The following is a 115,343-nucleotide window of genomic DNA, read 5'->3' as shown; positions in this document are numbered from 1 at the left end:
GTTTACATATACAGTAGATGGCAATAAAGTTACACTTACATCAACATCAACAGACCCAAGCACAGGTGAAGAAATTACATCAAGCAGTGTTATGATGTATGATGAAGAAGGTAATATTTTTACATTCACAGATGAAGCAACAGGCTTAACAAGTGTTTTCGAACAAGTACAAGCTTAATTAAAATATCATAATACCTAAAAATGCGGAGAGCGATAATCGCTCTCCGCATTTTTATTTAAATAAATCATAAATTAAAAAACTTTCATTTAACTATTGACAAAATTAATTTCATGGTGTATAACTGTACTAATATAACTAATACACTTAAATTACAAGGAGGGGGATAGATATGTATGAAAAATTGATTGTGATAGATAAAATGAGTCATAAACCTATTTATGAGCAAATCATAGAGCAAATACAAAATCTTATTGTTACAGAAGTTTTAAAGTCTGATGAAATGATTCCATCTGTCAGAAATCTTTCGCGAGAATGTGGAGCAAATCCCAATACAGTTCAAAAAGCGTATAATGAACTTGAAAGAGTAGGAATTACTTATTCTGTGCCGGGGGTAGGAAGATATGTTTCAGGAAATGCAAAGGAGATAGTGCAAAAACTTATGTCAACATCAAATTCAGAATTAAAAATAATCGTAGAGAAGCTCAAGTTATCAGGAATGACTGTAGAGGAAATTATTGATAAAGTAAAATTATTTTATGGAGGGGAACAGAATGATTAAGGCTGAAAATGTAACTAAAAAATTTGATGATTTTATTGCACTGAAAAATATGAATTGTGAAATTCCCGAAGGCTGTATCTATGGACTTGTTGGTAGTAATGGTGCCGGTAAGAGTACATTTTTAAGACTTATTACAGGAATATATAAACCCGATGAGGGAGCAATCACCATAGATGAAAAGCCGGTATGGGAAAATCAAGAGGCAAAAAACAATTTTGTATTTGTGCCTGATGAGCTTTATTTTACATCTCAGGCAACATTAAATAAAATGTCTAAGCTATATAATGCTTGTTACAAAAATTTTAGTTTTGAAAGATTTGAAATGCTTGTAGATAAATTCGGGCTTGACCCCAAAAAGAGAATTGCAAGCTTTAGTAAGGGTATGAAAAGACAAGCCGCAATAATCTGTGCCTTATCTTGTCAGACAAAGTATCTTTTCTTTGATGAAACCTTCGATGGCTTAGACCCTGTTATGAGAAATCTCGTAAAAAATCTTATTTTTGATGATATATGCGAGCGTCAGGCAACGGCAGTTATAACAAGCCATAGTCTACGAGAACTTGAAGACACTTGCGACCAACTTACACTTTTACATAAAGGCGGAATTGTATTCGAAAGCGATGTTCAAAATCTCAAAACCTCTCTTTTCAAAATTCAGGCAGCATTTAATATGAATTACGACAAAAAGCTGTTTACAGATAATGGAATAAATGTTCTCGATTTTAAGAAAACAGGCGTTGTGTCTAATTCCATTATTCGTGGAGATAAAGATAAGGTAATCGAAATTCTTTCAGGCTTTAATCCGATTATCCTTGATGTACTTCCGCTCTCACTTGAAGAAGTATTTATCTTTGAGATGGGTGAGATGGGTTATAAATTTGAAGATATATTTGAAAAGGAGGAAGAGAAAGATGAAAAGAAATAAGTTTTTCAGTCCGGCACTTATGCTTGAGGGTATTAAGCAGACAAAGGTTGTAGGAATATGTTTTGCAATAGTTTCTATTTTATTGTCATGTTATTTTCCGTTTTTAAAAATTATGGAATCATCTGCTAATTATTGGAAATCAGATGTCATAATGGATTTAGGAAGTTTTGTATTACCGATATTTGTATTACAATATCTTATGCCTATAGTTGTGGTATTTGTGCTTTTCAATTTTATGAATAGCAGAAAAGCATCAGATTTTTATCATTCTATTCCTCTTAGCAAAACTTGTATTTATGTTACATATACTATTGTTGCTCTTTTATGGAGTCTCGCAGTTATTCTTGTAAGTACATTTTTATCATATATTCTTTACTCGTTTGCTCCTGAAATCATAATAAATTCAGAATTTATATGGACAACAATAATATCCTCATTTATTTTAGCTATGTTAATAACTTCAATAACTCTTGTTGCAAAGGGACTTTCAGGAACCTTGTTTACTAATATTATCATAACTCTCATAATAATGTTCCTACCAAGAATTATAATTCTGTTATATACAAGCGCAGTAAATGCAGCAGTTAAGATTACAGATGTTTCTTTTATGTCTTTTGCAGATATTTATAATAATATTATTTTTGCTCCGTTCACTACAAATCAGTTTATGTATGGGTATATAAAACAAGAAACATTGCCTATTTCAAATGCCTCAACCTTATGGTATAGTGCAATCTTAGCAATAATTTATTTTGTAATTGGCTTTTTCATCAATAAATTCAGAAAATCAGAATCAGCGGGTAAAAGTGCAGCATATAAGGGCGTTCAACCAGTTGTTAGAATACTTCTCGGTTCAATTCCACTTTTGCTTATCAGCACTAACCTTGCCTGTGGCTTAAATGTTAGTGTAGAATTTTGGTTTATAGGAATAGTAATTTCTTTGCTTGCATATTTCTTATATGAGCTTATAACAACAAAGAATGCTAAAAAGCTTCTTACTGCTATACCATTCTATCTTATTGCAATATTGGTTAACGCAATATTTGTTGTTGCCTGTGTAGGAGAGAAAAATTTTATACTCAATGATATTCCAGAACCCTCTGAGATTTCATCAGTAAGTATTTCAAATTATATTGATTATTCAAATGCTATAAATATTGATGATAACTATTATAAATATAAGGCTGAAGATGTTAAATTTAATGATAAAGAACTTATAGACATATTACAATCATCATTGGTAGACACTGTTGAAAAAGTTAAAGAAAGTAATTTTGATGAGCTCACTAGAGATAATTATATGCCATATGATGTAATAATTCATTGTTCATCAGGTAGAGATATAAAGAGAACAATTTATGTCAATATCAATAAATATAATGGTAGTAGTAAGCCATCGTTAGATTCATATCTTTATAAAAATCAAGAATATATGGATATACTATTTAGCTTGCCAACAGATAAAGAACTAAAATCAATAAAAATAGATAGCTCAAATATGGACTTCTCGAAAGATGAATTAAACGAGCTTTGGAAAACCTATAAAGAAGAATTTAACTCGGCAAGTGATAAAAATAAAAGTATACTAAGTTATCGAGATAATAGTGGTAATTATGATAATATATATGGTATAAACAATATTACAAACATAAAAGTAACTGGTTATGTTGGTATGAATAACTTTTCTCAGCACTATCTTGTAAATGCCAATATTACCCCAAAGACATATAGTAAACTAATCAATAAAACTATGTCTAAGCTTATCAAGGATAATATAATAGATACAGTAAAGAAAAATGAAAGTGATGCTGCATATTTCAGATTAGATTTTTCTGATTTAAAAAATACCAATAATAATTTCATTCTTGAATATTACAATGATAATATTGGTGATGATGACCTTATGATGAGCCCATCAGTAGATGGAACACTTAAAAGATATAATGTTAATTATAGTGATTCCGGAATTGATAAAAAGTATATTCCAGAATTACGCAAAATATCAAATATAATTATCAATGCAATATCAGATAATGTAGATGTAGAGAAGGATAATCTTATTCAATGCTCATTATCTACAAATGTAAACTTTGAATATTCATATGATGATGATAGAATAAGCGGATATTCTTTAAATTCACAAAGCGAAACAGTATATGTAAATATTACAGATGAACAGTATGATGAGATAAACAATATATTAAGTAAATGTAGCAAACACACTAATTATGTTGATACTGAAAATTAATTTGCGTATTCCTACATTTTAACATTCCCATATAAAGCAGACGGCACAGTAAGAGAATCAATCTCAAGCTGTGCCGTCTTGCTTCAATATAAAATTACACTAATTGTGTTTAAATGCTTGACGTTTAATAAAAAATAATCTATAATTAAATATATATTACACAATCAGTGTATATTATGCAATACAATAACCCCTTTAATCATATTTGCAGTAAATTAGTTACTAAAAGTGTGTAAGGCATAAGTAAGCGTTGCCGGTTAAAGGAGTAATTTAAAATTAAATAGATAATTCAGTTAAAAAATTCCTCATTAAGACTTTCAGATACTATAACAGAGCGGTTGTATTTTTCAATTTGAGCTAGACGGAGTCGTAAATCTGCCGCAGAATGTATATAGTTATTATGCTCATAAAGCTGAGTTTGTACTTTAAATGGCAATGAAAGAAAGTATTTTCTTGTGCCTGAGCTTGACGATATTAGCTCATGTAAATTGTCATATCGCAAAGAAACCACCTCAGACATATTATTTGCATAGTAGCTTCAACTATACAATATGTTGAAATGATTCAATTTGTGAATTTATGTAAAAATTCGCTGTTCTGCTCTTTTAAGTTTGCTTCCGATAGGCTTATACATTACCATAAGAAATATAACATTAGATACCGCATAAATCGCAGTATGGGGCAGAGAAGAAAGAAGAAAGGTAAGGTATAAATTTATGTCAAAGCTGTTGCTGTACCAAAGGACATTCCAAAGCTCAAGTATTATAGAATAAAGTAATCCTGCAAAGATGCCATATAGCGAAAGGAAAAATCTGTTTTTCAGTTTATTGCGGAGTATTCCGGCAAGGAAGCCTATGATTCCCCAAGCAAGCATTTGAAAAGGTGTCCAAGGACCTTGACCAAAATAAAAATTTGAAATCAAGGCACTGAAAGAACCTGTCAAAAATCCTGCCGAACTGCCAAGATATATTGCAGTAAGTACAACAATAGCAGTAACAGGCTTGAAAGCCGGAATCGGTGCAAAAAGAAATCTTCCGATAACCGCAATAGCTGTCATAACAGAGACAATGATAAGTCGGCGGGTTTTACCTTTCTTTTCATATGTAAAATAGAAAAGTAGGCAAGAAAATATTGCAACTGCCATTGAAACAAAGGAATAAGATTTCTCACTAAAAATACACGCTCCAAGAATAACTGTTATCGGAACAAGCACAAGAGGGATTATATATTTTAAAGCATTTTTCATTTTTCCCTCCATACAAGTGACGATATAGCTTCATCTACGGTGATTATATTTTTATCAAAGCTACGCATAATTTTATTAGCGGCGGTTGTATAAAAACTGTTTTGCGAGAAAAATTTGTGAGGTTCGCCCTCAGAAATGATTTCTCCTCCGAAAAGCATAGCACATCTATCAGCACAGCTTGCAGCAAATTCTATATCGTGGCTTACAACTATTATAGAAATTCCGCTTGATTTTAATTTTAAGAAAATATTGGCTATTTTTTGCTTTAAAATTGAGTCAGCACCCTTTGTAGGTTCATCAAGCAAAAGAACTTTAGGTTTGCTTGCAAGAATCTTAATTAAGGCACAAAGCTGTTGCTCACCACCGCTTAAATCATAAGGATGCTTTTCTAGTAGATGTGTAATATCAAAGCCATAATCAGTAGGATTTGCACCGGTTTCAGCTAATTCCTCTCTGACAGTATCTTTTGCGAAAACAGCCTTTATGTCTTGTGGCAAAAGTGCAAGATTGTTTTTGTATAATGATTTATCCTTATAGGAACTGAGTTTTTTCCCGAAAAGCTTTATATTGCCTGCTCTGTATTTCAAAAGTCCTGCGACGGTATTCAGAAAGGTAGTTTTGCCTGCACCGTTTCCGCCGAGGACAAAAAGTATTTCATTCTCAAAAAGTTCAAGCGACAAATTGTGCAAAATATCAGAGCTATCTTTGCTATATCGGAATGAAACATCTTTAAGCTTTAAAACTGCGTTTTCAGAATGATTTTTTTGCGGAACAGAAAACGGCTTTACATTTAAATTTTCTGATATATATTGTATAGCACCTTTTGTTGTCAAAGGACAAGTCTCATTTTGCTTTAAAAATGGGGTAGAAATTCTTACTGTTGACGGCATAGCCTTAAAAAGATAGGAATTTGTTTTAGCAATTTTACAGATTTTTTCGGGCGAATCGTTATAGATTATCTTTCCGCTTTCGAGAACAAGAAGTCGGTCGCTTATCGGAAGAATATCTTCAAGAGTGTGTTCTGTGATTATAATGGTTATGGATAAGTCACGATTAAGCTTTTTTAGGGTATTGAAAAAGTTTTCTCTTGCAATAGGGTCAAGTTGTGCCGTTGGTTCGTCAAGAATCATAAGTTCGGGGTTCATTGCCGTTATAGAGGCAAGGTTTAAAAGCTGTTTTTGACCGCCGGAAAGCTCATGAATATTTTTATAGAATAAATCTTCAATTCCGAAGTAGCAGGCAGTTTCAGCTATTTTTCGTTTTATTGTGGAATTTTCAAGACCAAGACTTTCAAGTCCGAAAGCAAGTTCGTGATAGACCTTATCAGTTATTATTTGGCTGTCAGGATTTTGCATTACAAAACCGATTTTGCAGACAGAATCTTTCTCATCAAGATTTTCAAGCAAAGTATTATTATAAAGTATTTCACCGCTAAGTTTACCTTTGGGTTGAAGTTCTTTTTTCAAAAGCCTAAGAAGTGTAGTTTTGCCGCAGCCGGTTTTTCCACAAAGGGTAACAAATTCGCCCTTTGAGATGTTAAAAGATATATTGTCAAGAATTTTTTTGTCAGAATAGGAAAATGAGAGATTTTGAACAGTTAATAGATTCATAAACATCACCCTTAGAAACCGGATATATCTTATTATTATAACCTCTTAATAAACTTTTGACAAGTAACTATTCGTGTGATAATATAGTCTTAACCCTCAAAGGAGGTTGATATTTATGGATTATGTATCGTGGATTTTAAGGCTTATTATGCCACTTATTGCACTTGCAATAGTTATCCGTGCTTTTATTTCGCTAAGATATAATCGCAGAAATGAGGGGGCTTTAATAGTTCTTGAGGACGAAGATTCTCAGAAGGTTTATCCGGTAAAATACTGGGAAACATCTATCGGACGAAGTCGTGGAAGCGATGTTCGTCTGACAAATCCGGCGGTTTCTCGTGACCATGCTGTATTATTAAGGCGTGAAGCCGGTTGGTTTGTTACGGATACAGGTTCTAAGGCGGGTGTTACTGTCAATGATAAGCCTATAACGGGTAGAACGGCTGTTTATATCGGAGATAGAATAAATATTGGTGGAACGGTTCTTGTCGTGAGAAGAGCAGATGACTATGGTGATGATTCTCAGGAAGAACGCCTGACAAAGAAATCTAAGCCACCTAAAAGAACAATAGCACCTTCTTTTTTGTTGTTCTTAGTTACACTATTTACAATTATGTTTGCGGCAGAAATTTGCATAAATCTTGAAAATCTTGATGTTGCACCAATAGCTGCAGTTTATGTTGTATTTATGTGGGTGTTTTTTGCTGTAACAAGGATTTGCATAAAACGAGTGACATTTGAACTTGAATCCCTTGCATTATTCTTATCATCAATAGGAATATTGCTTGCGGCGTCACATAATACCAAGACAGGCTGGGTACAGCTTGCGAGTGTGATTATTGGTGTTATTGGATTTTGCTTGTTACTGAAATTTATTGAAATTCCTGACAGGGTTATGAAATGGCGATTGATTATAACAATAGCCGCTGTTGTGGTTCTTGGTTTAAATCTTGCACTTGGAAAGGTTACGCATGGTGCGGCGAACTGGATTATAATAGGTCCTATTTCAGTTCAGCCATCAGAGTTTGTAAAAATAGCATATATATTCGTTGGTGCTTCAACCCTTGATAGTTTGCTAACCAAAAAGAACCTTACCGAATTTATTATATTTACTGCAATATGTATAGGTGCTTTATTTATAATGAGTGACCTTGGAACGGCAGTTATATTCTTCGTAACATTCCTTGTAATAGCTTTTATGCGTTCGGGAGATATTAAGACGGTAATTCTTGCAATATCTGCAGCTGTTTTTGGCGCTATGCTTGTATTGACGGCTCGTCCGTATATCGCAAACAGATTTGCAATATGGGGAAATGTTTGGCTTGACCCTGACGATAAGGGATATCAACAGGTAAGAACGCTGATATATTCAGCGAGCGGCGGCCTTTTTGGAACCGGTGCCGGAACAGGCGGTCTGCAAAATATTTTTGCTTCGGAAAGTGACCTTGTTTTCGGGCTTGTATGCGAAGAAATGGGCTTTATAATAGCGTTGCTGATTGCTGTATCGCTCGCAGGACTTGTACTTTATGCGAGAGCGGTTACAACAAGAAGCCGTTCGTCATTTTATTCGATAGCTGCATGTTCAGCGGCGGCTCTGCTTGTATTTCAGGCATCATTGAACATATTCGGCTCAACAGATATACTTCCGCTTACAGGCGTTACACTGCCTTTTGTAAGTGCGGGCGGTTCAAGTATGATGAGCTGTTGGTGTTTATTGGCTTTTATTAAGGCGGCTGATGAGAGAACCTATGCTGTGAAGCGAAAAAGTCTGAAAAAAGCGACTATGCCGAATGGCGATGATGTCATAGAAATTTGATGGAAATTAACCGTCCTTTGAGGCGGTTAATTTTTTTGAAAATTTTTTAAAATTTTGGGACATTTTGGGTTATGAAAAGATATAACTTATGAAAGCAGCTTTCAAAGACTTGCCAAGGAAGTGAATGTATTGAACGATGACGAATTTACAAGAATAGCTCTGAAATACTCGGACAGCATTTTTAGAATAGCATTTAATTATAGTCGCAATAGGTCTGATTCAGATGATATAGTGCAAAATGTATTACTGAAATACTATAAATGCAATAAGGAATTTGAAAGTGAGGAGCATATTCGTAACTGGCTTTTGAGAGTAGCTGTGAATGAAAGTAAGAAATTATTGGTTTCTCCTTTTAAGAAAAAAATTATTCCACTTGACGAGATGGGAGAGGAACTGATATTTGAGCATAAGGAGGAGAGCGACTTATATTATGCGGTTATGGAGCTTCCTTCAAAATACAGAATAAGCGTATATATGTATTATTACGAGGATTATTCGGTAGATGAAATTGCGGATATTCTTAAGGTGAATCCATCGACAATACGAACACGACTTATGAGAGCAAGAGAAAAGTTAAGGTCTAAGCTTCAGGGGGTATGGACTGATGAGTAACAAAGAACTTTATAAAAACACATTTTCTAAAATTCATGCTTCAAACGAGAAAGTAACGGAGGTAATTAAAATGAGTGAAACAAAGAAGAGAAGAAAGCTTGTATCAAAGAAACTTGTTGCAATAGCTGCTTGTGTGGCTTGTGTTGCATCAGCAGGTATCGTTGCAAATGCTGCAACAGACGGTGAACTTGGAAAGACTGTTATAGGATGGTTTATCAGTCCTGACGGCAAGCAGACAGCTATTGAGGGCGATGTAAGCTATGATGAGAATGGTAATAAGACAACTACTGCAACGCTCGAAAATGGTAATAATCTTACAGTGAAAAAAGATTCTCAAACAGGCGATGAGTATTATGAATACAGTGTAGGTGATGAAGAATCTAAGAATAAGAAATTTATGATTTCTGTTGATGATAGTGGCAAGGCTACTGTTGAGTACGATGATAAGTATTCAGAAGAGGCTGTTTTCGGTGATAAGAATACAACAGGTGATGTTGATGAAACACCATCGAAAAATTCTTCTGATATTGTAAAGTAAATTATAATAACACTCTCTAAAATTTAAACTTTACTAAATTCTATTTAATCATACAAAAAAGGTATGCAATTATTTGATTATAAATTGCATACCTTTTTATTTTTAATGTGTACCTATTCTATAATAAACGGTATAAATTTCAAAACCGTTAGGAATTTGCATTTCTGTGAATTTATCTTTTGGTTTGGTGGTAAATTCGGTATCTAAGATTTTTTTAACCTTGTCGTTTATAGCAGGCATATTCAATTTATTTAGGATTACAATATTTACCTCATCAAGTTGTTTAATAAGATTTTGTGAGAACCAGTTATTTTCATCTTCAAAATTGTAGGAATCTTGAACAAATACCGGTCCTTTGGGAGAGTGTTTTGTTAATCCATAGAAAGTATATGATGTATTATTAAAGCCTAAGAACTGATAGGTATCTTCGTCATAATAATCAAGCATAGCATCTACATATTTTGCTTGAGATTCTGATGAATAATACATATCTTGGCTGAATTTTGATAAGTTTAAGCTTATTTCAAAACTATTGATGGTATTAGTAAAATAGATGAAATATATAAATACTGAAAATATTAACACTAATGTTGTTTTTAATTTTTTCCCGACAAATATTTCTGTAAGTGCTTTGCAACCTTCTATGATTAGCAATGTATAAATAGGTACTGCAAGAACAAAATGATGAGGAAAATAATGGCCTCCAAGACCGATTGAAAATGACGTTGCAAATAATAATTATTATTGAACATATTTTCCATATTCGAAGGGAAAGTTTAAAATTCCTATTTGTAAATATTCTTATTATAATAATCAATATGGATACAAGGATTATTAAAAAAAGTCCCAAATTAAAATCTATTATATTTGTAAGTATCTTATTGATATCAAGCATTCTTTGGAATGGAGAACCATAATATGAGATATGATTTCCAAACATATTTTTAATATATATACTAAAATATCCTGATAGTGTGCCGGTTGCAAAAAGAAGTGTTATGGAAAAAACTGCGCCTATGCACATAGGAATAACTATTTTTGATATGAAATCTCTTATAGATTCTGTTAAAAGAAATCCTCCGGCAACTGCTATTATTGCAAAAGGTTCTTTTGTCATAACACCTCCCATAGCAAATATTGCAGCGAGGAGCGTCCATATAATCAAACTTTTTTTATTGACTTTTTCACCTTTTTTCCAGTTGATGTGCATAATTGCCCAAAAATACAGACATATAAAGGAAGCACCTAATATTTCAGGCTCAAAATATTCAGCACTTTTCATAGCGTAATTCATAATAAGAAAACCTGAAATCAGAACCATCATAGAATATAATATAACCTGATGATTGCTAAAACCTTTGCTTTCTTTTTTCATATATTTTAATATACATATAAAAGGCATAAATCCTATAATTAAAAGAGAAAAGCACATAAAAATATTTACAATTATTACGTTGTCAGTAAGAAGAAAAGATAGTGCGTGCAGAAGAAAAACACATATCGGCTTATTTTCATATAAACCGCTATATGGAGTTATGCCGTTTAACATTCCTCGTGCAACAGCACAGTACATTGGAGAATCCAAAGTATAACCAAGGTTTATTTCAGATATAAATAGATTTATAATATATATAATAGATGTAAATACTGTTGCTAAAACATAAAATAACAAAAAATATTTTTTAAGATTATCTAAAGAAAAAGAATTATTTTTTTAAGATTCATTGTCTGTCTCCTGAAATATAAATATTTAATTATGAAATAAATAGTATTTTTAATGCGTACCTATTCTATAATAAACGGTATAAACTTCAAAACCGTCACAAGGTTGCATCTCTGTGAATTTATCCTTTGGTTCGGTGGTAAATTCGGTATCTAAGATTTTTTTAACCTTGTCGTTTATAGCAGGCATATCTAAATTTTTCATAAAAATTATATTTACTTCATCTAATTGTTTTAATAGATTTTGAGAAAACCAACTATTTTCATCTTCAAAATTGTAGGAATCTTGAACAAATACCGGTCCCTTAGGAGAATGTTTTGTGAATGCATAGAAAGAATTTCTACCATTAAAACCTAAGTATTGATATGTATTCTCATGGTAATAATCAAGTAGTGCGTCTACATATTCTGCATCAAATGTTGCTTGGTAATAGAATGATGTATGATATGTCGCCAATGATTTACTGGATTTTAGAAGAGGCTTTTTAAATAAACTTACTTCATTAAGAAAAACAATAGTTACCATAATAATTGTAAATATAGAAATCTGAGCTTCTTTTCCGCGACATAATTCAGATAGAATTTCGCAACCTTTTATTATTAGCAACATATATATAGGTGTAGCAAAAACATAATGATGAGGGAAGTATTGACCTCCTAGTCCTACACAAAAAGATGTTAAAAAAATACAAATTACTAATGAACATAACTGCCAGATGCAAGACTTAATATTTTTATCTTTTGATTTGTAGATTTTTAAAATTATGAGCAATGTAAATGAGAATATTATTAATAAAAGTATAGGATTGTGTATAGATAAATCAACAAACAAATTATGAATTTGCAAAGCTCTTTTAAATGGAGAACCAAGGCGAGATATATGTCCGTTAAACATATAATATATGTATATATTGATATAATCAGACATAATACCTGTAAAAAGTAGCATAAAAACTGCCATTACTGCACCTATACACAAGGGAATAACTATTCTGGAAATAAAATCTCTTACGGATTCAACTAAAAGAAGACCTCCTGCAACAGCTATTACTGCGAATGGTTCCTTCATCATAACACCACACATTGCAAATATTGCAGCAAGTATAGTCCATATGATTAGGCTTTTTTTATTGGCTTTTTCACCTTTTTTCCAGTTGATGTGCATAATTGCCCAAAAATACAGGCATATAAAAGAAGCACCTAATATTTCAGGCTGAAAAAATTCTCCTCGGTCCATTGAATATGACATAAGAAATAATCCACAAATCAATGATATTCCTGAATATATGACTATCTGTGAACGGCTAAATGGCTTGTTGCTTTTAATAAGATATTTAGTAGTACATACAAATGGGAGAAAGCCTATTATAAGTAGACACAAAAATGTAATGCAATTAAAAATTATTACATCGTCAGTTAAAAGAAAAGATAGAGCATATAGCAAAAATACACCGATAGGTTTATTCTCATATAAACCACTATAAGGACTTATGCCATTTAATATTCCTCGAGCAACTGCACAATACATAGGTGAATCCGGAGTATAATTGTGGTTTATTTCATTTATAGATAAATTGCAAATCATTATTCCGGTTATAAATAATACTATAGCAATATAGACAAATAAAAAACATTTTTTAATTTTATCCGATTTAAAAAGTGAAGATGAACTTTTTAGGTTCATTATAATTCCTCCCGATAAATTATTTTTTTGAAATAAGTACAACAGTTTCTATGTGACTCGGTTCTCCAACAAGTAACCTACTCAACACCCACTGTACAAGGGAATGGTGGAACACCTGTTTTCGCCTTAAAATGGGTATGTCGAACCGATACAAGTGTTGAGTTGCCTTAATGGTTGTATAGGCAAATAGAGTAAATGCCTATTGTGTAAATTTCAAGTTTCTTGGCTAATGCATCAGCCCTACAAACTGGAATTTCGTAACTCATTTAAATATCAAAAAATCCCATTCGTTTATCCTCCTAAAATTCAAAATCTTCACTTTATAACATGTATATCTTTTTCCTTCCACTTATCAAGTACACCCTGGTAATTCTCACCTTTACATTTAACAAAAGATTTAATTCCAATATTGAATATTATGCTATGAATAATGGATTGAATAGGATATTTTCGCCTGTTTTTAATATCCAAATAATATTTACTAGCCAAGGTGCTAACTCTATTATTCAATCTATCATCTGTAATCTCCTTGTTAAACGGTGTATTATATACAATCTTTCCAGTTAATAACGCCCCAGAATATTGCACTAGTTTATTCAATATCTTACTAGTATCATTACTTCCATAGTTTTCACCAGTGGCAACACTTATAGCGTATTTTCCATACAATAACTGTTCAATGACAAAATGGCCTCTATCAATAAATACCTTTAACATTCCCGACACATTACTTGCATAAGTCGGACTTCCAATTATCAAGCCATCCGCTGTCGAAATTTTGTCCGAAAGCATTTCAGCATCATCATTAATATGGCATTTTCCATTCTTATAACAAACACAACAGCCTATACACATTTTAATCTCTAAATCTACCAAATCATAATATTCTATTTTCACATCATCATATTCAAGAAGTTTACCTTCTAACATATGTAAAATCTTTGATGTTGCACCTTTTTTTCTTGGTGATCCATTTATTATTACAATATTCATATTACTCCTTTTCACTGCACTTCAACTCCGCAAATTCAAATTTGTCTAATTCTAAAAATTAGAATTTTTTCTCTCTACTGTGGGTTCAGATATGTAATCGGATTCTGTGCCGACTGATTCAACTTCAGTCCGGCTATCGACTTTACATATCTTATATCCACAATAATTATTTATGTACTTTAGTCAACAGAACCACGCTCTCCACATGACTTGTATGTGGAAACATATCAACCGGTTGAATCTTTTTAACCTTATAGGTGCTATTTTGAGTTAGATAATATAAATCTCTTGCCATAGTTTCTGGATTACAGGAAATATATACTACTGTTTTTGGTGACATTTTAATAAGTGAGGAGAGAAATTTTTTATCACTGCCAGCTCTTGGAGGGTCCATAAAAACTACATCAGGTTTTTCGTCATCTTCTGCAGCTGCTTCCATAAACTCTCCTGCATCGCCTTGATAAAATCTGATATTTTTAAGGTTATTTACTCGTGCATTTTGTATAGCGTCTTTGACGGCATCTTTATTAAGCTCTACTCCTATTACTGAGCCTGCGCCATTTTTAGCAGCGACAATGCCAATTGTACCAATGCCACAATAGGTATCAAGTACAGTTTCATTGCCTTTTAGTTTGGCAAATTCTATTGCCTTGCCATAAAGTACTTCAGTTTGTACGGGATTTATTTGATAAAAGCTTTTTGGTGAGATTCGAAATTTACAGCCACACAAAATATCTTCAATATATCCTTTGCCATAAAGAATTTTTTGCACATCGCCGAGCACGAGATTTGTTCTATATGGATTGATATTCTGAACAATAGTTTTTATTTCGGGAAATTCTTTAGTTATAGCTTTGACAAAATTGTTTTTTGAGGGGAAAACCGGTGTCCCTGTGACAAGAACAAGCATAACTTCATTTGTCGCAAAGCCTCGTTTGATAAGAATATGCCTTAAAAAGCCTTTTTGTACATCTTCATCATAGGTTGTGAGCTTAAAGGATTTAAGCATTTTACGAACAGTAACGATTATTTTATCGGCTATGGCATCCTCAATCATACATTCATCAATACCAACTATGCGATGAGTACCTGATTGATAAACACCTGAAATTATTCTGCCGTTTCGGTCAGTTCTGAATGCAGCTTGAACCTTATTGCGATAATGAAAAGGATTTTCCATTCCTATTATTGGTTGAATTTTGCAAAATTGCGAAAGGAGTTTTGAAATTTTTTTCTGTTTTAGGGCAAGTTGTTCCTGATATGTGAGATTTTGAAGTTGACAACCACCGCATTTTTTATAAACAGGGCAACTTCCTCTTTTTATATTTTCTTTTGTGTTACTCATAATAATTCCTCTTGTAACTTAATAAAATTTCTTATTGCTTTGGTTATATAAAATAAAAAGCCGAAATCCTTTGTTTCCGTAGGATTTTCGGCTTTTGGCGTTCCCGAGGTGATTCGAACACCCGACCTATCGCTTAGGAGGCGATTGCTCTATCCAGCTGAGCTACGGAAACAACTGTACCAATAATTTTATCACTATGCTATCATTTTGTCAATATTTTGCATAAAATAAAATTTTAAGATACAAAAATCACCGATTGAAGTTTAATAGTTCAATCGGTGATAGATATGTTTAATTATTTAATTTTGATTTCTCTTATCCAGCCTTCCGGAGCTTCAATTTTGCCCTGCTGGATACCTGTAAGTGTTTCATAGAGCTTCTTGGTAATAGGTCCCATTTCTTCCATACCGCTTGGTAAGCAAATTTCTTTGCCGTGGTCAACAATCTTACCGATAGGAGAAATGACTGCTGCTGTACCACAGAGTCCTGCTTCTGCGAAGTCTTTAACTTCTGCAAACTCAACCTCTCTATGTTCAACCTTGAGTCCGAGATAATGCTCAGCAACATACATAATTGAGCGTCTTGTGATTGAAGGAAGTATGCTGTCTGACTTTGGCGTAACAACTGTATTATCCTTTGTTATGAAGATAAAGTTAGCGCCGCCTGTTTCTTCAACCTTTGTATGAGTTGCTGGGTCGAGGTACATATTTTCGTCAAAGCCTTCTGCATGAGCTGTAACGATTGCATGGAGGCTCATTGCGTAGTTAAGACCAGCCTTGATATGACCTGTTCCGTGTGGAGCGGCTCTATCAAAATCACTGACCTTAATTGTAACCGGCTTTGCACCTTCCTTAAAGTATGGACCAACAGGTGTTGCGAAAACTCTGAACTGATATTCAGTTGCAGGCTTAACACCAATAACAGGATTTGTGCCGAACATATATGGTCTTAAATAAAGTGTTGCACCTGAACCATATGGTGGAACATATTCGTTATTTGCTGCTACGACTTCATCAATAGCTTCAAGGAATCTTTCATTAGGAAGAGCAGGCATTTCGAGTCTTTTTGCTGAAGCTATCATTCTCTCTGCGTTGAGGTCAGGACGGAATGTAACAATTCTGCCGTCTACTGTTGTATATGCCTTTAAGCCTTCAAAAGCTGTCTGTGCATATTGAAGAACACCGGCACATTCGCTGAGAACAATATTAGGGTCTTCTATAAGACCGCCTTTATCCCATTCGCCATTTTTAAAATTAGTAACATATCTTTTTTCTGTTTGGATATAACCGAAGCCGATATTAGCCCAATCAATATCTTTCTTTGCCATTTAATATCACCTTGTTTTAATCTTAATTTTAACAAATCTCTTTGTCTTTTGGAAATTTACCAGATATTATTATATCACTGATAGCTTAATAATACAACTTTTTCTTGAAAAATTTTATAAGAAAAGCTAAAAAATATTATTTTTGGGTGTAAATAGGAGTAAATATGAAGTTTTTTTATTGGAATTATTCATAAAAGAAAAAATAAAAGAATAATATTAAATAGAGCTTTAAATGTTAATGAATTGATATTCTTAAAAAATTTAATATATATAAAGATATGAAAATTATTTATATAACTTATATTCATAAAATTAAATATTTTTACTTTTTGTATACACAATAGTGCGTTTAATTGCAAATATTTGTAGAAAATGCGAATGGATTTTTCTACCCTGATATTGTATAATCTAACCATTACAATATTACACTTTCATTAGAAAGTTTTTAGGAGGATTTATTATGAATCAACAATCAGCAGGCAAAATGTTAAAGGTTACAGGTATTCTTTCAATTATCTTTGGAGCAATTTCAATCGTAGCTTCATTGATGCTTCTCTTTGGCTCTGTTTTATTGGCAACGGCTACAAGTGCTATTGCAGATAGTGCAACTACTTCGGCTGTTGGCGGAATTCTTGCTATTGCAGTTATTATAGCTATCATAGCAAGTGTTGCAGAGTTTGTTGCTGGTATTCTTGGTGTAGTTAATGCTAATAAGCCGGAAAAGGCAAATATATGCTTTATCTTTGGTATCATAAATGTTGTTATCGGCATTATAAGCATCATTCTTAACATCTCATCAGGCGAATTCAATATCTTATCTATTGTTTCTGCTCTTGCACTTCCTGTTCTTTATACTATTGGAGCATATTTCTTAAAGAACAGTGCAAATAACAATGTAATGTAATTTAAACATATACATAGTTAAAAACCTCCCACATTACTACGATGTGGGAGGTTTTTTTATTGATGTATTTTAGTTTTTTTGAGAAGGATTACCGCTATTAGATAAAGACTTGTTAAAAGTAATGTAAAATTGTATTTGGATTGAAGTAATAATAAAAATCCAAGTACTGTACAGGGGAATAATATTATAAGAGAGGATATGAGCATTATTCGTTCGGTGGCTTTTTCGGATAGCTTTGATGAAAGGATTAAGTACAGTGCCTGACCGCCATCGAGAGTATCTACAGGCAGAAGATTATATGCAAGCAGAAGTATATTTGCTCCCGCAAGAATTATCAAAAAATTATATTTAAAAATAATATAAAGTACAAAACATACTGAACCCCAAATTATATTCATCATAACTCCGCCAAGAGTGATTAAAAGTTCTTGATAGAGTGGACGATTAAATTTTTTGTGGTCAATTATGGCAACATCAAAAAGACTGATCTTGATTTCTTTTGGAAATGAATTAAAACGCCACATAAAAAATAAATGACCTAATTCATGCATAAGGGCAGAAAAACAACCAAGCATTACAGTTTGTGAGCTATCGAGAAGTATTATTGCTGTCATTACACAGCATAGTGGAATACTTACTATTATAGAAAGATTTCCAAGTTTAATTTTCATAACTACTTACTACTTTCGGATGAATTATTGCTTGTTCCGAAGATAGAGAGATTATTATTTTCACCACTCATATAGATAGAATCATAGTAATTTTTTTCATACCAGTTGATTATTCCATTGCAGAAATCACCGCCTATAAGCTTTATTACAAGCATAAATAGCAAAGCAGTGCCACAGATTATTAGTTGAATTATAATCAGTAGTTGTTTGCCAATTACGATTTTCTTTTCTTGAATAGGTTCTTCTTCTATGGGAAGTTCTTCGTATTCATCATATAATTCTTGCTTATCGGAATATTCTGTCATTTCATCACCTCGTCCATTTATATATAAATATGCTATTGAAGTGATAAAAATGAGAAAAATAAAAAAACTCACAGCATTTAGCGGTGAGTTTTTAGAGTGGTATGTAGTAGTTTTAATCATTGTCCGGAATGTCGTCAAACGCTTCTTGTGCGTCCTTTATGCCAAACATAACCTCAATAATTGCATCGCCAAATTTATTAAACATATATGCCGGAATCATTATGCTATCTTCAATGACTTCTCTCGATGGTATGCAATTTTTGCAGTTTGTGGCGGTTTTATAACGAACCTCGCCATCTGAATAATCAATTTCAAAATTTCCGAAAATTAAGCCGTAGTTAATCATTGCAAGAAGTTTTGCCATTTGGTTTTTATTAGGTTCGTCGCAGTTAAGGTTGATAAGTCCATATACCATATATTTATCTTCACGAATATCTATAATAATTTTACATTCTTGCAGACGATTGTTAAGATTGACGCCGCAACGAATTACATTATTTTCTTTATCGAGCGTATAATGCCATTCGTCATCTCTAAGATACATTTCAATAGCAGATTTAATTTCATTTAAAGAAGACATAGTTAAATTCACCTCTGTAATATAATATTAAAATTTCATAAAATGTTACCTTGTATTTTATCATTAAGTATTATAAAAGTCAAGAAACGGACAAAAGGGCAAGCTATTAGCTTACCCTTAATTATACGGTTTATTGAATTTAAATTTTGTCAATAATAGAGGTAATCATCGTTTTTATCAGGATTTTCTGTTTGACCACAATAAGGATTGTTTATGATATTGTAACCAAGACCGCCGAATGTTCCACCTGTGCTTTGGAAAGTTCCTGGTAAAATTAGCTGGTGATTTTTAGGGTAATCGTTATCGAGAGGGTCAAACGGTACTCCCGGTAGTTGTTCGATTTTCTTCTTCTTTTTTTCAATTTCGATTGATTTCTTTCTTTCGCTCATAATTTTCCTCCGATATTCCGAAAGGGATTAGCGGTTTTGCTCCGCATAATATATAATCCCCAGAAGATATGGGAGTTATTCATAGATAAAATTAAGAACAAAATGTAAAGTTTATCTGAAATTATGACAAGTATGCTTGACATATTGAGACTTCGGTGATAAAATACGCATATAGTAAGAAAATGCCGTCTGCATATATTGCAAACGGCGGAATTACTTATTCTTCGGTAACTTCATTATCCTTTTTGACAAAAACATCTTTTGGAGCACCACAAATAGGGCAAGTCCAATCATTTGGAAGTTCTTCAAAAGGAATTAGTGGGTCATCATACTCATACTTGCATATTTTGCAGGTGTAAATATCTCCGGCCGGTTCTTTATCAGGAACATAGGTTGGTGCGTACTTTGGAGATTTTCCTTTTATAACATCATGATAAAATTTATATGTCATAGGTGTTCCGGTGATTTTTTCACTGCCTGCGGTAAGTTCGCCGATGAAGATAGTATGTGTGGTTGTTTCAATAGAATCACGAACCTTGCATAAAAACCAACAGCATATATCTTCCTGAATGACAGGAACACCTTCACGCAAAATTTTATGACGGACATTCTGCAGTTTATCGCTTTCGCGACCAGAGGTGAAGCCTAAAGCACCGATTATTGCACCTGATGTATTTTCTGAGAGAACAGAAACAGTAAATTCGCCCTGTTTTTTGATACACTCATTGGTGTAATTTGCGTGGTTTATGCTTACGGCAACCATCATCGGAGATGATGTAATCTGAAAAACAGTATTTACAATACAAGCAGTCGGATATTTTTCTCCTTTAACTCCGACTGCATATAGTCCGTATGAAAGTGATTGGAGTATTCTATTATTCATAAAAATGCTCAACTCCTTAGTAATAAAGGTGATAAAATTTTATATATTACATATTTTACCACAAAATCTTCTTTATTACAAGAAGTTTTGTATATTATTACAGACAAAATTCATCATAATATTTGTATTTTCCAAAATCTATTGAAAGAGTTTGATTATACAAAGAATTATGCCATATATTACAGACGCAACTGTGCCATAAACTATTACAGGACCTGCAATTATAAACATTTTCGCACCTAAGCCAAGAACATAACCCTCGCTTTTAAATTCTATTGCCGGCGAAACGACAGCGTTAGAAAAGCCTGTAATAGGAACTATACTACCTGCGCCTGCAAATTTTGCAAGGTCGTCATATACTCCTATGGCAGTGAAAAATGCACCAAGGAAAATCAATGTTGAACTTGTTGCGGCTCTGGAATCAATTTCTTGCAAGCCAAAACTTCGATACATTAAAAATATACTGTGTCCTATGGTGCATATAGCACCGCCAACAAGAAAAGCACAGATGCAATCCTTGAGCAACGAGCTATTTTTGGAAGCTTTATCGGTCATACTTGAATATTCGGTTTTAGTAACCCTCATAGAAAGATACTCCTTTCAAAAAGAATGTTGGCATTATTCAACAAATAGCCTTTATAGCCTATATTTTCCCCGAAAAAGCTCTTTATATTCGCAAAAAAATGTAGTATAATAAAATGTGCGCTTTGAGAGGTGTATTTCAAATTATTAAAAAGCATGAGTTTGATAATAATTGTTAGTTCATAATAAATTTGAAAAAGTATCAAATTCAATATTTATTTTTCAAGCCCCCTGCGAGGGTTTTGAGAAGGATAAAGCATTTCGCTCTCTGCGGAGAGTGACCAAAGGCTCGGCCGTGGGCGGCTATCTTTGGAAATTGCGAGCCTTTGAAAAGGCTTGAGCGAGACTTTTAATTGAATATATTTGGTGGTATTTTAATTGAGTAAAATTGTTTATCTTGATAATAGTGCAACAACAGTTGTCTGTGAGGAGGCCGCTAAAAAAGCCTATTATATGATGACTGAAAAATACGGAAATCCTTCGTCGCTTCATACCCTTGGTTTTGAAGCTGCTAAGGAGCTTGAAGCGGCACGAGATATTATAGCAGATTCTCTCAGTGCTTCGCCGACAGAGATTTTCTTTACTTCTGGTGGAACAGAGAGTAATAATACAGCAGTTTTTGGGGCGGTTAATGCACTAAAACGCAGAGGAAATAAAATCGTTACAACGGCAATAGAACACTCTTCGGTTATAGAAGCTGCAGAAAAGCTTAAAAAGGACGGTTATGAGGTTATATTCCTCGAACCCGATGAATCTGGTGTTATTCCAAAAGAAAAGTTTGTTAATGCTATAGACTCTGATACAATTTTGGTTAGCGTTATGGCGGTAAATAACGAAACAGGTATTATTCAGCCTATAAAATTAATCAGCAATATAATAAGTAAGAGCGGTTCGCCTGCTTTACTTCACTGTGATGCTGTTCAGGCTTTTGGAAAAGTTAATTTGAAGCCTCAAAAGCTTGGCGTTGATTTGATGTCTATAAGCTCACATAAGATACATGGTCCGAAAGGTGTAGGCGCTTTATACATCAGAAAGGGTGCAAGAATTGTACCGCTACATTATGGTGGAGAACAAGAAAGGAAAATTCGTCCCGGTACGGAATCACTTCCTATGATTTGCGCTTTTGCGGAGGCCATAAAGGCTTTGCCAAACATTGACGACCAGCACGAAAAGATTTTAGATCTTTGGAATTATTGCAAAGAAAAGGTTTCGGAAATTCCGAATGTATATATAAATTCTCCGAACGGAGTTTTGCCGTATATATTAAATATATCAGTAGTTGGGGTTCGCTCAGAAACAATGCTACACTATCTCGCAGAGAGCGGAATATATGTTTCGAGCGGTTCAGCTTGTGCTAAGGGCAAAAAAAGTCATGTTCTGACGGCAATGGGATTATCCCCTGAAAGGATAGATTCCGCTATAAGAATTAGCTTTTCGAGATTTAATACAAAAGATGATATTGATATATTTGCGGAAAGACTTGCTGAAGGAATGAAAAATCTCGCAAAATCAAAATGAGTAAGGAGTATTTTATGAAAGAAACAATACTTATTAAAGTTGGAGAAATAGCTTTGAAGGGTCTTAACAGAAGAAGTTTTGAAGATGTTCTCATAAAAAATATTAAACGCAGAGTTAATTGCATAACTCCTTGCGAAGTTAAAATTGCACAATCTACAATAGCGGTAACACCATATAAAGATGATGTCGATTTTGATGAGATTGAGGAATGTATATCTAAAATCTTTGGTATAGCAACATATTCAAGAGCTTGTATCGCAGAGAAAAATATGGAATCTATTCTTAGCTGCGCTAAGGAATATCTTGCGGAAACACTTAATGAGATAAATTCCTTTAAGGTTGAATCTAAGCGTTCTGATAAGAAATTCCCTTTGACATCGCCTGAAATAAGCCGAGAGGTTGGCGGTTTTCTTGCAGAGGAATTTCCACATCTGATGGTTGATGTACATAATCCTGATTTGGTTGTAACAGTAGAAGTTCGTGATTACGCGGCGTTTATTCGTGGAGCAGCTAAAAAGGGTGCCGGCGGAATACCCGTAGGAACAGGCGGAAACGCTGTTATACTTATTTCGGGCGGCATAGATTCTCCTGTTGCGGCATGGACTATGGCTAAGAGAGGTCTTTCACTTACGGCTGTTCACTTTGCAAGTCCTCCATATACAAGTGAAAGAGCAGAAGATAAGGTCGTAAGACTACTCAAAAAGGTAGCAGAGTATAGCGGCCGTATGCAGATGTATACGGTTCCATTTACTAAGATTCAGGAACAGATTAAGGATAATTGCCCTGAGGAACTTTTTACTATAATAATGCGTAGATTTATGATGCAAATTTCTGAAAGGATTGCAAGAGAGAAAAATTGCGGTGCTTTGATTACAGGCGAAAGTCTTGGTCAGGTGGCAAGTCAGACTCTTGGTGCAATAGGCTGTACTGATGAAGTTTGCAGACTTCCTGTTTTCAGACCGCTTATAGGTATGGATAAGGAGGAAATTATTGAAATTTCGAGGAAGATTGATACTTTCGATATTTCAATAGAGCCATTTGAAGATTGCTGTACGGTATTTACACCAAAGCATCCAAGAACTAAGCCTGTACTTAAATATGTTGTAGATGCGCAAAATAAGCTTCCTGTTGATGAATTGATTGATGAGGCGGTTAAAAATGTAAGGGTTACAGAGATTTCTTTCTGATAGTTGAGATTTGTTGCGACTGAAAGGAGTTTTAATAATGAATGCTGAAATTTATCTTTTAAGGGGCGGAAGCGCTTCATCGGCTTGTGGAAAAGAAAGCTTTAACAGACAGATGAAGGCTCTTGCTGAACATAATGTTTGCGTTCTGTATAAGACTGTTGTTGATAATAATGAAAACAGCTTAAAAGAAGCTTTGAAGCTTTCTTTTGGAGATGATGAAGGCATTGATGTTATAGTTATTGCTGATGCTATTGAAGAAAGTTCAAGGCAAAATGCAGAAGATTTCTTCTCTATATTTGAGGTTAAAAATAAAGATATTAGAGAAATTTCTGCGGAAGTGGATATGTCTATACTTAAAACAGGGATTGATAATTCCGAGATTGAAATAAGCAGTCATTCAGAGGAGAATGAATCTAAAGCTGAGAAAAAAACTGTAAATGTATATTCTGCAAGAGTAGGCGGCAAAAAAAATGGAATTAAGATTGTTATTCTTCCGAAAGCTGAATCTGCGGGAGTTGAGTTTTCAGATTTACTTTATGCTGCAATATATAGTTCTTGCATAAAGAATAATCAAAAGAGAGCATGGTGGAAAAACTTTATTCCGATAAAGGGAGATAAGCCGCTTGAAGTTGTAAGAAAATCTATTCTTATGCTTGCTATTGCAACTTTTATTGTTTCGGGCACATTGCTCTTTAATGAGCTTGTTATTAAACCTATGGTAGCAGATAACACTAAAAATGGAGTTAAAAGTCTTTTGACCGAGGCTACCGGCGGCGGTGACAGTGATGACGATGATTATAATACTGTCGCACCAAAGCGAAAGAAAATCGTTATAGGCGAGAGTGAGGTTTTGCCTGATTTTGAAAAGCTTCTTAATGAAAATAAAGATACTGTTGGTTGGATTAAAGTCCCTAATACTCAAATTGATTATGTTGTTTGCCAATCGCAAGACCCTGAACAGCCTGAATATTATTTAAAGCGTGATTTCTACGGAAATTACAGCGATTATGGAACGATTTTCCTTGATTACAGAAGTCCGCTTGACGCAAAGAACCTTATTCTACACGGACATCATATGAATGACGGAAGAATGTTTGCAAATTTGCTTTACTACCAAGATCTTAATTTCTATAAGGAAAATCCTGCTTTTACATTTAATACTATATATGAAAAAGCAAAGTGGAAAATTATCTCTATATATAAGACTAATACACTTGAAAGTCAGGGCGAATTTTTCAATTATCTGAGAGGAACTTTTGAAACTGAATCTGATTTTATGAATTATATATATCAGGTTCGCGCAAGGTCTATTATAGATTGTCCTGTTGATGTTAATGAAGATGATACACTTGTTACACTTTCAACCTGCGCATATGACTTTGATTCGTTTAGATTTGTCGTTGTTGCAAGGCGTGTTCGCGAGGGGGAAACAGCAAAGGTAGATACATCGACAGCTAAGATGGCGTCGAATCCTGTTTATCCTGATTGTTGGTATGAAGCATATGGTGGTAAGAAGCCTGTTTTGACAAGTTTTGAAGAGGCTCTTGCTGCAAAGCAGATTACTTGGTATAATAATTCTCATAAGAAAAAATGGAGTGCATCAGAAGCTCAAAAGGAAGCTACCAAGAAAGCAAAAGAAAAAGAGAAGAAAGAGGAAGAAGCTTCAAAGGCAGCTGAAAAGGCAGATAAGCTTAAAAAAGCAAAGGCTGAACTGGAAAATGCAAGTTCTTATCTTGATGTAGCAAAAGAAAACTATAAGGGCGCTAATGAGGTATACTCTGATATAAAATCATTGGCGAATTCTGCAAAAAATGCATCGACTGAGGCATATAGCAATGCAAGTAAGGGAATTCCAAAGGCTAAATCTGAAAGCACTATAAATAGTCTTATTAAAGATATGAAAAACGCAAAATCTAAAAATGACCAGGTTATAGCCTCAAATATGGATAAATGGAAGGAAGCTATTGAAAAGCAGTGCAATGATGCGATAGAATATATAAATGCTGCTTTGAAATATTCCACAGATAAGACGATAAAAACTGAGGCGGCGACCTTAAAGAAAAATGCGGAGGATTATAAGAGTAAAATCCAAAGTATTATGGACGACTTGGAAAAGCTTATTTCAAGTGCAAAAGATAGGAACAATAAGCTTGATAATATGATTGATAAGGGTAATGCGGCTATTAAAAAGCTTAAAGCTCAGGAAAGCAGTAAGCCTCAACCAAGTCCAAAGCCAGAATCAAGCCAAGAATCAGAACCAAGCAGCAGTAAGCCAGAATCAAGCAGTAAACCAGAATCAAGTGTAGAACCTGAACCTGAACCAGAATCAAGTACGGAAGAAACGACACAACCGGAAGAGCAGACCGCATAAGAGGCGGCATAATATAAAGTAACGGAGAGATTTATTATGGATTACGAACTTATATATTACACCGCAGGAAGAACTGCTGAGGTGGAGCGTGTTCTTGATAAGAACCTTTCTCAAATGGGACTTTCACATTCGGCGGGAGAGGCGGCAACTACTACATCTGAACTTGCTAACGCACTTGCAAAAAGCCTAAAGAAAAGCCAGCTTATATTTGTTATTGGTGGACTTAACAATGGCTATGACAGTACGGATAAGGTTCTTTCTAAGATTCTTGTGACTAATGATTCTAATGTATTTTCTAAGCGTGTTGACGGAGAGAAAAACAGCGGATATATTATCAGGGCGATAGGTCAGACTATTGTTATTTTGCCTGATGAGCCTGATGAGGTTTCTAACATTTTAAAAAATGGAATTATATCAGATTTGGCAATAACATATTCTTTAAAGGCACCTAAAGAAGAAGCAGACAATGTAGAGGATATTATGCAAAATCTTGATGAAAGCCTTTCAGGGGTACGAAGAACTCGTCTGATTTCGGCTCCGCCTAAGCCTAAGCTTTATAAACGCAGTCGCAGAGCAAAGGTTATTATAGGAATATTGATTGCATTGGGAGCGATTCTTGCTATATCAGCCGCAGTTATTGCAGTTATTTACTATTTTATTCCATATTCAACAAATGCTTAACATATTAAAAAGCGTAGAAAAGAGGTAAAGTCTATTGCAGGCTTTACCTCTTTTCTTATAGGAAATGGATCTATTAGAAAGAAAATATCTTATTATAACAGTTAATAATCCCCTGAAAAATATCAAATTCAAGGTTTTAGCTAAGATTTGATTTTTAGGGGTCCTTGAGATGGTTCCCTACGAAAAAATTCCGGCGGAATGTTTTTCTGCCCTCCTGCACTTTGAGGAGTATAAAGAGTTTCGCTCTCTGCGGAGAGCAACCAAAAATTCCGCTTTAAGTGACTACCTTTGAAAACTGCAAATCTAAAATAGTTTGATTGATAAATAACTTAGACGCGAATAGCAGTTAAGAATTTATCAAAAAAGTTAGAACGCACCTTGGGAGAGGTGGCTCAACGCAAAAGGCTCAAACAAAATTTTTAATTTCTATTAAACTTACATTATATTAGTGTTACAAAATTGCTATTTACATAGCCTTGAAGTCCGTTATAGGTTATGAGATACCATGAACCCTCTGTACCTAAAATTGTAAGAATTGCACCACGAGGTGCTTGACCTATAACTTGAGCACTGGTTGATGGTTGATTTCTTATGTTGAGAGCGGTATTTTGTGTTGTAACTCTGCCTTGACTGGGAGCAGTTGGTTCTTCTTCAAGCACACCGAGAAAATCAGTTACAGATGCGGATAAATTTTCGGCTATGGCGGAAATGTTATCACGAATCCATTGTGCCTCTTCCGGATTATCATGATAACCTACTTCGATAAGAATAGCCGGTGCTCTCGTTCGGACAATTTCTGCAAGCGATGTTGTAGGAATGGTTTTTACAAGCTCAGGATATGGATAAACCAACTTATAGTTATTTGCAAAAATTGTTGCGGCTCGAGTTCCTTGACTACTTGCGGCTGAATAATATATGTCGGCTCCTTTGACATTACCTGCATTTGATGGAGGAGCGGCATTTGAATGTATAGCAAGATGAAGATTGTAATTTCCTGCATTAGATTGTGCAATAGCCTGAGAAAGAGTTTTTTCGGGACTATTTCTGCCGACCTCGATTCCACTTGAGGTTAGAATAGGAACCATTTCATCGGCAATTAAATTCATATAATATTCTTCGTTTCCGCCATTTACATAGGGATTGTATTCTTGAAGCGACGGACTTAGAAAAACACTTGGCATAAAATCTCTCCTTTAATCTTATAAACTATAATATGAATATTAGCCTGAAATGTTTATTATTCTATTTTTGAGAGAATTTCAGCAGCACTTTTATTATGTGGGCGTATGAAACGATGCAATTCGTGCAAATCGTCTTCACTTTTTATATGGTTAAGTTTTTCTGAACAGTCAAAACTTGCGCGGAAACCTAATTCTTTGATGATGTCCGGAGAACTTTTAGAAATTGCACCATATGGATAGATAAAAGCCGTTGGGGTTATGTTTAATTCGGCTTTCATTCTCTCATTAAATTTTTTCAAATCTTCTGAAAGATTTTTTCGATATTCTTCATCGGATTCACCGATTTTTTGGCTTGCACCAACTCTGCCTATTGATGCGTGCATATTATATGTATGGTTTTGGATTTCTACTAAGCCTGAATCTGACATTTCACGAAGTGTATTCCAATCAGCTTGTGCATATGCTGGATTTTTATCTCCGTTTTTGCTATATTCATAAATACACTTTCCGATAGGTGAAAGAATCATTTTTGCGTTATATTTCTTTAATAGTGGAAAAGCATAGGTATAGTTATTAAGGCAACCATCATCGAAAGTTATCATAATTAGCTTTTCAGGAAGAGCTTTGCCATTATCAAAATATTCGAGCAAGTCGGCAACAACTATTGTTTCATAACCTTTTTCTTTTAGATATTTAAGGTCGGATTCAAATTAATTGGGAGATATTACATATTTGTTTTGTGCGGAGTTATCTTTTCTTATGCCGTGATACATAAGTATGGGTAATTTGATTTCTTTAGCAGATGATGTAGATGCTACAAGACTTGTTGGTTTTGAACCAGCAAAAATACATATAGTTATTGCACTTATAATGCAAATTGCAATAGCAAAAGGCAAAATTAAATGCTTTAGTTTTAATGATATAAACATAGGATATACGCTCCTTGGCTATGTTGTTAAATTTATATTCAAAGGAAAAAGTTATTATGATTTTTTGACAAAATAAAAAATTATAAAAAATTACGAAAAAGACTTTACAAATTGAAGCTTATATGTTATATTATAAAAGAAATCAGTAATGATTATCATTTTTCAGAGGTCTGGTTATGAATCGTACAAATTACAGTGCCAAGCGTGAGGCTATATATAGTGCAATATGCTCGACAAAAACTCACCCTGACGCAGAATGGATTTACAATAAAGTTAAAATTGATTTTCCAAATATTAGTCTTGGAACAGTTTATCGTAATCTGGTTATGCTAAGGAATGAGGGGAAAATTATTTCTCTCGGGGTAGTTAAGGGCTGCGAACGCTTTGACGGAAATGTTCGTGAACATTCGCATTTTATATGTACTGAATGTGGAAGAATAATTGATGTTAGCAGAAACTTTGCTTTGCATATAAGCAATCTTGATGAACTTGTTCAGAAAGAGCTTGGCGTAAAAGTAGAAAGTCACGACCTTGCTTTTTACGGAAAATGTGATTTGTGCAGAGAGGGTCAAGAAAAATAGCGTTCATTATCCAGAAGGATATGATATAAAAACAAATTATATAATTGGAGGTAATTTTAAATGAAAAAGTTTGTATGTCAGGTATGCGGTTATGTTTATACAGGTGATGAGGCTCCAGAGCAATGCCCAGTATGTAAGGCACCTAAGGAAAAATTTAAGGAAGTTAAGGGCGAGGCTTCTTATGCAACGGTTCACGAGGTTGGCTGTGCTAAGGGAGTAGACAAGGTTATTTATGATGACCTCGTTGCTAATTTTAACGGCGAATGTTCAGAGGTAGGTATGTATCTTGCAATGTCAAGAGTTGCTGACAGAGAGGGTTATCCTGAAATCGCAGAAGCTTTCAAGAGATATGCTTTTGAAGAAGCAGAACATGCAGCAAAGTTTGCAGAGCTTCTTGGTGAAGTTGTAACAGACAGCACAAAGAAAAACCTTGAGATGCGTGTAGACGCTGAGGCCGGTGCTTGTGCAGGTAAATTTGAGCTTGCTAAACTTGCTAAGGCTCAGAACCTTGACGCTATCCACGATACAGTTCATGAGATGGCTAAGGACGAGGCAAGACACGGTGCAGGTTTTGCAGGACTTCTCAAGAGATATTTCGGCGAATAATTTAATATTAAACTAATTTGGGTTGGCACATATTGTGTCAACCCATTTTTTATGACTTTAAAACATTAAAAATTTACACTCTTGTTATAGTTACTTAAAATTTGTAACATAGTTAAAAATTTATTGACTTGTTTTTATAAAGATGTTATTATAAAAGTATAATAGTTGAAACGGGGAATTTCCGATGGCTTAATTTATATCCCGAAAATCCTAATATTCCATTGTTGAAAGAAAAAATATAAGGAGGAATTTATATGAGTAAAAGGGTAATGGCAATTTTGTTGATGTCTGCACTGGCATTTTCACTTGCTTGTGGCTGTAAAAATAATGGTACTAAAAGCACAAGCAGTACGGCTTCTAAAACGGAGAGTTCTATAAGCTCAAGTACAGAAAGTAGTAAGCAAAGTGAATCAAAAACAGAAAGCAGTAAGCAGAGCGAATCGAGTATTGATAAAGATTATGAAGAAATGATGAGCTATGTAAATAAACTTTCTCCTGAGCTTACATATGAGCAGGTACTTGAAATTTTGGGAGAGCCTGATGAAAGATATGGTTCTGGAATAAATAGAGATTGTTATAATTTCGGTAAATATACTTTAAGAATAATAGACTTTAATGCTGGTGCTGAAATATATAATAGTGAAACTAAAAAAGCTACTACAATATATTATAGTGGACTATAAATTTAAATAACTGGAGAGGGGACATTTATATGAGTAAAAGGGTAATGGCAATCTTGTTAATGTCTGCACTGACATTAGCAATTGCTTGCGGCTGTAAAAATAATGATACTGAAAGCACAAGCAGTACGGCTTCTAAAGTAGAAAGTTCTGTAAGCTCAAGCACAGAAAGTAGTAAGCAAAATGACTCAAAAACAGAGAATAGTAAGCAGAGCGAATCGAGTATTGATAAAGATTATGAAGAAATGATGAGCAATGTAAATAGGCTTTCACCGGAACTTACATATGAGCAGGTACTTGATATTTTTGGAAAACCTGATGAATATTATAGACCTGATGCAGATTTAGGTTCTGGATTAAATATGGATTGCTATAATTTTGGTAAATATACTCTAAGAATAATAAACTTTAATGCTGGTGCTGAAATATATAATAGTGAAACTAAAGAAACTACTAAAATATATTAAATAAATGAACGAAAATATATAATATAACAATCTAAATAAATTATAAACTATAAATTATGTGAAAACTGCCAAAAACAAAAAAAGCTATTGACTTTTTAAGACCACTGGTATATACTAACACTTGTAAACAGCAATGGCGCTGTAGAACGACAAAAGGTTCTACAGCGTCATTTTTTATTCAGAAAAAACTTACAAAGGATAGGTGTTGAGTAATGTCAAGTGTACCTGAGATGTTTGGAAGTCTTGTTTTCAACGACTCTACTATGAAAGAAAGATTGCCTAAAGATATTTATAAGGCATTCAAAAAGACTATTGATGAGGGAAAACCTCTTGATTTGACTATCGCAAATGCAGTTGCTAATGCTATGAAGGATTGGGCAGTAGAAAAGGGTGCAACCCATTACACACACTGGTTCCAGCCTATGACTGGCATTACTGCTGAAAAGCATGATAGCTTTATCTCTCCTGTTGGCGATAAGGTTATTATGGAATTCTCTGGCAAGGAACTTATCAAGGGCGAGCCTGACGCATCAAGCTTCCCATCAGGCGGTATCCGTGCTACTTTTGAAGCAAGAGGATATACAGCTTGGGACCCTACTTCATATGCGTTTATTAAGGACGGTTCACTTTGCATTCCAACAGCTTTTTGCTCATACACAGGTGAGGTTCTTGATAAGAAAACTCCGCTTCTCCGTTCTATGGAGGCTATCAATACACAGGCTCTTAGAATTCTTAAACTTTTCGGCAACACAGAGGCTAAGAGAGTTATTACAACAGTTGGTCCTGAGCAGGAATACTTCCTCATTGATAAGGAAATGTATAAAAAGCGTAAAGACCTTATCTACTGTGGAAGAACACTTTTCGGTGCAAGACCTCCTAAAGGTCAGGAACTCGAGGACCATTACTTCGGCGTAATTAAGCCAAGAGTTTCTGCTTATATGAAGGAGCTTGATGAAGAGCTTTGGAAGCTTGGCATTCTTGCTAAAACAAAGCATAACGAAGTTGCTCCTGCACAGCACGAGCTTGCTCCTATTTTTACTACATCAAATGTTGCAACTGACCACAATCAGCTTACAATGGAGATGATGAAGAAGGTTGCTGACCGTCATGGTCTTGTTTGCTTGCTCCACGAGAAGCCATTCGCAGGCGTAAACGGAAGTGGTAAGCACAATAACTGGTCAATGTCCACAGACCTCGGAGAGAACCTTCTTGAGCCAGGCAAGAAGCCAAGTGAAAATAAGCAGTTCCTTCTCTTCCTTGCAGCTGTTATCAAGGGTGTTGATGAATATCAGGACCTCCTCAGAATTTCTGTTGCAAGTGCAGGCAATGACCACCGTCTTGGTGCTAACGAGGCTCCTCCTGCTATTATTTCTATCTTCCTCGGTGATGAACTCAAGGATATTCTTGATGCTATCGAGGTTGGTGAGGAATATCACGCACAGGGCAGAGCAATTATGGATACTAAGGTTTCTGTTCTTCCTAACTTCTATAAGGATACAACAGATCGTAACAGAACTTCACCATTCGCATTTACAGGCAATAAGTTTGAATTCAGAATGGCTGGTTCAGCTGAAAACATCGGCTGCCCTAACGAAATGCTCAACACAATCGTAGCAGAAGAACTTGAGCAGTTCGCAGATGTTCTCGAAAAGGCAGACGATTTTGATAAGGCTGTTATCGACCTTGTCAGAAAGACATATCAAGAGCATAAGAGAATCGTATTCAATGGCAACAACTACTCTGAAGAGTGGGTTGAAGAGGCAGAAAGAAGAGGTCTTTATAACCTCAGATCTATGCCGGAGGCTATGCCTCATTATGTTGCTGAGAAGAACCTCAAGCTCTTTAAGAAACACGGAATCTTTACTGAGGCAGAGGTTCGTGCAAGATATGAGATTCAGCTCGAAAACTACTCTAAGATTATCAACATTGAAGCTCTTACAACACTTGATATGGCTAAGAAGGACATCGTTCCTGCTGTTGTTAAGTATTTGAAGCTTCTTGCTGATTCTGCAAGTGCAATGAAGTCTATTGACAGCGATATTTGCACTTGTGCAGAAACAGAGCTTCTTAAAAAGCTTTCTGCACTTCTCACAGACTTTACTAAGAAGATTGATGTTCTTGATAAGGCTGTTGTTGGTGCTAAGGATTACACAGATGTTCAGGAGCTTGCTAACTACTATAGAAATTCTGTATTTGCGGCAATGCAGGAGCTTAGAGCAGTAGCTGACGAGATGGAATCAAATATGTCTGCTGAATACTGGCCATATCCATCATACGGAAAGTTGCTTTTCAGCGTCTGATTTAGAGCTACATATAAAAGGGGTAACTCTATATAAATGAGATGATAAAATGCGGAGTTTTTGCTACCGCATTTTATTATACAATATTTTGGAATTTTTAATATTTAAGAATTCTAAAAATGAGAGGGGAAATAGATTATGGGCGAATATTCTGCTGTAAATACCATATGGGTATTAGTGGGTGCGGCACTTGTTTTTTTCATGCAGGCAGGCTTCGCAATGGTCGAAACAGGTTTTACGAGGGCAAAAAACGCCGGTAACATCATTATGAAAAACTTGATGGACTTCTGTATCGGCACACCACTTTATTGGCTGGTTGGTTTCGGAATAATGTTTGGAACATCTTCGGCATTTTTCGGAAACATTGACCTCTTTGCGGTAGGAGGTTACAGCGGTGCATATGACAGCATACTTCCTGACGGAGTTCCGTTATATGCATATATGATTTTCCAGACAGTTTTCTGTGCAACATCAGCAACAATCGTTTCCGGTGCTATGGCAGAAAGAACTAAATTCAGTGCTTATTGCGTATATTCAGCAATCATCAGCTTGATTATTTATCCGATTTCAGGTCACTGGATTTGGGGCGGCGGTTGGCTTGCACAGCTTGGTTTTCACGATTTTGCAGGTTCTACAACAGTTCATATGGTTGGCGGTGTTGCAGCACTTGTTGGTGCAATCTTCCTTGGACCTCGTATTGGTAAGTATGGCAAAGACGGCAAGCCAAGAGCAATTCCAGGTCATAGCTTGACACTTGGTGCTTTGGGTGTATTCATTCTTTGGTTCTGCTGGTTCGGATTTAACGGTGCTTCAACTGTTTCTATGACAGGTGATGACACAATCGCAAATGCAGGTTTGGTTTTCTATACAACTAATCTTTGCACAGCAGTTTCTACAATTACAGTTATGTTTATTACTTGGGTTAAATATAAGAAGCCTGATGTCTCTATGACATTGAACGGTTCTCTTGCAGGACTTGTTGCTATTACTGCCGGTTGTGATACAGTTGAACCTTGGGCTGCTGCTGTTATCGGTGTAATTGCAGGTTTCGTAGTAGTATTTGGTATTGAATTTATTGATAAGGTTTGCAAGGTTGATGACCCTGTTGGTGCAGTTGGTGTTCACGGCATGTGCGGCTTTGTCGGAACAATCTGCGTAGGTATTTTCTCTAATGGCTACAGCACAAAGGGAAAGGGTCTTGTATATGGTGAATTCGAATGTTTAGGCATTCAGTCACTTGGTGCGGTTGTAGTTGCACTTTATGTAGCAGTTGCTATGACAATCGTATTCTTCGTAATTAAGCACACAATGGGACTTCGTGCCTCAAGAGAAGAGGAAATTAAGGGTCTTGACATTACAGAGCATGGCTTGGTAAGCTCTTATGCAGACTTTATGCCGAATGTATCTTCTGTTGCTCTTGATGATACAGATGCCGACGCTGGCGAAGTTCCTGTTAGCGAGGCTGTTCCTGTACAGGTTGCATTTACTCCTAAGGAAAAGAACACAGTCACAGCTTCTGATGTTAAGCTTTCTAAGATTGACATTGTTCTCAAGCAATCTAAGTTTGAAGACCTCAAGAATGCACTTAATGAAATCGGTGTAACAGGTATGACAGTAACTCAGGTTCTCGGCTGTGGTGTACAGAAGGGTAAGACTGAATACTATCGTGGTGTTGAGGTTGAGATGAACCTTCTTCCTAAGGTTCAGGTTGAAATTGTTGTTTGCAAGGTTCCGGTTAAGGCTGTTATTGATGCGGCAGTAAAGGCACTTTATACTGGACATATTGGCGATGGTAAGATTTTCGTATATGATGTTGAAGATGTTGTCAAGGTAAGAACCGGTGAAACAGGTTGCGACGCACTTCAAGGCGAAGACGATATCTGATTATCGTATTTAGGGTACTTACATATACTTTTTTGAATAAATTTGCGGTAAGCTTGCTCTTGGGTTACTACTCAAGGGCAAGCTTCATTTTTGCAGAATATTTTGTAAAATATTTTGAAAAAAGCCTTGACTTTTTATTGATGGTTTGGTATAATATCATTCGTTGACAAGAGATGTCAGAAAAACTTGATATTTGCGAGTGTGCTGGAATTGGCAGACAGGCACGTTTGAGGGGCGTGTGTTTTACGACGTACGGGTTCAAGTCCCGTCACTCGCACCAAAAAATAGACCAAGTATTTATTCAATACTTGGTCTATTTTTTGAGAAAGTATTTTAAAGCAAATATGGCAATAAATTATTTTCAAAAAAATCGAGCATATCACCTACATCATTAGTGTTACGCCACATATAATAATTTTTTGTATAATCTTGAAACCAGTATGCAATTTCTCTATTTCTTCGTGGATCACGAGTAATATCACCTACTATTACAAGCCAAAAAGGAAGTATTTCTTCTGAAAGACCACCAGTTTCTCTAATTACTTTCATTAATCCTGGAGTAAAATACTTGCAGCTACGTTCATGAGCATTTCCTCTACCAGCTTGCATATTTGTTGTTTCAACCCAACCGTCTTGTCTTTTTATTTCACCAAAAAGAATTTTACCATTAGTGAGATTGCGAACAGCAAAGTCCATACTAATACCCCATTTGTATTTCACCTTACCATTAGCATTTTTTGCTGTAACATCAATGTCATAGATTTTGCTTCTTGTTTCAGGAGAAAGCGGATATGTAGAATAAATATCTCCAAATTCATTAGGATGCCTATCAACAAGAAATTGATTCGGATATGCTCCATTTAACGCAGATTGAAGGGATGTCTGGAACAATTCTTCGATTTTCAATGCTTTTGCACCACTTATAGTTTGCCAATTTGCACGTTTTCTTAATTCTTGTGTTGACATATTTATTCTCCTTTTTTACAAACCTCTGAACAATTCCTCTAATGAAATATTAAATCCATTTGCAATTTTTTTGATATTTTCAAGAGAAATATTTCGTTTACCACTTTCAACAGAGGCATAGTACGTTCTATCCATATTAATTAGTAATGCAAATTTTTCTTGACTAATGTCTTTGTTCTTGCGAAGTTCTTTAATGCGTTCTCCAAATTGTTTCTTTAACATCATGCTATCCTCCTTTTTAAATCATTTTATAGTATATGATGCAAATAGTTCAACGGTTTATGAGTCACACTTTTGTTGACGTTTTGATTTCTATATGATATAATAATAAAAAATGTGAGAGGTATATTAGAAAATGAATGAAACATCAGTTACTGGATATTCAAAATATAATCCTGAAGCTCAAAAAAGAAAAAAAATAAACCCTTTGAAGGAACTATATCCTGAACTTCCATGTGAAAAATATGATATAATATATGCTGATCCACCTTGGGACTATGGTGGAAAAATGCAATATGATAAAACGAGCATTAAGAGTGAAAATATTGGTTTTCAACATGATGTGTTTATTAGTGCCGCTAATTTTAAGTATCCAACCCTAAAACTTAAAGAATTGAAAGAATTAGATGTTGCCTCCATTTCTGCTGACGATTGTATTCTGTTTATGTGGACAACTGGACCACAAATGGCAAATTCTATTGAACTTGGTGAATCGTGGGGGTTTAAATATAAAACTGTAGCTTTTGTATGGGATAAACAAGTACATAATCCTGGTAGATATACACTTTCACAAACAGAGTTTGTTTTAGCATTTAAGAAAGGACGTTTTCCAACACCTCGTGGTGCAAGAAATGTTCGACAATTGGTTTCTATACATCGCAGTGTTCATAGTGAGAAACCAGAAGTAATTATTTCTGGTATTACAAAAATGTTTCCTGAACAAAAAAAGATTGAACTTTTTGCACGCAAAAATTATTCTGGTTGGGATAACTGGGGATTAGAAATTCCAAATAGCAAAATTAAAATTATTTCAAAAGGAGATCTAATTTAATATTCAAAATTAAATCAAAAGTTTTATAAAACTTTATGTAATATAAAATCGAAAAATATAATTGAACAAAACCTTTATCATTAAGTTACTTTTATAGCCGAATTATTATAGTGATTTTTATATATAATTATTGAAGTATACACAGACGCCCTTACAGCAATTAAACTGTAAGGGCTTTTGTATATAACTTAGAATTTATGATTGTGTAATGCCTTGACAAATTGCGGGTCAAAGTGATTTACGATTTCGCTATGTCCTATATCCATAGATGCGATTTTGTCCATATCTTCTTGTGAAAGTGTGAAATCGAATATATCGAAATTTTGCTTTATTCTATCTTTGTGTACCGACTTAGGAATGACTACAACACCTCGCTGAATATTCCAACGCAAAGCAACCTGCGCGGCTGTTTTATTGTATTTTTTGCCAATCTCTGTGAGAATTGAATTGCTGAAAAAATTGTTTAAGCCTTCATTGAAAGGTGCCCAAGCTTCTGGAATTACATCATATTCTTTCATTGTTTCGAGGTTAAGCTTTTGTTGGAAGAATGGGTGCATTTCTACTTGGTTAATCATTGGCTTTATCTCGAATGTTTCGCAAAGGTCTGCCAAAACATGAGGATAGCAGTTAGCCATACCGATTGCCTTTAGTTTGCTATCTTTGTATAGCTTCTCTAAGCCTTTCCAAGCGTTGATATAATCGCCCATAGGCTGATGAAGTAACATAAGGTCAATATAATCTACACCAAGACGCTCAAGAGATAATTCCGTAGCTTTGATAGCTTTATCATAAGAAAAATCTTGAATCCATAGTTTTGTGGTGATGAAGATTTCTTCTCTTGCGATGCCGCTTTCCTTTATAGCATCTCCGACAGCTTTTTCATTCATATAAGCCTGAGCTGTATCAATCAATCTGTAACCAGCTTTGAGTGCTGTTAATACAGCTTGTTTTGCGTTATCATAATTTGGAATTTGAAATACTCCAAAACCAAGCATTGGAATTTTTATACCGTTATATAATTTTGTGTATTCCATAGTGATTTTCCTTTCTTTAGTTAATATAAGTTTGATAATAGTTTTTAGTCTGTAATAGTTTTGAAAAGACTTGAGAACAAAGATGCTCCGTCAGGGAACCCCCTGCGAGGGTTTCCTACGAAAAACATTCCGTGGGACACACTACATAAAGAAGGTGTCCCACCGGACTAAGATAATTCAGGTTTTATGCTGTTTTCTTTTGTTGTTGTTTTTCTGCCATATGGCGTTGGTAATCGGCTTCCAAATCTTCCGGTCTGAGCGGCTTGATGATGCCTACGCCGTTGTAGTAGATGTCGATAATTTGATAACGCTTGCCGTCGAGGTAGTGAGCGGCTGATACAACGATTTTGTCGATGAACTCGTGAACAAGCTCACCTGTCAGCTCGGTCGGTTCGGTGATTCTCTTTACCTTTTGAACAAATTTTTGCAGATTAACCGTCTTATCGGTTTCGGCTTCAAGATAGCTCTCCATTTCGGAGAGCTTTTCTTTTAGCTCTTTCTGCTCGGCTTCGTAGGTGTTGCTCAAGGTTTCAAAGCGTTCATCGCTCAGCTTACCTTTGATGTTATCCTCATAGATACGCTGTATCAGTTTGTCAATCTCGGCTATACGCTTCTTGGCTTTTTCAAGCTCTCGGCGTTTGGATGTCAGCTCTTTCTTCTTGTCAGCGTCGTAACTTTCAAGCTGCTTACGGACAAATTCTTTCTCAAAAGCCTGAATGTTTAGAAACACTCGCCGCATACTTTCAAGAACAAGGCTTGTCAACGTTCTCTCGCCGATGTAGTGAGAGGTACAGGTGTCTGGATTCTTGGAATAGCTTGAACATATAAAGTGCGGTGGGTCTCGCCGTTCCTTCTTGCCTGACTGATAATACATTTTCTGTCCGCAATCCTCGCAGAATACCAATCCCGAAAAGATACTGACCTTGCCTGTTCGTGTTTGACGGTGTCGGCTTTCCCGAATCTTCTGAACAAGAGCGAAGGTATCACGGTCAATGATGGCAGGATGGGCGTTCTCGAAGATCACCCAATCACTTTCTGGTCGGTTAACTCGCTTCTTATTCTTGAACGATTTGTTTGTGCTGCGAAAGTTTACGATGTCGCCGCAGTATTCCTGACGCTTCAAGATATTTGCTATCATTGCAGGACACCAGTGATTCGGAACAGATGGTAGTTTGCTACTCTTTCTGCCGATGCTGTTCCAATACTCCGTCGGAGTAAGAACTCTCTCGGCGGTTAGCTTCTTGGCTATCTGCGATGGCCCCATTCCCGATACGCACATTTGAAATATCCGCTTGACAATCTTTGCCGCAGGCTCGTCGATTATCCATTTGTACTTGTCGTTTGGATCTTTCATATATCCATACGGCGGATTGGAGGTCAGTGGCTTGCCGGATTCGCCTTTGCTCTTGAATACCTTGCGTACCTTGTCGCTGGTATTCTTTGCGTGCCACTCGTTAAACCAATCCTGCATAGGTACAAGGTCGCTGATTCCGTTTTTGGTGTCGATATTGTCCATTATGGCTATGTAGCGGATACCCATTCGGTCAAATTCTTCTTCCAACAAGGAACCGACTACCAATCGGTTACGTCCGAGACGGGAATGGTCTTTGACAATCAGCGTTCCGATTTTACCTTCTTCACCGAGCTTCATAATCTCATTGAAGGCAGGTCGGTCAAAGTTCGTGCCTGAGAAGCCGTCGTCTATGAACAGGCGAGTATTTTTGAAACCGTTTTCGGCAGCGTATTGTTGTAAAATTTCTGTTTGATTTTTGATTGAGCCCGATACGCCTTCGTTCTCGTCATCACGAGATAGTCGGCAGTACAAGGCGGTTATTTTGTCTTTATCTGACTGTTTACTCATTATGCTTCTTTCCACAGTCGGATAAGTCTTGTAGGATGATTTTATTATATCATATCCGACTGTTAAATTCAATACTTTAAAGTGTTAAATCGAATCTTTTTCTACAAGGTTTTCAATTCTCTGTAGAATTGTCTTGTCGGCGTTCTCATCAAAATGCGTCCTGACTACATATGTTGTGTTGTCAACGTCCTGCGTGTAACGCAGGGGCTCGACGAATTGCTCGTACTTGAAGTAGTTCATACGCTGCTTGGCGGTCATCTGACTTAGCTTGTCATAGTAAGAGTTAAGCAGATTATCGAGAGCGTCGTCTAATTCTGTCCGTATGTTGAGACGATTACCGTGTTCGTCGTAGTATCTGATCATAAAGTGTCACCTTCCTTTCTTGATTATGGTTTTCTCACAACAGGTCTTAGGGTGTCCCTAACAAGTGCTGAAATTCCGAGGGGATTTCTCAGCAACAACCGCTTGTGGAAACAAACGGTCTGCTTGCTGAGATAATACACGGCGGTTTCGGCAAGCACTGTTTGTGGTTACAAACAGTATGCTTGCTGAGACGCATCTCGGAAGTTCAGCAGTACCGTTCGGCTCCTGTGGGAGTACGAATGGTCTGCTTGCTAAGATTGTACATTCATATCTTAGCAACCGTGTTTGTTCCGCCTGTGGATACAAACGCACTGCTTGCTAAGATTCTGCATTATTGATCAGCTTTCTAAAAAACTGTCAACAGATCTGTCACCCTAAATGTCACTATGGTTGTCTGAGATTGAAAATCTCGATGATTCTTCTTTGGTTAGTCCGTCTGAAATATATCACTATACCGTCACGACATTTTAAGCGGTACCAGTATTTGTTCAGCAGTTTGGTAACCGTATTCGGCGGCGTTGTGGTGTCATTCATTTCGGTAAGTAGGTCGGTAGCCGTTCCAAGCCAATGAGTTTTTTCGTTTGTAAATGCTCTCAGCTTTCCGAAAAAAGGGTGCTCTTCGGTCAGGATTGGATAGCCTTCACGGATGGGCTTCGCCATAGCGGCGGCTACGACATCATCTTCTTTTGCCATCATTTCCTCCTTTCTGCCACCGTTACGGTGACGTTTTTATAAATAGTTCCCTGCTCAGTTCGCCGCAAGCGGCAACGAGCGATGGGTTTACGAAACAATACAAAAATTATTGTTCCGTATGGGTTTGCCGCTTTACCCGAATGTCGTTCCTGCGCCGGATTTTCACCGGAGCGTCGTATCGCTCGCTTACGGTCATCGCAATATCATATCCCATTCGGACGGTCATTCAGTTGTATTTTGACACGACAAAAAGCCAAGTCACACAAGGCTCTTTCCTCAACTTCAAAAGGGTAAACTACCCCCTTGGTTGAGAAGCCTCATGTAACTTGACTTTAAATTTTCCGATTAAATTTTTGAAAAATTAAAGCGCTTATTTGTACTGCCGTTCACTAAAATAAGCTAAACTCAAATGACTAAAAACAGAACGGAGCCGGCACTTCTGTCAGCGTACCGATACCTTATAGCGCATCTTTGGCTTTGCGCTGCCCGCAGGTGATGTTCCTGCGCTCGTCAGCTCTTTACACTCATAAGTTCATCACTATTCAGTTGCCGCACACAATCTGTGAACAGATTTGTGTACAGTAATAATTATAACAAACATTCGTTTGGTTGTCAAGCGAATTTAGAAAATTCGTTCGACAAATGTTAGCGCATTTAAGATGTCACGTCTAAACAAGCAGTGCGTTTTTACTTCTACCGAGAAAAACACGTTTGTTAGGGACACATAAGACCTATAAAAAATTCTCTTTTTCGTTTTTATGTCTGTTAATTTGTTTTATTATATGATATGATAGAATTATCAATCATCAAGGGGCGATAGTATGAGCGCTAAGAATCAATTTGACTGGATAGCATTTTATGAGGAGTTTGCAGATAAGCTACTTGCATATAAGGACAATCGGCAGGAGCTGATTGAAAAAATAAAGCAGGTTTATGAGGTTACAGGGATAAAACTGCCGACACTCGAACGCAACGAAAATGGTGATAATGAGATTGTAGACATTGATCCATTTACAACGTTCGGCTTATTCAATAAAGGAATCACTAACGCAAACAGAGTTAAAATCATTACAGCCATAAAGGATTTGTTTGAAGTTTCTTCGCCTGTACCTACATACTTTGATGGTATTCCCGTGTTGAACAATCAGATGGCTACATTCTATTGGTTTGGCAACGGTCGTGGTGAACACGATATTGATAATCTTTGGGATGTTTTCGATTATGCTATCGCACTTTCAAAGTCAGACTCACCTGAACTCAGAGAGAAGTTTTCCGATTCATTTAATACTTCCCTTTCCCAGAAGGGCGTAAAGTGGAATTTGTCAATGGGCTTATACTGGATTCGTCCCAACAGATTTTTGAATTTGGATTCTCGCAACAGATGGTTTATCATAAACAACGACAGCATGCCTGAATCTGTTGTGGCAAGGGTAAAAAATCTGAAATCTATGCCCGAAGCAGAAGAATATCTCGCTATATGTGACGAGTGCCTTTCCTATATTCATTCCGATAATTCTCCCTATGATTCACTTTCCGCTTTATCATTTAGCGCTTGGAATGTTTCCAAACAGGACGACGGATATGAAAAACTGACGGAAGATTCATCGTCAAATTCCGGCGCTAAATTCTTGCGCTGGTTCAGACCTCTATTGCAGGCGCTCAAAGATTTAGGCGGCTCTGCGACTCCGAAAGAAGCACGAAAGAAAATTATAGAAAATGAAAAGTTGACCGAGGAAGAAACAAGTGCGGTCATCGGCAAAACGCAAACGCCTGAATTCAACAACGATGTTGCTTGGGCAAGGCAGTACCTTGTCAGAGGAGGTTATTTAGATAACAGCACTCGTGGCGTTTGGAAGCTCACTGAGAGCGGTTGGAGTGTTAATATGACTGATGAATTAGCGTCAGAGATATTCAAGACAATCGTAAAAGAAAATCAACAGGATAAAGAAGATAAAGGCTCAGCTCTCGCTGATGAAGATGTAAATACAAAGCGTTATTGGATTTTCTCGCCTGGCAATAATGCTTCAAAGTGGAGTGAATGTACCGAGAAAGGAATTATGCTCATCGGTTGGGGTGAAATCGGTGATTTGACACGTTTCACTTCAAAATCGGAAATGAAAGCTGCTATGCAGGACACCTACGGTGACAACAAGCCTTACCGCAATGCAGCGCTTGCAACTTGGCAGTTTGCCAACGAGATGAAAACGGGCGATATTGTTTTTGCAAAGCAAGGTATGTATAAAATAATCGGTCGTGGTGTTGTTGAATCCGGTTATATGTTTGATGATAGCAGTGATGATGAGTATAACAACATTCGTAAAGTAAAATGGACAGATATCGGCGAATGGGAGCATCCCGGTCAGGCGGTAATGAAAACGCTGACCGATATTACCCAATATACTGAATATGTTGAAAAGCTCAATGCGATGTTTGATACAGAAGATGATGATGATGATATCGAAGTCGATGAAACACCGCTGAATACCTATACCAAAGAAGATTTCCTCGCAGACGTTTATATCAGCGAAAAGCAGTACGACACTTTAGAAGGACTGCTACGAAAGAAACTAAATGTTATTTTGCAGGGCGCTCCGGGTGTCGGTAAAACCTACGCCGCTAAACGTCTTGCTTATTCGATGATGGGCGTTAAGGATCCCGAGCGTGTACAGTTGGTGCAGTTCCATCAAAGCTATTCCTATGAGGATTTCGTTGAGGGTTTCCGCCCGTCAAGCACAGGAATGAACTTTGAGATTAAAAAGGGCGCATTTTACAACTTCTGCAAAAAAGCGTCCGATGATAAAGAAAACGAGTATTTCTTCATCATAGATGAAATAAACCGTGGTAATCTCAGCAAAATTTTCGGCGAGCTGTTTATGCTGATTGAAGCCGATAAGCGTGGCAATGATATACAGTTGCTATATTCTTCGGATAAGTTTTCTGTTCCGAAAAATGTTTATATTATCGGTATGATGAACACAGCTGACAGAAGTTTGGCGATGATTGACTATGCGCTCCGCAGGCGTTTTGCGTTCTTTGAAATGAAGCCTGCGTTTGAATCCGAGGGCTTTAGAGAATATCAATACGGATTGGAAAACGATAAATTCAACAAACTGATTGATTGCATTATCAGCCTGAATCAGAAGATAGCCGACGATGATTCTCTCGGCGAGGGCTTCTGTATCGGTCATAGCTATTTCTGTGATATTGAGGAGATCAAGGAAAACACACTGACCGATATTGTAGAATTTGAAATCATCCCCTTACTCAAAGAGTATTGGTTTGACGAGCCTTCCAAAGTTAAAGAATGGTCTGACCGTTTGAGGAGTGCTGTCAAGTGATCCCGATTCAAAATATCTACTATATGCTCTCCTACGCTTTTCAAGTGTTGAACGAGCAAGGATATAAAAGCGTGGCGACAGAACATTTTGAGAATGTGGCGGATTTATGCGCCGCAATACTGATTAAAGGCTTGTCAAAGCAACTCAAGCGTGGCTTGATGAAGGACTATATCCCGAAGCGTGAACCGCTGACGGCACTGCGCGGCAAAATGGAAATATCGGAAACACTGAAAACAAATTCCATTATCAAGCGGCAGGTTGTGTGCTCCTACGACGAGTTTTCCGAAAACGCCTATATGAACCGTATCATCAAGACGACAATGTTGTGCCTGATGATAGCGGACGTTGACAAGAGCCGCAAAAAGGAAATGAAAAAGTTGTTGGTGTTCTTGTGGAATGTTGAGCCGCTGCCGATTTACAGTATCAACTGGAATCTGCGCTATGACCGCAATAATCAGACGTACCGTATGCTGGTTTCGATTTGTTATCTGGTTTTGAAGGGCTTGCTGCAAACACAGTCGGACGGCACGACCAGGCTGATGGACTTCCTCGATGAACAGCGTATGCACCGCTTGTATGAGAAGTTTATTCTGGAATATTTCCGCAAGGAACATACGGAACTGACCGTCGGCGCACCGCAAATCCCGTGGCAGCTCGACGACGATTTTAGCGATATGCTGCCGGTTATGCAGTCGGATATCGTGCTCGAAAAAGACGATAACATTTTGATTATCGACGCTAAGTATTACGCCCATTCCACACAGCAGCGGTTTAATAAGGCAACAGTCCATTCGGCAAACCTGTATCAGATTTTTACCTACGTCAAAAATAAACAGGAAGAACTGAAGGACAGGCAAGTAACCGTTTCGGGAATGTTGCTCTACGCCAAAACAGACGAACAAATTGTCCCCGACAACACCTATCAAATGAGCGGCAACCAAATCAGCGTGAAAACGCTGGATTTGAATTGCGGGTTTGATGAGATTCGGGAGCAGTTGGATAGTATTACAACAACCGAGGTAATATATGACAGAATTTGAACGTTTTAAAATAATACACGATGAAATATTTGCAAAAACATATAAAGATACCCTTTATGTATTCCTATGTGGAGGAGCTACTGATAATTGTATTAGAGACAACATACGAATCCATTTAGAAACAAACGGTATACAAGTACTCTATCCTGAAGATTTGTTTATGGAAATGATGAATAAAAACAGAAAATCCAATCTGCTTGATTATGAAAACATATTAGCTAAAAGTGCAGACTCGATTTTACTTATTTGTGAGAGTATGGGTTCAGCAGCAGAACTTGGTGCTTTTGTGCAAAGCGAACAAATACGAAATAAACTAATAATTGGCATAGAAAAAAAGTATCGCCGGCAACATAGCTTTATTATGGATGGTCCTGTAAAAAAACTTCAAACTATAGATAAAGATAGGATACTGATTTTTGATAAATCAAATCTATCGCAATTTAAAAATAGTGTTATTACTCAATATAAAGGATTAAGCAGTAAACGTAAAAAATTCTTTTTCAAAAACACTTGCCCCGATTTCACAATGCTACCTGAATATATTTCTTTTATTCCCTTAATCTTATATTTCTATAAAGAGTATAATCGCAAACAGCTATATAAGAATTTAAAAGAATTAATTAGAAATAAATTTGGCATCCCGAAAGATTATAATGAACTATTCAATGCTTCTTTAAGGTATTTGCATAAACTTGGTATTATATCTGTAAACGGGAATATTAACATAGAAAGGATTATAACCGATCAAGTTTTATCTTTATCAGAAAAAGGATATGTTTCAACCGATAATTTTTTTAGAAAAAGTAACATTCCGTATAAAAATGAGTTGCACGACAAAATAAGATGTGATATACTAAAAGAACAGTTGAATAATTAAAAAATTGTCTCTTTTAGTTTTTACAATATAATGTGTGTTTACATATTTTATTGTTTTGGACGGTGATTCGTCTGTCCTTGGTTTAACGCTTACTCACAATTCGTGATATAAAGCATTTTATTAAAGCACTTGCTTCAATAAAATCTTTATCTCCCGAAAGACTTATGGTAAAAGAGGCAATTTTTTATGCAAAAAAACAATTTACTTCTCATTAATTCTTTAGATATTCCCTATTTTGAAAGTTTAGAAGAGTTTTCAAGAATAATTGGACTAAGCACCAAACTAATCTTTCTTTTAACAAATAAATCAGAAAACTATTATTCCTTTAAAGAAATACCAAAAAAGAACGGTACAAAAAGAAAAATAGCAATTCCTTCTTACACGTTAAAAATCACTCAGCGATGGATTTTGAAAAATATTCTTAATAAAATTCGCCCAAGTGATTATGCAATGGCGTTTAGAAAAAGCTCAAACAATAATAAGTTTGATATAAAAAAGAATGCCTATTATCATTCGGATTCATTATATGGTCTATCAATTGACTTGAGTGATTTCTTTCCGAGTATTACTGCAGCAAAAGTATTTAGTGTTTTTAAAGGCATAGGCTATAACAATACAGCATCAGCAATTCTAACAAACTTATGTACGCTTGAAAGTAAACTACCGCAAGGCGCAGTTTGCTCACCGGCACTATCTAATCTGATATGTATGAGATTAGATAGAAGATTGTTTGGTCTTTGTTCGAAAAGAGGAATACTTTACACAAGATATGCTGATGATATGTATTTTTCTTGTGATAATAAAGGACTTTTGTTAAAACTATTTCCTATCATAGAAAAGATAATAAAAAGTGAAGGGTTTCTTATCAATCGAGATAAACTTCACTATCATACGCCTAAAAACAAACATCTAATCACCGGCGTTGTTATATCTCATTCGAACGACACATCTGAATTAAAAGCTTCGAAAGAATTTAAGCGAAAAATTAGAGCTGAGATTTTTAGATGTATTATGACAGGAAATTATGATAATGCTGCACATATTAAAGGGGAAATTGCTTATGTTTGTTTTATTCAAAGTGAAAACATTCAAGATTATAAGCAATCAATAATCCAATACATAAATCGCACATCAAAAAAGATTGAATACTTTTGCGAATTAGTTGATGCCTACAATGAAAACTTTTTTTACGATGAACAGGAACCCTTAGTATTTTTGGATATTAATAAACTTGAAGTTGATTGCCCTGAAAATGATACCGAGAATTATGACCAGTATTTGTTTGAAACAATCGAAGCGATTTTTCAATACCGCAAGGAATACATAAAAAACAATAACCTTACAGATATCTGTAAATACCAAAACTGGCCAAAAATCATAACAGAAAATGAATTTGATGCTTCAAGTGAAGAAACGCCTTTTTAACACAAACTAACGGCACATCGTCCAGCTAAATGAACAATGTGCCGTTATTGCTTGTTTTGTTATACCTAAATGTAAATTATTTCATTGTTTACTATCTCTGTCGCTTGATTGCGTATATTATTCATACGCTTAACCCACAATAGCTGATTTTACCCTTGAGGTGTTCGGTTATGCCTTCCTTTTCGGCAAGCTGTTTTACAAGCCTATTAAACATTTCAGTAGCTTCCTCGTCAATATCGGCGAGGTAGGCTGTGAGCTTGCAACTTGTCAGCAGGTTTGTATACAGGATTGGACGGTGATGTTTGATATACTTCAAATGCCGCTTTCCCCAAATACCGATTTCGACCTTTGGCTGTTCGGGTAATTTCAGGTCTGGGAAAAGGTAATCGCCTTGCTGTGTGTATGTAATCTTATTGTTCATAATCTTTGTCCTCCATAATAGTCGAAAAAGTTAGCTTCAAAAAGTCAATGTTTATGCGGCTTTGCAATAGCAGATTTAGAGGGGTAAGGTATTATCATTGCCACCCTCAAAAACCGCAAATATACCGATTACGGACATTTGCTGACCACCTTGATTTTTTTGATTTTAGCGTTGGCTGCCTTAATCAAGACTTCATCAACAAGGTCTGTATAGCTACCCTCGACAATCAGCCTATTTCTCAAATCATTCAAGCTGATGATCAGCAGCCGCCTTTCTTCACTATTAAGGTAGATGTGATATTTTGTCTCCTTCATTTGTAAAACCTCCGTAAGTTTAGAATATATCCTACAAAATCAAACTATCCGACTGTTTTACATAATACCTTCTTTATCGCTAACATCCCGTTGGAATGTTTTTCTACCCTCCTGCGCTTTGAGGAGTATAAAGTGTTTCGCTCTCTGCGGAGAGCGACCAAAGGCTCTGCCGTAGGTGATTACTTTTGGAAACTGCAAGCTTTTGAAAAAGCTTGAGCAAAACTTTTAAGCTGAAAAATTAGACGCGAATAATAAGTGTTAATTTAATAAAAAAGTCGAACGCGTCTTGACAGCGGAGGCACTTCGCCTCGAGCGAAACTTTTAAGTTATATTTAATAAATGTTAATCATTAGCGTGAACATCAAAGGCATTGATTAAAAATTCTGCAACACCGGGTGCATCTGGGTTATGACAGCCTTTTCCGGTATCAAGGTTACGCATTTTATTCATTTCATTATCTGTTAATGCAAAATCAAAAATATCCATATTACTCTTGATTCGCTCAGTATTAGTTGATTTTGGGAATATAATTGCTCCCTCTTGATACTCAAATCTCAAAATGACTTGTCCAGCATTTTTATTATGTGTTTCTGCAATTTCCTTGATGACAGGGTCGTTCAGCATATTTTTATTTCCTTGACCGAGTGGACCCCAAGCCTCAAGCTTAACATCAGATTTTGCCATAATTTCTCGGATTTCTTTTTGCTGATAGTATGGATTAAATTCAACCTGATTGACAGAGGGGAGAGTATCAAATTGTGGTATAAATTGATTCCAGATTTTTGGAGTCATATTACTTACACCAATAGAGCGGATTTTTCCTTCACCTTTTGCTTCTTCCATTGCTTTCCAAGCAACTGGTACATCACCATAAGGCTGATGAATGAGGTATAAGTCTATATAATCAAGTCCGAGCTTACGCAAAGAAGCTTCAATTCCTTTTTTTGCAGGTTCATAACCATAATCCTGCAACCATAGTTTACTTGTTAAAAAGATTTCTTCCCTTGGAATACCGCTCTCTTGGATTGCTTTTCCGACTTCTTGCTCATTAAAATATGCAACAGCGGTATCAATATGACGAATACCGAGTTCAAGAGCTGTTCTGACAGCTTTATAGGTACTGCCATCTGCTGGAATTTGAAATGTACCGAATCCATAAACAGGAATTTCTACACCATCGTTTAATTTTACAGTTTTAATTTGTAACATAATGTTATCAATCCTTTCTGACTAAATATGGGTTTATAATAGAACTTAAAAATGTATCGCAAAATTCTTTTGTGCGTGCTTCAAAACTATACGCACCGCCTGACATATCCCAACAAAGCATTTCACCATAAAGTATATCTATTAGTGTATGAGCGAGTATGGAAACTGGGGTATCCGCTTTTAGCTCTCCTCTTTTGACACCGCTTTCAATAATTCCTTTTATGGAGCCAATATCTGTATAAAGTTTATTTTTGTCATCCTGATTTTCTACAAGGTCTGGGTCTACGGTATTGCGAACCCATTCCTGACAAAGCTTAAGACTGCTTTTTTCTATATATCCGGAAAAATTTATCATAAAGAATACGAGTCGCTCCATAAATGTACCATTATGATTTTGTGCTTTTTCAAAAATTTCTTGAAACATTTCACGACTAAGTGCGAAAACTACATCTTCTTTACGCTTAAAGTAGGTATAAAATGTACCGTTTGAAACCCCGCAAGCTTTTGTAATTTCAGCAATGGAAGTGTTGATAAGTCCTTTTTCACATATAATTTTTTTTGCCGCATCTAATAATTTTTTTCTTGTTTCAAGTGCGGCAAGTTGTCTATTGGTCATGTTTTCGACTCCTTTTATTCGATGAACTCATTATATCATATTCACTGAATATAAGTCAATGACTTTGAGTTAATAAAAAATTTGCGTGATTTTTTAAAAAATTCTTGACAATTTAAATACTTCTTGATATAATATTACTCGTTGATAAGACATCCTAATATTTGCGAGTGTGCTGGAATTGGCAGACAGGCACGTTTGAGGGGCGTGTGTTTTACGACGTACGGGTTCAAGTCCCGTCACTCGCACCAAATAAACACGATAGTTTTGATACGAGAGTATCTGAAACTATCGTGTTTTTACTACATGGTAGAAAAAATCGCAAATTTGCGGTATATAATTTAATTAAATTAAGAACAACAAATCGAAATTTCATAAACAGGAACGAGGCTAATATCATGTTTTCCAACAAGGATTTGCGGAACTTAATCGTTCCGCTGTTTATTGAACAGTTTCTTTTAATGTTTGTTGGTATTGCAGACACTTTTGTGGTTAGTTTTTCCAGTGAAGCAGATGTTTCTGGGGTTTCGCTAGTGACATCCTTCAACACTGTACTAATTTTCCTGTTTACAGCACTTTCCTCTGGTGGTGCGGTTATCATCAGCCAATATATTGGAAGTAAGAGAGAAAATATGGCATCCCGTTCAGCGGGGCAGCTTCTGATGATTTCCATGGTCATTTCTGTGGCTATGACTATCCCGATTTTGTTATTTCGTATGCCACTTTTGAATCTTTTGTTCGGTAAGATTGAGCCAGATGTTATGACAGCTTGTGAAACATATCTGTTTATCACAACATTGTCACTTCCGTGTCTTGCTATTTATGACGCAGGCACAGCATTGTGCCGCAGCATCGGAAAAACTAATGTAACTATGTACATATCTATTGTTGCTAATATTATCAATGTTATTGGCAACTGCATATGTGTATTTTGGTTTAGGCTTGGTGTAGCAGGTGTAGCGTATCCTTCGCTACTATCTCGTGTTCTGTCTGCCGTAGCGGTGACAGCGTTTTGTTTCCACAAGCAAAATGCAGTACGGTACAAGTTGGCGGATATATTCTGTTGGGATGGTGCATTGCTGAAGAAAATCATGGGGATTGCTTTGCCAAATGGTATAGAAAATGGAGTACATCAACTCGTAAAGGTGGCACTATCCAGTATGGTAGCACTGTTTGGCACATATCAGATTGCAGCTAATGGCGTGGCACAAAGCATTTGGTCGCTTGCAGCAATTATGGGCTTGGCTATGGCACCAGTTTATACAACTGTTATTGGACAGTGTATGGGTGCAAGAGATATTGACGCTGCTAATTTCTATTTCAAAAAGCTCAATAAAATTACACTGGTTTTGTCTATTATATGGAACGCATTGATTTTTGCTATTACACCACTTATTGTACAATACTCAGCTATTTCACCAGAGGCAAAAAATCTTGTAATCTGGTTGGTACTCATCAACAACATATTTAATGCCTTGGCTTATCCATTTGCTGGTTCACTTGGCAATGGACTTCGTGCTGCTGGTGATGTGAAATTTACGATGATTGTATCTATTTCTTTAACTGTTGCTGCACGATTGCTATTCTCGGCATTATTTGGGTTGTTGTTTGGTTGGGGTGTTATCGGTGTGGCTATTGGTATGAGTATTGACCTTGTGTTCAGAGGTGCAATTTTTATCCGCAGACTAAAATCACAGAAATGGACACAATTTCAGGTGATTTGATTGCCAAACATTATTAAAAGTATAATTTCAATGAAACTGGTAATGTAAATTGTGTTCGTATCCAGAATTGAAAAGTTAATTGCATAAGCAATGAGCTTTTTCGTCAATAAATTTTTATTTGGAGAAAATAAATATGAATCAATCCGAAAGACAACTATATTTGATAGACGCACTTCTCGGTGAACAGCCTATGGGCAGAGGTGCTTTTATACCTCAAGGAGAAACTGAGCGTTGGAATTTTCTTCGTTCACTTTTTAATATTCGTATGCCTAAGAGAGCAAGTGAGGAATTTCTTGAGATTCAGGACGAATTTTTGCAGGAAGAAATCCGCAGAAAGGGTATAACTGATATTTCTGAGCTTGAACCTATAATTGAAGATATTTACTTATGGAAAGGCGACATAACAACCCTTAAATGTGGTGCAATCGTAAATGCTGCTAATTCCGAGATGCTTGGTTGTTTTAATCCTAACCATTTGTGTATTGATAACACGATTCATACTTATGCGGGAATACAGTTGAGGCTTGAATGTAATAATATTATGAAAGCTCAAGGTCATAGCGAACCAATAGGGAAGGCAAAGATTACATCGGCTTATAATCTTCCAAGTAAGTATATTATTCACACTGTTGGACCTATGATTTTTAATAAGGTTATGAAGAAGGATTGTGACGCACTCGAAAGCTGTTATCGTTCTTGCCTATCGCTTGCTGACGAATATGATGTAGACAGCATTGCGTTTTGCTGTATTTCTACGGGTGAATTTAAATTCCCAAATAATATTGCCGCAGAGCTTGCAGTGCGAAGCGTAAAAAGATATAAAGAAGAAAGAGGCAGTAAAATTAAGGTTATTTTTAATGTATTCAAAGAAAATGATAACCAAATTTATAAAAAATTACTTGAAGATAAATAAATGGAGGTTAAAGCTATGAATGAAACTATAAAAAATATGATTGAAAGAAGAAGTATAAGAAAATATACTTCTGAGCCAGTTCCACAAGAGATTATTGATGAAATAGTTGAGGCTGGAACATATGCCGCAACAGGCAGAAATGCTCAATCACCAATTATTATTGAGGTTACTAACAAAGAACTGAGAGATAAGCTTTCTGCTCTTAATGCAAAGATTATGGGCAAAGAGGAAGGATTTGACCCATTTTATGGTGCAAATACGGTTTTGATTGTTCTTGCTGATAAATCAAAACCAACTTATCTTTATGATGGTTCTCTTGTTATGGGAAATCTTATGCTTGCTGCTCATTCTCTTGGAATTGGCAGCTGTTGGATTCATAGAGCAAAAGAAGAATTTGAAATGCCAGAGGGTAAGGAAATTCTTAAACAGCTTGGCATAGAGGGCGATTATGAGGGCATAGGACATTGTATCTTAGGCTATACTGAAGGCGATATGCCAAAGCCACATAAACGCAAGGATTCTTATGTTTATAAAATAAAGTAAGTTTAGAGTAAAGATTAAAACAGAATATTTCAGAGAAGGCAGTCATGAAATATAAAATGACTGCCTTTTTATATTAATATTAGTTTAAATAATAATTATTTTATAATAATTTTGAAAAACTATCAAGTTCAAAGCTTTAGTTAATATTTATTTTTCAGGGCATTCCTTGCGATTTAGAAAGTATAAAGCATTTTAAAGCTAAATTTTTTAATTTCTATCGAATATTAAGTGGTATTTGTGCAGGACCGCTTATAACTTCACCGTCTTTAGAAAATTTTGAGCCGTGGCAAGGACAATCCCATGTTCCTTCTGCTTTATTTTCTTTTAGTCGACACCCTAAATGTGTACATTTGCGTTCTTTTTTTGTGAAAACTCCAAAGCCTAAGCCAACAACAGACTGCCCTATATCAACAAATAAAGACTTTGTGCTTGTTAAATGGAATCTTTGTGGGGTGAAAAGTTTTTCAAAATCGTTTGCTTTGTCAAAAATCATATCTGCAATAATTTCAGATGCCAGCATCGAACTTGTCATTCCCCATTTATTAAATCCGCTGATAACAAACAGATTCGGCGAATGTATGCTATATCTTCCTATAAAAGGTATGCCATCGTGTGTCATACAATCCTGTGCAGACCAGCTATGACAAACTTTTCCACTGGGATAGTCATAGCCTGTTTCTCTTTTAAATTCTTCTGAATTTTGCAAAACTTTTTTTCCGGTACGGTGAGATTGACCTGAAACTACAACTGCATCTCCAAAGCTTCTGAATGAATTTCCTCCATCAATTCCATAATACATACCTCTAAGCTTAGGAACATTCTTAACTTCTTCAACATGAGCTTGTTCTCTGTGTTGACGCATAAAATACATTCCGGGATAATTTATAATCGGATAATTTGTTGCCATAACAATATAATTCGCACGAACCTTACCGTTTTTACAAATCGCATAATTAGGCTCTATCTGTAAAACCCTGCTGTTTTCATATATTCTTAGTTTATCGGATATATACTTTGCAAACATCATCGGATTAAACTGTGCCTGAAAATCAAGTTTAAGAGCTGCTTTAATCTTAAATGGCAAGTCTGTATCATAAACCATCGAGGTATTAACTCCAATCTTTCGAAGAACTTCTGATTCGTTCTCAAGGGAGCGTTCATCATTGATAGCATAAAGATAGCTTGGAGCAATCTCCATAGCACACTCGATATTTTCTTTTTCTATAAGCTGTTTAAACTTCTCAACAGCAGAAAGATTAGCCATTGCATAGCGTTTTGCGGCAGATTCGTTAATCTTATCATATAAGCGTGAGTAAATTAGACTATGCTGTGCAGTAATTTTCGCAGTAGTATGCCCTGAGACGCCCGACATTATCCTATTTGCCTCCAAGACAACAACATTCATTCCACGATTTTGAAGTTCATATGCGGTCAGCAAACCCGCAAGCCCCGCTCCAATCACGACAGCATCAGCAATTATATTTCTTAAAAGTTGTGGTCTTTGCTGTATTTTCACTGTTCCCCAAGAAGTATCCATAAAATTCACCTCATAGCTTATTTTATGGATATTATTGCCGCAATAATAGTTTTATATACAATTCTATAAGGATACAAAGAAAAAAGCCTAACGCAATGCGTTAGGCTTTTTTCTGGCGGAGGACAAGGGATTTGAACCCTCGCGCCGGTTTCCCGACCTACTCCCTTAGCAGGGGAGCCCCTTCACCACTTGGGTAATCCTCCAATGGTAAATAAAACGAATAAAATAATAAAAATTGGCGGAGAGGAAGGGATTCGAACCCTTGGTCCCTTTCGGGATCACTAGTTTTCAAGACTAGCTCCTTAAACCACTCGGACACCTCTCCATTTATCTTCGCCACTGTTGTGACTGCGAGAATTATAATACCACATAAGCTTTCAAATGTCAAGCTTTTTAAAAAAGTTTTTTCGATTATTTTCTAAAATTAGTATAAATTTTGATAAAAACTTAAATAATGTTAGTTATATATTTAATTTATAATAATTTTGAAAAATTATTAAGTTCAAAATTTTAGGCAGAATTTATTTTTCAGGGAATCCCTTGCGTGGGGTTTCTGATGGCGGTCTTTGCTCAATATCGGCGAAAGCAGTTTATTGCTACGATTAAGAAATTACCAATGAACTACCGATTAGGGCGGACTCTGTCCACCCTTTTTGGAGAAAGAGATGTTAAGGGCTTTTGAAAAAGCTTGAGCAAAACTTTTAATTATCTTAGGAAAGTTTATTAGCTAAGCGTAGGGACTAATTGTGTTCGCCCGTATGGATATAAATAACAAAAGGAGCGAAAATAATTCGCTCCTAAAAACATCATTTTTGTTTTTTATCTTTTTTTATTGGTGCTTTAACATCATAAGGCAATTCGGGCAAATCTTCTGTTGTAGTCCATTCGCAATCTAAGATATATCTTGCCATTTTAAAGTTTGTTTTGAGATTGCTGTACATACCCTTAAATGAGAAAATTAAAATATGCTGTCTTATAATTGAATAGATATTAACAAGCTTAAATTTTGTAGTTATTCGCTTAATTTCCTTTTCAAAAGAAGCATACTCGCCATTTCTTCTCAAAAAATTGCTGATAATCATAACTGAATAAAGCAAGTCGTTTATCTTTTTAACATTCATTGTGCTAAGAATACTACCTTGACGCTTAACATAAAAATAAAGACATTCTCCGACAACAGCAAGCTTATTTGAGTAGAAAACTGTTTTCGGACTTGTAGCAACATCTTCAAAGTACATAGTAGGATATGTAATCTTGTGTTCAGTAAAAATTGTGCGTTTATATAGCTTATTCCACGCATAGCTATGAAGTCCGTGGTCGCTGATAATTCTTGCCACAGCCTCATTATGTTCCATAACACAATCTTTAACAATAAACATCTGATTTTTTTTCATACCGTTCTTATCAATATAATAAGTAAAACCGCAGTATGACATATCAGCATTATTTTCCTCACAAGCATTATAAAGCTTTTCAAGATAAGTTGGAGCAATAAAATCATCGCTATCAATAAAAGCTATATATTTGCCTACTGAATGTTCTATTCCAGTATTTCTTGCCGCACTAAGGCCGCCATTCTCACGAGTAACTATTTTAAATCTTGAGTCATTCGCAACAAATTCCATAGCAATTTTAATGCTTCCGTCAGGCGATGAATCATCAACAATAATAGCCTCAAAATCAGAAAAGGTTTGAGCCTTAATAGAGTCAAGGCATCTTCTTATATAAGGCTCTACATTATAGACAGGAATTATTATACTGATTTCGGGATTTTTAGTTTCCTGCATTATAATACCTCCTGCCTGATTTATATAAAATTTATTTACGGCTTATACTTTTTGACTTGTTTTCTGCCATCAATAATTCTCTTTATACAGCCCTTTTTCTTTGAACTATGGCTTGCCTGAATATTCAAAATAGGTACAGACCAGTAGACGTGTTCGGCGTGAACCTTAAAGCAATCCTTATATTTATCATAAAGATTGTTTTCCTCAAGGAATTTACGCAGAAATTCTACTGTATAGATATAGTCATTAATTCTCTTATCACTCATAGATGATTCAAGGAAAGTTTTAGTTCTTCTTGAATAGTAATAAGCTTTCTTATCTACAACAACAAGTTTATTTATTTTGCTGAAAGCCTTTGTGCAAAAAAGAATATCTTCATAATACATATCCCTAAATTGGATATTATTCTTTTTAAGCAAATCCGCTCTCCAAAGCTTATTCCAAATAAAGAAACGAATTTCGTTATCCTTGAGTAAATACCCTAAAGCCTCATCTCTACTGTATTCTCCTGCTTTAAGGCTTTTAATAGGCTTATTTTTAGCGTTTTGTTCATAATGAATATTAAATCCACACATAGCAATATCTGCATCACTACGCTTAATAGCTAAATAAAGCACTGCAAGAAAGCTATAAGAAACATAATCATCAGAATCTATAAAAGCAATATATTCTCCAGTGGCTTGTTCCATAGCAAAGTTACGGGTTTTAGACGCACCTAAATTTTCTCTTGAGAAAAGCTTAAATCTTTCATCTCTTTTAGCAAATTCCTTTGCAATACTTGCACTACCATCAGTAGAGCCGTCATCAACCATAATAACCTCAAAATCCTTAAAGGTTTGCTTTTCAACAGACCCAAGGCAACGACTGAGATATTTTTCAACATTATATATAGGTATAATGATACTTATTTCTGGCTTATTTATATTACCCATAAATCATTCACCACTTTTTTTTCCTATCTCAAGTTCTTCTTCAACTTCTTCAATTTCTTCCTGCATCTCAGCGACAAGCTCTGTTGCTTTCTTTTTGCCCATACCAGAGAATGGAGCTGAAATGAATATTGTTCCATAATAAGTAATAGTTCTCCAGATAAGAATAGCTGATTTCATAGTAGTTTCATCAAATATGCCACTAAAGAATCCGGCGAAGCTAAGTTCCGCTGCACCTGATGCGCCAGGAAGAGGAACAAGACTTGAAACCATATTTACAAATGACTGAGCACTAATAATATCAAAAACTCCGACATTGATAGTATTATCTGGACTTAATGCACGGTAAACACAATATGGAACAATATATATAGCTGTCATTTGTATTATTGTAAGAATATAATTTACAGCAAGAAATCCTTTATGTTTAGAAAGTTCCTTGTTACTATTGTGAAAGTATATAAGTTGTTGTTCAACCTTGTTGAGAGTTTTTTCAGGATTTTTAATAAATCTAAGTTTGTTTCCTACCTTGCAGAACCACTTGATAAGTCTAAATGTGATTTTATGTGAAAATGATACCAGTATAAGGACAAATATCATAGCAGCTTGCACAATAAAGCCTATTGCAGACATAACCCAAAGGAATGGACTTAAACGTTCTGCAAAGAAGTTAAATTTTAGAAGTATTACGGCTATCGTATACCCTGTCAAAGTGAACTGCCATACAAGAAACTTCTGAACAAGTGCAGAGGTTGCTTTTCCTGCGTCAACGCCATAATGCGATAAAATCATAATCTGCATAGGCTGACCTCCGGTAGAACTTGGTGTAACTGCACAGAAAAATTGTCCGGCTAACGCAGCCTTTATGCTATGAGTTATTTTAACACCGTTAGTTGAAAGGGTTAAAAATCTATGTAAAATTATTGCATCGATTACAATATTAAGTAAATGTGTGCCTATAGCAAGCATAAGCCAAAAAATATTTATTTGTTGTGAAGAATTTATAAGTTCTACCAAACCGCCCTTAGAAAAGCAGAAATATAAAACCATAAATCCGCATAAGCCAAAAACTATAATATTAAAAATAGTTTTACCAGATATTTTCTTCTTTTTTGTATTCAATTTTTCAACCTCCATATTAGTTTTAATTATATTAAAACTGCCCTTGACAGAAATAGAAATATCATTTTAAAACTTCTTGTAAGATAATACAGAAGTAACTAAAACTTAAATTGAATCTCCCTAAAGGTAAAAGGCGACTGATTAAAATAATAATCAATCATTCGCCTATAAAATATATAATAATCACACAATACATAAAAGTCAAGTTACAATAAATTTATAATATATAAGTGGCAAAAATCCATTAAAATACGCAGTATTTAATGAAGGTGTTTTCACTAAATACTGCGCATAAAAATATTTTTAATTTTTCTTATGGTTGAATGTTGGAACAATTTCAGAGATTAGCTTGTCTATGCCATTTTTATCATTTTTGAGTGCGGCTTTTTTTAGCTCAACAAGTTTTTCATTGAATTTTTCAACATCAAGTTCTATTGGTTTGCCAATGAAGATTTTTTTATTGGCAGTTTTTTTCATACCTTCTTCATTGAGAAGAATTTCTTCATATAGTTTTTCACCCGGTCGCAGACCAGTAAATTCAATCGGAATATCCTCATATGGCTTAAAGCCGGAAAGACGAATTAGATTTTCTGCAAGAGTTAAAATTTTAACAGGTTCGCCCATATCAAGTATGAAAATTTCTCCGCCCTTGGCAAGTCCTCCTGCGGTTAAGACGAGGGAGACAGCTTCAGGAATGGTCATAAAGAAGCGAATAATATCAGGATGAGTAACTGTAACAGGACCACCCTCTTGAATTTGTTCCTTGAAAAGTGGAATAACAGAACCATTAGAGCCAAGAACATTACCAAAACGAACAGCAACAAATTTAGTTTCGCTTTTTTTATCCATAGTCTGAACAATCATTTCACAGATACGCTTTGTTGCACCCATAATATTTGTAGGATTTACGGCTTTGTCTGTTGAAATCTGAACGAATTTTTTGACATGGTATTTATCAGCGAGCAATACAAGATTTAATGTGCCGAAAACATTATTTTTGACTGCCTCCTCAGGAGTTGTTTCCATAAGAGGAACATGCTTATGTGCTGCGGCATGAAAGATAACATCAATTTTATTTTGGCTAAAAAGGTAATCGAGCTTGCGTTTATCACGAACAGAAGCAATTTGTGTATCAAGATTTAGTTTTTTGTGATATTGACGGATAAGCTCTTGCTGAATTTCATAAGCATTATTCTCGTAAATATCAAGTATTATGAGCTTTTTAGGAGAAAGTTTTGCTATCTGACGGCAAAGCTCAGAACCTATTGAGCCGCCACCGCCTGTTACAAGAACAGTTTGTCCGGTAATATAAGCGCCATATTTTTCGGTATCAAAGACAACAGGTTCTCTGCCAAGTAAGTCTTCTACTTCTACTTGGCGGATTTTTGATGTGACTGACGCACCATCTTTGATAAGTCCATATACATTTGGAATAATCTTGACTTCAAGGTGAGTCTTTGCACAAATATCAAGTATGCGTTTCTTATCTGCAAGATTTATCTGTGATATTGTGAAAAGAATAACTTCGATATCTTCACGTTCGCATATTTCCGGAATATCGTAGGTTGAACCTTCGATTTTAACGCCGCCGATTCTGCGACCGATTTTTTCGGGGTCGTCATCAACTAAGCATATTGGAACATATTCATTCTCAGGTGATTTAGCAAGCTCGCTGAGAACAGTTGCAGCACCTTCGCCGCCGCCAACAATCATAAGTCTTCGCCGATTTTTATTACTGGTATTTTTTCGCTCGATGATTTTATTAAGTCGATAAACCAATCTGAATATAAATGTAAGAAAGGTTGAAAGGAGCGACATTATAATATAAATTCTCGCACCATAATTTAATCGGTTTTCGTCTGTGCCAATTATCATTGTAAATGACATAAAGACAAGGTTGGCTGTTAAAGATGCTATGGCTGCATAGAAGAAGTCTTCTATATCGGCATATCTCCACATTTTGTCATAAAGCTTGAAACATAGGAATACGGCAGTGAATATAACATTTATAAAGAGAAGACCCCACATGAACGGTTCTTCCCAGCCCTTTAGAACAAAGCTGCTTTTGTTGACTACGAATGATATATAGTAAGAAACATTCCAAAGACAGAAGTCACATAGAAATAGTAAAAGCTTTCTATGCGTTTTGAGCTTTTTATATAGTTTATTCATTTTTTATCCTTACTGCGAAAGAATGGGTATCTTTCAACTAATTTGGTTTTAATTTATCTAAAAAGTGTAAACTTAAAATTTTACGCTACTTAATAGAAGTATATAACGAATCTGAGCAAAATTCAATACTTTTACAATAATTACACACCAAATTGGATTTTTAATATACTTTATAGAATTAAAACGCTTGTAGGCTATTATATAATCTTATAAGCAATAGACTGCATAGCAATTTGTATAAGATAAAATATAGAGGGATAAATATAACTTGCACTTCATGCTTTACTGATAAATTTAATTTGAGCAATTTTCAAAAATTATTTTGATTTATTGAAAGTTTTGTCTGTTTACTTTTTATGTCGGATATTGTATAATAACATATTAGAATTTTATTAAGTTACATATATATTGTGCCACTGTGTCTTGATTTATTACCTTGGCCTGGAAGGGGAATGAAGCAAAATAATGATGAAAATAGGATTGGATATAGGTTCTACAACAATTAAATGTGCTGTTCTTGACGATAATAATAAGCTGATATATAAAAGCTATGAGCGACATTATTCTCAGATAACTGAAAAAATTGCAGAAATTCTCGAGAATATCCGCAGAAATGTTAAGGGTGCTGAGAATGCTTATTTCGCAATGTCCGGTTCAGCAGGAATGGGCGTTGCTGAAAGCTGTGGAATAGATTTCGTTCAAGAAGTTTATGCAACTCGTGTTGCGGCAAATACATTTATAGAGAATACTGATGTTATTATTGAGCTTGGTGGCGAGGACGCAAAGATTCTTTTCCTTTCAGGTGGCATGGAAGTCAGAATGAATGGTTCTTGTGCCGGTGGCACAGGCGCTTTTATCGACCAGATGGCAATGTTACTCAATGTTCCTATGGACGAACTTAATGAACTTGCAAAAGAATGTGAAAAAACTTATACCATAGCATCAAGATGTGGCGTTTTCGCAAAGAGTGATATTCAGCCATTACTTAATCAGGGTGCTAAAAAGAGTGATATTGCAAAGAGTATCTTTGTGGCGGTTGTTAATCAGACTATTGCAGGTCTTGCACAGGGCAGAGAAATTGCAGGAAAGATTGTATATCTTGGAGGTCCGTTGACATTTTTGCCTGAGCTTAGAAAGAGCTTTGATGAAACCCTGAAAACAACAGGTATCTGCCCGGAAGATTCGCTCTATTATGTTGCTATGGGGGCGGCTTTGTGTGCAGATGAAAGAATAAACTTTGATGAGATTATCGAAAAGGTAAAGCATTACAGAGGAAGCGGAAACTTTGCTTTTAATAAACCTTTATTTGAAAATGAAAGGGAACTTGAAGAATTTAAGGCAAGACACGCAAAAGCAACTGTTGCAACGGGTGAACTTAAAGGATATACCGGCAAGGCATATATAGGAATAGATGCCGGTTCTACTACACTTAAAGCAACGGTTATTTCTGAAGATAAAAAAATTCTTTTCTCGCAATATCAATCTAACAGCGGTAATCCTGTTCCTATTGTTAAAGAAATTCTTGAAAAGATTTATGACATTAATCCAGACATAAATATAGTTTCTTCTGCTGTAACCGGATATGGTGAAGAAATTATCAAAAATGCTTTCGGAATAGATATAGGCGTTGTTGAAACAATAGCCCATCTGACAGCCGCAAAGAACTTTATGCCTGATGTTGAGTTTATTATTGACATCGGTGGTCAGGATATTAAATGTTTTAAAATTCATAATGGTGCAATCGACAATATCTTCTTGAATGAGGCTTGTTCATCTGGTTGCGGTTCGTTTTTGCAGACCTTTGCAAATGCTCTCGGGTATTCCGTTGAGGAATTTTCTAAGCTTGGACTACTTGCAAAACAACCTGTTGACCTCGGTTCTCGCTGTACTGTTTTTATGAATTCATCAGTTAAGCAGGCACAGAAAGACGGTGCAACAATAGAGGATATTTCTGCCGGTTTGTCAATCAGTGTTGTTAAGAATGCACTCTATAAGGTTATAAGAACTTCATCGGCGAGCGAGCTTGGAAAGAAAATTGTCGTTCAAGGTGGAACATTTCTCAATGATGCGGTTCTTAGAGTATTCGAGAAAGAAACAGGCAGAGAGGTTATTCGTCCTTGTATTTCCGGTCTTATGGGTGCTTATGGTGCGGCTCTCTATGCTATGAATAAATGCAAAGGTGAGGGAAAAAGCACTATTATAAAGCGTGAAGCTTTGAATGGCTTCTTCCATAAGATTGTTACCACAAATTGCGGACTTTGTAACAATAACTGTCGTCTTACTGTTAATACTTTCAGCGATGGTAAGAGATATATTGCAGGAAACCGCTGCGAGCGACCTATAACTAAGAAATCTCCTGATAATAGCTTTAATATCTATGAATATAAGAGAAATCTTCTTGATAGCTATAAGCCCGTAAATGGTTCAAGGGGAAAAATTGGTATCCCTATGGGACTCAATATGTTTGAACTTCTTCCTTTCTGGCATACTTTCTTTACAAAGCTTGGCTTTGAGGTGGTTCGTTCTCCATATTCAACAAGAAAACTTTATTTGAGCGGTCAGCATACTATTCCGAGTGATACTGTTTGCTTCCCTGCAAAGCTTATGCATGGTCATGTTCAGTGGTTAATTGATAATGGAATAAAGACAATATTCTATCCTTGTATGTCATATAACTTTGATGAGCATATGGGCGACAACCACTATAATTGTCCTGTTGTTGCGTATTATCCTGAAGTTATTCATGCAAATGTACGAGATATAGAAAAGGTAACCTTCTTCTATGAATATTTAGGAATACATAGAAGAAAGGAATTTCCTTATAAGATGCACGAACATCTCGAAAAGTATTTCGGAAGAATTGATGTTAAAGAAGTTAAGGCGGCGGCGAGAGCGGCTTATGACGAATATGAAAACTATCTTGCAAAGATTCGCGCATATGGCGAGGATATTATCAAGAGGGCAGAGGCTGAAAATAAGCCGATATTTGTCTTGTGCGGCAGACCTTATCACGCTGACCCTGAAATAAATCACGGAATTGACAGAATGATTGCAAGCTTTAATGTTGCAATAGTTTCTGAAGATGTAGTAAGCAATAAGGTCGATAAGTTCCCGACAACCGTTCTTAACCAATGGACATATCATTCAAGACTTTATTCCGCGGCAAAGTATGTTTCTACAAAGCCTAATATGAATCTTGTTCAGCTTGTTTCATTCGGCTGTGGTGTTGACGCTATTACAACCGATGAGGTTCGTGGAATATTGGAGCAAAACGGCAGGATATATACCCAGATTAAAATTGACGAGATCACCAATTTGGGTGCAGTTAAAATCCGTATCAGAAGTCTTTTAGCTACATTAGACGAGAATTAAATTGATTATAATTGCTTAGTGTAGGATTTTGGAATTAAATCGAAATTTGAAGTGGAGTTATGGCATCAAGTAAAGAATATCTACAATTTATTTTAGAACAGTTATCATCATTAGAAGAAATCACATATCGAGCAATGATGGGAGAATTTATTATCTACTATCGTGGCAAGATTGTGGGTGGCGTTTATGATAATAGATTACTTGTAAAACCAACAAAATCGGCAATTTCTTATATGCCAACAGTTTCGTATGAGTTGCCGTATGAAGGTACGAAAGAGATGTTGTTGGTAGATGAGGTTGATAATAAAGAGTTTTTGACAGGCTTATTTGACGCAATATATGATGAATTACCAACACCAAAATCTAAAAGGAAAAAATAGAGAAATTTCAGTTTATATGACTTAAAATATATCTTGACAGTGACCTATCACAGAAAGGAATGGTAATATAGACTGGCAAAAATTCATTTCTCGCTGATTAGAAATGTTTTTATTCAATATGGTGCAGCTGCATTAGACGAGAACTGAATCAGTTTATTACAGATGAATGTTTAGTGCAAAGTTTTTGAATTAAATCTAAATTTATGGAGGTAATACAATGGAAAACAAGTGCGTCAAATGCGGAGGAGAATTGGTGACAGGTCACTTGATAGCTGGGACATGGCTCGTTGAATTTATTCCGTTATGTGATGAAAAGAAACTCAAGCGTAGGCATTTAAAGGTGATTTGTGATACCTGTGTTGAATGTGGGAACATTGAGAATATTCGTGTAGAAAAGCCTGAAACTTTGAAATAAGTTCCAGTTTATTTGACTGAAAATAAATTAAAATATATCCTGACAGTGACCTATTACAGAAAGGAATGGTAATATAGACTGGCAAAAATTCATTTCTCGCTGATTAGAAATGTTTTTACTCATTATGGCATAGCTACATTAGACGAGAATTAAATTGATTATAATTGTTTAATATAAGATTTTTGAGTTAAATCGGAGTTAGTGGGGGTATTGACAATGAAAGGGATAATACTTTATACATCTAAATATGGGGCGACAAAGCGTTATGCTGATTGGCTTGTAGAAGAAACGGGATTTGATTGCATAGAAACCAAGAAAGCGAAAATAAAAGATATAATGCAATATGATGTAATTATTCTTGGAGGAGGAATATACGCTTCAGGAATTGCAGGTTTATCTTTTCTCAAAAAAAATATAGGTCAGCTTAATAAGAAAAAGGTGGTAGTTTTCTGTGATGGCGCTTCACCTTATGAAGAAACAGCATTTCAGCAAATTGTTTCTCACAACTTCAAGGATTCCTTGAAGGGTTTACCTTGCTTTTACTGTAGAGGTGGTTGGGATATGGAGGCAATGAGCTTTGGTGACAGAACTCTTTGCAAAATGTTACAGAAAGCTGTTGCAAAAAAGAAACCGGAGGATTGTGAAATTTGGGAAAAAGCTTTAATGGAAGCAGGAGATAAAAAGTGTGATTGGACTGATAAGTCATATATTGTACCTATTTTGGAAGCAATAAGCTAAATTTCAGTTTGTCCGACTGAAAATAAATTAAAATATATCTTGGTAGTGACCTATCACAGAAAGGAATGGGAATATAAAATGGCTAAACTTGTTTATGATAAAGACGGCAGACTTATTTTTACTAAGGAAATGAAAAAGGAGTATACTATACTTTTGCCGATGATGGCAAAAATTCATTTCTCATTGATTAGAAATGTTTTTACTCAGTATGGCTATAAGAATGTTCTGCTTGAGGACGACGGACCTGAGATTGCACAGGTTGGCTTGAAGTATGTACATAATGATACCTGCTATCCTGCACTTCTTGTTATCGGACAGTTTATCCATGCTCTTCAAAGTGGTAAATACGATATAAACAAAACTGCTCTTATGATTACACAAACAGGCGGAGGATGTCGTGCATCTAATTATATCCATCTTTTGAGAAAGGCTTTGAAAAAAGCGGGGTTTGAAAATGTTCCTGTTATCTCTCTAAATGTTTCCGGCTTGGAAAAGAACAGCGGCTTTTCTCTTACAGTTCCTATGATTAGAAAAGCTCTTGCCGGTCTTGTTTATGGTGACGCTCTTATGCTTTTTAATAACCAAACAAAGGCTTATGAAATAAACAAAGGTGAAAGCGATGCTTTGGTTGAGCAGTGGATTCAAAGACTTTCTGATGAAATGGAAAAAGGTGATGGCTATTCATCGTCACATCTCAAGAGAAATCTTGATAAAATAGGTGAGGAATTTGCTCAGATTCCGCTTAATAAAGTTAAAAAGATTAAGGTTGGAATAGTTGGAGAAATTTATGTTAAATATTCTCCGCTTGGTAATAATCATCTTGAAGATTTCTTACTTGAGCAAGGCTGTGAGGTTAATGTTCCGGGTATTATGGGCTTTGCAATGTTTAAGGTTGATAACAGACTTGAAGACTATAAGCTCTATGGCGGAAATAGAATAAAGTTTAATGTTCTTAGTGAAGCTATGAAGTACCTCACTAAGATGGAAGGCTATATCATAGAAAGTGCAAAAAATCATGGTTTCCATGCGCCAGCAAGTTATGCAGAAACAAAAGAAATGGTTAATGGTTTGATTGGATATGGCAATAAGATGGGTGAGGGCTGGCTTTTGACAGCAGAAATGGTTGAGCTTATTGAGAGCGGATATGAAAATGTTGTTTGTGCTCAGCCTTTTGGTTGTTTGCCAAATCATATCTGTGCAAAGGGAATGGTTAGTGCAATTAAAAAGAAAAATGAGAAGGCTAACATCGTTTCAATAGACTATGACCCAGGCGCACCAAGAGTTAATCAGGAAAACAGAATTAAGCTTATGCTTGCTGTTGCCAAAGAAAACCTCAAGTCTGAGGAAGAAAATAAGACAAAATTCGAAAAACAGGTTGTAACAAAATAATCTATAAGCATAGCGTGAGTTTAGTATAAATTAAAAGTTTCGCCCAAGCCTTTTCAAAGGCTTGTAGGTCAAAGGCAATGCCCTTGTCGTCGTCCGCAAACGGCGAAATGCTTTATACTTCTTAAAGCACAGGAGGGTAGAAAAACATTCCAGTGGAATGTTTTTCGTAGATAACCCTCGCAAGGGGTTCCCTGAAGTATATTGATACTTTAAATTTAATGTTTTTTAAGAATTATTACGAACTAAAAACTATTATCAAACTTGTGTTAAAGTAAAAATCCACCGATAAGGCTCTTTTGGCTTTATCGGTGGATTTGTTATTTATTTAAAAATTTTATTCTTTTTTAAGAAGTCTTTTATAGAGCAATTCAATAAAAAATGCTCCAAGTGGTGCAGTGATTAGTATTGAAAGTACGGCAACTGTCAGAACTATATTTCCACAAGAAAGTCCCATTGTAAGAGGAATAGAGCCTATTGCAGCCTGAACTGTTGCCTTTGGGCAGTAAGCTATCATACAGAATATTCTTTCTTTTTTGTTTAGCTTTGTTTTTATAAGGCATATAAGTACACCAATCATTCTGAATACTAATACTCCAAAGATAAGTAAGATTGCCATAATTCCTGCTGAGAAAGCATATTTTATATCAACTGTTGCACCAACAAGTACAAATAACATAAGTTCAGCGGCAACCCATAGCTTTGAGAATTTTATGGATATTCGTTTAGATGCGTCTGAACGGATTTTTTGTAGAGAAATGCCAATACCCATTATAGCAATTAGTCCTGAAATTGGAACGATTCCTTTAAGGCTATTTTCTAATGTAACAAGCAGGAATGATATACTCAAAATTATAATTACTTTGATTGAATCTCTCATATGTACTTTTTTGAAGAAAAATCCAAGAATTATTCCTATTAAGATACCAAGTCCTATGCCTAAAATTATTGAAATTGGTACTTGTATAAGGCTTATAGGAGAAAAGCTTTCTCCTTGTGCAAGTCCTGTGAAAGATGTAAAAAGTACAATTACAAATACATCGTCAACAGATGCTCCAGCCATGATCATTTGTGGGATACTTTTATCCTTGCCATAGCCAGTTTCGATTAACTTTAGCATTTTTGGAACTATAACTGCTGGTGAAACTGCGGCTACAACTGTACCCATAATTAAGGCATCAAGTATTGATATGCCTAAAAGTGTTGGTGCAAGCAGAACCATTCCTATAATCTCAAAGCAAGCTGGCACAAAGCACATTAGAATAGCTGGTCTGCCTACTTTTTTAAGGGAATTTATATCGAGATTAAGTCCTGCACGAGTGAGTATGATTATCAATGCTATTTGGCGTAAATCTGATGAGATTGAAAGAACAGATTGGTCGATTAGGTTTAGTGCGTATGGACCTAAAATTATTCCTGTGATAATCATACCAAGGAGTGGCGGAAGCTTGATTTTTTGAAAAATTGAACCAAGCAGAAGTCCGCATAAAAAGATGAGAGCTAAACTTGTAAGCATAAAAACCTCCAAAAATTTTATTTTAGGGAACAAAAAAAGCCAATGACTCTGCAAAAATGCAGAAGTCATTAGCTTAATAAGCGGTTTTGGCAAAGCCAAGGGAGAACCTCATTCCCTTTATTAAAATTATTTTAGCATAGCTTTTTCAAATTGTCAAATGCTTATCTTACAGTTTAGGCTTTATATAAGTATAAGTTATGAAATAATTAATGTGAGTTTGATAAAAATTAAAAGTTTTGCTCAAGCTTTTAAAAAACTTGCAGTTTCCAAAGGCAAAGTCTTTGGTCACTCTCCGCAGATGGCGAAATATTTTATACTCCCTAAAGCGCAGGAGGGTAGAAAACATTCTATTGGAATGTTTTTCGTAGTGAACCCTCGCAGAAGGTTCACTGAAAGATAAATGTTGACCAAAACTTTGATTTATTATGAACTAACAGATATAATCAAACTTATGTTAATTATATTTAAAAAGTTATCACAAACAAATTTGATCATTGTGATAACTTTTTAATTTTTTATCTTGGCTCTTTAGTTGAAAGGAATTTTAATTCCTTATTATAGAGAGTAACGAAGAAAATTACCGAAACGATGATTGATAGTATTTCTGCAAGCGGAAAAGCAAGCCATACATATGTTACGCCGAAGAATGAGAGAACATATGCTATTGGAAGAATAAGACAAAGCTGTCTGAGTAGGGAAATTATAAGTGAACGGATTCCTCTGCCAACAGCTTGGAATACTGTTGAGAACATTATACCAACTGCCGCAGGTAAGAAACATAGGCTGATTAGTCTTAATGCAGGAATTCCTATGGTATACATATCATCTGTTGCACTGAACATTGCTAAAAGCTCTCGTGGAAATATCTGAAAAATTATAAGCCCTATGCCCATAATTGTTAGAGCTATGAAAAGTGAATATTTCAAAGCTTTAAGAAGTCTGTCTTTATTCTTTGCTCCGTAGTTATAGCCCATAATAGGCATAACGCCATGTGTTAGGCCAAAAACCGGCATAAATATAAATGATTGGAGCTTATAATATACACCGAGAACATTAACGGCAGTTATGGAAAAACCTGTGAGGATTAGATTTAATCCAAAAATCATAAATGATCCTATGCTTTGCATAACGATTGATGGTAGACCTACTCTATATACATCTACAATAACTTTCCAGTCTATTTTTTTGAAAAAGCTGAAATCAATTTTTACACAGTTTTTTCTGATGAAAAGTACAAGAAGTGCAAAAATCATTGAGAAAATCTGTCCTATAACAGTGGCAATAGCCGCACCTTTAACACCTAAATCAAAAGTGAAGATGAAAATAGGGTCAAGGATAATATTTGTAACCGCACCTACAAGCTGAAATGCCATAGGAAATACTGTATTTCCTGTGCCTTGCAATGTTTTTTCTATATTTACTTCTACGAAAATGCCAATAGAAAAAATAAATACAATGCTAAGATATTCAACGCTATATTGATATGTTTCCGGGTCGTTTGTGAAAACGGAAATCAGTGGGTGGACTGCGAAAATTCCCAAGAACAAAAATATAAGCCAAGAAAAAATTCCTAACATGAGGCTATAAGTTGCTGTTTTATCGGCCTCATGTTTTCTGCCTTCACCAAGTCGCCTTGAAACAAGCGAATTTATTCCTATGCCGGTTCCAACGGCAACACTTGTCATAAGGAATTGCATAGGAAATGAGAGATTGACAGCACCGAGAGCGGCCTCACCTTTCATAGAAACAAAAATACTGTCTACGATATTATACAATGCTTGAACGAGCATAGAAAACATAGCAGGCAGTGCCATAGACATAATAAGTCTGAAAAGAGGTGCTGTACCCATTTTATTTTGTTTTAATTCATTTGTCTTTTCCATTCTTTCTCCTTTTGAGTTTTAAAAAATATTTTTACAATCCTCAACAATTATACAACTTTAAAATTGTCATTTCAACCGCAGTATATGGTATATAAGTATAAAAAGATGGTAAAAGTTAAAAATTAGTTATTTTATATGAAGTAATCGAGAAATTTAGAAAAAAACTAATTAAATTGTCGAAATTATATTGAAAAATAAGAATAAAAATGTTATAATTTAATTGTATATTGAAGGTTTCAATATAACCCTTATGAAAGGAAAATTCTCGAAACGGAGAATAATATTTGATTATGTCTGATAAAGTTAAAGAATTTTTCGTTAATACCCCAAAATATAATGAGGATAAGGATTTTGAAGCTTATTCATCAATAACACTTGCGATAAATTTGTTATTTATAGTTAACGTTTTACTACATTCTGTCTATCTTGTTGGTTTTTCTGTATTGAGTCTTAACAATCTTGCAATTGTGGAAATAATAGATGTTACGCTATATGCGGCAGGGGTAATATTTATTAAATATGTAAAATGGTCTTGGATACCGTGTCTTATTTATACAATACTTGAAACTTTTGTTCATCAAATTATGTGTTTATTACTTTTTGGTAAAGAAACAGGTTTTGAGTGTTTATTCATACCCATAATTATAATTTCTATGTTTATAAATGCAAGTAATAGAATACTTGCTTATTTAAGAGATATAGTTGTAATTCTTGCTTGCTTTGTTTTTGTTTTTTTCTCAATAATTATGAGAGATTACGCTCCACAATATACTATTATACACCTTCCGGATTGGTTTGCACTATCACTTTTTATACTTAATTCTCTTGCAAGTTTTCTGATTATGGGAGTATTTACACATAAAATATTTCTTTCTCTCGAAAAACTCAGAAAGTCTCTTAATTCTAAGGTTGACCAAAAGGAAACACAGATTGATACCTTGCAGAATAAAATTATAATTAGCTTTGCGGATATTATAGAAGCTCGTGATGGCAGTACAGGTCAGCATGTTAAGCGTACAAGCGAGTATGTGGAAGCTATTTTATATGAGCTTAAAAGAGAAGAAGATTTTGACGATATTCTTACACCTGATTATATGCATAATATAATTCTATCTGCACCACTTCACGATATTGGTAAAATTACTATTCCTGATGCCATATTGAAAAAGCCGGGCAGACTGACTGATGAGGAATTTGAAATTATTAAAATGCATACTGTTAATGGAAAAATGCTTCTTGAAAAATCTCTTGGAAATCTTGAAGACGAGGAATTCCTTAATATTGCAAAGGGTGTTGCGGCATATCATCACGAGTGTTGGGACGGTTCGGGATATCCTTATGGACTTCGTGGCTCGGAGATTCCGCTTGCTGCAAGAATTATGACAATAGCCGATGTTTTTGATGCTATTGTTTCAAAAAGGTGCTATAAAGACGCTATGAGTTTCGATGAAGCTTTTGATTTGATAAGGCAACAGCGTGGTAAAAAGTTTGACCCTGTTATTACAGACGCTTTTCTTGAAATAAGAAAACAGATAGAGGTTATAGCAAGAAATTATAGATAGTTGCCATTTTATGAGCGTTGACAACTTTAAAAATAAGTGTTAGAATTATTAAAATAAATTGTTTAGAAAAATGAATGGAGTGACGCACTTCCTGTCGCTCCATTTTTTGTGCTATATTGTGATTATTGCATAGCGATAGTTTAGTCTTGCTATGCCTTATATAGTTGGAGGAATGAAAAATGCCTATAAGAATACAAAGTGAGTTGCCGGCTTATGAAGAATTGATTTCTGAAAATATCTTTGTTATGACTATGGATAGGGCAAGCACACAGAATATAAGACCTATTCGTATAGCTATACTTAATCTTATGCCAACAAAAATAGAAACTGAAACTCAACTTCTAAGGTTGCTTGGAAATAGTCCATTGCAAGTGGATATTGAACTGATGCAAGTTGCATCTCATGTTCATAAAAATACACCACAGGAACATCTTACTAATTTCTATAAGACTTTTTCAGAATTGAAAGATGAATATTTTGATGGAATGATTATCACTGGTGCACCAGTAGAGAAACTTCCTTTTGAGGAGGTTGACTATTGGGAGGAACTTTGTGATATTATGGAATGGTCGAAAACTCATGTCTTTAGTACATTGCATATATGTTGGGGTGCTCAGGCCGGACTTTATTACCACTACGGTATACCGAAATATGAATTTGAGGAAAAGCTTTCTGGTATTTATAAGCACAAGGTTACAGAAGTTTTCCACCCTCTTATGAGAGGCTTTGATGACAGATTTCTTATTCCACATTCAAGATATACAGGTGTGCACCGTTCTGATATAAGAAAGCATAAAGAGCTTATTATTCTTGCGGCATCTACTCTTGCAGGTGCGGCTATTATTGCAAGCAGAGATTTTAGAAGAGTATTTATACTTGGTCATGCAGAATATGATAGAAATACTCTTGCTAACGAGTATTTTAGAGATTTAAAGCGTGGTTTAAGACCTGAAATACCTTATAATTATTTCCCTGCTGATGATACTTCTGCATTACCTCCGATTACTTGGAGGAGTAATGCAACACTCTTTTATACAAACTGGCTTAATAATGTATATCAGGAAACACCTTATAAGCTTGAGGATATTCAAAATATTCCGGTTGGAATTTATGAGTAATAATATATTTATAGAACTGCTTGACTAATTTTTAGTTGAGCAGTTTTTTTACTTGACGAATACGAACTAATGTTCTATAATTAAATTAAGGAGATAAATTATAGAAAGGGTAAAAAAATGGATAAACTTATTATATCTTTAGAAGATTTAAGCGACAGACAGCGTGAAATTGCTGAGATTGTTGGAATAGAAAACTATATTAAGCTTTCAAAACGTTTTGGTGGCGAAGATTCGATTTATATACAGAAATATTCTGAGATTATCAAGGTAGTGCGTAATAATGAAATTCGTACAAAGTATAACGACGGTCATAATATTTCTGAACTTGCTAAAAAATATAATCTTTCTGAAAGGTATGTTCGCAAATTGTGTCATACTAAAATTTGAGCGGAACGATATTTAAGAAATAATTCCACTTCAATATTTCTACACAAATAGTGTATCATTAAATTGTAAGGTTTAGTGATACACTTTTTTGTATTTATTTTAGATTAAGGAGAAAATATGAAATTAGAAATTACACGAGGTACAACGATATCGTTTATTCTGATTATTCAAAATGATGATGGGACGATATATCATCTTGAAGATGGAGAAAATCTTATTTTTGGAGTGAAATTTGATATAGAAAGTGATGAGTATCTTATAAAAAAGGTAATTACAGCAGAAAACAGAGAAGAAAATGGTTACTTGATTTCGCTTAAACCTGAAGATACTCAAAAGATGGAATTTAAGGATTATCGCTATGATATAGGCTTACAAACGAATCAAGGGGAATATTATATGATTGTTTTATGCAGTCCTTTTATTGTTAATAAGGCTGTTACTGCAAAGGAGTGACATTTTTATTGTTAGGAATAATAAAAAAACAAGGCGAAATTCTGGGTAAGCTTGAAAAGCTTAATGAAAAAATAGTATATAAAAGTGACCACAGAATAGTGACTGAGGATTTTGGGAAAAGAATTATGAGGACAAAAGTGAATGTAACACAAATTGTGTATGAAAGTGAGGAAACAGAATGAGTTACATAAATAAATCAATAAGCATATACGGCACGGATAAAGACTTTATAAAAGCCGTTGTCGATGAATTAACATCAGCAGACAGCAGAATAGTTTGCGAAACAGACATTGACGCAGAGTTTGCAAATGAGGATGCATCACACAAGGTGACGGTAATTTTTGATATGAATGGTTGCTATAAACTAAGATTTGTCAGAGAGGCAAAATCTCAGTCGGTAAATTATTGGTATATGGAACAGGTTGTAAACGATACCGTTACAAACGGTGCAAAGGTATATTACAGTAATACACTTTATAACATTGATGCTGTGGCAACAAGAACTTGGAAAATGATTTTCGTATCGAATGATAACGCAATAGCTATGATATTTGGAAACTATAATTCTGATATGACAAATAGTTACAGTTACAATGTTTTTTCTTATCATGAAAATGGTTTTAATGTCGTATCGTTAATTCCAAATGAACCGGCTGCGTCAAAGCCGGCATTATCGGCAGAACTTTTGAGGACGGACGAGAGCAACAAAAATGAGGTTTATAAGATAAGTGTGAATCGCTTGAATTACTCAAGGGGTGAAGAAGTTGAAATCATAGGGAGTAAGGTGCTGTTTAAAAGCGATATTGCGGAACACGATATGAAAAATGTATGTGATTGCTCTAATGTTACAGCCGGAAACGCTTTGCTTATTGATAATAACAAATATTTTAGTATAAATTCTAATACTCTAATTAAGGCTTAAATTATAAAATGGACGAGTCGAAAAGGCTCGTCCATTTTGTCTTTAAATATTAAAAAGTTTATTCTATTCCGAAGAAATGTTCAGCATATCTTACGGTTTCCATAGCGTCTTTTGCATAGTAGTCAGCACCAATCATATCTGCATATTCTTGTGTTAAAACAGCACCACCGACAACAACTTTGCATTGAGGGCGTTTTTCACGAAGTTGTTTAATAGTTTCTTCCATACTCGGAACGGTAGTGGTCATTAAAGCACTAAGTCCTACAAGGTTGATTTCTTCTTTGATTGCTGTTTCACAGACTAATTCAGGTGGAACATCTTTTCCGAGGTCGATTACTTCATATCCGTAATTCTCTAAAAGAACCTTAACTATATTTTTACCTATATCGTGAATGTCTCCTTTTACAGTTGCGAGGATAATTCTCCCCTTAGAAGCCTCACCATTGCTTGCCATAGAAGCTTTGACAACATCAAAGCTTGATTTTGAAGCTTCCGCACTCATAAGTAACTGTGGCAGGAATACGGTTTTTTCCTCAAACCCCTTTCCGACAATATCAAGTGCAGGAATGATTTGTGTATCAATCAAATCAAGAGGTGAAATTGTTTTGAGCATTTCAGCTGTTATGGCAGCAGCTTGTTCTTTTAATCCCTTGATGATAGCTTTTTTAAGTGGTTCATCATCGTTGCTTTCAAGCTTTGTGCCTGTTGCTGAGGTAGTGGTTACTGTCTGAGTAACAACCGTTGAGCAGAAATTGATGTAATCAGTGCAGTTATCATCACGATTAGTGAGAGCATTGAAGCAATAATATACTTTCATCATCTCTTGTGAATATGGATTCATAATTGCACAGTTAAGACCATTTTGCAATGCCATTGCAAAGAAGGTTGATGTTACAAATTCTCGATTAGGTAATCCAAAAGAAATATTGGAAACACCAAGACTTGTCTTTATTCCCATATCGCTTAATCTCTTAACTGTTTCAAGAGTTATATTAGCACTGTTTGTATCACTTGAAATTGTCATTGCAAGAGGGTCAACAACAATATCTTTTTTGTCGATACCGTATTCTGCGGCAGTTTTTATGATTTTTTCGGCAATCTTCATTCTGCCTTCAACGGTTTCGGGAATACCGTCTTCGTCAATCGTAAGTGCAATAAGTGTACCGCCATATTTTTTGATAAGTGGGAAAACCTCTTTCATATTCTTTTCTTTGCCGTTTACAGAATTGACAAGCGGTTTACCATTATATAATCTCATAGACTGTTCCATAGCTTCAATATCGACTGTATCAATCTGAAGTGGTAAGTCGATGACGCTTTGAAGCTCGAATACGGCACTTTTAATCATTTCAACTTCGTCAATTTCAGGCAGACCTACATTGACATCAAGGATTTGTACACCTTTTTCTTGTTGTGCAATTCCCTCGTTGAGAATGTAGTCCATATTGTTTTGACGAAGAGCTTCCTTAAATTTAGATTTACCTGTTGGATTTATTCTTTCGCCGATAAGTATGGGAGATGGACCAATCTCAACTGCGTGAGTATATGAAGAAACAAGAGTTGTATTTTTTGGAACTATAGGCTTTGGCTTTAAGTATTTAGTCTTTTCGATAGTTTTGCGGATAAATTCTGGAGTAGTTCCGCAGCAACCACCTAAGATTCTTGCACCGCTTTCCGCAATTTCAACCATAATATCTGAAAATTCATCAGCGTCAACATCATAAACAGTTTTGCCGTTTTCGCTTCTTGGAAGTCCTGCATTAGGATTGACAATTACAGGGATACTTGCTTCCTTTGTTAGCATAGGAACGATTTTTTTCATCTGTTCAGGACCGAGTGAGCAGTTAAGACCTAAAGCGTCAACGCCTAAGCCTTCTAGAATTGCTACCATACATTTAGGATTTGCACCTGTCATAAGTTTTGCGTTTTCGTCATAAACGGTTGTAACGAAAATTGGCAAATCTGAAATTTCCTTAGCCGCTAATACAGCCGCCTTTGTTTCGTAGGAATCATTCATAGTTTCAATAAGAATTAAATCTACATTGAGCTTTGAACCGATTTTTACTGTTTCTGCGAAGATTTCGACAGCCTTTTCAAAATCGAGGTCGCCAAGAGGTTTGAGCATTTTTCCGATAGGGCCTATATCAAGAGCAATATAAGCATTTTTAAAGCCTTCTCTTGCCTTATTGGCGTTCTCGACAGCCTTTGTTATAATTTCCTCAAGATTGTCGAATTTAAGGTGGTTAGCACCGAAAGTATTTGTCTTGATGATATTAGCACCGGCCTCAAAATATGAGCGGTGAATATCTGTGATTATCTCCGGGTGGAGAATATTCCATGTTTCAGGCAGTTCACCCGGTTGTAAACCACGCTCTTGAAGAAGTGTTCCCATACCTCCGTCAAAGTATACTAGTTGATTTTTTATAAGCTCTTTGATATTCATTCCCTAATACCTTCTTTTTGTTTATTCTTTATTTAATGTGTAGTTACAAATTGTATATTTGCAATCACCGATAACAAATTTATTTTTTGCTGTAGGGTTAATATTTATTTCATCAGAAATAATAAATTCTTTTGTGACATTAACCAGCAAAAATTTGTTATCTAATTTAATAAGATAATATTTAGATAAATCCTCAAAATGATTATGATATAAAAAAAGTGTACCTGAAAAAATCCAATCAAGAGCAGACTCAAATTTATTCATATTTTTACTTTTGATAAGTGGACGAATTTCTATTGCATTGGGATATTTTGCAAGAACTACAGCATCCTCCTTAAAACGACATTTAGCGGTTTTTTCATAATCATCAAGGTTAATCGCTTCTTTTATAGAAAGAGTTTTTAATTTTTCGTCATTATTTAAAAGAAAGTCAATGCTGACATTCAATAGATTAGAAATTGCCTTAAGATTTTCAACATCAGGAGTGCCTTTGTCGGCTTCCCATTTAGTAACAGCCTGTCTTGATACACAAATTTTTTCTGCAAATTGTTCTTGAGTAAGCCCCGCTTTTTTACGAGCTTCTTTAATTTTTTCTCCAAGTGTCATAGTAAAAGCCTCCTGAAATTTTGTTTTTATTGTGTTTCAATTTTAAGTTGATTTTCTCAAAATCGCAAGAAACTTTACCTTGCATTTATGATACTTTGCGTAGCATTATGATTTTATACAAATTAAATATATCTATAATTAAGATTATTGTTTAAATTAACGATATATTCAATTCCTGTATTCGCAATCCGTTTTTTGACAGCTTACACAGCCTGTACGACATTTTGTCGGAAAATCGCTTATTCCTACAACGGCCGTAACTGATTTAACAGGCGTCATCATAAGATTATCTGTTATATTAAGACAGATTTTTCGACTTGTATCGAGAAATTCAAGAATCTGCGGTTGAAATTCAAGCGGAAAATCTCCATAGCCACAGCTAAATCTCGGACGAAGAAATTTATTGTTCTGCGAACTTAAATCTGCAAGCATTTTGTTGAGAAGGTTGCAGAAATCTTCAATAGATGCCGAACCAATAGCGTCCGTTACTATTCCTTTGAGAGCGGAAAGCTTATTATGCTTCATAATTAATCTTTCTGCCATAGCACCTGTTGTAGCGGCAAAGATATATGCACTCTCACAGCCACGGAGATTTATAGTCAGAGAATGGCTTTTAACTTGCATAAATCCGAAATTTATAATTTCGTTTTGCTCATCAACAGAAATATCAACCTTTGCATAGCAAGCCCGATAATTTACATATTTATTAAATTCGTTTACGCACTCATCTATGAGAGCAGTGACTTCGTCACTGGGATAAACTCTACCATAGCCAAGATAACGATATACCTCTTTTTTTGTAATGTTGACTTCCTGAGAATTTAGAGAATAAGAATATATCATGTTGAATTCACCGTAAAATTCATATAATTTTAGAATATTATATCATTATGAGAATAGCCCGTCAACCAAGTTATTTGACACTATTTTCATTATATAATATAATGAAAACAGTAGATTACCGTTTAGTTGATGTACTTAATCTTAGAAAACTGAAGTTTAGGTCAAGTCTTTTTAAAGGCTTGAGAAAAACTTTTATTTGTCTTAGGGCAGTGTATTAGCTGAAAATAGGAGCGAGTTTTTTTGCCTGCAAGGAAGATAATATGAGTATTACTGATGAAAAAATATTATATAGAGAAATAGATAATAACGCAGAGCTTTTACGATTTTTTTCAATCTGCGGAGATGTAATACTGCCTGAAAGTATAGATAATAAAAGAATTATTGGAATAGGAGCGTATGCCTTTGCAGGAGAAGGCTCGTGGAATCGTATCTGCAAGAAATATAATGATATTATAGCTTGCGGAAAATCATTTTACCCTGCAATTTGTACCAATGAGCTTATGAGTATAGCATTACCAAGTTCTATTGAACATATTGGCGATTATGCTTTTTATGATTGCAGAAATTTAAGAGAAATATCGCTTTTCGGAGGAGTTCAGAAAATAGGTGGCGGAGCTTTTATGAACTGTGGAAAGCTTTCTAAAATTACGCTTAGAACGAATAGAAACGAACATACTTGTCTTAATAAATTACTTTCCGAACTCACCAAAAAGCAATATCTGACCATTATTTTTACAGATACTAATGAAAAAGCTGTTATGCTTATGCCTGAATATTTTGAGGAATCAATAGAAAACGGACCGGCGAGAATTTTTGAACACTTTACAAGGGGCAGTGGTTTTCGTTATAGGCAATGTGTAAGCAATGGATTGATAAATTTTGCGGAGTATGATTCGTGCTTTAAATTTGCGGTGATTAATGAAAACGAGGAAATATGCTCAGAAATTGCAATTCTGAGATTGATGTATCCGACAGAACTTTCTATTGAGGCTAAATCGACTTATATAACTTACCTTTCGGAGAATATTTCTATTGTGCTTAATCGTACAATCAAAAATGGAAATTATGATGTTGTGATATTTTTGTGTGAAACGATTAAACCTGATGAAAATATTCTTGAAGACGCTATTCTTACAGCAAGAAATAAGCAGAAAACAGAAATTCTCGGCTATTTGATGAATACCAAAAATGAGCGTTTTGGAAAAAGCAGACGCAAACGCTTTGAATTATAGGGGCGACATTATGGGTGATGAATATACAAAAGCAATAGAAACTTCTAAAACCAAGCTATATATATCTATGAGATTTTTAGGACTTGCACTCGGAAGTCTTACCCTTGAGGAGAATAATAAGTTTTCAAGCTGTGCAACAGACGGCTTTAAATTTTATTACAATAGGGATTATGTAGAAATTTCTAAGGGTATAGCCTTAAATAGGGCGTATCTTCATTCGGTTTTGCATTGCCTTTATCGTCATATTATAATGGGAAATTCAAGGGATAAATTTCTTTGGGATATTTCTTGCGATATTGCAACAGAACATATTATAGATTCTATTATGAACAAGTGTGTTCAAAAACATCAATCGCACGAAAGAGCAACAGTTTATGCGTTATTTCGTGCGAAAAAATCATCTTTTACGGCTCAATCTATTTATACGATTTTAAGTAGTCAGAAATTTGATGCGCAAACCTTGATGTCAATTTCACAAGAGTTTTATATTGATGACCATTCTTTGTGGTGCGATGAGAATACACCTAAACAGAAAATCGAAAGTCTTATGCAAAGATGGGGAAAAATAGGCGAGCATACCGACTCGGAGGCACAAACCTTTGCAAGAGAAAGTGCGGGATCAGCCGAAGAACTTATTGATATACTTAATCTTGCAAACAGAAATGATAAAAGCTATTCGGAGCTTTTGAAGAAGTTTTCTATTAGGCAAGAACTCTTAAAACCTGATGAGGATAGTATAAACACTTCCTTTTATATGTACGGATTTTCACTTTATGGCAATCTTGCTTTGATTGAACCACAAGAAACAAAAGAGGAAAAGAAAATCCGAACCTTTGCAATAGTTATAGATACTTCAATGTCTTGTTCAGAGGAGGTAATCAGAAGTTTTCTGACTGAAACATATGAAATATTGGTTTCAGATGAGCTTGCGCCAAATGCAAATGTTCGTATAATTCAATGCGATGACGAGGTTCGTTCAGATATGGTTTTACACTCAACTGCTGACATAAAGCGATTATCTGAAACTTTTACAGTAAAGGGCAGAGGTGGAACGGATTTTCGCCCGGCTTTTCAGTATATAAATGATTTAATTAGTAATGGAGAATTGAAAGGATTAAGGGGAGTTTTTCTTTTTACTGACGGAGATGGAATTTTCCCGAAAAAGCGTCCTAAATATGATACAGCATTTGTTTTTCCGAATGAAGAATATCCTGAAGAAAAAATTCCATCTTGGGGCATACGCTGTGTTATGGAGTGAATGTTTGATTATGTTTTATGAAAATTAAAAGTTTCGCTCAAGCCTTTGAAAAGGCTTGCAGTTTCCAAAGGTAGTCACCTACGGCGGAGCCTTTGGTCGCTCTCCGCAGAGAGCGAAATACTTTATACTTCACAAAGTGCAGGAGGGTAGAAAAACATTCCAGTGGAATGTTTTTCGTAGGGAACACTCGCAGGGGGTTTCCTGAAAGATAAATGTTTGCAAAAACTTTGAATTTAATGTTTCTTAAAGTTATTGTGAATTGATAGATATTTAATTATTACATTTGCACGAAGAGAATACCTCTGCGAATACTTATTTATTGCGGTTTGTGGATATAAAAAAAGCTTGCAAGTTTAGGTGATGTATGATATAATGTTAAAGCGTTTGAATCTGTCGACCTAAGACAGGTTTCAAAGCTCGTCGTGAAAGACGAACTATGAAACGGACAGTCCTCTGCATTATTTATAAAAAATTATGCAAGAATGTCTTAAATAACAGGAGGATATTTTAAATGGATGCACTTAAGACAATCGCAGCTTCTTCATTGAAGGCAGAAACACCAAAGTTTAACATCGGTGATACAATTAAGGTCGGTGTTAATATTCGTGAAGGTGAAAAGGAAAGAGTTCAGATGTTCGAGGGAACAGTTATTGCTAAGAAAGGTAGCGGCATTGCTGAAACCTTTACAGTAAGAAGAGTTTCCTACGGCGTTGGCGTAGAGAGAGTTTTCCCAATTCATTCCCCAAATGTAGTAAGCGTTGAAATCATCAGACACGGTCGTGTACGCAGAAGCAAGCTCTACTACCTCAGAGATAGAGTTGGTAAGGCTTCTAAGGTTAAGGAACAAATCAGATAAGGTAATTTGGGGACGCTATGTCCCCTTTTTGCTATTCCTATAATTTTTATGGGAAATTTATTGCTTACAAAATTTATGTAAGCAAAGGGAGGTCTTGTTTTGTCGGAAGAAATTAAAAAGACGGAGAGCTTATCTCCCGAAGAAAATCAAGAAACAGAAAATGTTTCTACAGAAGAACAAAAAACCGAAATAAAAATTAAGGGACAACCTGAAAAAATAACTCAAACAGATAATTCTAAGGACACAAAGACAACTTCATACGGCGCGGTAACATCCATTTTTGAATGGGTACAGCCACTTCTTGTTGCACTTGTATTTATAACCATGCTTCTTACCTTTGTATTTAGACAGGTTACAGTTTCGGGCAGCTCTATGTATGATACGCTAAAAAATGGTGATAGACTTATTATTACAAATATGTTCTATGAGCCACAGGTTGGCGATATAGTTGTCATTAGCCATGGACAGAATTATGATTCTGCTCTTATTAAGAGAGTTATTGCTTTAGAGGGTCAGACACTGTCTATAAACTTTGAAACAGGCGATGTCGTTGTTGATGGCGTATTGCTTGATGAGAAGTATATAACAGGCAAAACTATTGAAGACCCAAGAAGTCCTTTGGAGGTTCCATCTGTTATACCTGAAGGCTATGTCTATGTTATGGGTGATAACAGAGAACATTCAAGCGACAGCCGTAATACCAATATCGGACTTATAAAGAAAAGCGATATTGTGGGTAAGGCTCAATTCAGAATTTTCCCGGTTGATTCATTCGGTTCTATTTATTGATGGTGAAATATGGAAGAAGTAATTTCAATACAGTGGTTTCCTGGTCATATGACGAGAACGAAGCGTCAGCTTGCGGCAAGTTTAAAACTTGTTGACTGCGTTGCAGAGATTATAGACGCTCGTGTTCCGTTTAGTAGCAGAAACCCTGATTTAAGAAAGCTTATAAATAATAAACCTCGTATCGTACTTATGAATAAGTGCGATATCGCAGACAAGGCTCAAAATCAAAAATGGATTGCTGTATATAAAAATGCAGGAATTACCGCTTTACCGGTGGATTGCAAAACCGGCAAAGGGTTAAACGCTTTTATGCCAGCCGTAAGAACAGTTCTTGCAGATAAAATCAAAGCGTGGGAAGCTAAGGGCATGAAGGGCAAAACTATTAAAGTTATGGTTGTCGGAATACCTAATGTCGGTAAATCAAGCTTTATCAATAAAATGGTTAAGCAAAGTAAGGCTAAGGTCGAAGACAGACCTGGCGTTACAAGAGGTAATCAGTGGTTTACTATTGGCAAGGGATTTGAATTGCTTGATACCCCGGGCGTTTTATGGCCTAAGTTTGAGGATAAAATAGTTGGTGAAAAACTTGCCTTTACAGGTGCGGTTCGTGACCAAGTTATTGATACCGAAGGACTTGCCGCAAGATTGCTTTTGTTCTTGCGTGATAGCTACCCTGATGCAATAAAAACACGTTATAAGCTTGATATTGATATTTCAGAGCTTCAAGGCTATGAAATGCTTGAACTTATCGGCAGAAAGCGTGGTATGCTCATTTCGGGCGGAGAAATTGATACTCTCAGAGCCGCAGAAACCGTTCTTGACGAGTTCAGAGCCGGTATTCTCGGAAAAATTACACTTGACAGGGCTGAAGATTATGGAACTTTTAGAATATGAGAATAAACTTTATGCTCAGGGCTACACCACAATTTGCGGAGTAGACGAGGCGGGCAGAGGTCCGCTTGCCGGTCCTGTGTGCGCGGGAGCGGTTATTCTTAAAAAAGGTCAAGTGATAGAGGGAGTTAACGACTCAAAAAAACTTAGCGAAAAAAAGCGTGAAAAACTTTTTGATATTATAAAAGAAGAAGCCGTAGCCTATGGAATAGGCTGGGCGAGTGTAGAAGAAATTGAAGAAATCAATATATTGAATGCCGCTATGCTTGCTATGAAACGAGCAGTTGAACAGCTTTCGATAAAGCCTGAATATGCTTTGATTGACGGCAACAAAACTCCTGAACTGGAAATCCCTTCAATGGCTATTGTCAAGGGGGATTCGCTTTCAGAATCTATTGCGGCGGCGTCAATCCTTGCAAAAGTTAGCCGAGACAGACTTTTGCTTGAGCTTGCAAAAGATTATCCTGAATATCAATTTGAAAAGCATAAGGGCTACGGCACTAAGCTACATCGAGAGATGATTTTGAAATATGGACCTTGTGAGATACATCGTCCGTCGTTTTTAAAGAAAATTCTTGCGGAGAAAAATGATGTCAGATAAACTTTATCGTGGAAAACTCGGTGAAGATATTACCGCAGACTATCTTTGCAAGAATGGCTTTGAAATCGTTGCAAGAAATTATCACAGCCGTTATGGCGAGATTGATATTATTGCAAAGAATGGCGCATTTATAGGCTTTGTTGAAGTTAAAGCAAGGAATGAAAAAGCGCTTGAAAGACCTGCTGCCGCAGTTACTCCTGCAAAACGCAGAAAGATTATACAGACGGCACTAATATTTCTTTCAGAGTTTGAATATGATTTACAGCCGAGGTTTGATGTCTGTGAAATAACTATTGACAGTCGAACTGATACGCTTATAGAATTAAATTATATTGAAAATGCTTTTGATACGGAGGGGTTTTTATGAAGCTTTTCGACCTTCATTGCGATACCTTATATCGTGCGTTCTTTGAAAATGGCGGTCTTTTCAATAATGATTTCCACATTTCTTTTGATAAAACAGATGGCATAGAGCCATATATTCAGTGTATGGCGGTTTGGGTTCCTGACGAATTCAGAAACAAAAATGCAATGCAGCTTTTTGAAAACTGTCGCAAAAAATTGAATGATGAACTTAAAGATACCAATATAAAAATTATTCGTTCACATAATGACATTATAGAGGTTGAGTCTAAAAAGAGTAAGGGAGTTGTGCTGACCGTTGAAGGTGGTGCGGTTCTTGGTGGAAAACTTGAAAATGTAGATTACCTTACCGAATGCGGCGTTAAGATTATGACGCTTACTTGGAATGGAAATTGTGAACTTGGCGATGGTATCGGTGTTGAGGGTGCAAAGGGATTGACCGATTTCGGCAAATCCGTTGTTGCGAAGATGGAGCAGAATGGCATAGTTGTTGATGTATCACATTCAAGTGTGCCAATGTTCTATGATGTTGCAGAACTTTCAACAAAGCCGTTTTGTGCGACACACTCAAATTCAAAGCAAATTTGTCCGCATAGAAGAAATCTTACAGACGAGCAATTCTCTATTATAAAGGATAAGGGCGGAATTGTTGGTCTTAATCTCAGCAGAGGATTCCTGCGTGAGGACGAGGACAAAGCTTGTATGCTTGATGTTCTCAGACACGCAGAACATTTTCTTTCACTTGGTGGAGAAAAAACTCTTGCTATAGGCACTGATTTTGATGGAACAGATATTCCGATTGATATGACCGGAATTGAATCTATGAATAAGCTTTATGAGCTTTTCTTGAAGCATAACTACAATGAAAAGCTTTTAGAAGATATTTTCTTTAATAATGCAAGAAACTTTTTATTAAGGTTCTAAGGGAAGGCTAACAAACAAAATTGAAAGAGGGACTTTTTATGAAGTATAACAGTACCAGAAACAAAAATACGGTTGTTACAGCGGCTCAGGCAATTTCTCAGGGTATTTCTGAGGAGGGTGGTCTTTTCGTACCACAGGAGCTTCCTAAGTATTCTGCTGATGAACTTCTTGCTCTTTCTAAGCTCGATTATAAGGGCAGAGCAAAGAAAATTCTTGCAGATTTCCTTTCAGACTTTACAGCAGAAGAAATCAGCGAAAGCGTAGACGCTGCTTATGCCGCAGAAAAATTTGGCGGCGATAATCCTGCTCCTATTTCTTATCTCCATAATGGTGATGAGAATATGTATATCCTTGAGCTTTGGCATGGTCCTACATCTGCTTTCAAGGATATGGCACTTCAGATTCTCCCACATCTTTTAACAAAGTCTATGCACAAGGTTCATGACGGTAAAGAAGCTGTTATCCTTGTTGCTACTTCCGGTGATACAGGTAAGGCTGCTCTTGAGGGCTTTAAAGATATTGACGGAACAAAGATTATGGTATTCTATCCTGTTGACGGCGTAAGCCCAATGCAAAAGCGTCAGATGACAACTCAAAAGGGCAACAATGTCAATGTTTTTGCTATTAAGGGTAACTTTGACGACGCTCAGACAGGCGTTAAGAAGATTTTCACTAATGATGCAATAAAGGCACAGCTTGCTGATAATAATAAGCTTTTCTCAAGTGCAAACTCAATCAACTGGGGCAGACTTCTTCCACAGATTGTATACTATTTCTCAGCTTACTGCGATTTGATTAACGCAGGCAAGATTGCAAATGGTGACAAGATTAATATCACAGTTCCAACAGGTAACTTTGGTAACATTCTTGCTGCTTTCTATGCAATGAATATGGGACTTCCTGTTAATAAGTTCATTTGTGCTTCAAATGCAAATAATGTTCTCACAGACTTCCTTGCAACAGGCACATATGACAGAAACAGAAACTTCTATGCAACAATGTCACCATCTATGGATATTCTTATCTCAAGCAACCTCGAAAGACTTCTTTATCATCTCACAGGCAATGATGACGCTAAGGTTGCCGGATATATGAAATCACTTTCAGAAACAGGCAAGTATACTGTTGATGATAGCGTAAAGGCAAAGCTCGACGAGTTGTTCTTCGGCGGTTCTTGCGATGATAAGGGTACTCAGGCTACTATTAAGAAAACATATGATGAGGAACACTATCTTTGCGATACACATACAGCTGTTGCAGTTAATGTATATGAGCAGTATGTTGAAAAGACAGGCGACAAGGCAACACCGGCTATTATCGCATCAACAGCAAGCCCATATAAGTTTGCTAAGAATGTTCTTGGTTCAATCGCACCAGAGGCTGTAAGCGATGATGAATTCGCAACAGTTAAGGAGCTTTCTAAGCTTACAGGAACAGAAGTTCCAAAGCCACTTGCAGAGCTTGAAAATGCAGAGGTTCGCTTCACAACAACTTGTGCGGCAAATGAGATGAAAGATGTAGTTCTCAAGGCTCTCGGTATATAAGTGGGTGACGGTCTATAACAAAGATATATAGTCTATTTAAGGAAAGTAATTCCTAAAGTGGGCGAACACAGTTCGCCCGTTCAATAGACACTTTATCTTTAATATACATCTTATGGTGTTTGGTATATCATTAAAAGGAGAGGTGAAAAAGTGGCAGTTTTTACAATAGCTGATTTGCATTTATCGCTTGGTACAAATAAGCCAATGGATGTTTTTAAGGGTTGGCATAATTATACTGAGCGAATCAGAGAAAACTGGATGAGAGCGGTTTCTGAAGAAGATACTGTTGTTGTTTCGGGCGATATTTCTTGGGCGATGAAGCTAAAGGATACTGACGCTGACTTTTCCTTTATAAATAACTTACCAGGCAAGAAGATTTTTATAAAAGGCAACCATGATTATTGGTGGGATACCAAAAGCAAAATGGACCGTTATTTAGCGGAAAAGGGTTGGAATACAATTTCTATTCTGCATAATAATTTCTTTACTGCTGACGGAATTGCGATATGTGGTTCAAGAGGCTGGTTCTACGATGCCGAAAGCGATGAGGATAAAAGAATCCTTATGCGTGAGGTTGGCAGACTTAATACATCAATCGAGCTTGCAAAGGCTACTGATTTGGAACCGATAGTATTTTTGCACTATCCGCCAATTTATGGAAACGCTGAATGTGAAGAAATCCTGAATGTTCTTATTGATAGTGGAATAAAACGCTGTTTCTATGGACATATTCATGGTTCGGGTGCAAGATACGCATTCGAGGGAGAAAGGTATGGAATACAATTCAAGCTTATTTCTGCCGATTATCTCAAATTTGACCCGATAAGAGTTATATAAATAAGTCTTTTTCGGAACTATAAAAAATAAATTTCAAAAAAGTATGGAATTGCTTGAAATCTTATGATATAATATACTATATTTTGCAGCTTTTCAGGAGGAATATTAAATGTCATTAAAATCATCAAACAAGGTTGAAACTAACCGTTATGAACTTACCGTTGAAGTTGACGGCGTAACTTTCGAGAACGCTGTTAACAAGGTTTACAAGAAGGAAGTTAAGAGAATTAACATACCTGGATTCAGAAAGGGAAAAGCTCCAAGAGCTATCATCGAGAAGATGTATGGTTCAGAGGTATTCTATGAGGACGCTATGAAGGACCTTTATCCTGAAGCACTCGAGAATGCTGCTAAGGAAGCCGGTCTTACTCTCGTAAGAGATAAGATTGACCTTGACGTTGAAAGTGCAGGCAAGGACGGCTTTGTATTCAAGGCTACTGTTACAGTAGAGCCAGAAGTTTCTATTGAGAACTATAAGGGCATTGAGTATAAGCCAATGTCGCTTGAGATTACAGAAGAAGATATTGATAACGATATTAAGAGAGTTCAGGAGAGAAACTCAAGACTCGTTACTGTTGAAGGCAGAGCAGCTGAAAACGGCGATGTAGCTGTTATCGACTTTGAGGGCTTCCTCGATGGCGAAGCTTTCGATGGCGGTAAGGCAGAAAACTACAGCCTTACACTCGGCGAAGGTCAGTTTATCCCTGGCTTTGAGGAGCAAATCGTTGGTCATAATGCAGGCGAGGAGTTCACAATCAATGTAACTTTCCCTGAGGATTATCAGGCAGAGGAACTCGCAGGCAAGGCTACTGAGTTCAAGATTAACCTCCACGAAATCAAGAAGCATGAGCTTCCTGAGGTTGACGATGAATTCATTAAAGATGTAAGTGAATTTGAAACTGTTGCTGATTACAGAGCTGACGTTAAGGAAAAGCTTGCTAAGGCTCGTGAAGAAGAAGCTAAGAACGATAAGAACAATCAGGTCGCTAAGAGCCTTGCTGAGAAGCTCGTTGCTGAGATTCCAGACGCTATGTATGAGAATGCTATCGACAACTTCATTGGCGAGTTCGAGATGAACCTTCGTGCACAGGGTCTTGACATCAACACATATATGCAGTATGTAGGTCTTGATGAGCAGGCTCTCCGTGAGCAGTATAAGGAGAGAGCAGAAGCTCAGGTTAAGGTAAGACTTGCTCTCAGGGCTGTTGCTGAAGCAGAGGGCATTGACGCTTCTGAGGAAGAAATTGAAGAAGAGTACAATAAGCTTGCTGAGGCATACAAGGTAGATGTTGCTCGTGTAAAGGCTGCATTTACTGCTGAAGATATTGCAAAGGATGTTAAGAACGAGAAGGCTATGAAGCTCGTTCAGGAAAGTGCTGTTGAAGCAGCTGGCGAAGAAGCATAATTTCAGAATAAATTGATTATTTTAGCTTAAAAATGTCTATGCTTTGATTACCGTTATTTGAAGGAGGTTTTTTATATGGCAACAATACCTTATGTTATTGAACAGACAAGCAGAGGAGAGCGTTCATACGATATTTACTCAAGACTTTTAAACGACAGAATTATTATGCTCACAGAGGAAGTTAATAATGTAACTGCAAGCCTTGTTGTCGCTCAGCTTCTTTTCCTTGAAGGACAGGACGCATCTAAGGATATTTGTCTTTATATTAATAGCCCGGGTGGTTCTGTTACAGACGGTATGGCTATCTATGACACAATGAATTACATCAAGTGTGATGTTTCTACTATTTGTATGGGTATGGCTGCAAGTATGGGTGCTTTCCTGCTCGCAGCAGGCACAAAGGGCAAAAGACTTGCTCTTCCTAATGCTGATATTATGATTCATCAGCCAAGCGGTGGTGCTCAGGGTCAGGCAACAGATATTATGATTCATGCTGACCATATTATCCAAACAAAGAAAAAGCTTAATACTATCCTTTCCGAGAGAACAGGTCAACCATATGATGTTATCGCAAAGGATACAGAAAGAGATAACTTTATGACAGCTGATGAAGCTCTCAAATACGGTCTTATTGATAAGGTTATTTCTCATAGATAAATAAAGGAGTTCACGAATGTCTACAAAAAGCAGTGACAGAACCGTTCTTTGCTCATTCTGCGGAAAATCGCAGGAGCTTGTCGGCAGAATGATTCAGGGCAGAGGTGCATATATCTGTGATGAATGTGTAGAGCTTTGCTCATCTATTTTGCACGCAGAGGACGATGACGAAAATGAGGATTTCTTCGCAGGAGGCTCATTCAATCTTTTGAAGCCACAAGAGATTAAGGCTAAGCTTGATGAATATGTTATCGGTCAGGATAAGGCTAAGATTGCTTTATCTGTTGCGGTTTATAATCATTATAAGAGAATAAATCTGCATGACACTGACGATGACGTTACAATCAATAAAAGTAATGTTCTTATGCTCGGTCCTTCTGGTGTAGGTAAAACTTACCTCGCACAAACTCTTGCGAAGATACTTGATGTTCCGTTTGCAATAGCTGATGCTACTACTCTTACAGAGGCAGGCTATGTCGGTGAAGATGTTGAAAATATTCTTCTCAGACTTATTCAGGCGGCTGATTTCGATATTGAGCGTGCTGAATGCGGAATCATATATGTTGACGAAATAGACAAGATTTCAAGAAAGTCAGAAAATCCCTCAATTACTCGTGATGTTAGCGGTGAAGGCGTTCAGCAGGCACTTCTGAAAATCCTTGAGGGAACTGTTTCTAATGTGCCTCCGCAAGGAGGAAGAAAACACCCACAGCAAGAGTTTATTCAGATTAACACTAAGAATATTCTCTTTATCTGCGGTGGCGCTTTTGAAGGTCTTGAAAAAACTGTTGAAAGACGAATGGATTCTACAAGCCTTGGCTTTATGGCTGATGTTAAGACAAAGCAGGAGCTTGATCAGACTAAATGGATGAGTGAGGTTATTCCTCAGGATTTAGTTAAGTTTGGACTTATTCCTGAACTTGTTGGTAGACTTCCTGTTATTACAGCTCTCGATGGACTTGATGAAGAGGCTCTTGTAAAAATTCTTCGTGAGCCTAAGGATTCAATTATAAAGCAGTATTCAAAGCTGTTTGCACTTGATGGAGTAGAGCTTGATTTTGATGACGGCGCTTTAAGTGCTATCGCTCAAAAGGCACTCGAAAGAAAAACAGGTGCAAGAGGTTTGCGTTCAATAATGGAGAGTATCCTTACTCCGCTTATGTACTCGATTCCATCAGACCCATCAGTAACTAAGGTTATTATTACTAAAGAAGCTGTTGAAGATAGTTCTTTGGCTGATGTAGAGCATGATGACTCTAAGCTTACTGCATTACCGGCAGAAACTAAAAAGTCAAAAACCAAAAAAAGACCTAAAAAAAATGATACAGCATCTTAATTTGATGTTATAAAAACGGGTAGCGTTTCAGAATTTGAAATGCTGCCCGTTATATTTTGTGGTGAGCCGGACGCGGAATCGATTTTGTAAGCAAAACTTCGACATTGACAAGGTAAGATTGTTGGCACGGTTGAAATAATTACCATAGAAGTGAAATCGCGTAAGGTGACTACCTGCAACAAATCTCACTCGTGATTAGTATGGAAAGTTAATTTATACGGTTGAAATAGTTACCGAGTGTACAAACACAGTTCGCCTCTATACTTTTTCTGTAAGATAATTAAAAGCTTGAGCCAAACTTTTAATTCTTATCGAATTCATGTTGATTTATGTATTACTATCATTTTATTGACAATAGGTATAAAATAAAGTATGATTGTAGTATAAAATTGTCGTAATTTTACAATTAAAGGGGTGCGTATTATGAAAGGTGTGAGATTAATGAAGTATGTCGGAGTTACAACACTTGCTTTACTCGCTGCTACAGCTATTTCTAAACCAACAGATGTAAGTGCCTATGAACTTGATTATCCAACACAGGAGGAAATTAGACAAAAATATTACGAAATAGAATTTTCCGCTTTGAAAGATATTGAGTATACAAAGGATTATTCAACAAAAAAGCCATATGATATGGGCGATATTTCATTTGATGATAGAATTCAGGCGCTTAATTCAGTTAATTTTTGCAGGTATCTCGCAGGTTTGCCGGCAGATATTACACTAAATGATTCGTATAATGAAACTACTCAAGCTGCATCTTTGGTTAATGCCTCAAACGGTATTTTAACGCATTATCCATCACAACCATCTGAAATGTCTGATGAGCTTTATAAGCTTGGAAGTAATGGTGCAAGAAGTTCTAATATTGCAAGTGGTTTTTCTAATATTACTTCGTCTGTTATAGATGGCTATGTTGCAGATACAGATGCAAGCAATATCGATAGAGTTGGCCATAGACGTTGGGTGCTTAACCCTGCTATGAAGCAAACTGGCTTTGGTTTTGTTGAAAACTATACAGCAATGTATGCCTTTGACAGAACAAGAAGCGATACCTTTACTGGCGATTATGTAGCATGGCCACCTAAAAATATGCCAAACGAAATCTATACACAATCAAGCTACGGATATGCTTTCTCTGTAAGTCTTAATTCAAGCTATGAGTATCCAAGTCTTGAAAATATTACAGTAGATTTAAGCTCAAAACTGCTTAATAAATCATGGCATCTCGATAAGACATCTACCGATATGAAAACAAATTATCTTACTGTAAATAATGATGGTTACGGTATGAATAGATGTATTATTTTTAATGTCGGTCAATTTCCTGAAAATGATACTGTAAGCGTTAAGATTAACGGTCTTAAAAGGAATGGTGTTCCAACATCAATTTCATATACTGTTAATTTCTTTAATCTTTTTGATGAGGATAGCCAGTATAACAAGCTTGGCTTTAAAGAAGATAATTATACTGTATGTGTTGGAGACACTATTTCAATAGTACCTTATAATAATCCACTTAAAACTTTGAATTTTTCTTGGTCACTCAGTGGCGATTATCGTTCCTTTGATTATTATCTTTCATCAGGTAAACTTTTTATAAAAGCTAAAGATTTAGGGACGATGAGGGTATATGCAACATATAATGGAGTTACATATACTACTGATATTACAGCGGTTTGTAAGCACGATTATAAGCTTATATCTGCTACGGCTGCAAGCTGTACTAAAGAGGGAAGTAAGTCTTATACCTGCTCTATCTGTGGTGAAACCAAGATAGAAACTATTCCTAAAACAGCTCATAGCTATTCAAAGGATTGGACAATAGATGTTGAGCCTACGGCTAAATCAGAAGGAAGTAAATCTCATCATTGTACAGTATGCGGAGATAAAACCGATATAACCGCAATACCAAAGCTTTCACAGCCACTTGTAAACACATCAAAAATCAGTGCAACAAGTATTACGCTTGGTGATTCAATTAAACTTACGGCAGGTGCAACAGGCGGAACAGCACCTTATAAGTATATATATTATTGCAGACCTGAGGGCGATTCTAAATGGATAGCTTTAACAAGAACTACAACTAATACAACAGTCACAAAGAGACCGGCAAAAGCGGCTAAGTATAATTTTGCGGTTAAGGTAACAGATGCACAAGGAAAGTCTATAAGAAAATATTTTACAGTAATAGTTAATGCTCCATTATCGAATAATTCTACAATCAGTGCAACAAATATTATGCTTGGTGATTCAGTTAAGCTTACTGCAAATGCAATAGGCGGAACGGCACCTTATAAGTATAGGTTTTATTGCAGAATTGCAGGAAATTCTAAATGGACAGCCCTTACAGGAACTACAACTAATACAACGGTTACAAAAAAACCAGCGAAAGCAACTGACTATGAATTTGCTGTAAGAATAATAGATGCAAATGGAAAGTATGTAACAAAATATTTTACAGTAACCGTGAATGCTCCGTTGGCGAATAATTCTACAATTAGTGCAACGAGCATTAAGCTTGGCGACACAGTTACGCTTAATGCTAAAGCAACAGGCGGAACTGCGCCGTATAAATACAGATATTATTGTAGAGCTGAGGATGATTCTAAATGGACAGCCTTAACAGGAACTACAACTAATACAACGGTTACAAAAAAATTAGAAAAAGCAACTAATTATGAATTTGCAATAAAAGTAATAGACGCAGATGGAAAGACTGTTAGAAAATATTTTAAGGTAACAGTTACAAAGTAATATTATAATTATTCAGACAGTAGCTTTAATAGTTACTGTCTGTTTATTTATGTCATTTATATGCTTGATTTTTTATAATAATAGTAGTATTATACATCATATGGTAAAAATAGTGTTATAAAATCGTAAATTAAGAGAGGTAAAAATTTTGATTGATGAAAAAATAGAGGGTGGCTTTCTAAAAAAAATTAAATCATATAATCCAATCAGGCTTATTGTTGCAAGTTTTGTACTTTTAATGATTTTGGGCGGTTTGCTTTTAAAACTGCCGTTTTCATCGTCTGATGGTATATCAAAACCATTTGTGGATTGTTTATTTACAGCAACATCAGCCACCTGTGTGACGGGATTAAGTATATGCGATACTTTTACCGGTTGGTCATATTTTGGACAAGCTATAATATTGATACTGATTCAATGTGGTGGACTTGGATTACTTACGTTTGCGGCCGCATTTACGCTTATTGCAAGAAAAAAGCTTGGTTTGCGTGATTTACAGATTGTTAAAGAGTATACAAGCGGAAGTATTACAGATATTCCTAAGCTTATAAGAACCATAATGTTTATGACATTTTCTTGTGAGATTGTGGGAGCAATATTGCTAAGTTTTGCATTTATACCGAAATTTGGCTCGCTTGGAATATGGATTTCTATTTTTACGGCTATTTCATCATTTTGCAATGCAGGTTTTGACCTTTTTGGTTTTATTGAACCTGGTAAGGGAATGATTCTTTTTGCAAATGATATTTATGTTTCTGTTATAATTATGCTTTTGATAGTAGTAGGCGGAATAGGATTCTTAGTTGTATTTGACCTTGAAAAACAGATTAAAGAGAAAATTACCAGAAAAAGAAATCTTGTAGAAGTTTCATATCATTCAAAAATTGTGCTTATAACAACAGCAATTTTAATTGTGTTTGGTGCGATTGCATTTTTTGTCAGCGAATGCGGCAATACGCTTTTCGGAAGAGGAATTGCCGAACAGATAAATATTTCATTCTTTCAATCCGTAACCTCAAGAACAGCAGGCTTTACAGCTGTAGATTTAACTCAGGTTCACGATGTAACCAAGTTTATTACTGTAATATTGATGTTCATAGGTGCGTCGCCTGTTTCAACGGGTGGCGGCGTTAAGACTACAACTATTGTTGTGATTTTTGCAACAGTTATAAGTGTACTAAGAGGTAGGGACGGAACTATTTTCGGCAAGCATAAAATAAATCAGAAAGTTGTAAACAGTGCTATTGCAATTTCAGTTATATCATTAACATATATTCTTGTTATTACCGGTATTATCGCCGCAATAGAAAATCAGCAAGATATATCTATGTTTAATATATTGCTTGAAACAACTTCGGCATATTCTACGACAGGACTTTCAGCATCGGTCACAACAAGTCTTTCGATTGCATCAAAGCTTATTTTGATACTTACTATGCTTATAGGCCGAGTAGGACCGCTTGCATTATTCCTTTCAATTTCTGGCAAAAAAGCTAACCCTAACGGAAAAATTCTTCCAGAGGGAAAAATTATTGTCGGATAACGCTTTTGTATAATCTATGTATATTTTTCTTAGCCTATGGAAAAATAGATATAATACTGAAAAGAGCGGTGGGATTCTATGAAGAAGAAGCTATTTTCGCTTTGGGGAACTTTGGCGGGATTTCTAAATGGAATGTTGGGGGCTGGTGGAGGAATGGTAGTTGTACCCATTCTTAAAACTAAGCTTTCTGAAAAGCAGTCTCACGCAACAAGCGTTGCGGTAATTTTACCAATATGTGCGGTGAGTGCTTTATTCTATCTCCAACAAGGAGCGGTTTCTGTTTATGACGCTTTGCCATATCTGTTATGGGGTTTGCTCGGCTCTGCGATAGGTGTTATGCTGATGAAAAAGCTTAGCGGAAATATGCTTAGGAAAATATTTGCACTTATGATGCTTTGGGCAGGAATAAGGCTGATTATACGATGAATTTTCTTATAGGAGCAGTTTCGGGGATAATTTCAGGAATTTTTGCCTCGCTTGGAATGGGTGGCGGCGGAGTTCTGATAATCTGTCTGACTTTATTTTTAGAAATTCCACAGCAGCAGGCGCAAGGAATAAACCTTATATTTTTTATACTTCCTGCAATTTTTTCAGTTGTTGTATATACTAAACGAAAGCTGATAAATTGGAAACTTGCAGCTCCCTTTGCTCTTATGGGAATCTGCGGTGCAATAATAGGCTCTATAATTTCTAATTTTATAGATGGTTATTGGCTTTCTAAACTTTTTGGGGTATTGCTTTTATTTATAGGTGTAAAGGAACTTTTCAAAAAGCCTGAGAAAAAATAGCGTTCAAATCAAGAAAATTGTTCTTGAAAAAGTTATAGCTTTTTTCGATTTTTACTTGACAAAATGCGAGAAAGTCTTTATAATTATCAATAGTGCGTTATTAGAACGCAAGTGTCTTGCGTCTGTATCTCAATACTTTCTTAAAATCCACGGTGGTGATTATATGCTTCTTGAACTTAAAAAAGTATTTTTAACCGAGGGTGAAAGTTTAGAGACATCTTTTGAGTTTCCGCTTGGAGAGGAGTTGCAGGCAAGACGCTTTGAAAAACCTGTTAAGGCTGATGTTTTAGTAAGGAACAGAGCCGGTCTTATTACTCTCGATGCGGATGTTGAGCTTGAAGTTATCTTCGATTGCGATAGGTGCGGAAAGAGTACAACAAGGGTTTTGAACTATCATTTTGAGCATATACTCGTTCTTTCGCTTTCTGATGAAAGCAGCGACGAATATATAGAAGTACCTGACTATAACCTTGAGATTGAGGATTTGCTGAGAGATGATATTTTTCTTGAATTTCCGGCAAAATTACTGTGTAAACAGGATTGCAAGGGATTATGTCAAAGGTGCGGAAAAAATCTGAACGACGGAGAATGTGGTTGCGATAAAGACGAGCCAGACCCTCGTTTAGCTGTGCTAAAAGCACTTTTGCAGTAAAAGATTTCAGGCAAGGAGGTTTATAAAAATGGCAGTACCTAAGAGAAAAACGTCAAAGGCGAGAAGAGATAAAAGACGCTCAAATGTCTGGAAGCTCAATGCTCCTGCCCTTATGAGATGCCCTAACTGCGGCGAATACAAAGCACCGCACAAGGTTTGCGGAAGCTGTGGCTATTACAATGGCAGAGAAGTAATTAAAAAGGAAGCTTAATCGTTTCTTTTTAAGTGGGAGAAGGAGCAATCCTTCTCTATTTTTTTCTTTAAATATTATCGGTACAAGTTTATGAAAAAAGGGAGTTGATAATATGGCAAGACCAGTAGTTGCGATTGTCGGCCGTCCAAATGTCGGCAAAAGTACGCTTTTTAACAAGCTTATCGGAAAGCGTATTGCAATAGTCGACGATACGCCCGGCGTTACAAGGGATAGAATCTTCGGAGAATGTGAATGGAGAAACAGAAAGGTTTCGCTGATTGATACAGGTGGTATAGAGCCTTATTCTAATGATATTATCCTGAGTCAGATGAGAAGACAGGCTCAGCTTGCCATAGAAGCGGCTGATGTCATTATTTTGGTTACAGATGTAAAATTAGGTCTTGTAGCTACTGACCAAGAGGTCGCAACAATGCTCCAAAAGAGTGGCAGACCTGTTGTTTTGTGCGTAAATAAGTGCGACAGAATTGGTGAGCCTGACCCTGAATTTTATGAATTTTATAATCTTGGTTTGGGTGACCCTATTCAGGTTTCATCTGTTCACGGAACAGGTACGGGCGATTTGCTTGATGCTGTTTATGATTTGCTCCCAGAGGAAGCCAATGACGATGAAGATAACGAAATTATCAATGTTGCAGTTATTGGCAGACCTAATGTCGGAAAATCTTCTCTTATTAATCGTATTACAGGTGAGGAACGCTGCATAGTTTCTAATATTGCCGGTACTACTCGTGACAGTATCGATACGCTTGTAAAGAATGATTTCGGCGAGTTTAATTTTACTGATACAGCAGGATTAAGACGAAAGACCAAGGTTGATGACGAAATCGAAAAATATAGTGTTATTCGTGCGAAAATGGCAATCGAAAGAAGCGATGTTTGCGTTATTATGATTGATGCAACAGAGGGATTTGCAGATCAGGATTCTAAAATTGCAGGCTTAGCACACGAATCCGGCAAGGCTTGTATAATTGCTGTTAATAAGTGGGACGCTGTTGCAAAAGACGGAAAGACTATGCAAAAGATGCGTGAAAGCCTTGAAAATGATTTCTCGTTTATGTCCTATGCACCAATAGTATTTATTTCTGCAAAGACCGGTCAGCGTTTAGATAGCCTTTTTGAGCATATAAACGCTGCGGCTAATGCTAATGCGATGAGAATAAAGACCGGTATGCTCAACGATATTCTTGCTGAAGCTACTGCACGTGTTCAGCCTCCGACAGACAAAGGTAGACGACTTAAGATTTACTATATGACTCAGGCTTCTGTAAAGCCACCAACATTCGTATGCTTCGTAAATTCATCGGATTTATTCCATTTCTCATATCAGAGATATCTTGAAAACCGAATCAGAGATACCTTTGGTTTAGAGGGGACACCAGTGCGATTTATAGTTCGTGAGCGTGGAGATAAAGAATAGGAGTGTGATTTTGCGTGAGTTTTGGTGAAGAATTTAGCTTTGTTTTTGGCGGGTATGGCATTTATATTTTGATTGCGGCGGTTATTGCATATCTTATCGGAAGTATAAATACTTCAATCATTACAACAAGAATTGTTGCTCATAAGGATATAAGAACTATGGGCAGTGGAAATGCAGGATTTACAAATGTTCTGCGTACTGTCGGAAAAGGTCCTGCGATAGTAACATTTATCGGAGATTTTCTTAAAGGCGTTGTTTCCATTCTGATTGCATATCTTATTCTTATAGGCTTCCACGGCGAAAAAATGAGTCTTATAAGGCAATATGCTTTCTATATTGCAGGCTTAGCTTGTGTTTTAGGCCATATGTATCCGATTTTTTATGGATTTAAGGGTGGTAAGGGCGTTGTTACAACTGCTTCTGTTATGCTTATGACAGATTGGAGAACTCTTGTAGCTGCGCTTGTTGTGTTCGCAATTATGTTTGCTTCAACAAAGGTTATTTCTAAGTGTGCATTGGTAAATGCGGCAGTTTATCCGATTACTACTTTCTGCTTCAGATACTTCTTAGACTATATGCCTAACCCGTCTAATTCGCTTGTTTTTGTATTCTTTGCGACCTTTATTACTTTGATTATAGCAATAATGGTTATATATAGACACAAGGACAACATCAAAAGAATTATGAACGGTACAGAAAAAAAGATTACTGCAAAGAAGTAAATATACATATAAAATTCTGAATCGCCACAGCCAACTATGATAGGTTGTGGCGATTTTTTTGGAACTTTGTCGGGAAATGTTTTTTACAATAGTCACTGTTTGTAACAATTTTTTATGTACTTTTTTTGAATACTTGGTTATATTGCTTGACTTTTTGTTTAAAATAGATTATTATATGAATAAGTTACTTGATAAATTAACGGAGGTGCAAGTTATGAATTTCAAGAAAAATTTTGGTTGGATTATAGCGATTGTTGCAGGTACTGTTGCGATTGCCTCTGCTGTTACAGCATTTCTTATTTTTAAGGATAAGAAAAAGAAGGACGAGGAAGAGCTTGAACATTATCTCGATTGCTCAATTCAGTAATTTATTAAATTAAACAGCGTGTATCAGTTTTTGTTTGATACACGCTGTTTTTCTTTTTAGCTATAAAGAGACAGCAAAGCTTGTAAGATAAAGCTTTGCTGTTTTTTATATTATGTATTAACTTTTAGCCGACAATAACTTCGCCCTCAACAGTTCCGGGAAGACCTGCTGCATTAGATTCGTCTGTGTCGATGTGCATAGCGGCTGCATAGGATTCGCTTACTCTTACAACAACATCGCCGAAGATAAGCTTTCTGCCTTCTCCGCCAACTTCAACACTGACAATCTGCTTGTCCTTAACGCCAAATTTTTTTGCGTCCTCAGGGGTAAAGTGAATATGACGCTTTGCAGCGATAACACCCTTCTCAATATCAACTTCACCGGCAGGACCGATTAGCTTACATCCGGGAGTACCCTCAATGTCGCCGGATTCACGAACAGGAGCAGCAATACCGATTTTTCTCAAATCGGTAAGTGAAAGCTCAACCTGGTCAGCTTTTCTTACAGGGCCAAGGATAGAAACATTTTTCATTTCACCCTTAGGACCTACAATAGTAATTCTTTCCATACTTGCGAATTGTCCAGGTTGTGAAAGGTCTTTTTTCTTAGTGAGTGTAACTCCTGCACCAAAGAGCTTTTCAAGAGTTTCCTGCGTTACATGCACATGGCGTGCAGATGTTTCAACCATAACCTTCATTGTTATCTTCTCCAATCATAAATGAGTTATGGTATTATTTTATACCTGTTTTTTGCGAATGTAAAGTGCTTTTAGCTTGTAATTTTTATGATTTACATAAATTTTAGATTTAAATTTAAAATAAGTCTATCAATACGCTTATTGACAAATAATGCTTATAAATGTAAAATTCTTATTATAGTAGGGAATTTACGGCTGTATGATGGTTATATCATCGGTTTTGTGAAATAATAAGCTTATTTCCTGATGAAAGGGTGCATATATGAGCAACGAAATTGAGGCTAAGGAAACGCCTATTATTGAGTTTAAAAATGTAAGTAAAACCTATACATTATATAAAAGCAGCAGAGAGCAATTTTCAGCTTTATTTTATCATTCTAAAAAGCTTCATAAGCATAAGGCACTCAATGATGTAAGCTTTAAGATATATAAAGGTGAATCTGTCGGTATAGTTGGAAACAATGGTGCCGGTAAATCTACACTTTTAAAAATGATTACAGGAGTATCATTTCCTGATAAAGGTGATATTATAGTAAGAGGCAGAGTTGCTGCTTTGCTTGAGCTTACAGCTGGCTTTTCAAATGAAATGACAGGCAGAGAAAATATATATCTCAAGGGCTATCTTCTTGGCTTGAAGGATAAAGAAATCAAGGGTATGGAGGATAGGGTAGTAGAATTTGCCGACCTTGGCGAATATATAGACCAGCCTGTCCGAACCTATTCAAGCGGTATGAAAATGCGTCTTGGCTTTGCTATAAATATCAATATAGAGCCGGATATACTTGTTGTTGATGAGGCTCTAAGCGTTGGCGATGCAAGCTTTAAGAAGAAGTGTAAAAATAAAATTAAAGATTTGATTAAATCGGATGTAACCGTCCTTTTTGTCAGCCATAGTAAAGATAGTGTCGAAGAAATCTGTACTCGTGCAATATATCTCAAAAGTGGTACAGTTGTTTGTGATGGTAAGGTTTCAGATGTTCTAAAGGTTTACGAATCTAAAAATAAAAAATAAACTTGTATATTTAAACATATTTTTTAAGTTAAATAAGCTTTAGTGCGGTTAAGTTATCAAAAACAAAAAAATACTTGCAATCTTGCCCGAATTATGTTATTATATTCATTACGAGAGCATTTAAAAAGGAGGTGCCACATATGCCTAATATTAAGTCAGCTAAGAAGCGTGTTAAAGTTATCGCTGTTAAAACTGCGAGAAATAAGGCTGCTAATTCCGCACTTAAAACTTCTATTAAGAAGGCAAATACAGCTATCGAAAACAATGCGGCAGATAAGGAGCAAGCAGTTCGTGCTGCTATAAGCAGTATCGACAGAGCAGTTTCTAAGGGTCTTCTTCATAAGAATACCGCTGCAAGAAAGAAATCAGCACTTGTCCGTAAGGCTGCTGTCTGATTAATGTTTGATTTATAATGCCAATGCGGTTAAGTTTAAACGCTGTTTCGGTAGCACCGAAAGGCGTTTTTCTTTTACCAATTTTTAATAATTTAAATTTATACCACATAAATAATACAATAAAATAAAATTGTAAGACTTTATAAAAAATCGGCTATGAATGTTGCTAAATTTATGTGTTGTGCTTTTTCTTCTTATGTGATATTATATATTTATCTGTTATTTTACAAATTTTTCGATTTTAAATGAGGATAATTTATACGATGATTTTTAAAAAACAGATAATTGTGGGTGTAAGAGGGAAAATAAAAGTATGAATGTTTTGAGTGTAATTTTAGATTTTTTTGTATTGTTTGTGGTAATCTTAGTTACAGCAACGAGTATTAAACGAGGTTTGATTATATCTATAATCGAATTTGTTGGTGAGATTATATCGGCTGTTATTGCTTCATTTGTTGGTTATTTTATAGTAATAATAAGTTATAGTTCTATGTTTAAGAATAATCTTCTGAATTTAATTGGCTCAGTCGTTTCAAATTCCAATGGATTCACTTCGGAAGATGTATTTAATGTGCTACCCAAATTTATAAGAAACGCCCTGACTCTTGACGGCGTGAATTCATCAAATTTGCTTACTCAGAGTGGTATAAACAGTTCAACTACAATCAAAGAATCAATAGAACAGTATATTGCACCTTATGCTATTTCATATATGACCAAAATAAATATGGTTATAATTTTTACAATTCTGTTGATTATTATAATAACATTGTCTTCAAAATTTTCTAAACATTTTGTAAATACAGAACTAAAAACGCTTAATAATGCTATGAGCTGTATATTTGGTTTAGTAAAATCTGTGTTCATAATAATGATGCTTATTGTTTTGATAGATGCAATAGTTCTTACTATGGACTTAGAAGCGTTTTCATCATTTAATTCTGCGGTTAACTCAAGCATATTATTTAAATTTCTTTATAGTGTAAATATTCCATCGTTTATTATTTCAATTGTAACTGGTGTATAGTATTTTCAAGGAGGGAATTATGAGCAAGGGAATAGATGCTTTAAAAAAGAATCTCACCGTGCCAAATATCCTGTCGTTTATTCGTATTGTGATAATTGTGCCATTGATTATTTCTTTTTTGAATGAAAGATTTATAGAATCAGGTATATATTTATTAATATCAGGACTTTCTGATATGTTTGATGGAGCAATTGCCAGAAAATTTAATCAGGTTACTCAGCTTGGAAAGATTTTAGACCCGATAGCCGATAAGCTTACTCTTATTGCGGTGGTTATTTGCCTTGCAATCTTATTCCCAAGCGTATGGCCGATTGTTATTATACTTATGTCGAAAGATATACTTATGCTTATAGGCGGTGCCATTTTGCTTTGTATGAAGATAAGACCACCTGCCGCAAAATGGTACGGCAAGGTTGCAACAGCAATATTTTATGTAAGTATTACGACAATGGTATGTTTAAGTGCTATTTTTGAGTATAAAAATGATGTTTTGGATATTATTCTTATGAGTCTTACGCTTATTGCCATGATAGTTGCATTCGTAAGCTACGCTATAATTTTTGTTAAACTTATAAAAAATAGAAATAATCCTGATGTAGAAAAGATTGGAAGCAAAAATTAAGATAAATAAAAATTGTATTTTATCATATGCAAATAAATAGGCGGTTTATGACTTTAAATATCTTAATTCGCTTGACTTTTTTTAGAAAATAGGCTATAAATCTTTTATGACACATTTTAAGGGTAATAAAATAGTTTTTTTATTGTGTTAAGTAAGACATAATTAATTTGTTGATTATGTACTCCTAAATGAAGGATGTGGAAAATAATGTTATGTTCAAGATGTAAAAAAAGACCTGCTGTTGTGTTTGTAAGTACAGGAAATGACGGTAATGATACAAAAGGTTATTGCCTCTCTTGTGCTAAAGAATTAAATATCAAGCAGGTTACAGATATTATGAATCAGATGGGAATTTCCGAGGAAGATTTCGATGCTATGCAAGAGCAGATGGACGAACTGATGAATGCAGAAACAGATATGGCAAATCTTCCAGATGATGACACTTCAGATTCTGAGGATGAAAGTGATGACGGCTATACAACAGGCGGCGCACCAACATTTCCGCCATTCTTTAAAAATCTTTTCTCTATGGGTAAACCAGAGGACGATTTAGCTAAAAAGGGTGAAAAATCATCATCAGATGATAAAAAGTCTGATAGAGAGAAGAAAAAAGAAGATAAGAAAAAGCAGAAAAAGAGAAAGCATATCGAGCTTTATTGTGATGATTTAATCAAGAAAGCTAAAGAGGGAAAGATTGATAGAATTATAGGTCGTGAAAAGGAGATTGAACGAGCTATTCAAATTCTTAGCCGTAGAACTAAGAATAATCCTTGCCTTATAGGTGAACCTGGTGTAGGTAAAACAGCTATTGCAGAGGGTTTGGCTCTTAGAATAGCAAGTGGTGATGTTCCGTTCCGTCTTAAAAGCAAAGAAATCTTCCTGCTTAATCTTACTTCACTTGTAGCCGGAACTCAGTTCAGAGGACAGTTTGAAAGTCGTATTAAAGGTGTTATTGATGAGGTTCAGGAGGACGGAAATATTATTCTGTTCATTGATGAAATTCATACCCTTATCGGTACAGGTGCAGCAGAAGGTTCTATGGACGCGGCAAATATCTTGAAGCCTGCACTTTCAAGAGGACTTATTCAGGTTATAGGTGCAACAACTTTTGCTGAATATAGAAAGTATATTGAAAATGACGCTGCTCTTGAAAGGCGTTTTCAGCCTATTACGGTTGCAGAACCATCTATTGATGATACAATTAAGGTTCTTTCCGGTATCAAAGACTATTATGAGACATATCATAGAGTATCTGTTACAGATGAGATTGTCCGCAAAACTGTAAGACTTTCAGAAAGATATATTACAGATAGATTCTTGCCGGATAAGGCCATTGACTTGCTCGATGAGGCTTGTACCTATGCTTCGCTTAGAAATGTCAGACTTGAGGAGTATGACGAAAATAAGAGCAAGCTTGACGATATGAAAAAGCAAGAAGAAGATATAGAGAGCCAAACAGATGTTGATTATGAGAAGCTCGCAAAGCTAAGATATGATATTTCTGTTGCTGAAAAGGCTGTTGATGATATTAAGGATGAAGCGCTTGGCTGTAAGGTTACAGAGGGAGATATAGCACACGTTATCGAACTTTGGACTGGCATTCCTGCATCAAAGGTTCAAGATAATGAGCTTAATAAGCTTGCCGGCTTTGAAGATAGACTTCGTGAAAAGCTTATTGGTCAAGATGAAGCTATTTCAGCTCTTGCAGCTGCAGTTAAGCGTACAAGAGTTCAGATAAGTCCAAGAAGACGACCGGCTTCATTCATCTTTGTAGGACCTACCGGCGTAGGAAAAACAGAACTTGTAAAGGTTATGTCAAAGGAGCTTTTCGATACTCCGGAAACTCTTATAAGACTTGATATGTCCGAATATATGGAGAAACATTCGGTTTCTAAGATTATTGGTTCACCTCCGGGATATGTCGGTTACGATGAAGCAGGTCAGATTACTGAAAAAGTTCGCCGCAGACCATATTCTGTATTACTCTTTGATGAAATTGAAAAGGCTCATCCTGATGTTTTGAATATTCTTCTGCAAATCCTTGATGAAGGCGTTATCACCGATGCTCATGGCAGAAAGGTTAATTTCGAAAATACGGTTATCGTTATGACCTCTAATGCAGGAAGCAATAAGAAAGAAAACGCACTTGGCTTTGGCAAAACAGAAGAAGACGCAACAAAAGAAAAGGTCTATGCAGCGCTATCAGAATTTTTAAGACCTGAATTTATAAGCCGTATAGATGAAATTATAGTTTTCCGTCATCTTAATGAGGACGATTTTGTCAAGATTGCAAAGCTTATGCTTAGTGAATATATAGACTCTCTCGCAGAAAAGGGAATAGAGTTTACATTTGACGAGAATGCACAGAAGGCTCTTGCTAAGAAGGCATATGGTGGTAAGAGTGGTGCTCGTGACCTTAGAAATGTAATACGCAAAGAGGTTGAGGATAAGATAGCTTCTGCGATTATTGATAATAGAAGTGTTCCGATTGGTAGAATCCACCTCGGAGCAAATGGTGACGAATTAAAACTCGATGTACTTTAAAATATATAACTCCAATAAGAGCGATATATCTACAAAAAAATTGGAATAAAGATTAAAACGAAATATTTCAAATTGCTAAAAATAAATTTTAAGAAATAAGCTGATTTCGTTTTGAAGTGAAATCAGCTTTGTTTTTACTTAAATATAGTAATTAATATAAGCTCGATAAGAATTTGATATAATGAGGTTACTAAAAAATGCACTGCTTGAAGAATCAAACAGTGCATTTTGTGTTATTCAATTATTTTACTCTGATTCGTTGACCAACATATATTAAATCTCTATTTTTGATGTTATTGAGCGATACAAGCTTATCTACGGTTGTGCTATATATGTATGCGATATAGCTAAGTGTGTCGCCACTTTTAACTGTATAATAAACTTTATCTGATTTTACAGTCGAAGTTGTGCTGTCGACTTTACTTATATTGCTTACTGCAATAGCTGAAGTTATTTGATTTCCGATGCCAATGACAGCTCTATCACCGACTATCTCTATAACATCATACTGTTTTTCATAGACGGCAAAGGTTTTATTGGTGCCATAAATTATAGGATTCTTAACGGTAACTTTATCACCGACTTTAATAGTTGAAGTTTGTTTATCAGGTTTTTCAGTTGGCTTTGTAGAAGCTGGCTTACTTGGTTTTGAGCCTGAAGAATATTCTTTATAAATATAGTTAAGGTCTACATTTCCTGAAATACCAGACACATTACCACTGTCTGAGTATTGCCAAATTGTACATTCAAAAGCAGGTGAAGATACACCCCAGTGAGCCAACCATAAATCATATTTGCTTATTAGCTTATCTTTGTGAAGGTAACTGTTAAGCCAATTGGGGTTACAATATAACATTGGTGTATAACCGGCAGACTTAATCTTATCGCAGAAGGCAATAACAATGCTTGTAAGAGTGTCTTTGCCAAGATGAGTTTGCGAAGAATCCTCAATGTCAAAAGCAACGGGCAAATCTATCTTATAACCTTTAATTGTTTTTAAGCAAAATTCAGCCTCTTTTTTTGCTTCGGCGGCTGATTTTGCATAACTATAATGATAAATACCGCATTTAATGCCTGCCTTGATGGCGTTTTCAATGTTTCTGATAAATTTATTGTCGATTTGATTAGGATTTTCTACGCCAAAACTTGAACGAATCATAGCGTATCTTACGCCTGATTTATAGACCTTATCCCAATCAATATTGCCGTTCCAAGTCGATACATCAATCAATTTTTCTTGCAAAACTATTTCTCTCCTTTTTTATTAAAAAGCTGTTTATAGATTTGATTTGCATAAACACTCGTCCCTGCACAGAGAATACCTTGTGTGATAGATGCAAAAATTATTGTAAGAACACAGCGTTGATCAAGTACTTCACAGGTAGTGAACATCCATATTGCTGAAAGAATTATTCCGCTTGCACCGAGAATTAATGGAATAAATTTATCGGAAAGCGAAGTCTTTTTAAGCCCTAAGCCTACTATATAGAGCACAGGTACAAGTATAAGCAACTCAGGCTTTATAAAATCAGTGATATCCAATATACTCCCTCCTTCATTTTGAATCCTGCTCTAAATCGCTGATACGGTGATTGATAACCTTGATTTCCTCGTCATAAAGACGAGTTGCCGTTGTGACAGTTTTCTCAATTTCGTACATTCTTTCAACAAGATTGTTATGCTTGTCAACTTTTTTTTCAAGCTGTTCAAGACGGTAAAGATTAAGCTTTGAGGTAACTAAAATACCGCCGAGAGAACCTATAAGCGAGCAAAGTGCAGATAATAAACTTAATATGATTTCTATATTCATTTTATGATTACCTCTTGCAATTTGTTACAAAAATGTTTTTGAATTTCAATTTCGCAAATGTTGGATTTGATAAGAATTTCACCGCTTTTAAATTCAACCCAGCATTTAACCTTGCCAATATTGCTGTAAAATTTTTTGTTTGGACGAAAATAAAAGGTAAAGTAACTTCTTAATCTTGTTGCTACAAAGCCATATTCATTTAGCGAAATTTTTTCTAAGCTTCCATCAGGAGTAGAAAAACAAAAACTGATGGAAGTATCTTCAGCCGAAATTCCGTTTATACGACAAGGGATAAGAAGTTTAAAAATATCAGCTAACGATTCTCCATAATAGGAATTTTCGGTCTTTTTCAAGCTAATTCTTTTATTAGCCGAAATAATAATTTCTGTCATGAATCCTCCTTTTTAATCATATACACTATATGTGTATATGATTGGTCAAAAAATAGCGTTATATTACTATTTGACTTGAAATACTTCCAAGACAAATTGTTAATATCACGCATAAGAAAGCTTACTAATACTGTTCGGACTTAATATAAAGCTGACGGAGAAAACTTTATATGACAATTTCGTCAAGACTTTCTATATTTAATTATAGAATATTTGTTTTTGTGTGTCAAGTTAAAAGACACAATTTGTGTATAAATTTAACTGCTAAATCTTTATGATTTATATTAATGTTGATTTGATAATAGCTATTAATAATAATTTTGAAGAAAAACTTGAACAAAACTTTTAATTTTTAAAATTTAGACGCATCTTGAAGGCGGAGACATTTCGCCTTGAGTGAAACTTTTAATTTTTATTGAACTCACATTATGATAAGATATTTTGCTCCTTTACTTTCGTGCTTTTATATGCTAAAATTTTATTACACTAAAATGGTATTATCGGAGGAAAATGCTATGAACCCGAAAATTGTAAATGAAGATACAGAATTCCTTTGCAAAGTTATATTAAATCTTAATTCCATAGAAGAATGTTATAGTTTTCTTGATGATTTATGTACAGTTCAAGAAATACACGCAATGGCTCAAAGACTTAAAGTAGCATATATGCTTTCAAATCATGAAATTTATGCAGATATTGTTAAAGATACAGGAGCAAGTACAGCGACAATAAGCAGGGTAAATCGTGCTTTGTCCTATGGCAGTGACGGTTATACACAAGCATTTAAACGCCTTGCTGAAAATCAAAAAAAGGAAGATAAGGAATGAGCTACAACGCATTTGCAGAATTTTATGACGGCTTAACAGGAAATGTTGAATATAAAGATAGAGCCGAATATATCGAAAAGCTTATAAAATCCTTTGGCAGAGAAGCTGGAACAACCCTCGATTTAGCTTGTGGAACAGGTTCTCTTACCCTTGAACTTTATCGCAGAGGCTTTGATATTTTTGGCGTTGATGCGTCTATTGATATGCTTTCAGAGGCACAACAGAAATGTTCTGAAGATGAGCAGATTTTATTTATCTGCCAAAAAATGCAAAGATTAAATCTTGCAAGTGAAATTGATACTTGTATATGTACCCTCGACAGCATAAATCATTTGACTAATCCTAAAGATGTGAAAGAAACCTTTAAGCGAGTTGCTAAATATCTTTCTAAGGACGGTTTGTTTATTTTTGATGTAAATACACTCTACAAGCATAGAGAGGTTTTGTGTGATAATTGCTTTATCTTTGATACAGATGAAGTTTTTTGTTCGTGGCAAAATGAGCTTGATAAGGAAAACGATATTGTAAATATAACCCTTGATTTCTTTATTCCCGATGAAAACGGCTTATATTTTCGTGAAACAGAGGAATTTTCTGAGAGAGCATACAGCGATGAGGATTTAATCCAATGGCTTGATGAGGCGGGCTTGCAAGTTCTTGCGATATATGATGATATGAGCTTTGATGAGCCAAAGCCGGAAAGCGAAAGAAAAATATTTGTTGCAGCTAATAATTGATAAAAATATGGAGATGTATCTTTATGAATTATGGACCAAATCCGAATTGCCTCTATCCTAATCCAAATATTAAAAGCTTATGTTATATAAAAAATGTTGTAAAGAATCCAAATATTATTATTGGAGATTACACCTATTATGATGATATAAATAATCCTGAGGATTTTGAAAGACATGTAACACATCATTATGAATTTATAGGTGATAAACTGATAATTGGAAAGTTTTGTGCTATAGGGAAAGGTATAGAGTTTATTATGAATGGCGCGAATCATAGAATGAATAGTGTTACAACATATCCTTTTAATATTATGGGAAACGGTTGGGAAATAAGTACACCATCTTTATGTGATTTACCGATAAAAGGTGATACCGTTATAGGAAATGATGTTTGGTTTGGACAGAATGTAACAGTTATGCCGGGAATTCATATTGGTGATGGCTGTATAATAGGAGCTAACACAACGGTTGCTAAAGATATTCCGCCATATTCAGTTGCAGTAGGAAATCCCTGCCGTGTTATACGAAAAAGATTTGACGATAAAATGATAGAGTTCCTTTTGAAATTAAAATGGTGGGATTGGTCTCCGGAAAAAATTTTTAAGAATTTAGATGTACTGTGCAGCCACGATATAGAAAAAATAAAAGAATTAGATAAAAACTGAAATAAATATGTTTTCAAGAAAGGTGATAACAATGAAGCACATAGGAACTAAAAATATAGAAACCGAAAGATTGATTTTACGCAGATTTACTTTAGATGATGCTGACGCTATGTATAGAAATTGGGCATCTGATGATGAAGTTACAAAATATTTGATTTGGCCTGCCCATAGCAGTGTTTATATTACAAAAATGATTTTTACTGATTGAGTTGAATCGTATAAAAACGATGACTACTATCACTGGGTAATAACCTCGAAGAGCAATGACAAGCCTATTGGTTCTATTGGAGTTGTTGCCAAAGATAATGAAACCGAAATGGTACATATCGGCTATTGTATTGGCACAGAGAAATTACTTCCGAAGCTCTCAAAGCATTGATAGACTTTTTCTTTGATGAGGTTGGCGTAAAGCGTATTGAATCAGGACATGATATCAAGAATCCAAATTCAGGTAAGGTTATGAAAAAGTGTGGAATGGTTTACGAGGGTACAAAAAAGAAGCTAACAGAAATAATCAAGTTGTCTGCGATGTAAGTTATTATGCAATAACAAGGTCATAATTTTGAGGTGAAGCTAATGAGTAATGAAAGACTTGAAAAGCAGATAGAATTTTGTAGAGAGATTGATAAGGAAAAATTTATTAAGCGTCAAACCTACCTCACAGACGGCATACATAAGGAAAATGATGCTGAACACGCATGGCATATGGCGATAATGACTGTTCTTTTGAGCGAGTATGCAAATGAAAATATTGATATATTGAAAACAGTAACAATGCTTCTTATACACGATATTGTTGAGATTGACGCTGGCGATACATATGCCTATGATTCTGAGGCGGTAAAAACTCAGCGTGAGCGTGAAGTTAAAGCTGCCGAAAGAATTTTTGGTATACTTCCTCAAGACCAAGCCGAAAAATTCAGAAATCTGTGGGAAGAATTTGAGCAAGGCGAAACGCCTGAAGCGAAATTCGCTCATACTATGGATAACTTTCAGCCTGTTATGCTTAATTCTGCAACAGATGGTAAAGCGTGGGCTGAGCATAAGGTTCTTTTAAGACAGATACTTGGCAGAAATAAGAATACAGCATATGGTTCACAAGTCCTTTGGGATTATTCAAGAGATAATTTCATTATGCCTAATGTCGAGAAAGGAAGGATTGAAAATAGATGATTTTTAATAAACGAATACCTGGCGGTTGTCTTATGTGTATTTTATTGATAGTTACTATTTTTCAATTTACAGGTTGTGCATAAAAAGAAGAAATTGAAGAACTTGAAAATATGTATGACAAATCTATTGAATATTATACAAATAAATATGATTTAGATAATGTTAGTATAAAAGAACATTATATAATTTCTACAAATAATGGTCCAATTCCAAGTATTACAGGTTCAAAGTGTTATGTTATGAGTGATGGCACAAAAGTTATATGGACTAAAGATAAAAAATTTGTTGATGATCGTCAAAGTGATGAAATTCAGGAGGATATAAAATCTAAAATTTTAGATTCTGTTATTAAAAAATACGAAAATGAGTTTGGTGTAAAAATAAAATTAGATAATCAAATAATATTAAGCAACGATTTAAATTTTAAAAACGAAGAAGTATGTTATTTTAATAAAAAATATGATGGTGATATAAAAAAATTTTTAGAAAGCGAAAATAAAAAATTTGCTCTGAAAAAGAAGGATATAATTTTTGTATGCAATGAAAATCAATCTTATAAAGAAAATATAATTTCTTTGGCAACAGAATTAAAAAAATATTTTAATTCGGAATTTTCAGTATTTGCTGTAAATGACAAAAGAGCAAAATCATATGAGAAAAAAGATTCAATAACTCCTATTTACGAGCATATTTATGATGATGGTTGCTATGGTGCATATAATTTTAATATAGATGATGATGGAAATTGGAGTGATAACTGGTATGAAAAGAAATTTATTGAAATTATACCAGGATTTTTTGCTTCATATAGTGGTCCAAATTATCAATTAAAAGATGGTGATATTGTTTTTTCAAAAATGCCGGAAAATGAATTAATTCAAAAGGAATTAAATAAAAAAGCTCAAGAAAAGTCAAATAACAAAGATAAAATAGCAAATTCCAATATTCAAATTTATAAAGTTAAATTTTCAGATGAGTTAAAACGAAATTTGAAGTCAGATGATTATATAACTTTTAAGATTGATTATGAAAAGCTGGATAGTATAGGATTATATGAGTGCTATTATGGTGAAAAAGATAACAAATTATGTTATGGAGTTTCATTAAGAAAAAGAAATATATTTGGTTTGATTCATATAAGTATTGAAGATTTAGAGAAAAAATATTATTATATGGAAAATTATAAATTAGATGAATAAGATAGAAAAGGTAAGGTGTTAAATTATGGATAAAATTATAAGATGTATTACTGATGATGGTGCTATTGCTGTTACCGCAGCAGAAACCTCAGATATAGTTTTTACTGCACAAAAACTTCATAAAACTTCCCCAGTAGCAACAGCAGCTCTCGGAAGATTGCTGACAGCGGCATCTCTTATGGGAACTCAACTCAAGAGCAAAGAGGGAATAATTACACTTCGTGTAAACGGTGACGGACCTTTGGGAGCGGTTATAGCTGTTGGCGACAGTAAGGGAAATTGCCGAGGATATTGTGTAAACCCAGGTTGTCCTACTACTTATTATGAAAATGGCAAGATAAATGTTGCCGAAGCTGTCGGTAAAAATGGTATTCTCAATGTTATGAAGGATTTCGGACAAGGTGAGCCTTATCTTGGACAGATTGAGCTTATTTCGGGAGAGATTGCAGAGGATATTACTAACTATTATGCAAGAAGCGAGCAGTTGCCAACTGTGTGCTCTCTTGGTGTTTTGCTTGATAAAGAAAGCCACAAAATGATGCTTTCAGGCGGTTTTCTTATTCAATTACTTCCTATGGCTGATGATACAACTATTGATAAGCTTGAGGCTAATATCCGCACTTTAGAGCCTATGACAACTATGCTTGCAAAGGGTATGAGTATACTTGATATTTGCAAAAAGGCTCTTGAAGGTTTTAATCTTGAAGTTCTTGATGAAAATAATATAAATTATGTATGTAATTGCAGTCGTGAAAGAGTTGAAAATTCTTTAAGTACACTTAAAGATGAAGAAATTCTCTCACTTCCTGACGAGAAAGGCTTTATGGAAGCATCTTGCCAATTCTGCAATAAGAAGTATAAATTTACAAAGCAAGAATTAGAGGAACTTGTAAAACGCAGAAATTCAAAATAATCGGGGCAGTTATATAATGGATATTAAAGAAGCGAAGCTTGAAATTATAAATACAGTTAAGGCATATTTGAGCAAAGATTCAGAGGGTGGGTATATAATTCCAAGGGTACATCAAAGACCAATTTTACTTATGGGCCCCCCTGGAATAGGTAAGACTCAGATTATGGAGCAAGTTGCAAAGGAATGTGGAATTGCTTTAGTTTCCTATACAATTACTCACCATACAAGACAGAGTGCAGTAGGCTTGCCTTTTATTGTCAAAAAAGATTATATGGGCAAGGAATATTCTGTTACAGAATATACTATGAGTGAAATTATTGCTGCCGTTTATGATAAAATAGAAAGTTCAGGAATTAAAGAGGGCATACTCTTTATAGATGAAATTAATTGTGTTTCAGAAACTCTTGCTCCTGCAATACTCGAATTATTGCAATTTAAGCGTTTTGGCAATACAGATATACCAAATGGTTGGGTTCTTGCTACTGCGGGAAACCCACCGGAATACAATAAATCTGTCCGAGAGCTTGATATAGTAACTCTTGATAGAGTAAAGCGTATAGATGTAAGAGAAAATTTCCTTGTCTGGAAAGAATATGCTTATAAAAAAGGTATTCACCCTGCAATTATTTCCTATCTTGATTTAAGGCGAAATAATTTTTATCGAATTGAAGAAAGTGTAGATGGAACAGAATTTGCAACAGCTCGTGGTTGGGAGG

Annotated in this window: 114 protein-coding genes, 5 tRNA genes, 1 pseudogene and 1 riboswitch (2 of these 121 cut by a window edge); of the genes and pseudogenes, 76 read left to right on the top strand and 44 right to left on the bottom strand. The window is 35.5% G+C overall.

Annotation, left to right across the window (positions count from 1 at the left end; translation table 11 throughout):
• The 4 genes from ACLU24_RS08800 to ACLU24_RS08785 form a co-directional block, all read left to right on the top strand.
• A protein-coding gene (locus ACLU24_RS08800) for a hypothetical protein (RefSeq protein ID WP_412611997.1) crosses the window boundary here: on the top strand, positions 1–178 show its 3' portion. Its footprint begins 446 nt before the window's first position; only the last 178 of its 624 coding nucleotides appear in the window; its start codon lies beyond the left edge, outside the window; its stop codon occupies positions 176–178.
• Between the two features lie 172 nt (positions 179–350).
• Positions 351–740: a GntR family transcriptional regulator gene (locus ACLU24_RS08795; RefSeq protein WP_412611994.1), complete on the top strand. Its 390-nt coding sequence runs from the start codon at positions 351–353 to the stop codon at positions 738–740.
• Complete coding sequence (locus ACLU24_RS08790; protein ID WP_412611993.1) at positions 733–1,665, top strand: ABC transporter ATP-binding protein; 933 nt, start codon at positions 733–735, stop codon at positions 1,663–1,665. Before ACLU24_RS08795 ends, ACLU24_RS08790 begins: the two co-directional genes overlap by 8 nt.
• A complete protein-coding gene (locus ACLU24_RS08785; RefSeq protein ID WP_412611991.1) occupies positions 1,652–3,913 on the top strand; it encodes a hypothetical protein in 2,262 nt (753 codons plus the stop codon). The genes ACLU24_RS08790 and ACLU24_RS08785 overlap by 14 nt, the downstream gene beginning before the upstream one ends.
• 577 nt (positions 3,914–4,490) lie before the next feature.
• Here ACLU24_RS08785 and ACLU24_RS08780 read toward each other — a convergent pair.
• Both ACLU24_RS08780 and ACLU24_RS08775 read right to left on the bottom strand, forming a co-directional pair.
• On the bottom strand, positions 4,491–5,159 hold the full coding sequence (locus ACLU24_RS08780) for an ECF transporter S component (RefSeq protein ID WP_412611988.1): 669 nt from the start codon (positions 5,157–5,159) through the stop codon (positions 4,491–4,493).
• On the bottom strand, positions 5,156–6,769 hold the full coding sequence (locus tag ACLU24_RS08775) for an ABC transporter ATP-binding protein (protein ID WP_412611986.1): 1,614 nt from the start codon (positions 6,767–6,769) through the stop codon (positions 5,156–5,158). Before ACLU24_RS08775 ends, ACLU24_RS08780 begins: the two co-directional genes overlap by 4 nt.
• Before the next feature lie 115 nt (positions 6,770–6,884).
• Between ACLU24_RS08775 and ACLU24_RS08770 the strand changes: the two genes are divergently transcribed.
• The 3 genes from ACLU24_RS08770 (at position 6,885) to ACLU24_RS08760 (ending at position 9,735) form a co-directional block, all read left to right on the top strand.
• Positions 6,885–8,585, top strand: a complete 1,701-nt coding sequence (locus ACLU24_RS08770) for an FtsW/RodA/SpoVE family cell cycle protein (RefSeq protein WP_412611983.1) — start codon at positions 6,885–6,887, stop codon at positions 8,583–8,585.
• A gap of 129 nt (positions 8,586–8,714) precedes the next feature.
• Entirely contained in the window at positions 8,715–9,197 is a 483-nt protein-coding gene (locus tag ACLU24_RS08765) for an RNA polymerase sigma factor (RefSeq protein ID WP_412611981.1), read from the top strand.
• Positions 9,190–9,735, top strand: a complete 546-nt coding sequence (locus ACLU24_RS08760) for a hypothetical protein (protein ID WP_412611978.1) — start codon at positions 9,190–9,192, stop codon at positions 9,733–9,735. The genes ACLU24_RS08765 and ACLU24_RS08760 overlap by 8 nt, the downstream gene beginning before the upstream one ends.
• 102 nt (positions 9,736–9,837) lie before the next feature.
• On the opposite strand, the gene ACLU24_RS08755 is transcribed toward ACLU24_RS08760, so the two are convergent.
• From ACLU24_RS08755 to ACLU24_RS08725, 7 genes are all read right to left on the bottom strand, one after another.
• Positions 9,838–10,224: a hypothetical protein gene (locus tag ACLU24_RS08755; RefSeq protein ID WP_412611976.1), complete on the bottom strand. Its 387-nt coding sequence runs from the start codon at positions 10,222–10,224 to the stop codon at positions 9,838–9,840.
• Positions 10,225–10,276: 52 nt separating this feature from the next.
• The gene (locus tag ACLU24_RS08750) at positions 10,277–11,308 is read right to left on the bottom strand and encodes a hypothetical protein (RefSeq protein ID WP_412611973.1); all 1,032 of its coding nucleotides are present in this window, start codon (positions 11,306–11,308) and stop codon (positions 10,277–10,279) included.
• 201 nt (positions 11,309–11,509) lie between these two features.
• Positions 11,510–13,141, bottom strand: a complete 1,632-nt coding sequence (locus tag ACLU24_RS08745; protein ID WP_412611971.1) for a hypothetical protein — start codon at positions 13,139–13,141, stop codon at positions 11,510–11,512.
• A gap of 315 nt (positions 13,142–13,456) precedes the next feature.
• On the bottom strand, positions 13,457–14,134 hold the full coding sequence (locus tag ACLU24_RS08740) for a flavodoxin family protein (protein ID WP_412611968.1): 678 nt from the start codon (positions 14,132–14,134) through the stop codon (positions 13,457–13,459).
• 166 nt (positions 14,135–14,300) lie between these two features.
• Positions 14,301–15,479 (bottom strand): 23S rRNA (uracil(1939)-C(5))-methyltransferase RlmD, encoded by a 1,179-nt coding sequence (gene rlmD / locus ACLU24_RS08735; protein ID WP_412611966.1) that lies wholly within the window; start codon positions 15,477–15,479, stop codon positions 14,301–14,303.
• 95 nt (positions 15,480–15,574) lie between these two features.
• A tRNA-Arg gene (locus tag ACLU24_RS08730) sits at positions 15,575–15,651 on the bottom strand.
• 123 nt (positions 15,652–15,774) lie between these two features.
• A complete protein-coding gene (locus ACLU24_RS08725) occupies positions 15,775–16,806 on the bottom strand; it encodes a branched-chain amino acid aminotransferase (RefSeq protein ID WP_412611963.1) in 1,032 nt (343 codons plus the stop codon).
• A 460-nt stretch (positions 16,807–17,266) separates the two neighbouring features.
• On the opposite strand from ACLU24_RS08725, the gene ACLU24_RS08720 reads away from it, so the two are divergent.
• The gene (locus ACLU24_RS08720; RefSeq protein WP_412611961.1) at positions 17,267–17,710 is read left to right on the top strand and encodes a hypothetical protein; all 444 of its coding nucleotides are present in this window, start codon (positions 17,267–17,269) and stop codon (positions 17,708–17,710) included.
• A 56-nt stretch (positions 17,711–17,766) separates the two neighbouring features.
• On the opposite strand, the gene ACLU24_RS08715 is transcribed toward ACLU24_RS08720, so the two are convergent.
• The 6 genes from ACLU24_RS08715 to spoVAC all read right to left on the bottom strand — a co-directional run bounded on the left by ACLU24_RS08715 (position 17,767) and on the right by spoVAC (position 21,123).
• The gene (locus ACLU24_RS08715; protein WP_412611959.1) at positions 17,767–18,381 is read right to left on the bottom strand and encodes a site-2 protease family protein; all 615 of its coding nucleotides are present in this window, start codon (positions 18,379–18,381) and stop codon (positions 17,767–17,769) included.
• A gap of 2 nt (positions 18,382–18,383) precedes the next feature.
• Positions 18,384–18,686 carry a hypothetical protein gene (locus tag ACLU24_RS08710; RefSeq protein ID WP_412611958.1) on the bottom strand — a complete coding sequence of 101 codons (303 nt, stop codon included), beginning with the start codon at positions 18,684–18,686 and terminating at the stop codon, positions 18,384–18,386.
• A gap of 112 nt (positions 18,687–18,798) precedes the next feature.
• Entirely contained in the window at positions 18,799–19,266 is a 468-nt protein-coding gene (locus tag ACLU24_RS08705; protein ID WP_412611956.1) for a type III secretion system chaperone family protein, read from the bottom strand.
• Between the two features lie 149 nt (positions 19,267–19,415).
• Entirely contained in the window at positions 19,416–19,655 is a 240-nt protein-coding gene (locus ACLU24_RS08700; RefSeq protein WP_412611953.1) for a hypothetical protein, read from the bottom strand.
• Between the two features lie 217 nt (positions 19,656–19,872).
• Positions 19,873–20,538: a flavin reductase gene (locus tag ACLU24_RS08695; protein WP_412611951.1), complete on the bottom strand. Its 666-nt coding sequence runs from the start codon at positions 20,536–20,538 to the stop codon at positions 19,873–19,875.
• Between the two features lie 138 nt (positions 20,539–20,676).
• The gene (spoVAC, locus tag ACLU24_RS08690) at positions 20,677–21,123 is read right to left on the bottom strand and encodes a stage V sporulation protein AC (protein ID WP_412611949.1); all 447 of its coding nucleotides are present in this window, start codon (positions 21,121–21,123) and stop codon (positions 20,677–20,679) included.
• Between the two features lie 375 nt (positions 21,124–21,498).
• Here spoVAC and ACLU24_RS08685 point away from each other — a divergent pair, with 375 nt between their 5' ends.
• The 4 genes from ACLU24_RS08685 to ACLU24_RS08670 are packed head-to-tail and all read left to right on the top strand — an operon-like array spanning position 21,499 to position 26,877.
• On the top strand, positions 21,499–22,638 hold the full coding sequence (locus ACLU24_RS08685; RefSeq protein WP_412611946.1) for a cysteine desulfurase family protein: 1,140 nt from the start codon (positions 21,499–21,501) through the stop codon (positions 22,636–22,638).
• Between the two features lie 14 nt (positions 22,639–22,652).
• Complete coding sequence (gene thiI, locus ACLU24_RS08680; protein WP_412611943.1) at positions 22,653–23,825, top strand: tRNA uracil 4-sulfurtransferase ThiI; 1,173 nt, start codon at positions 22,653–22,655, stop codon at positions 23,823–23,825.
• A 37-nt stretch (positions 23,826–23,862) separates the two neighbouring features.
• Positions 23,863–26,196 carry a class B sortase gene (locus tag ACLU24_RS08675; RefSeq protein ID WP_412611942.1) on the top strand — a complete coding sequence of 778 codons (2,334 nt, stop codon included), beginning with the start codon at positions 23,863–23,865 and terminating at the stop codon, positions 26,194–26,196.
• A 36-nt stretch (positions 26,197–26,232) separates the two neighbouring features.
• Complete coding sequence (locus ACLU24_RS08670) at positions 26,233–26,877, top strand: hypothetical protein (protein ID WP_412611939.1); 645 nt, start codon at positions 26,233–26,235, stop codon at positions 26,875–26,877.
• Positions 26,878–27,317: 440 nt separating this feature from the next.
• On the opposite strand, the gene ACLU24_RS08665 is transcribed toward ACLU24_RS08670, so the two are convergent.
• A complete protein-coding gene (locus ACLU24_RS08665) occupies positions 27,318–28,058 on the bottom strand; it encodes an N-acetylmuramoyl-L-alanine amidase (RefSeq protein WP_412611937.1) in 741 nt (246 codons plus the stop codon).
• A gap of 56 nt (positions 28,059–28,114) precedes the next feature.
• On the bottom strand, positions 28,115–28,708 hold the full coding sequence (locus ACLU24_RS08660) for a polysaccharide deacetylase family protein (protein WP_412611936.1): 594 nt from the start codon (positions 28,706–28,708) through the stop codon (positions 28,115–28,117).
• 127 nt (positions 28,709–28,835) lie between these two features.
• Here ACLU24_RS08660 and ACLU24_RS08655 point away from each other — a divergent pair, with 127 nt between their 5' ends.
• From ACLU24_RS08655 to ACLU24_RS08620, 8 genes are all read left to right on the top strand, one after another.
• On the top strand, positions 28,836–29,063 hold the full coding sequence (locus ACLU24_RS08655; protein WP_412611933.1) for a hypothetical protein: 228 nt from the start codon (positions 28,836–28,838) through the stop codon (positions 29,061–29,063).
• A 100-nt stretch (positions 29,064–29,163) separates the two neighbouring features.
• The gene (locus ACLU24_RS08650) at positions 29,164–29,568 is read left to right on the top strand and encodes a Fur family transcriptional regulator (protein ID WP_412611930.1); all 405 of its coding nucleotides are present in this window, start codon (positions 29,164–29,166) and stop codon (positions 29,566–29,568) included.
• 60 nt (positions 29,569–29,628) lie between these two features.
• On the top strand, positions 29,629–30,174 hold the full coding sequence (locus tag ACLU24_RS08645; RefSeq protein WP_022264322.1) for an NADH peroxidase: 546 nt from the start codon (positions 29,629–29,631) through the stop codon (positions 30,172–30,174).
• Positions 30,175–30,428: 254 nt separating this feature from the next.
• Complete coding sequence (locus tag ACLU24_RS08640) at positions 30,429–30,857, top strand: hypothetical protein (protein WP_412611928.1); 429 nt, start codon at positions 30,429–30,431, stop codon at positions 30,855–30,857.
• Positions 30,858–30,886: 29 nt separating this feature from the next.
• Complete coding sequence (locus tag ACLU24_RS08635) at positions 30,887–31,321, top strand: hypothetical protein (RefSeq protein ID WP_412611926.1); 435 nt, start codon at positions 30,887–30,889, stop codon at positions 31,319–31,321.
• Positions 31,322–31,533: 212 nt separating this feature from the next.
• The gene (locus tag ACLU24_RS08630; protein ID WP_412611923.1) at positions 31,534–33,621 is read left to right on the top strand and encodes a glutamine synthetase III family protein; all 2,088 of its coding nucleotides are present in this window, start codon (positions 31,534–31,536) and stop codon (positions 33,619–33,621) included.
• A 138-nt stretch (positions 33,622–33,759) separates the two neighbouring features.
• Complete coding sequence (locus ACLU24_RS08625; protein ID WP_412611921.1) at positions 33,760–35,505, top strand: ammonium transporter; 1,746 nt, start codon at positions 33,760–33,762, stop codon at positions 35,503–35,505.
• Between the two features lie 195 nt (positions 35,506–35,700).
• Positions 35,701–35,785: transfer RNA gene (locus ACLU24_RS08620), tRNA-Leu, on the top strand.
• Positions 35,786–35,838: 53 nt separating this feature from the next.
• On the opposite strand, the gene ACLU24_RS08615 is transcribed toward ACLU24_RS08620, so the two are convergent.
• Together ACLU24_RS08615 and ACLU24_RS08610 are read right to left on the bottom strand one after the other, a co-directional pair.
• Positions 35,839–36,471, bottom strand: a complete 633-nt coding sequence (locus tag ACLU24_RS08615) for a MunI family type II restriction endonuclease (RefSeq protein ID WP_412611919.1) — start codon at positions 36,469–36,471, stop codon at positions 35,839–35,841.
• 15 nt (positions 36,472–36,486) lie between these two features.
• Positions 36,487–36,696 (bottom strand): helix-turn-helix domain-containing protein, encoded by a 210-nt coding sequence (locus ACLU24_RS08610; RefSeq protein ID WP_412611917.1) that lies wholly within the window; start codon positions 36,694–36,696, stop codon positions 36,487–36,489.
• 130 nt (positions 36,697–36,826) lie between these two features.
• On the opposite strand from ACLU24_RS08610, the gene ACLU24_RS08605 reads away from it, so the two are divergent.
• Positions 36,827–37,522 carry an MT-A70 family methyltransferase gene (locus ACLU24_RS08605; protein WP_412611915.1) on the top strand — a complete coding sequence of 232 codons (696 nt, stop codon included), beginning with the start codon at positions 36,827–36,829 and terminating at the stop codon, positions 37,520–37,522.
• Positions 37,523–37,710: 188 nt separating this feature from the next.
• Here the strand turns inward: ACLU24_RS08605 and ACLU24_RS08600 are convergent, their stop codons facing one another.
• The 3 genes from ACLU24_RS08600 to ACLU24_RS08590 all read right to left on the bottom strand — a co-directional run bounded on the left by ACLU24_RS08600 (position 37,711) and on the right by ACLU24_RS08590 (position 40,780).
• Positions 37,711–38,556 (bottom strand): aldo/keto reductase, encoded by an 846-nt coding sequence (locus ACLU24_RS08600; protein WP_412611913.1) that lies wholly within the window; start codon positions 38,554–38,556, stop codon positions 37,711–37,713.
• A gap of 184 nt (positions 38,557–38,740) precedes the next feature.
• Complete coding sequence (locus tag ACLU24_RS08595) at positions 38,741–40,417, bottom strand: recombinase family protein (RefSeq protein ID WP_412611910.1); 1,677 nt, start codon at positions 40,415–40,417, stop codon at positions 38,741–38,743.
• 84 nt (positions 40,418–40,501) lie between these two features.
• Positions 40,502–40,780 (bottom strand): transposon-encoded TnpW family protein, encoded by a 279-nt coding sequence (locus ACLU24_RS08590; RefSeq protein WP_412611907.1) that lies wholly within the window; start codon positions 40,778–40,780, stop codon positions 40,502–40,504.
• Between the two features lie 163 nt (positions 40,781–40,943).
• Here ACLU24_RS08590 and ACLU24_RS08585 point away from each other — a divergent pair, with 163 nt between their 5' ends.
• A complete protein-coding gene (locus ACLU24_RS08585; protein WP_412611905.1) occupies positions 40,944–41,102 on the top strand; it encodes a hypothetical protein in 159 nt (52 codons plus the stop codon).
• 62 nt (positions 41,103–41,164) lie between these two features.
• On the opposite strand, the gene ACLU24_RS08580 is transcribed toward ACLU24_RS08585, so the two are convergent.
• A complete protein-coding gene (locus ACLU24_RS08580; protein WP_412611902.1) occupies positions 41,165–41,476 on the bottom strand; it encodes a hypothetical protein in 312 nt (103 codons plus the stop codon).
• A gap of 818 nt (positions 41,477–42,294) precedes the next feature.
• Here ACLU24_RS08580 and ACLU24_RS08575 point away from each other — a divergent pair.
• The 4 genes from ACLU24_RS08575 (at position 42,295) to ACLU24_RS08560 (ending at position 48,153) form a co-directional block, all read left to right on the top strand.
• Positions 42,295–44,811, top strand: a complete 2,517-nt coding sequence (locus tag ACLU24_RS08575) for an AAA family ATPase (RefSeq protein ID WP_412611901.1) — start codon at positions 42,295–42,297, stop codon at positions 44,809–44,811.
• Positions 44,808–45,851 (top strand): 5-methylcytosine-specific restriction endonuclease system specificity protein McrC, encoded by a 1,044-nt coding sequence (gene mcrC / locus ACLU24_RS08570; protein WP_412611898.1) that lies wholly within the window; start codon positions 44,808–44,810, stop codon positions 45,849–45,851. Before ACLU24_RS08575 ends, mcrC begins: the two co-directional genes overlap by 4 nt.
• The gene (locus ACLU24_RS08565; protein ID WP_412611897.1) at positions 45,838–46,728 is read left to right on the top strand and encodes a retron St85 family effector protein; all 891 of its coding nucleotides are present in this window, start codon (positions 45,838–45,840) and stop codon (positions 46,726–46,728) included. Before mcrC ends, ACLU24_RS08565 begins: the two co-directional genes overlap by 14 nt.
• 186 nt (positions 46,729–46,914) lie before the next feature.
• On the top strand, positions 46,915–48,153 hold the full coding sequence (locus ACLU24_RS08560) for a retron St85 family RNA-directed DNA polymerase (protein WP_412611896.1): 1,239 nt from the start codon (positions 46,915–46,917) through the stop codon (positions 48,151–48,153).
• Between the two features lie 121 nt (positions 48,154–48,274).
• Here ACLU24_RS08560 and ACLU24_RS08550 read toward each other — a convergent pair whose 3' ends face one another.
• From ACLU24_RS08550 to ACLU24_RS08535, 4 genes are all read right to left on the bottom strand, one after another.
• Positions 48,275–48,574 (bottom strand): TnpV protein, encoded by a 300-nt coding sequence (locus ACLU24_RS08550; protein ID WP_412611894.1) that lies wholly within the window; start codon positions 48,572–48,574, stop codon positions 48,275–48,277.
• A gap of 128 nt (positions 48,575–48,702) precedes the next feature.
• On the bottom strand, positions 48,703–48,888 hold the full coding sequence (locus tag ACLU24_RS08545) for a hypothetical protein (RefSeq protein ID WP_412611893.1): 186 nt from the start codon (positions 48,886–48,888) through the stop codon (positions 48,703–48,705).
• A gap of 342 nt (positions 48,889–49,230) precedes the next feature.
• Positions 49,231–50,097: an aldo/keto reductase gene (locus ACLU24_RS08540; protein WP_412611891.1), complete on the bottom strand. Its 867-nt coding sequence runs from the start codon at positions 50,095–50,097 to the stop codon at positions 49,231–49,233.
• Positions 50,098–50,104: 7 nt separating this feature from the next.
• A complete protein-coding gene (locus ACLU24_RS08535) occupies positions 50,105–50,713 on the bottom strand; it encodes a TetR/AcrR family transcriptional regulator (protein ID WP_412611889.1) in 609 nt (202 codons plus the stop codon).
• A gap of 163 nt (positions 50,714–50,876) precedes the next feature.
• On the opposite strand from ACLU24_RS08535, the gene ACLU24_RS08530 reads away from it, so the two are divergent.
• The 4 genes from ACLU24_RS08530 to ACLU24_RS08515 all read left to right on the top strand — a co-directional run bounded on the left by ACLU24_RS08530 (position 50,877) and on the right by ACLU24_RS08515 (position 53,890).
• Positions 50,877–50,961: transfer RNA gene (locus ACLU24_RS08530), tRNA-Leu, on the top strand.
• 147 nt (positions 50,962–51,108) lie between these two features.
• Positions 51,109–52,434 carry an MATE family efflux transporter gene (locus ACLU24_RS08525; protein ID WP_412611888.1) on the top strand — a complete coding sequence of 442 codons (1,326 nt, stop codon included), beginning with the start codon at positions 51,109–51,111 and terminating at the stop codon, positions 52,432–52,434.
• Between the two features lie 133 nt (positions 52,435–52,567).
• Positions 52,568–53,347: a protein-ADP-ribose hydrolase gene (locus ACLU24_RS08520; RefSeq protein ID WP_412611887.1), complete on the top strand. Its 780-nt coding sequence runs from the start codon at positions 52,568–52,570 to the stop codon at positions 53,345–53,347.
• Between the two features lie 15 nt (positions 53,348–53,362).
• Positions 53,363–53,890, top strand: a complete 528-nt coding sequence (locus ACLU24_RS08515) for a nitroreductase (RefSeq protein WP_412611884.1) — start codon at positions 53,363–53,365, stop codon at positions 53,888–53,890.
• 214 nt (positions 53,891–54,104) lie between these two features.
• Here the strand turns inward: ACLU24_RS08515 and ACLU24_RS08510 are convergent, their stop codons facing one another.
• The 7 genes from ACLU24_RS08510 to ACLU24_RS08480 form a co-directional block, all read right to left on the bottom strand.
• A complete protein-coding gene (locus ACLU24_RS08510; RefSeq protein WP_412611883.1) occupies positions 54,105–55,427 on the bottom strand; it encodes an FAD-dependent oxidoreductase in 1,323 nt (440 codons plus the stop codon).
• A 113-nt stretch (positions 55,428–55,540) separates the two neighbouring features.
• Positions 55,541–55,630: transfer RNA gene (locus tag ACLU24_RS08505), tRNA-Ser, on the bottom strand.
• Positions 55,631–55,663: 33 nt separating this feature from the next.
• Positions 55,664–55,752 (bottom strand) — tRNA-Ser (locus ACLU24_RS08500).
• A gap of 481 nt (positions 55,753–56,233) precedes the next feature.
• On the bottom strand, positions 56,234–57,214 hold the full coding sequence (locus ACLU24_RS08495; protein WP_412611881.1) for a glycosyltransferase family 2 protein: 981 nt from the start codon (positions 57,212–57,214) through the stop codon (positions 56,234–56,236).
• Positions 57,215–57,249: 35 nt separating this feature from the next.
• Positions 57,250–58,146, bottom strand: a complete 897-nt coding sequence (locus ACLU24_RS08490; protein WP_412611878.1) for a glycosyltransferase family 2 protein — start codon at positions 58,144–58,146, stop codon at positions 57,250–57,252.
• A gap of 3 nt (positions 58,147–58,149) precedes the next feature.
• Complete coding sequence (locus ACLU24_RS08485) at positions 58,150–59,265, bottom strand: lysylphosphatidylglycerol synthase transmembrane domain-containing protein (protein WP_412611876.1); 1,116 nt, start codon at positions 59,263–59,265, stop codon at positions 58,150–58,152.
• 303 nt (positions 59,266–59,568) lie between these two features.
• A complete protein-coding gene (locus ACLU24_RS08480; RefSeq protein ID WP_412611874.1) occupies positions 59,569–61,437 on the bottom strand; it encodes a polysaccharide biosynthesis protein in 1,869 nt (622 codons plus the stop codon).
• Positions 61,438–61,905: 468 nt separating this feature from the next.
• Here ACLU24_RS08480 and ACLU24_RS08475 point away from each other — a divergent pair, with 468 nt between their 5' ends.
• From ACLU24_RS08475 to ACLU24_RS08455, 5 genes are all read left to right on the top strand, one after another.
• The gene (locus ACLU24_RS08475; protein WP_412612016.1) at positions 61,906–64,809 is read left to right on the top strand and encodes an acyl-CoA dehydratase activase; all 2,904 of its coding nucleotides are present in this window, start codon (positions 61,906–61,908) and stop codon (positions 64,807–64,809) included.
• A 59-nt stretch (positions 64,810–64,868) separates the two neighbouring features.
• The gene (locus tag ACLU24_RS08470) at positions 64,869–65,189 is read left to right on the top strand and encodes a TfoX/Sxy family protein (RefSeq protein WP_412611873.1); all 321 of its coding nucleotides are present in this window, start codon (positions 64,869–64,871) and stop codon (positions 65,187–65,189) included.
• 217 nt (positions 65,190–65,406) lie between these two features.
• The gene (locus tag ACLU24_RS08465) at positions 65,407–65,604 is read left to right on the top strand and encodes a hypothetical protein (protein ID WP_412611871.1); all 198 of its coding nucleotides are present in this window, start codon (positions 65,407–65,409) and stop codon (positions 65,602–65,604) included.
• Positions 65,605–65,820: 216 nt separating this feature from the next.
• On the top strand, positions 65,821–66,342 hold the full coding sequence (locus ACLU24_RS08460) for a flavodoxin domain-containing protein (protein ID WP_412611869.1): 522 nt from the start codon (positions 65,821–65,823) through the stop codon (positions 66,340–66,342).
• A gap of 78 nt (positions 66,343–66,420) precedes the next feature.
• A complete protein-coding gene (locus ACLU24_RS08455; RefSeq protein ID WP_412611867.1) occupies positions 66,421–67,731 on the top strand; it encodes a 2-hydroxyglutaryl-CoA dehydratase in 1,311 nt (436 codons plus the stop codon).
• A 334-nt stretch (positions 67,732–68,065) separates the two neighbouring features.
• Here the strand turns inward: ACLU24_RS08455 and ACLU24_RS08450 are convergent, their stop codons facing one another.
• Both ACLU24_RS08450 and ACLU24_RS08445 read right to left on the bottom strand, forming a co-directional pair.
• Positions 68,066–69,244, bottom strand: coding sequence for a cation:proton antiporter (locus tag ACLU24_RS08450; protein ID WP_412611865.1), 1,179 nt, complete (start codon positions 69,242–69,244; stop codon positions 68,066–68,068).
• A 52-nt stretch (positions 69,245–69,296) separates the two neighbouring features.
• Positions 69,297–69,369, bottom strand: a riboswitch (Fluoride riboswitch).
• Positions 69,370–69,759: 390 nt separating this feature from the next.
• Entirely contained in the window at positions 69,760–71,127 is a 1,368-nt protein-coding gene (locus tag ACLU24_RS08445; RefSeq protein WP_412611862.1) for an MATE family efflux transporter, read from the bottom strand.
• Positions 71,128–71,417: 290 nt separating this feature from the next.
• On the opposite strand from ACLU24_RS08445, the gene ACLU24_RS08440 reads away from it, so the two are divergent.
• The 6 genes from ACLU24_RS08440 (at position 71,418) to ACLU24_RS08415 (ending at position 75,569) form a co-directional block, all read left to right on the top strand.
• Complete coding sequence (locus ACLU24_RS08440; RefSeq protein WP_412611861.1) at positions 71,418–72,689, top strand: HD-GYP domain-containing protein; 1,272 nt, start codon at positions 71,418–71,420, stop codon at positions 72,687–72,689.
• A 179-nt stretch (positions 72,690–72,868) separates the two neighbouring features.
• A complete protein-coding gene (metA, locus tag ACLU24_RS08435) occupies positions 72,869–73,807 on the top strand; it encodes a homoserine O-acetyltransferase MetA (protein ID WP_412611859.1) in 939 nt (312 codons plus the stop codon).
• Positions 73,808–73,924: 117 nt separating this feature from the next.
• The gene (locus tag ACLU24_RS08430; protein ID WP_412611857.1) at positions 73,925–74,194 is read left to right on the top strand and encodes a Mor transcription activator family protein; all 270 of its coding nucleotides are present in this window, start codon (positions 73,925–73,927) and stop codon (positions 74,192–74,194) included.
• A 117-nt stretch (positions 74,195–74,311) separates the two neighbouring features.
• Entirely contained in the window at positions 74,312–74,647 is a 336-nt protein-coding gene (locus ACLU24_RS08425) for a hypothetical protein (protein WP_412611855.1), read from the top strand.
• Positions 74,648–74,655: 8 nt separating this feature from the next.
• Positions 74,656–74,829 (top strand): hypothetical protein, encoded by a 174-nt coding sequence (locus tag ACLU24_RS08420; protein ID WP_412611853.1) that lies wholly within the window; start codon positions 74,656–74,658, stop codon positions 74,827–74,829.
• The gene (locus tag ACLU24_RS08415; protein ID WP_412611850.1) at positions 74,826–75,569 is read left to right on the top strand and encodes a hypothetical protein; all 744 of its coding nucleotides are present in this window, start codon (positions 74,826–74,828) and stop codon (positions 75,567–75,569) included. The genes ACLU24_RS08420 and ACLU24_RS08415 overlap by 4 nt, the downstream gene beginning before the upstream one ends.
• 58 nt (positions 75,570–75,627) lie before the next feature.
• On the opposite strand, the gene ACLU24_RS08410 is transcribed toward ACLU24_RS08415, so the two are convergent.
• From ACLU24_RS08410 to ACLU24_RS08400, 3 genes are all read right to left on the bottom strand, one after another.
• Positions 75,628–78,012 (bottom strand): homocysteine S-methyltransferase family protein, encoded by a 2,385-nt coding sequence (locus ACLU24_RS08410; protein WP_412611848.1) that lies wholly within the window; start codon positions 78,010–78,012, stop codon positions 75,628–75,630.
• A 21-nt stretch (positions 78,013–78,033) separates the two neighbouring features.
• The gene (locus ACLU24_RS08405) at positions 78,034–78,618 is read right to left on the bottom strand and encodes a helix-turn-helix domain-containing protein (RefSeq protein WP_412611846.1); all 585 of its coding nucleotides are present in this window, start codon (positions 78,616–78,618) and stop codon (positions 78,034–78,036) included.
• 168 nt (positions 78,619–78,786) lie between these two features.
• The gene (locus ACLU24_RS08400; protein ID WP_412611844.1) at positions 78,787–79,461 is read right to left on the bottom strand and encodes a hypothetical protein; all 675 of its coding nucleotides are present in this window, start codon (positions 79,459–79,461) and stop codon (positions 78,787–78,789) included.
• A 260-nt stretch (positions 79,462–79,721) separates the two neighbouring features.
• Between ACLU24_RS08400 and ACLU24_RS08395 the strand changes: the two genes are divergently transcribed.
• The 22 genes from ACLU24_RS08395 (at position 79,722) to ACLU24_RS08290 (ending at position 100,614) form a co-directional block, all read left to right on the top strand.
• Positions 79,722–80,693: a leucine-rich repeat protein gene (locus tag ACLU24_RS08395; RefSeq protein ID WP_412611842.1), complete on the top strand. Its 972-nt coding sequence runs from the start codon at positions 79,722–79,724 to the stop codon at positions 80,691–80,693.
• Positions 80,650–81,951 (top strand): vWA domain-containing protein, encoded by a 1,302-nt coding sequence (locus ACLU24_RS08390; RefSeq protein ID WP_412611840.1) that lies wholly within the window; start codon positions 80,650–80,652, stop codon positions 81,949–81,951. Before ACLU24_RS08395 ends, ACLU24_RS08390 begins: the two co-directional genes overlap by 44 nt.
• Positions 81,952–82,462: 511 nt before the next feature.
• Positions 82,463–82,807 (top strand): 50S ribosomal protein L19, encoded by a 345-nt coding sequence (gene rplS, locus ACLU24_RS08385; RefSeq protein WP_412611838.1) that lies wholly within the window; start codon positions 82,463–82,465, stop codon positions 82,805–82,807.
• Between the two features lie 99 nt (positions 82,808–82,906).
• A complete protein-coding gene (lepB, locus tag ACLU24_RS08380) occupies positions 82,907–83,596 on the top strand; it encodes a signal peptidase I (RefSeq protein ID WP_412611836.1) in 690 nt (229 codons plus the stop codon).
• Positions 83,597–83,605: 9 nt separating this feature from the next.
• Positions 83,606–84,490, top strand: a complete 885-nt coding sequence (gene ylqF, locus ACLU24_RS08375; protein ID WP_412611833.1) for a ribosome biogenesis GTPase YlqF — start codon at positions 83,606–83,608, stop codon at positions 84,488–84,490.
• Entirely contained in the window at positions 84,471–85,088 is a 618-nt protein-coding gene (locus ACLU24_RS08370) for a ribonuclease HII (RefSeq protein WP_412611830.1), read from the top strand. The genes ylqF and ACLU24_RS08370 overlap by 20 nt, the downstream gene beginning before the upstream one ends.
• Positions 85,078–85,455: a YraN family protein gene (locus tag ACLU24_RS08365; RefSeq protein WP_412611828.1), complete on the top strand. Its 378-nt coding sequence runs from the start codon at positions 85,078–85,080 to the stop codon at positions 85,453–85,455. The genes ACLU24_RS08370 and ACLU24_RS08365 overlap by 11 nt, the downstream gene beginning before the upstream one ends.
• A complete protein-coding gene (locus ACLU24_RS08360) occupies positions 85,452–86,375 on the top strand; it encodes a dipeptidase (RefSeq protein ID WP_412611825.1) in 924 nt (307 codons plus the stop codon). Before ACLU24_RS08365 ends, ACLU24_RS08360 begins: the two co-directional genes overlap by 4 nt.
• Before the next feature lie 38 nt (positions 86,376–86,413).
• Positions 86,414–87,919 (top strand): threonine synthase, encoded by a 1,506-nt coding sequence (thrC, locus tag ACLU24_RS08355; protein WP_412611824.1) that lies wholly within the window; start codon positions 86,414–86,416, stop codon positions 87,917–87,919.
• 150 nt (positions 87,920–88,069) lie between these two features.
• Positions 88,070–88,756, top strand: a complete 687-nt coding sequence (locus ACLU24_RS08350; RefSeq protein WP_412611823.1) for a metallophosphoesterase — start codon at positions 88,070–88,072, stop codon at positions 88,754–88,756.
• A 109-nt stretch (positions 88,757–88,865) separates the two neighbouring features.
• Positions 88,866–90,161 carry a trigger factor gene (tig, locus tag ACLU24_RS08345; RefSeq protein ID WP_412611820.1) on the top strand — a complete coding sequence of 432 codons (1,296 nt, stop codon included), beginning with the start codon at positions 88,866–88,868 and terminating at the stop codon, positions 90,159–90,161.
• A gap of 75 nt (positions 90,162–90,236) precedes the next feature.
• Positions 90,237–90,818, top strand: coding sequence for an ATP-dependent Clp endopeptidase proteolytic subunit ClpP (gene clpP / locus ACLU24_RS08340; RefSeq protein WP_022264364.1), 582 nt, complete (start codon positions 90,237–90,239; stop codon positions 90,816–90,818).
• 16 nt (positions 90,819–90,834) lie between these two features.
• Positions 90,835–92,154, top strand: coding sequence for an ATP-dependent Clp protease ATP-binding subunit ClpX (clpX, locus tag ACLU24_RS08335; protein ID WP_412611817.1), 1,320 nt, complete (start codon positions 90,835–90,837; stop codon positions 92,152–92,154).
• 423 nt (positions 92,155–92,577) lie between these two features.
• Complete coding sequence (locus ACLU24_RS08330; RefSeq protein WP_412611814.1) at positions 92,578–94,911, top strand: CAP domain-containing protein; 2,334 nt, start codon at positions 92,578–92,580, stop codon at positions 94,909–94,911.
• A 148-nt stretch (positions 94,912–95,059) separates the two neighbouring features.
• Positions 95,060–96,454, top strand: coding sequence for a TrkH family potassium uptake protein (locus ACLU24_RS08325; RefSeq protein WP_412611812.1), 1,395 nt, complete (start codon positions 95,060–95,062; stop codon positions 96,452–96,454).
• Between the two features lie 78 nt (positions 96,455–96,532).
• Positions 96,533–96,880: a sulfite exporter TauE/SafE family protein gene (locus ACLU24_RS08320; RefSeq protein WP_412611809.1), complete on the top strand. Its 348-nt coding sequence runs from the start codon at positions 96,533–96,535 to the stop codon at positions 96,878–96,880.
• Entirely contained in the window at positions 96,877–97,242 is a 366-nt protein-coding gene (locus tag ACLU24_RS08315; RefSeq protein WP_412611806.1) for a sulfite exporter TauE/SafE family protein, read from the top strand. The genes ACLU24_RS08320 and ACLU24_RS08315 overlap by 4 nt, the downstream gene beginning before the upstream one ends.
• A 163-nt stretch (positions 97,243–97,405) precedes the next feature.
• Positions 97,406–97,894 (top strand): YceD family protein, encoded by a 489-nt coding sequence (locus tag ACLU24_RS08310; RefSeq protein WP_412611804.1) that lies wholly within the window; start codon positions 97,406–97,408, stop codon positions 97,892–97,894.
• A 28-nt stretch (positions 97,895–97,922) separates the two neighbouring features.
• Positions 97,923–98,105: a 50S ribosomal protein L32 gene (rpmF, locus tag ACLU24_RS08305; RefSeq protein ID WP_022264371.1), complete on the top strand. Its 183-nt coding sequence runs from the start codon at positions 97,923–97,925 to the stop codon at positions 98,103–98,105.
• Between the two features lie 94 nt (positions 98,106–98,199).
• Positions 98,200–99,525 carry a ribosome biogenesis GTPase Der gene (gene der / locus ACLU24_RS08300; RefSeq protein WP_412611801.1) on the top strand — a complete coding sequence of 442 codons (1,326 nt, stop codon included), beginning with the start codon at positions 98,200–98,202 and terminating at the stop codon, positions 99,523–99,525.
• 14 nt (positions 99,526–99,539) lie between these two features.
• On the top strand, positions 99,540–100,247 hold the full coding sequence (gene plsY, locus ACLU24_RS08295; RefSeq protein WP_412611798.1) for a glycerol-3-phosphate 1-O-acyltransferase PlsY: 708 nt from the start codon (positions 99,540–99,542) through the stop codon (positions 100,245–100,247).
• A gap of 214 nt (positions 100,248–100,461) precedes the next feature.
• On the top strand, positions 100,462–100,614 hold the full coding sequence (locus ACLU24_RS08290) for a hypothetical protein (RefSeq protein ID WP_022264374.1): 153 nt from the start codon (positions 100,462–100,464) through the stop codon (positions 100,612–100,614).
• 124 nt (positions 100,615–100,738) lie between these two features.
• Here ACLU24_RS08290 and ACLU24_RS08285 read toward each other — a convergent pair whose 3' ends face one another.
• Positions 100,739–101,311 (bottom strand): PduL/EutD family phosphate acyltransferase, encoded by a 573-nt coding sequence (locus tag ACLU24_RS08285; RefSeq protein ID WP_412611794.1) that lies wholly within the window; start codon positions 101,309–101,311, stop codon positions 100,739–100,741.
• A gap of 262 nt (positions 101,312–101,573) precedes the next feature.
• Here ACLU24_RS08285 and ACLU24_RS08280 point away from each other — a divergent pair, with 262 nt between their 5' ends.
• The 5 genes from ACLU24_RS08280 (at position 101,574) to ACLU24_RS08260 (ending at position 106,911) form a co-directional block, all read left to right on the top strand.
• Positions 101,574–102,323: an ABC transporter ATP-binding protein gene (locus ACLU24_RS08280; protein WP_412611791.1), complete on the top strand. Its 750-nt coding sequence runs from the start codon at positions 101,574–101,576 to the stop codon at positions 102,321–102,323.
• A 140-nt stretch (positions 102,324–102,463) separates the two neighbouring features.
• Positions 102,464–102,718 carry a 30S ribosomal protein S20 gene (gene rpsT / locus ACLU24_RS08275; RefSeq protein WP_412611788.1) on the top strand — a complete coding sequence of 85 codons (255 nt, stop codon included), beginning with the start codon at positions 102,464–102,466 and terminating at the stop codon, positions 102,716–102,718.
• Positions 102,719–103,112: 394 nt separating this feature from the next.
• Positions 103,113–103,745, top strand: coding sequence for a CvpA family protein (locus ACLU24_RS08270; RefSeq protein ID WP_412611785.1), 633 nt, complete (start codon positions 103,113–103,115; stop codon positions 103,743–103,745).
• Between the two features lie 19 nt (positions 103,746–103,764).
• A complete protein-coding gene (locus tag ACLU24_RS08265; protein ID WP_412611783.1) occupies positions 103,765–104,367 on the top strand; it encodes a CDP-alcohol phosphatidyltransferase family protein in 603 nt (200 codons plus the stop codon).
• Between the two features lie 207 nt (positions 104,368–104,574).
• Positions 104,575–106,911, top strand: a complete 2,337-nt coding sequence (locus tag ACLU24_RS08260; RefSeq protein ID WP_412611780.1) for an ATP-dependent Clp protease ATP-binding subunit — start codon at positions 104,575–104,577, stop codon at positions 106,909–106,911.
• Between the two features lie 241 nt (positions 106,912–107,152).
• On the opposite strand, the gene ACLU24_RS08255 is transcribed toward ACLU24_RS08260, so the two are convergent.
• From ACLU24_RS08255 to ACLU24_RS08240, 4 genes are read right to left on the bottom strand one after another with little or no spacing between them, the layout of a single operon-like run.
• Positions 107,153–108,154 (bottom strand): GH25 family lysozyme, encoded by a 1,002-nt coding sequence (locus ACLU24_RS08255; protein WP_412611777.1) that lies wholly within the window; start codon positions 108,152–108,154, stop codon positions 107,153–107,155.
• Positions 108,155–108,156: 2 nt separating this feature from the next.
• Positions 108,157–108,453: a phage holin family protein gene (locus tag ACLU24_RS08250; RefSeq protein ID WP_412611774.1), complete on the bottom strand. Its 297-nt coding sequence runs from the start codon at positions 108,451–108,453 to the stop codon at positions 108,157–108,159.
• Between the two features lie 13 nt (positions 108,454–108,466).
• The gene (locus tag ACLU24_RS08245) at positions 108,467–108,721 is read right to left on the bottom strand and encodes a hypothetical protein (protein WP_412611773.1); all 255 of its coding nucleotides are present in this window, start codon (positions 108,719–108,721) and stop codon (positions 108,467–108,469) included.
• Positions 108,718–109,113, bottom strand: a complete 396-nt coding sequence (locus tag ACLU24_RS08240) for a hypothetical protein (RefSeq protein WP_412611771.1) — start codon at positions 109,111–109,113, stop codon at positions 108,718–108,720. The genes ACLU24_RS08245 and ACLU24_RS08240 overlap by 4 nt, the downstream gene beginning before the upstream one ends.
• A gap of 515 nt (positions 109,114–109,628) precedes the next feature.
• On the opposite strand from ACLU24_RS08240, the gene ACLU24_RS08235 reads away from it, so the two are divergent.
• The 8 genes and pseudogenes from ACLU24_RS08235 to ACLU24_RS08200 form a co-directional block, all read left to right on the top strand.
• Positions 109,629–109,940: a YerC/YecD family TrpR-related protein gene (locus ACLU24_RS08235; RefSeq protein WP_412611769.1), complete on the top strand. Its 312-nt coding sequence runs from the start codon at positions 109,629–109,631 to the stop codon at positions 109,938–109,940.
• Entirely contained in the window at positions 109,937–110,677 is a 741-nt protein-coding gene (locus tag ACLU24_RS08230) for a class I SAM-dependent DNA methyltransferase (protein WP_412611767.1), read from the top strand. Before ACLU24_RS08235 ends, ACLU24_RS08230 begins: the two co-directional genes overlap by 4 nt.
• 23 nt (positions 110,678–110,700) lie before the next feature.
• Entirely contained in the window at positions 110,701–111,342 is a 642-nt protein-coding gene (locus ACLU24_RS08225) for a Vat family streptogramin A O-acetyltransferase (RefSeq protein ID WP_412611764.1), read from the top strand.
• Positions 111,343–111,373: 31 nt separating this feature from the next.
• A pseudogene (locus ACLU24_RS08220) lies at positions 111,374–111,902 on the top strand (GNAT family N-acetyltransferase).
• A gap of 16 nt (positions 111,903–111,918) precedes the next feature.
• Positions 111,919–112,515, top strand: a complete 597-nt coding sequence (locus tag ACLU24_RS08215; RefSeq protein WP_412611762.1) for an HD domain-containing protein — start codon at positions 111,919–111,921, stop codon at positions 112,513–112,515.
• 110 nt (positions 112,516–112,625) lie between these two features.
• Entirely contained in the window at positions 112,626–113,714 is a 1,089-nt protein-coding gene (locus ACLU24_RS08210; RefSeq protein WP_412611761.1) for a hypothetical protein, read from the top strand.
• A 25-nt stretch (positions 113,715–113,739) separates the two neighbouring features.
• Positions 113,740–114,627, top strand: a complete 888-nt coding sequence (gene hslO, locus ACLU24_RS08205; protein ID WP_412611759.1) for an Hsp33 family molecular chaperone HslO — start codon at positions 113,740–113,742, stop codon at positions 114,625–114,627.
• A gap of 16 nt (positions 114,628–114,643) precedes the next feature.
• A protein-coding gene (locus tag ACLU24_RS08200) for an ATP-binding protein (protein WP_412611757.1) crosses the window boundary here: on the top strand, positions 114,644–115,343 show its start. The gene runs 740 nt beyond the window's last position; only the first 700 of its 1,440 coding nucleotides appear in the window; its start codon is at positions 114,644–114,646; its stop codon lies off the right edge, out of view.

The organism is Pseudoruminococcus sp. (assembly GCF_047012705.1).
Lineage (GTDB): Bacteria > Bacillota > Clostridia > Oscillospirales > Acutalibacteraceae > Pseudoruminococcus.
This window is presented reverse-complemented; position numbering and strand designations above follow the sequence as displayed.

Excerpts from the sequence above, each read along its gene's own strand:
- ACLU24_RS08415 (WP_412611850.1), top strand. The coding sequence starts at position 74,826 with ATGAGTTACATAAATAAATCAATAAGCATATACGGCACGGATAAAGAC.
- ACLU24_RS08360 (WP_412611825.1), top strand. The coding sequence starts at position 85,452 with ATGAAGCTTTTCGACCTTCATTGCGATACCTTATATCGTGCGTTCTTT.
- ACLU24_RS08540 (WP_412611891.1), bottom strand. The coding sequence starts at position 50,097 with ATGTTACAAATTAAAACTGTAAAATTAAACGATGGTGTAGAAATTCCT.
- ACLU24_RS08590 (WP_412611907.1), bottom strand. The coding sequence starts at position 40,780 with ATGATCAGATACTACGACGAACACGGTAATCGTCTCAACATACGGACA.
- ACLU24_RS08655 (WP_412611933.1), top strand. The coding sequence starts at position 28,836 with ATGGGTAATTTGATTTCTTTAGCAGATGATGTAGATGCTACAAGACTT.
- ACLU24_RS08455 (WP_412611867.1), top strand. The coding sequence starts at position 66,421 with ATGGCTAAACTTGTTTATGATAAAGACGGCAGACTTATTTTTACTAAG.
- ACLU24_RS08695 (WP_412611951.1), bottom strand. The coding sequence starts at position 20,538 with ATGAATAATAGAATACTCCAATCACTTTCATACGGACTATATGCAGTC.
- ACLU24_RS08210 (WP_412611761.1), top strand. The coding sequence starts at position 112,626 with ATGTATGACAAATCTATTGAATATTATACAAATAAATATGATTTAGAT.
- ACLU24_RS08600 (WP_412611913.1), bottom strand. The coding sequence starts at position 38,556 with ATGGAATACACAAAATTATATAACGGTATAAAAATTCCAATGCTTGGT.
- ACLU24_RS08710 (WP_412611958.1), bottom strand. The coding sequence starts at position 18,686 with ATGACAGAATATTCCGATAAGCAAGAATTATATGATGAATACGAAGAA.
- ACLU24_RS08240 (WP_412611771.1), bottom strand. The coding sequence starts at position 109,113 with ATGACAGAAATTATTATTTCGGCTAATAAAAGAATTAGCTTGAAAAAG.
- ACLU24_RS08785 (WP_412611991.1), top strand. The coding sequence starts at position 1,652 with ATGAAAAGAAATAAGTTTTTCAGTCCGGCACTTATGCTTGAGGGTATT.
- ACLU24_RS08725 (WP_412611963.1), bottom strand. The coding sequence starts at position 16,806 with ATGGCAAAGAAAGATATTGATTGGGCTAATATCGGCTTCGGTTATATC.
- ACLU24_RS08550 (WP_412611894.1), bottom strand. The coding sequence starts at position 48,574 with ATGAACAATAAGATTACATACACACAGCAAGGCGATTACCTTTTCCCA.
- ACLU24_RS08665 (WP_412611937.1), bottom strand. The coding sequence starts at position 28,058 with ATGCCAAGTGTTTTTCTAAGTCCGTCGCTTCAAGAATACAATCCCTAT.
- ACLU24_RS08490 (WP_412611878.1), bottom strand. The coding sequence starts at position 58,146 with ATGGGTAATATAAATAAGCCAGAAATAAGTATCATTATACCTATATAT.
- ACLU24_RS08495 (WP_412611881.1), bottom strand. The coding sequence starts at position 57,214 with ATGCAGGAAACTAAAAATCCCGAAATCAGTATAATAATTCCTGTCTAT.
- ACLU24_RS08400 (WP_412611844.1), bottom strand. The coding sequence starts at position 79,461 with ATGATATATTCTTATTCTCTAAATTCTCAGGAAGTCAACATTACAAAA.
- rpmF (WP_022264371.1), top strand. The coding sequence starts at position 97,923 with ATGGCAGTACCTAAGAGAAAAACGTCAAAGGCGAGAAGAGATAAAAGA.
- ACLU24_RS08545 (WP_412611893.1), bottom strand. The coding sequence starts at position 48,888 with ATGAAGGAGACAAAATATCACATCTACCTTAATAGTGAAGAAAGGCGG.
- ACLU24_RS08575 (WP_412611901.1), top strand. The coding sequence starts at position 42,295 with ATGAGCGCTAAGAATCAATTTGACTGGATAGCATTTTATGAGGAGTTT.
- rplS (WP_412611838.1), top strand. The coding sequence starts at position 82,463 with ATGGATGCACTTAAGACAATCGCAGCTTCTTCATTGAAGGCAGAAACA.
- ACLU24_RS08310 (WP_412611804.1), top strand. The coding sequence starts at position 97,406 with ATGCTTCTTGAACTTAAAAAAGTATTTTTAACCGAGGGTGAAAGTTTA.
- ylqF (WP_412611833.1), top strand. The coding sequence starts at position 83,606 with ATGGAAGAAGTAATTTCAATACAGTGGTTTCCTGGTCATATGACGAGA.
- ACLU24_RS08260 (WP_412611780.1), top strand. The coding sequence starts at position 104,575 with ATGTTATGTTCAAGATGTAAAAAAAGACCTGCTGTTGTGTTTGTAAGT.
- clpX (WP_412611817.1), top strand. The coding sequence starts at position 90,835 with ATGTCTACAAAAAGCAGTGACAGAACCGTTCTTTGCTCATTCTGCGGA.
- ACLU24_RS08450 (WP_412611865.1), bottom strand. The coding sequence starts at position 69,244 with ATGCTTACAAGTTTAGCTCTCATCTTTTTATGCGGACTTCTGCTTGGT.
- ACLU24_RS08790 (WP_412611993.1), top strand. The coding sequence starts at position 733 with ATGATTAAGGCTGAAAATGTAACTAAAAAATTTGATGATTTTATTGCA.
- ACLU24_RS08645 (WP_022264322.1), top strand. The coding sequence starts at position 29,629 with ATGAAAAAGTTTGTATGTCAGGTATGCGGTTATGTTTATACAGGTGAT.
- ACLU24_RS08605 (WP_412611915.1), top strand. The coding sequence starts at position 36,827 with ATGAATGAAACATCAGTTACTGGATATTCAAAATATAATCCTGAAGCT.
- ACLU24_RS08390 (WP_412611840.1), top strand. The coding sequence starts at position 80,650 with ATGAGCGTTTTGGAAAAAGCAGACGCAAACGCTTTGAATTATAGGGGC.
- thiI (WP_412611943.1), top strand. The coding sequence starts at position 22,653 with ATGAAAGAAACAATACTTATTAAAGTTGGAGAAATAGCTTTGAAGGGT.
- clpP (WP_022264364.1), top strand. The coding sequence starts at position 90,237 with ATGGCAACAATACCTTATGTTATTGAACAGACAAGCAGAGGAGAGCGT.
- ACLU24_RS08290 (WP_022264374.1), top strand. The coding sequence starts at position 100,462 with ATGAATTTCAAGAAAAATTTTGGTTGGATTATAGCGATTGTTGCAGGT.
- ACLU24_RS08565 (WP_412611897.1), top strand. The coding sequence starts at position 45,838 with ATGACAGAATTTGAACGTTTTAAAATAATACACGATGAAATATTTGCA.
- ACLU24_RS08445 (WP_412611862.1), bottom strand. The coding sequence starts at position 71,127 with ATGGAAAAGACAAATGAATTAAAACAAAATAAAATGGGTACAGCACCT.
- ACLU24_RS08235 (WP_412611769.1), top strand. The coding sequence starts at position 109,629 with ATGAACCCGAAAATTGTAAATGAAGATACAGAATTCCTTTGCAAAGTT.
- rlmD (WP_412611966.1), bottom strand. The coding sequence starts at position 15,479 with ATGAGTAACACAAAAGAAAATATAAAAAGAGGAAGTTGCCCTGTTTAT.
- ACLU24_RS08610 (WP_412611917.1), bottom strand. The coding sequence starts at position 36,696 with ATGATGTTAAAGAAACAATTTGGAGAACGCATTAAAGAACTTCGCAAG.
- ACLU24_RS08365 (WP_412611828.1), top strand. The coding sequence starts at position 85,078 with ATGTCAGATAAACTTTATCGTGGAAAACTCGGTGAAGATATTACCGCA.
- ACLU24_RS08775 (WP_412611986.1), bottom strand. The coding sequence starts at position 6,769 with ATGAATCTATTAACTGTTCAAAATCTCTCATTTTCCTATTCTGACAAA.
- ACLU24_RS08750 (WP_412611973.1), bottom strand. The coding sequence starts at position 11,308 with ATGTACTGTGCTGTTGCACGAGGAATGTTAAACGGCATAACTCCATAT.
- ACLU24_RS08615 (WP_412611919.1), bottom strand. The coding sequence starts at position 36,471 with ATGTCAACACAAGAATTAAGAAAACGTGCAAATTGGCAAACTATAAGT.
- ACLU24_RS08405 (WP_412611846.1), bottom strand. The coding sequence starts at position 78,618 with ATGACACTTGGAGAAAAAATTAAAGAAGCTCGTAAAAAAGCGGGGCTT.
- ACLU24_RS08720 (WP_412611961.1), top strand. The coding sequence starts at position 17,267 with ATGAATCAACAATCAGCAGGCAAAATGTTAAAGGTTACAGGTATTCTT.
- ACLU24_RS08265 (WP_412611783.1), top strand. The coding sequence starts at position 103,765 with ATGAGCAAGGGAATAGATGCTTTAAAAAAGAATCTCACCGTGCCAAAT.
- ACLU24_RS08230 (WP_412611767.1), top strand. The coding sequence starts at position 109,937 with ATGAGCTACAACGCATTTGCAGAATTTTATGACGGCTTAACAGGAAAT.
- ACLU24_RS08465 (WP_412611871.1), top strand. The coding sequence starts at position 65,407 with ATGGAAAACAAGTGCGTCAAATGCGGAGGAGAATTGGTGACAGGTCAC.
- ACLU24_RS08425 (WP_412611855.1), top strand. The coding sequence starts at position 74,312 with ATGAAATTAGAAATTACACGAGGTACAACGATATCGTTTATTCTGATT.
- ACLU24_RS08315 (WP_412611806.1), top strand. The coding sequence starts at position 96,877 with ATGAATTTTCTTATAGGAGCAGTTTCGGGGATAATTTCAGGAATTTTT.
- ACLU24_RS08245 (WP_412611773.1), bottom strand. The coding sequence starts at position 108,721 with ATGAATATAGAAATCATATTAAGTTTATTATCTGCACTTTGCTCGCTT.
- ACLU24_RS08460 (WP_412611869.1), top strand. The coding sequence starts at position 65,821 with ATGAAAGGGATAATACTTTATACATCTAAATATGGGGCGACAAAGCGT.
- tig (WP_412611820.1), top strand. The coding sequence starts at position 88,866 with ATGTCATTAAAATCATCAAACAAGGTTGAAACTAACCGTTATGAACTT.
- ACLU24_RS08780 (WP_412611988.1), bottom strand. The coding sequence starts at position 5,159 with ATGAAAAATGCTTTAAAATATATAATCCCTCTTGTGCTTGTTCCGATA.
- ACLU24_RS08535 (WP_412611889.1), bottom strand. The coding sequence starts at position 50,713 with ATGACCAATAGACAACTTGCCGCACTTGAAACAAGAAAAAAATTATTA.
- ACLU24_RS08630 (WP_412611923.1), top strand. The coding sequence starts at position 31,534 with ATGTCAAGTGTACCTGAGATGTTTGGAAGTCTTGTTTTCAACGACTCT.
- ACLU24_RS08520 (WP_412611887.1), top strand. The coding sequence starts at position 52,568 with ATGAATCAATCCGAAAGACAACTATATTTGATAGACGCACTTCTCGGT.
- ACLU24_RS08705 (WP_412611956.1), bottom strand. The coding sequence starts at position 19,266 with ATGTCTTCTTTAAATGAAATTAAATCTGCTATTGAAATGTATCTTAGA.
- ACLU24_RS08370 (WP_412611830.1), top strand. The coding sequence starts at position 84,471 with ATGGAACTTTTAGAATATGAGAATAAACTTTATGCTCAGGGCTACACC.
- ACLU24_RS08510 (WP_412611883.1), bottom strand. The coding sequence starts at position 55,427 with ATGGATACTTCTTGGGGAACAGTGAAAATACAGCAAAGACCACAACTT.
- ACLU24_RS08640 (WP_412611928.1), top strand. The coding sequence starts at position 30,429 with ATGAGTAAAAGGGTAATGGCAATTTTGTTGATGTCTGCACTGGCATTT.
- thrC (WP_412611824.1), top strand. The coding sequence starts at position 86,414 with ATGAAGTATAACAGTACCAGAAACAAAAATACGGTTGTTACAGCGGCT.
- der (WP_412611801.1), top strand. The coding sequence starts at position 98,200 with ATGGCAAGACCAGTAGTTGCGATTGTCGGCCGTCCAAATGTCGGCAAA.
- ACLU24_RS08700 (WP_412611953.1), bottom strand. The coding sequence starts at position 19,655 with ATGAGCGAAAGAAAGAAATCAATCGAAATTGAAAAAAAGAAGAAGAAA.
- ACLU24_RS08280 (WP_412611791.1), top strand. The coding sequence starts at position 101,574 with ATGAGCAACGAAATTGAGGCTAAGGAAACGCCTATTATTGAGTTTAAA.
- ACLU24_RS08715 (WP_412611959.1), bottom strand. The coding sequence starts at position 18,381 with ATGAAAATTAAACTTGGAAATCTTTCTATAATAGTAAGTATTCCACTA.
- ACLU24_RS08675 (WP_412611942.1), top strand. The coding sequence starts at position 23,863 with ATGAATGCTGAAATTTATCTTTTAAGGGGCGGAAGCGCTTCATCGGCT.
- ACLU24_RS08480 (WP_412611874.1), bottom strand. The coding sequence starts at position 61,437 with ATGAATAAACTATATAAAAAGCTCAAAACGCATAGAAAGCTTTTACTA.
- ACLU24_RS08410 (WP_412611848.1), bottom strand. The coding sequence starts at position 78,012 with ATGAATATCAAAGAGCTTATAAAAAATCAACTAGTATACTTTGACGGA.
- ACLU24_RS08440 (WP_412611861.1), top strand. The coding sequence starts at position 71,418 with ATGTCTGATAAAGTTAAAGAATTTTTCGTTAATACCCCAAAATATAAT.
- ACLU24_RS08475 (WP_412612016.1), top strand. The coding sequence starts at position 61,906 with ATGAAAATAGGATTGGATATAGGTTCTACAACAATTAAATGTGCTGTT.
- hslO (WP_412611759.1), top strand. The coding sequence starts at position 113,740 with ATGGATAAAATTATAAGATGTATTACTGATGATGGTGCTATTGCTGTT.
- ACLU24_RS08625 (WP_412611921.1), top strand. The coding sequence starts at position 33,760 with ATGGGCGAATATTCTGCTGTAAATACCATATGGGTATTAGTGGGTGCG.
- ACLU24_RS08330 (WP_412611814.1), top strand. The coding sequence starts at position 92,578 with ATGAAAGGTGTGAGATTAATGAAGTATGTCGGAGTTACAACACTTGCT.
- ACLU24_RS08795 (WP_412611994.1), top strand. The coding sequence starts at position 351 with ATGTATGAAAAATTGATTGTGATAGATAAAATGAGTCATAAACCTATT.
- ACLU24_RS08470 (WP_412611873.1), top strand. The coding sequence starts at position 64,869 with ATGGCATCAAGTAAAGAATATCTACAATTTATTTTAGAACAGTTATCA.
- spoVAC (WP_412611949.1), bottom strand. The coding sequence starts at position 21,123 with ATGAGGGTTACTAAAACCGAATATTCAAGTATGACCGATAAAGCTTCC.
- ACLU24_RS08760 (WP_412611978.1), top strand. The coding sequence starts at position 9,190 with ATGAGTAACAAAGAACTTTATAAAAACACATTTTCTAAAATTCATGCT.
- metA (WP_412611859.1), top strand. The coding sequence starts at position 72,869 with ATGCCTATAAGAATACAAAGTGAGTTGCCGGCTTATGAAGAATTGATT.
- ACLU24_RS08670 (WP_412611939.1), top strand. The coding sequence starts at position 26,233 with ATGGATTACGAACTTATATATTACACCGCAGGAAGAACTGCTGAGGTG.
- ACLU24_RS08285 (WP_412611794.1), bottom strand. The coding sequence starts at position 101,311 with ATGAAGGTTATGGTTGAAACATCTGCACGCCATGTGCATGTAACGCAG.
- rpsT (WP_412611788.1), top strand. The coding sequence starts at position 102,464 with ATGCCTAATATTAAGTCAGCTAAGAAGCGTGTTAAAGTTATCGCTGTT.
- ACLU24_RS08770 (WP_412611983.1), top strand. The coding sequence starts at position 6,885 with ATGGATTATGTATCGTGGATTTTAAGGCTTATTATGCCACTTATTGCA.
- ACLU24_RS08225 (WP_412611764.1), top strand. The coding sequence starts at position 110,701 with ATGAATTATGGACCAAATCCGAATTGCCTCTATCCTAATCCAAATATT.
- ACLU24_RS08595 (WP_412611910.1), bottom strand. The coding sequence starts at position 40,417 with ATGAGTAAACAGTCAGATAAAGACAAAATAACCGCCTTGTACTGCCGA.
- ACLU24_RS08560 (WP_412611896.1), top strand. The coding sequence starts at position 46,915 with ATGCAAAAAAACAATTTACTTCTCATTAATTCTTTAGATATTCCCTAT.
- ACLU24_RS08650 (WP_412611930.1), top strand. The coding sequence starts at position 29,164 with ATGAATCGTACAAATTACAGTGCCAAGCGTGAGGCTATATATAGTGCA.
- ACLU24_RS08430 (WP_412611857.1), top strand. The coding sequence starts at position 73,925 with ATGGATAAACTTATTATATCTTTAGAAGATTTAAGCGACAGACAGCGT.
- ACLU24_RS08745 (WP_412611971.1), bottom strand. The coding sequence starts at position 13,141 with ATGAACCTAAAAAGTTCATCTTCACTTTTTAAATCGGATAAAATTAAA.
- ACLU24_RS08320 (WP_412611809.1), top strand. The coding sequence starts at position 96,533 with ATGAAGAAGAAGCTATTTTCGCTTTGGGGAACTTTGGCGGGATTTCTA.
- ACLU24_RS08580 (WP_412611902.1), bottom strand. The coding sequence starts at position 41,476 with ATGATGGCAAAAGAAGATGATGTCGTAGCCGCCGCTATGGCGAAGCCC.
- ACLU24_RS08740 (WP_412611968.1), bottom strand. The coding sequence starts at position 14,134 with ATGAATATTGTAATAATAAATGGATCACCAAGAAAAAAAGGTGCAACA.
- ACLU24_RS08635 (WP_412611926.1), top strand. The coding sequence starts at position 30,887 with ATGAGTAAAAGGGTAATGGCAATCTTGTTAATGTCTGCACTGACATTA.
- ACLU24_RS08215 (WP_412611762.1), top strand. The coding sequence starts at position 111,919 with ATGAGTAATGAAAGACTTGAAAAGCAGATAGAATTTTGTAGAGAGATT.
- ACLU24_RS08395 (WP_412611842.1), top strand. The coding sequence starts at position 79,722 with ATGAGTATTACTGATGAAAAAATATTATATAGAGAAATAGATAATAAC.
- ACLU24_RS08525 (WP_412611888.1), top strand. The coding sequence starts at position 51,109 with ATGTTTTCCAACAAGGATTTGCGGAACTTAATCGTTCCGCTGTTTATT.
- ACLU24_RS08755 (WP_412611976.1), bottom strand. The coding sequence starts at position 10,224 with ATGTATTATTCATCAGAATCTCAAGCAAAATATGTAGATGCTATGCTT.
- ACLU24_RS08515 (WP_412611884.1), top strand. The coding sequence starts at position 53,363 with ATGAATGAAACTATAAAAAATATGATTGAAAGAAGAAGTATAAGAAAA.